Here is a 114291-nt window from a genome sequence, read left to right on the forward strand (position 1 = left end):
AATGGTGGAAAAAATAGCCTAAATAGGCTAATTCGATGTGTTTGCGGGAAAAAAATCGGCCCAGATCCGCGAAATTTTAATCAGCGAGTCAGCTTGGGAAGAAATGACCTGCTTATTCGCACCTTCCTTAACTTTATGCCCGGCGGGGATTTTGCAGGTGGTGGTGATATGAAACTCGGCAAAATCCACCCGCGTCAGCTGGGTTATCGTGCTTTTGTTATTAACAAAAACTTCTATCTCCGCCTGCTTTCGAAGCTCTTCCCTGAAAATAGCAATGATTTCATACTTACTCGTCTTTATCGTTCCCTCTGTCATGTGAAATCCTTGTAAATTGTTATTGTGTGGTTGATTTTTTATATGGCAATACAAACATTCTGATTGTGTTAACCAGATGTTTTTATGAGCGTTTGATGTTGTTAGCTATCTTTGCAGCTAAATTGATTTGTATAAACTTTGAATGCGATATTGTTTTTCCTGTAATCAAGAGTTCAAAAAGTTTGGCGAGACAAAAACGACAGAAGCCTCCATTTAGGAGGCCAGTCGGAAAAGGATAAAGCTATGCTTTGCATAGGGGTTATCCGTGAAGGAATAATGCAGATAACACCTAATTGTAGGATGTATAGTGCCAGTGGCGTAAAGGTAATTCCAGGCAAATATTGAGGAGCAGGCTTCTGCGAATATCCATTGGCAGAAGCCTGAGAATCAGGCGTGAGGCTGGAGGTTATCCAGAATGGCTAACGCATCGGCCGGAAGGGTTAATTCCGCAGCGGCAAGATTTTCGTGCAGGTGCTGTAGCGAAGAGGTGCCCGGAATAAGCAGAATATTTGGCGAGCGCTGGAGCAGCCAGGCCAGCGCTACCTGCATCGGCGTGGCATCCAGCGAAGCGGCAACTTCATTAAGCTCCCGGGCCTGGAGCGGGGTAAAGCCGCCCAGCGGGAAAAAAGGGACCCAGGCGATATTCTGCGCCGCCAGCTCGTCGATAAGCGGGTCATCCTGACGGTTTGCTACGTTGTACTGGTTCTGAACGCAGGCGACAGGCGTCATTTTTTGCGCATCGCTTACCTGTCTGGCGGTGACGTTACTCAGTCCGATATGGCGAATCAGTCCGCGTTCTTTCAGCTCCAGCAGGGTGGTTAAAGGCCCTTCCAGCGACCCCTCAACCGGGCCGTGAGTGCCGAGCATACTGCGCAGATTCACCACCTCCAGCACGTCGAGACCCAGATTGCGCAGATTATCCTCTACCGCCTGAGTGAGTTCCGCGGGCGACATGGCGGGTAGCCAGTTGCCTTTATCGTCCCGGCGGGCGCTGACTTTGGTCACGATACACAGATCGTCGGGGTAGGGATGCAGCGCCTGGCGAATAAGCTGATTAGTGATGTGGGGGCCGTAAAAATCGGAGGTATCGATATGATTAACTCCCGACTCGACCGCTTCCTGCAGGACGCGGATAGCGGTTTGCGGATCTTTTGGCGGACCGAAGACGCCGGGTCCCGCAAGCTGCATCGCCCCGTATCCCAGGCGATAAACCTGACGATCGCCTAACGTCGCGGTACCGGATAATTTTACGCTGGACATAGCCATCCTCGCTTTCATTGTATGCAAAGGATAAGTGTATGCCGTCAGGGAGAGTGGTGGGATGAGAATATTGGCAGAACGTGCGGCGAATAAAGAATTCGCCGCACGTCAGGGACTAGCTAAAAAACATCACCGATACGCAGAGCAAACCGACCACCAGGGTGATGAAGTTACCCACTGAACGGTAAGGCTTCAGCGCCGGAATAAGATACGTGGACAGGGTGGGCATGATGAACAGGATCATCGCAATAAGCGGGCCGCTGATCGCATAAATCATTGAGATGGCGTTGGGATTGATAAAGCACACCGCGAAGGTCAGCGTCGAGACCAGCAGGATCGACATCGCCCGATTGAACGCGCGGCTTTTACGAATCCCCGCCTGGGCGAGAGCGGTTTTGACCATTTCGCTGGCGCCTTCAATCACGCCAAAATAGGTGCCGAGGAACGATTTCGACATCGCTACCACCGCCACAATAATCCCGGTGACCGCCAGCCACGCCGGTGAACCCGGCATCATCGACAGCGCGGAAAGAATCGTGACCCCTTCATCACGCGCGGTTTGAATATAGGTAGCCGGTATCGACAGCAGGCAGCTGAAGACGAAAAACAGCACGCTGGCGCAGATGAGGGTGTAGGCCACCTTCATGATTTTTTTGCATTTACCCATGGCCTGCTCGCCGTATTTCTCCTGCTGATCGATAGCAAAAGTCGAAATGATCGGCGTATGGCTAAAAGCGAAAACCATCACGGGAATAGAGATCCAGATTTGGTGGAACGTGTGCGAAGACAGCTGCATCTGGCTGGTCAGGTAGGCTGGCTGCCAGCTGCCCATTAAATAGATGGAGAGAAACAGGAAACAGGCGATCAGCGGAAAGACCAAAAAGCCCATGACTTTAATCGTGACGTGGCGGCCCATTAAAAAGATCAGATTCAGCACCAGCACCACGCCCAGACTGAGAAGCGCGCGTATTTGCGAAGTGATGGGCACGTGTCTGGCAAGCTGTTCCGCAAGCGAGTTGGTGATGGCGACGGCGTAAATCAGCACGACCACGAAAAAGGCGAGGAAATAGAGACCGGTGATCAGGCTGCCGATCTTTTTACCGTAATAGTGATTAACGGCGCCGGTGATCCCCGCGCCCGGAGCGATGTTAGCGGAAAGAATGAACTGGCTCAGCGCTTTATGCGGCCAGTAGGTCAGCGGCCAGGCGACCAGCGCGGTGATGAACAGAACGATGGCGCCAGCGGATCCCAGTTGGATCGGCAAGAATAACGTGCCAGCGCCTACAGCAGTGCCATATAAGGCGAAACTCCACAGAGTTTCTTCTTTAGACCAAATTTTAGACATTATGCGACTTTATCAACCAGAAAACGAACAAAAAGGAGTGCAATTTATCACATTTATGGATGAGCTGGGGCGATAGTTTCTGGCGAAGAAGTGAAGCCGCGGAGCGCCCGTTACCGGCCGGGCGCGTTGCAAAAATTACTGGCGGGCGGCGATTCGCTGCTGGCGAACCTTTATGACGCGTTCGCGCAGCATATCCCAGACCCAGTTAAACGCCATGGTGTAGGGAAGGAAAAACAGCATAAAGCCAATTTCCAGCATAAACGCCTGCATCAGCGAGACGCCCAGTACCAGCGCGACCATGGTGACGCCAATTATAATAAAGCCTGACTCGAAGCCGAGAGCGTGCAGCGCGCGGACCCGCAGGTTCCGCACGACCCGGGAGGTCGGCCACAGGCGGTCGAATAGGGCGTTATAGATAATGTTCCAGACCATCGCCAGCGTGGCGAGCAGGATACTCAGTCCGCCCATTTCCACGACCGAGCGCTGCATAAGCCACGCGGCGGTAGGGGCGAGGATCAGCGTCGCCAGACCTTCAAAGCTGATAGCGTGGATAACCCGTTCCGTCAGCGTTTTGCGCTGAACATGTCGTTGTTGCATGGCTCGTTGCCTCCAAACATTATAAGGAAATATCCGGCATTTTATGGATAAATGTGATAAACAAAAGATAGTATCCATCGATAAAGTAGATAGTTCATGCGCTATTCTCCCGAAGCCCTTACCGCTTTCGTCGAAGCCGTCGCCTGCGGTTCATTTTCTGCCGCGGCGCGGCGGCTGCGCAAAAGCCAGTCCACTATCAGCACCGCGATCGCCAACCTGGAAGCCGATCTAGGTGTGACGTTGTTCGATCGTACCGCCAGACAGCCCGCGCTGACGCCGCAGGGCGAGCAGGTGCTCAGCTACGTGAAAGCGATTCTGGCGGCCAGCGACAGGCTTGATGAGCTGGCAATTTCGCTGTCCGGTAAGACGGAAGCGCGTCTGACCTTTGTGCTCTCCGATACGCTGCATCCCGATGTGCTGGAAGATCTGCTGGCGCAGTTCGATCGCCATTTTCCGCATACCGAATTTGAGTGCCTGATTGGCGAAGATGACGATGTTATCGACCTGCTACAAAAGGAGCGGGCGCAGGTGGGGCTGATTGAGGCCAGAGATAACTACCCGACAGAAATCGGCAGCATCCGGCTGCCGATGCAAACCGAAATGGCTATTTACGTGGCTCCCCGGCATCCGCTGGCGGCCCAGGGCAGGGTGACCCGTGACGAGCTGTTTAGCTGGCGCGAGCTGCGCCTGAGCACCTATCTGGAAAACACGACGGAACCGGCACGCGGGCTGGTATGGTCGGCGCCTAACTATCTTCTGCTGTTCAGCATGGCGGCTCAGGGGCTGGGATGGTGTATTTTGCCCAGCGCGCTGGTGGAGGAGTTTGCCGGTAGCGGCAGTCTGGTGGCGCTGGACATTGCCGGTTGGCCGCGGGTGATATCGACCGATTTGCTGTGGAATAAAAAGGCGCCGCCGGGAGAGGCGGGAAGCTGGCTGCGTCAGCATCTGCAGGGGCATCGGCGTGAATAGCGCCCATTATTTTCGCATCGCCCGGCGGCCGATACCTTGCGGGGCTTCGGTGCCGCTAGCTGGCCCGATATTGATTGCGCGGGGCTACTTTTCGTCAGGCAGGTAAGGCGCCACCTGCCAACAATGCCTGCACGATGCGTAACAATGGCGTTGTCGCCAGCCGCAAGCGCTAAAATCGCCCACAATCTTTGTGATTCTCCTCACTTTTTTTAAACAATTGCGAAATTTTTTGATAACAATTCACTACTATGATGCTGTTTCTTTGCGCAGAGGCGGAGCAGAGGTAGAGGATGAAAGATGTCGTAATTGTCGGCGCGTTGCGAACGCCCATCGGCTGTTTTCAGGGCACGTTATCGCGTCATTCCGCGGTAGAGCTGGGCAGCGTGGTCGTCAAGGCGTTAGTTGAGCGCAGCGGCGTCGATCCCCAGAGTATAGATGAAGTGATCCTCGGCCAGGTACTGACTGCGGGCACCGGCCAGAATCCTGCGCGCCAGTCGGCAATCCGCGGCGGGCTGCCCAATACCGTTTCTGCCATTACCATTAATGATGTATGCGGTTCCGGGCTCAAGGCGCTGCACCTGGCCACGCAGGCGATTCAGTGCGGCGAAGCGGATGTGGTTATCGCCGGCGGGCAGGAGAATATGAGCCGCGCTCCGCACGTGCTGACCGACAGCCGTACCGGCGCGCAGTTGGGCAATAGTCAGCTTATCGATAGCCTCGTCCACGACGGCCTGTGGGATGCGTTCAATGATTATCATATGGGGGTGACGGCGGAGAATCTGGCGCGCGAGTACAACATTAGCCGTGAACTACAGGACGCCTGGGCGCTCAGCTCGCAGCATAAAGCGCGGCGGGCGATTGATTCCGGTCGTTTTCGCGATGAAATCGTGCCGGTAGCCAGTGAACTCAACGGTACCCCCCGCCTGGTGGACACCGATGAACAACCGCGCGTTGACCCCAGCGCTGAAGCGCTCGCCAGCCTGCTTCCGACCTTTGACCTGCAGGGCTCGGTCACCGCAGGGAATGCCTCAAGCATTAACGATGGCGCGGCGGCGGTAATGATGATGAGCGAAGCCAAAGCAGAGGCGCTGGGGCTGCCGATTCTGGCGCGCATCCGCGCCTTCGCCAGCGTGGGCGTCGATCCGGCTCTGATGGGCATCGCGCCGGTCCATGCCACCCGTCGTTGCCTGGAACGTGCGGGCTGGAAGCTGGATGAGGTCGATCTTATCGAAGCCAACGAGGCTTTTGCCGCTCAGGCTATTTCGGTCGGCAGGGTTCTGGAATGGGACGAGCGGCGGGTGAACGTGAACGGCGGCGCGATTGCGCTGGGCCACCCCATTGGCGCTTCCGGCTGCCGTATTCTGGTTTCACTGGTGCACGAGATGATTAAACGCGATGCCCGCAAAGGGCTGGCTACGCTGTGCATCGGCGGCGGTCAGGGCGTGGCCCTGGCGGTTGAACGTTAATAAGCCCTTTCTGATGTAAGTAAACTGAGCCTCCCGATGGAGGCTTTTTTGTTTTTACCGCCAGGCATTTCCCTCCTGAAAATTCCTTTGTAACGCTCTATTTTGTTGAGCTTTGTCACGTCTTTTTGTGCCACCTTTTTTGAAACAAATAATTACGATCGCGATCACTAAAACATTATTGCCTAAAAAATAAAATGCGGTTTTATAAAAACGAAACGATATTTTAATTATGAGGGGTAATTTATGTTCGCAAGATCTCTGGCCCTTGCTGCACTCTGTGGCATGTCTTTCGCAGCTTCGGCAGTTACGGTAGATTTACGTCACGAATTCATTGATGGAGGCAAAACGGATAAGACCAACGCTGACCGCGTCTCCGTCTCCCATCGTTTCGCTAACGGCTTTGGCTTCTCCGTTGAGGCGAAGTGGAAGTCGGGCGGCGATAACACCAGCCAGCCTTATTCTGATTTCGTCGGTAATGGTCATGAAGAGAGCATTAGCTGGCAGTGGAAGGCTAACAAGAACTTCTCGGTCACGCCGGGGTTCAATATTGAAAGTAACGATAGCCGCTCAATCTACAAGCCGAATCTGCGCGTGCAATACAGCTTCGATAATGGTTTCTACGTTGCTGCCCGTTATCGTTATGACTACACCCGCTACCCGGCGAATGCAGGGAAAGAGGATGATAAAGTCAACCGTGGCGATGCGTGGGCCGGTTACGTGTTCGGCGACTGGCGTGCCGAGCTGAACTATGTTTATGCGCGCAGTACCGAAGGGGTTAAACGCAACGACAATAAACCTTACTCTCAGGAGTACAACCTCAAGGTTGCCTACAAGCTGGATAAAAACTGGGCGCCGTATGGCGAGCTCGGCAACGTCGGCGTCAACGATCGCAGCGATCGCCAGACCCGTTTCCGCGTAGGTGTTGCCTACTCATTCTAACTTAAAAAATGTCCTCATCGTTTACCCCGGAGCGGTCAGCCGGGGTTTTCTGTTGGTATTAACTCCTCTTCCCGGAGGCGGTGCTGCGCACCTGTCCGGGCTACCCCATATGCACATCATGTAGCCCGGATAAGCGCAGCGCGATCCGGGGAAAACGCCCGGGCATAAAAAAGCCCTCCAAAAGGAGGGCAAGGCCAGTTACAGAAACACTAACTCAAACAGTGGCTAACGCTATGCCTTCAGCATTTCGGGCTGCGGCGGCAGTTTCGCGATATATACGGCGGGTTTACCGTCTTTATCGGAACTGAACAAAATGGCGCTGTCGTCCGGGGTAAAGGACGGGTGCGGGTGGGTAACCTGGCGGCTATTAGCCACGGTTGCCCAGGACGTATCGTGACGCGCGACGCGGAAATAAGCCTGCTTCGCGACATCGAAAGCGTAGAGATACGGGTCGTTATCAATGGTGTAGCCGCTGGTATCTTTGACGTCCACCGGCGTACCGGAGCCATCGCCCACCAGCAACGTGCCGTCGAAGTTACTCATCAGATGTGAACAGGCCGGCATCTGCATTACCGCTTCATTAACGCCGGTATCCGGGTTGAAGCTATAGATCGTGCGACCCTGCTGCCCCTTCAGATATGAGACGTACACCAGCGCCGAGCCGTTCGGTACCCAGAATTCATGGGTGCAGCTTTCGCCTTCCGCATGCTCTTTAACTTTACGCACGTTGCTACCGTCTTCATTTACCATCCACATCCGCGCATCGACCAGGTCATGCGGCCCTTCATGGCAGAAGGCGACGGTATGGTCATCGAAAGGACGATAAATCGGATGGCCAAGCCATTTCTTCTCTTCGTGGATCACGCTGCTTTCGCCGGTTTGCAGGTCGACGCGCAGCAGGCGGCAATGGGGGCCTTTGTGGAAGAAATCGTGGAAAATCTGCCAGTCGTTAAGCGGCGTCCAGTCGCTTTTGGCTATCTCAATGCCAACCAGTTTGGTGCAATCGCTGTTGGCCACCCAGGTGCCGTAGCCCACCCAGTCATCGGCCACGCGATAAACTTCACGTTCTTGCAGGGTGGTGAGGTTAACCTCCAGCAGCGTACGGTCGTTCTTCACGTAATAAAGAGATTTATCATCCGGGGAAAGGAAGCCCCCAAACGTGTTATCGCCGGCGCCTTCCGTTAGCTGCACCGCCTCGGCTTTGGCGAGATCCAGCAGATAGTAGTTCCAGTTGCCGTCGAACTCGCCGGCAAACAGCAAATGGCTGCCATCGTTAAAAAAACACTTCTGATAGAAATAGTTACGATGACATGTCACTTCCGGTGGGGTTAAACGGGTGATCTCCGCGCCGGTGTCCGGATCGCGGCTGACTTCATAATTCAGTTTAACCCGCATGCCTTTAGCCATGATGTGCTCCTTTTCCTTCCTGAGGTATCGCCCGCCTGCGTTGACCGGCCAGTGGAAGTAGATTTAAAAGATGGGTATTAATTTATCAAAACATCGTTTCATTATTTGTGATGACGGGCGCAATTCGCAACAACGATTTGCTCTGGATCGCACTTTTTTGCCGCCGCTTTGGCTCTCGCCAGAACGATCTTTGTTTTCCTGCCGTTTTTTTACGATCCTTCGTCTTTTTTTTAAGTTCATCTAACTCATTGTATTTTATTGAGTTAAATAGGGTTTTCACGGTTTATCAATCACCGCTTCGTGATCTGTTTTGCATTTTTAACATTTAACAGTCTTAAAATTGAAACGATGTTTTAATAATAATTGAAAATGACTTTAGCCGGGGCTAAGATGTGCTCACTGTAAAACGGAACTCTGTTTTATTTTTAGAAGGGTAAATCCCTGAGAGTTCTTCAAACCATAAGGGTCTGCGTAAGCAGCAGGCTGAACTATCAGAACCTTGCCTGTGCCTACACAGGCTCTGAAAGATTAAGGAACCAAGTATGATTCTTGACGCATTCTCCCTGCAGGGCAAAGTGGCCGTTGTGAGCGGTTGTGATACCGGTCTGGGCCAGGGTATGGCGGTCGGCCTGGCGGAAGCCGGCTGCGACATCGTCGGTATCAATATTGTTGAACCGACCGAAACCATTGAGCGCGTAACGGCGCTGGGCCGTCGTTTTCTCAGCCTGACCGCCGACCTGCGTCAGATTGACGGCATCCCGCAGCTGCTGGAGCGCGCGGTAGCTGAGTTCGGTCATATCGATATTCTGGTTAACAACGCCGGTCTGATTCGTCGCGAAGACGCGATCGAATTCAGCGAGAAAAACTGGGACGACGTCATGAACCTGAATATTAAGAGCGTGTTCTTTATGTCTCAGGCAGCAGCGAAACACTTTATTGCCCAGGGCACCGGCGGCAAGATTATCAATATCGCTTCCATGCTCTCTTTCCAGGGCGGTATCCGCGTACCGTCTTACACGGCGTCCAAAAGCGCGGTGATGGGCGTGACCCGTCTGCTGGCGAACGAGTGGGCTAAGCACGGCATCAACGTTAACGCGCTGGCGCCCGGCTATATGGCGACCAACAATACCCAGCAGCTGCGCGCTGACGAACAGCGCAGCAGCGAAATCCTCGACCGTATCCCGGCGGGACGCTGGGGCCTGCCGAGCGACCTGATGGGGCCGGTGGTATTCCTGGCTTCCAGCGCGTCTGACTACGTCAACGGCTATACCGTGGCGGTGGACGGCGGCTGGCTGGCGCGCTAATTTTTGCCGCAATATCCGCGCAATGAGAAACCCTGCTTCGGCAGGGTTTTTTTATGTCTTAATGAGTATTGTCCATATCGTTAAATGAGAATAGTCCATATGGGTTATTTGTTTTTCCAGTGTTCATCTATCTATGCCAGGGGTTTCTGCGATTGAAATGCTTATTTTCTGTTCTTTGCAAAGTTGAATGTCCATCACAAAACCACTGCCTGTAGCAACTTAATCCATATCTTTGGCTTGTCCAGCCTGACACTTTAAGCCGCCGATCCCGTAGTTTCATCGTATGTCTTACTTCGTCTGGCAGGAAAAAAATGACCTCTATCAGTCACGACTCTACAACCATGCCGCGTTCGCAGCGCGATACCCGACGTATGAATCAGTTTGTCTCCATTGCCGCCGCGGTGGCGGGTCTGCTGTTTGGCCTCGATATCGGGGTCATCGCCGGGGCGCTGCCCTTTATCACCGATCATTTCGTTTTATCCAGCCGCCTGCAGGAGTGGGTGGTGAGCAGCATGATGCTGGGAGCCGCTATTGGCGCGCTATTCAACGGCTGGCTCTCTTTCCGCCTCGGGCGTAAATACAGTCTGATGGTTGGCGCGGTGCTGTTCGTCGCCGGCTCCGTGGGCTCCGCATTTGCGACCAGCGTTGAAATGCTGCTGGTGGCGAGGATCGTTCTCGGCGTTGCCGTGGGGATCGCCTCGTATACCGCGCCTCTGTATCTGTCGGAAATGGCGAGCGAAAACGTGCGCGGGAAGATGATCAGTATGTATCAGCTGATGGTGACTCTCGGGATTGTGATGGCGTTTCTCTCAGATACCGCGTTTAGCTACAGCGGCAACTGGCGCGCCATGCTTGGCGTGCTGGCGCTGCCTGCGGTGGTGCTGATTATCCTGGTGATCTTCCTGCCAAACAGCCCACGCTGGCTGGCGGAAAAAGGGCGTCACGTGGAAGCGGAAGAGGTGCTGCGAATGCTGCGCGACACGTCAGAGAAAGCCCGCGACGAACTGAATGAGATCCGTGAAAGCCTGAAGCTGAAGCAGGGCGGCTGGGCGCTGTTTAAGGTCAACCGCAACGTGCGTCGGGCGGTATTTCTCGGCATGCTGTTGCAGGCGATGCAGCAGTTTACCGGTATGAATATCATCATGTACTACGCGCCGCGCATCTTTAAAATGGCGGGTTTCACCACCACGGAACAGCAGATGGTCGCGACCCTGGTGGTAGGCCTGACCTTTATGTTCGCCACCTTTATCGCCGTCTTTACCGTCGACAAGGCCGGACGTAAACCGGCGCTGAAAATTGGCTTTAGCGTGATGGCCATCGGCACGCTGGTGCTGGGCTACTGTCTGATGCAGTTTGATAACGGCACCGCTTCCAGCGGCCTCTCCTGGCTGTCGGTGGGGATGACCATGATGTGCATCGCTGGCTATGCGATGAGCGCCGCGCCGGTGGTGTGGATCCTGTGTTCGGAAATTCAGCCGCTGAAGTGCCGCGATTTCGGTATTACCTGCTCCACTACCACCAACTGGGTGTCGAATATGATCATCGGCGCGACCTTCCTGACGCTGTTGGATGCTATTGGCGCGGCGGGAACCTTCTGGCTCTATACCGCGCTGAACGTCGCCTTCATTGGCGTGACTTTCTGGCTGATCCCGGAAACCAAAAACGTCACTCTGGAGCATATTGAACGTAAGCTGATGTCCGGCGAGAAACTGCGCAATATCGGCAATTAATTATAATGAGTCGCGCGGCAGCCAGGGGCTGGCAACCCGAACTGTCTCCCGATGGCTGTCGCCGTTAATAATATGCAGGGCGCTCAGGCGCCCGATATCATAGTGCGGTAGCTGCACCGTTGAGAGCGGCGGTAAAAACAGATCGCCAATTCCCACCATATTATCGTAACCCACAACCGCCACATCCTGCGGAATGCGCAGCCCCTGCGCCAGCAGCGTTTGATAAACCATAAACGCGATGCGGTCGTTGCCGCAAATCACTGAATCGAACTGCGGCGTTTGTCTAACGATGTGCGCCAGCACGATGGCGGGAATATCGCGATAGTGCTCATCGCCGTAGGCCATATAGCTGTGGTCGAGCGTATCGGGGTCAATACCCGCTTCCCGGCAGGCGCGCTCCAGTCCCTCGCGGCGGCGGACGGTGGCCAGATGATTGGCCGGAAGATGCAGGCACAGCGGGCGGCGATAGCCAGCGGCCAGCAGCGCCTGTACCGCCGTATACTGGCCCTGTTCGTCGTCCGGAATATAGCTGGCGACCGGATCGTGCAGGCTTTCGCAGTTGGCCAGTACGCAGGGGAGGGTTAACAGCTTGGCCGGAAGCGGCACCTGACGCAGGCCCATCGTGGTGTAAATAATGCCATCCGGGCGATGGGAGAGCAGCAGGTCGACAATGGTTTCCGGGCTATCATCAGAGAACATATTGACCACGAAGCTGTTCCAGCCGTGCGCCCGCGCGGTTTCTTCGATGGAGAGCGTAATCTCTACTGAAAATGGCGTGGTGACGGTATCCAGCGCCAGCACTCCGATAGTGTTTGGCGTCGCATGAGCGCCGCGGATTTTTTTCGCCGACAGGTCGGGGACATAGTTGGTCTGTTCGATTGCCGCCTGGACGCGCGCCAGGGTCTCCGGCTTGAGCCTTTCCGGGCTATTGAGCGCCCGGGAGACCGTCATCAGCGATACATTCGCCAGCTTTGCCACATCTTTCAGAGATGCCATATTTAAGTGCTCCACCCTTGCCGTCGGCGGCGGGTATTACTAAGTTACTGATGTAAAAGGATCATACGATATTCTATCGTACCGCTGGCGCGGGCGCAGGCGATGAATATTTGATCGCGATCGCATTCCCATTATGTTAACGTTAACTTTTGTGATTAACATCATGAATCTCAGCAAAACGAAGTGAGTTTCGCTTTTTGTTAACGTTACCATAATAACATTACTCCAACATGAGAATGTCATGATGAAAGCGCATCACTCTCACAGCTATCCGTTACTCAGTGCGTTACTGTTTTTCTTTTTCGTGACCTGGTCCTCTTCAGGCTCGCTGCTCTCTATCTGGCTGCACCAGGAAGTGGGCCTTAAGCCGGGGGATACCGGGATTATCTTTTCGGTGCTTTCGGTCTCCGCGCTTTTTGCGCAGGTGTGTTACGGCTTTATTCAGGACAAGCTCGGCTTGCGGAAAAATCTGCTCTGGTACATTACCGTACTGCTGATCCTCTCCGGGCCGGCCTATATGGTGTTTGGCTATCTGCTGAAAATTAACGTGTTACTCGGCAGTATTTTCGGCGGGATTTATATTGGATTGACCTTCAACGGCGGCATCGGCGTGCTGGAGTCCTACACCGAGCGCGTCGCGCGCCAGAGCCAGTTTGAATTTGGTAAAGCACGGATGTGGGGATCGCTGGGCTGGGCGGTGGCGACGTTCTTCGCCGGATTACTGTTCAACATTAACCCGCATTTAAACTTCGCCGTCGCCAGCTGCTCTGGCCTGGTATTCTTCATTCTCCTGGCGCGCCTGCGGGTCTCTTCTGCGCCGCACGCCATGCAGGAAGCGGTATCGGGCGGTAAAGTGACGCTGGAAGATGCTCTGCGTCTGCTGACCCTGCCGCGCTTTTGGGCGCTGGTCTTCTTCGTGATTGGTACCTGTATTTACGGCGTATATGACCAGCAGTTCCCGGTCTACTTCTCCTCCCAGTTTCCGACGCTGCAGGAAGGTAATGAGATGTACGGCTATCTGAACTCGTTCCAGGTGTTCCTGGAGGCCGCCGGTATGTTCTGCGCGCCGTGGCTGGTTAACCGTATTGGTGCGAAAAACGGCCTGATCTTCGCCGGGATGGTGATGGCCATGCGGATGGTGGCTTCCGGACTGGTGGAAGGGCCGCTGCTAATCTCCATCACGAAACTGCTGCACGCGGTCGAACTGCCGGTGCTGCTGGTCTCCATCTTTAAATACAACAGTTTAAACTTCGATAAGCGTCTTTCATCCACGCTCTACCTGGTCGGCTTTGCCTGCACCAGCTCGGTTATCGCCACCGTCCTGTCGCCGCTGGCGGGCTATAGCTATGAGAAATACGGCTTCGCCCAGTCCTATCTGATTATGGGACTGCTGGTGTTCTGCACCACCTTTATCTCCATCTTCTTGTTGCGTTCAAGCAAGTCCTCTGCGGACCCGCTGATGCCGCAAACTTCCGCTATCTGAATCAAAAGAGTAATGAATATGACCTATTCCATTTCCCGGGCTGAGCAAGAACTGCAGGCTAAACATGAAAAGCTGAACCTGCGCTGGTATCCGCGCTACCACCTGGCCGCCCGCGCGGGCTGGATCAACGATCCTAATGGCCTGGTCTGGTTTGACGGCTGGTATCACGCGTTTTACCAGCACCATCCGTACTCTACCAAATGGGGGCCGATGCACTGGGGCCACGCGCGCAGCAAGGATCTGGTGCACTGGGAGCATCTGCCGGTGGCGCTGGCCCCGGAAGGCCCGGAGGATAAAGACGGCTGCTTCTCCGGCTCGGCGGTGGTGGATGGCGATACGCTGGCGCTGATTTATACCGGGCACAAATTCCACGGCGACCCGAGCGACGAAGCCAATCTTTATCAGGTGCAGTGTCTGGCGACCAGTCGCGACGGCATTCACTTCGAACGTCAGGGGATTGTGGTCGACACCCCGCCGGGTATGCACCATTTCCGCGACCCGAAAGTGTGGCGAGAAGGGGACAGCTGGTACATGATCGTCGGCGCTCGCGATGGCGATACCGGCCAGGTGCGGCTGTATCGTTCAGCCGACCTGCGCCAGTGGCAGGATGCCGGCGTCCTAGACGAGGCGGAAAAAGAGATGGGCTACATGTGGGAATGCCCGGACTTCTTCGCCCTCAACGGCAAGCATATTCTGATGTTCTCTCCGCAGGGGCTGGCGGCTAAAGGCTATCAAAACCGCAACCTGTTCCAGAGCGGTTATCTGCTCGGTGAATGGCAGCCGGGACAGGCGTTTGTGCGCGAGGGGGCGTTTGTGGAAATGGATCACGGGCATGATTTTTATGCCCCGCAAAGCTTCCTCACTCCCGACGGCCGCCGCATTGTCATCGGCTGGCTGGATATGTGGGAATCGCCGTTGCCGGAGCAGCAGGATGGATGGGCGGGCATGCTTTCGCTGCCGCGTGAACTGAGCCTGAGCGCGGATAATCGGCTACAAATGCGTCCGGCGAAAGAGGTCGAGAGCATGCGCGGCGCCAGCTTCCCATGGCCGGTGACGACGCTGAAGAACCAGCAGACCACGATGGTGGAAAACTGCGAGGCGATGGAAGCGATCCTCCACTGGGACTGCGCCAGCAGCAACGCAGAGCAGTATGGCCTGAGCTTAGGCGATGGTCTGCGCGTTTACGTGGATGCGCAGATGCAGCGCCTTGTGCTGGAGCGGCATTATCCGCAGTATGGCCTGTGCGGCACCCGCAGCGTCCCATTGACCGAGGGGGCCGATCTGAAGCTGAGGGTATTTTTCGATAGCTCTTCCGTCGAAGTGTTTGTTAATGATGGCGAGGCCTGTCTGAGTAGCCGTATATATCCGGATGCCACTCGCCGTGAATTATCGCTATTTGCCTGGAGCGGTTCGGCGTATTTAACTGAAGCAGGAGCGTGGCAGCTGGAATAATAATTATCGAATGATCGTTAATAACCCGTCTGCGAGGATGGACGGGTTATTATTATCGTGCTTTACCCATAAAATAAAAAATATCATTTAACTAAATAATAAAGGGTTTTCCGATGAATAAAATCTGGGTCGGGTGTGTTCTGACGTCTTTATTTACCCCTCTGGCTAATGCACAGGCGCCGTTATCTCTTGAGGAACGGCTGGCGCAAATGGAACAACGGCTAAAGGCGACCGAGCAGCGGGCGGCCAGCGCGGAGGCAGAAATCCGCGCGCTGAAAGGTCAGGAGACGCCAGCGGCCACGGTGGCCAGCGCCGCACCGGCTAAACCTGCTTTACAGCTTAATGATTATGGTGAATTAAAATTCTATGGCGACGTTGAGTTTAATATGGACGGAGCCAGTCGTACCGGTAGCCTGACGTCGGTGAAAACCAGTGCCAATAAAAACTGGGCGCCGGGAGATAAGGAACGCTGGGATATTAACGGCCGCATTCTTTTGGGCTTTGATGGATTACGCAAAGGGGCTAACGGTAAATATGCCGGATTCAGCGTGCAGCCGCTGGCGGATATGAATGGCAAAATGAATCTTGATGATGCCGCATTTTTCTTCGGTCAGCAGGATGACTGGAAAATTAAAATCGGTCGTTTTGAAGCCTACGATATGTTCCCGCTTAATCAGGATACCTTTATTGAATATTCCGGCAACACGGCCAACGATCTGTATAGCGACGGCTACGGCTATATTTATATGATGAAAGAGGGGCGCGGACGCAGCAGCAGCGGCGGCAATTTCCTGCTGAGTAAAAATATCGATAACTGGTATTTTGAGGTGAATACGCTGGTGGAGGACGGCAGCTCGCTGTTTGTCGATCAGAACTATCACGGCAACGCGCTCGATAATCGTAAAAACGTGGTGTACGTGCGTCCGGTGGCGTCCTGGCAGTCTGGCCCCTGGTCGGTGGCGGCAGCAATGGAGAGTAACCTCGTTAACAATGCTTACGGCTATCAGAATCAGAACGGGCGCTGGGTCGATCAGTCCAGCCGCACCGGCTACGGTATGACCATGAGCTGGAATACGCTGAAGACTGATGCCGAGGACGGAGCGGTGGTGAACCTGAGCACCGCGTATCTGGACGCGGCGGATGAAAAGGATTTCAGCGCCGGTATCAACGCTTTATGGCATCGCGTGGAGCTGGGCTATATCTATGCGCATAACAAAATCGACCAGTTTAATCTTTCCGGCGTGAGCGCGGAGTGCGATGGCGACTGCGCGATTCTGACGCCGGGGCGCTACGACATCCATACTATTCATACTTCCTGGCAGCTGCCGAATATTATGGATATGCCGAACTTTAATATTTATCTCGGGGCCTATGCGTCATGGCTCGATTCATCGGCGGCGAAAAGCGGTAATACCGATGAACGCTACGGCGCGCGGGTGCGATTTAAATATTTCTTCTGACATCTTCCCGGGTCGCGGCGTAAACGCCTTACCCGGGCTACGGGATCGCAGACGGCTGTTGACCTGTAGCCCGGGCAGGCGCTTTGCGCCGCCCCTGGGGAGAGAATCGGAGCCTGTACTGGATAAGGTTTCCCGGAGGCGATGCTGCGCATCTGTCCGGGCTACGGGATCGCAGAGAGCTGTTGATCTGTAGCCCGGGCAAGCGCTTTGCGCCGCCCCCGGGAGCAGCGCGCAGAGTGGCATAATTTCCCGGAATCGACGCTTGTGCATCTATCCGGGCAGCGGGATCGCTGACGGCGGTAGCCCGGCTAAGCATCGCGCGAGCCGGGACGTTGCCGAATCACTACACCTCCGCCAGATACAGCGCGGGCATACCCTCTTTATCGGAGGTAAACAGCACCCAGCGGTTATCCGGTGAAAACGACGGATGCGGATGCGTCGCCTGGCGCTCGCCCTCAATCACTTTCCACGTAGAGTCATGGCGGCACACGGCGGTCTGCCTATCGGCGGCAATATCAAACACCCAAATAAACGGATCGTTAAGCTGGATATCGCCGGTGCTGTGCGGCGCGCCGTCGCCGACCACCAGGCTGCCATCGTGATTGCTCATCAGATGCGAACACGGAGGAATCGCCATCAACTGGCGATTTTCCAGCGTTGCCGGGTCGGCGCGATACAGATAGCGATGCGGATCGTTTTCCTGATGCGCGACATAGTAAAGCGCGGAGCCATCCGGTACCCAGAATTCGTGCGTAAAGCTCTCACCCGGCTGGTGCTGGCGAACCTTGCGCATGTTGCTGCCGTCAGCGTTGATAAGCCACATTCTGGCATCGATAGCATCGCGCGGACCTTCATGGCAGAAGGCGATGGTGCTGTCGTCAAACGGGCGGTAAATCGGGTGGCCGAGCCAGCGTTTTTCCTGCAATACCACGCGCTGTTCGCCGCTGCGCAGATCGATATTAATCAACCGGCACTCCGGCTCGGTGAAGTAGAATGCGCGGAACTTGCCCCAGTCGGTCAACGGCTGCCAGTCGCTTTTTTTGATTTCGATTCCGACCATCTGACTGCAATCGCTGTTGGCGACCCAGGTTCCGTAGGCTACCCATTGGTCATCCACCTGATATACGACCTGTTCCTCCAGCGAGGCCAGATCCACGCGGCGCAGCTGCTGGTTGTTTTTCACATACCACAGCGACCGGTCGTCGGCGGAAAGGAAACCGCCGAAGGTGTTATCGCCCGGCCCGTCGGTGAGCTGGGTCGCCTGCTGGCCGGCGATATCGAGTAAATAGTAGTTCCAGTGGCCTTCAAACGCGCCGCCGAAAATTAGCTTGCCGCCATCCCGGGTAAAGCATTTTTGATAGAAATAGTTGCGATGGCAGATAACATGCGGTGGCGTCATCCGGATCACCTGGTGACCGGTTTCGCTGTCCTGCGTGTGCAGAAAGCTCAGCGGGATGATTTTGCCTTTCATGATTCACTTCACTCCTTGCTAAAAAAATACCCCGCAGCCGGAGCTGCGGGGTAGGTTCCGATAACAGGCAATTAGCGCATCGCGCGGCGCAGGATGCGGTCAGACTGACGCTGGAAGTCAATTGCCGTCTCTTCCACGGTTTTCTGCCCGTAGTCGATGTACTGCAGAGAGGTGCCGAACTGGGCGACGATCTGCGGGTCATCAAAGTACGGCGACACCGAGAGTTTGGCCGGCAGGGACTGCGCCAGGCGCAGGCCCGATACCGCCGGATCGTCCTCTTTGATCGCGCCGTTTTCGGTCAGGTATTGCACCGCCACTTTGCTCAGCGGCACGCCGCGCTCAAGACCCAGCGTCTCAACCCCTTCTTTACTGTTCAGCAGGAAGTTGATCACCTTCGCCGCCGCTTCCGGATTTTTGGTGGATTTACCAATGGAGAGCATCTGCGCAGGTTTAAAGAACAGACCTGCGTCGGTAGCGCCCGGCAGCATCGGATAGCTGCCCAGCTCCAGCTTCGCCGGCGGCTTCAGGTTGTCGGAGTATTTGTTAATAGTGGAGTTCCACATATAGGTCCCCGCCCACTCGCCCTGAATCCACGGCTTCATTTCATACATGTTGCTCTTACCGAACGAGGCATAGTACTTGGTGTCCGGCATCACGTGGCTGTCGATAAGCTTTTTATACATCTGGAAGAATTCGACCCACTGCTCTTTGCTGTAGGAGAATTTCTTGGTTTTTTCATCGATAGCCGGCTGGTTGTACTTCTGAATCATATATGAATTGAGCAGCGCCAGAGTGTCCTGGTGCTCCAGCACGACCGGGTAATACTGTTTGCCCAGCTTGCTCTCAAAGGTTTTACCCGCCGCCATCAGCTCGTCCCAGGTTTTCGGGTACTCGACGCCCGCTTTTTTCCAGGTTTCATCGTTAAAATAGAAGACGCGCGCGGTCACGGAAATAGGTATACCGTTAAGCTTGCCGTCTACCGTGGTGGTTTGCAGCTCTTTGGCATCAAACTGGCTCAGGTCGATCACGTCCTTCATCTTGTTGAGATCGTAGAAGCCTTCGCCGTTTTTCGAAAAGATTGGCAGCCAGTTCCAGTTAGTTTGCATCACGTCCGGCTCGGTACCGCCGGCGATTTGCGTGGTCAGGCGCGAAAGATGGCCGTCCCAGCCGGTATATTCCGCTTTAACGTTGATATCCGGGTTTTGTTTATGAAACTCTTCCAGCGCCTTGAGGGTCACCTGGTGACGGCCGTTGCCGCCCCACCATGACATACGCAGGTCGACATCCTTTGCCATAGAAGGCAACGCGGTAAGGCCCAAAGTGGCGGAGATTGCGGCGCTTAAAAGCACTTTTTTCATTTTAATACTCCAGGGTTCACAGAGAGATGTTCTGTTCAGTTTTGGCGTCAAAGATATGACACTTGTTGAGATCGAATTTGAAATGCACCGTGCGATGAAGTCCTTTCTCAATCATTGGCTTCGCTTCATCTGAAGGCACGCGGGCGGTCAGTTCATAATCGGCCACCTTCAGGTAGACGAAGAATTCATGGCCCATGTTTTCCACGCGCACCATCTCGCCGGGGCAGGAGCCTTCAGCAAACGGTTCATCGGAGATAGAGACAAATTCCGGACGCACGCCAAAGAACACCTGCTGGTTCTTATGGGTGTCGACCTTGCTCTGCAGTCGGTCATTTAGCGGCAGCAGCCCGTCGCCAACGGTCAGATGCAGGCGACCCGCTTGCTCAACCAGCTGGCTGGGACGAATATTCATCTCCGGCGCGCCGATAAACCCGGCCACAAACATGTTTTTCGGCTTGTGATAGAGGTTGTCCGGGGTATCCACCTGCATGATATGGCCCAGCTTCATCACGCAGATGCGGTCGCCCATGGTCATCGCCTCGGTCTGATCGTGGGTGACGTAGACGGTGGTCGCCGGTTTACCGGATTTTTTCAGCTGCTTATGCAGGTCGGAAATACGAATACGCATTGAGGCGCGCAGCTTGGCGTCAAGGTTAGAGAGCGGTTCATCGAACAGGAATACATCTGGCTTTTTCACAATCGCGCGGCCAACCGCTACGCGCTGTGCCTGACCGCCGGAGAGCTGACGCGGCAGGCGGTCCAGCAGTTCTTCCAGCTCAAGGATTTTCGCCGCTTCGTTTACCTGGGCCTCAATCTGGTCTTTTGGCAGCTTGCTCAGCTTCAGACCGAAGGCGAGGTTCTCGCGCACCGTCATATGCGGATAGAGCGCGTAGTTCTGGAACACCATCGCAATGCCGCGCGCTTTTGGCGCGAGATTATTTACGATTTTTTCGCCGATCCGCACTTCGCCGCCGCTGATAGTTTCCAGACCAGCCAGCATGCGCAGGGTAGTCGATTTGGCGCAGCCGGACGGCCCAACGATAACCATAAACTCGCCGTCCGCGATTTTCAGATCGATACCATGTACCGCCTTGAAGCCGTTGGAGTAGACCTTTTCCAGTTTGTTGAAAATAACTTCAGCCATGATATTTCCCTCTTAACCTTTAATTCCGCTGCTGGTAACGCCCTGTACGAAGTAGCGTTGTGCCAGGAAGAACACGATGATGGACGGCAGAATGGAGATACTCGCCATTGCCAGAATTTCGTTCCACGGAGCGCCTTCCGTGACGTCGATGGACATTTTCAGCGCCAGCGCGATGGGGTATTTATCCACGCTGTAGACGTAAATCAGCGGACCGATAAAGTCGTTCATGGACCACATGAACTGGAACAGCGCCACCGAGATAATCGCCGGTTTCAGAATTGGCACCACCACGTACCACAGCACCTGAATGGAGTTGCAGCCGTCAATCTGCGCCGCTTCTTCCATGTCGCGCGGAACGCCGCGCAGGAATTGAATCAGCATGAAGACGAAGAACCCCTGAGTGGCGAAGGCCAGCGGCAGGTACAGCGGCAGATAGCTGTTCAGCATGCCCATTTCACGGAACATCAGATACTGCGGGATCAGCAGTACGGTGCTCGGCAGGAGCATGGTGGTGATCAGCGTAGCGAACCAGAATTTCTTCCACGGGATTTCGAAGCGGGCAAAGCCGTAGGCCACGATGGTGGAGGAGATAATGGTCAGCAGCACTTTCGGGATCACATACTTAAAGGTGTTCAGCATGTAGTGGCCGAAGTTGTACTCGGTGCCGGTTTTCCAGCCGTTGATAAAGCCATCCCAGGTCGCGTGGGCAGGCCACAGGCTCAGGGTGGTGAAGATCTCGTGGTTCGGTTTGAACGACGCCGAGAACATCCATACCAGCGGGTAGAGCATCAGCAGGCCGACGAACAGCAGGATCACATAGCGAATCGAGCGGCTTATTTTTTCACGGCGCAGCGTCCGCGCGACTTCACGTTCAGCGACGTCCCTTGCTTCAGTGATTTGTTGGATATCAGCCATTTTTGCCTCCCTTATCGGCGGAGTAGAACACCCAATATTTCGAAGACTTAAACGCAATGGCGGCAAACACCGCGACCACCAGGAACAGCACCCATGCCAGCGCCGCACCGTAGCCCATATCGAAGTACTTAAAGGCGGTGTCGTAGATATAGAGCGAGAACAGATAGGTGGAGTAGGTTGGGCCGCCGCCGGTGATGACGTACGGGCCGGTAAACTCCTGGAACGCCTGGGTAGTCTGCATGATGAAGTTGAAGAAAATCACCGGTGTGATTAGCGGCACCGTGACCTTCATAAACATCTGCCATTTTGAAGCGCCATCGATCATCGCCGCTTCATATTGTGATTGTGGAACGTTCTGCAGCGCCGCAAGGAAGATGACCATCGCTGAGCCAAACTGCCAGACGCGCAGCAGGGTAACGGACATCAGGGCCAGCGAAGGCTCGCCGAGCCAGTTGACCGGGTCGAAGCCGAGCACGCCGATAAAGCTGTTCAGCAGGCCGTCGATAGCAAACAGCGCGCGCCACAATACGGCAATCGCCACCGAGCTACCGAGTATCGACGGGATGTAGTAGGCGGTACGGAAAAAACCGATGCCGCGCAGCTTAAAGTTGAGGACAAACGCGATCCCCAGAGCGAAAGCCAGTTTTAACGGGATGGTTAAAAAGACATACGCGAACGTCACGCCCATGGATTTCCAGAAGAGGCCATCTTCGGTCAGCATGTAGCGATAGTTTTCGATGCCGTTAAACACCGGTGGACTCATCAAATCGTACTCAGTGAAACTGAGGAAGAAAGATGAAACAAAGGGAAAGGCGGTAAAGACTATCAACCCTATGATGTAGGGCGATATCCATGCCAATCCCAGCATTTTGTTTTCATTCATACATACCTACCTGGCTTACGAGTTTGTAATACGGATTCGGGGTTACTGCCTTTCCCGCGGCCCGTGCCGCCGGAAAGTTAATGCGTTCCTGGTATGTCAGCGGTAAATCCTTCCCTGGCGATGGTTGATTGGTTAAAACTTTTCTTTCTTCTTATCCCTGAAGAACATGTGTTTTTTGATTTTGTCTTACCCGGCGTCCTGATTTTGTAAAACGCCGTTTTAATTTTATTTTATTGCTATTTATTACGGAGTCATTCGGTTGATCGCGGAAATGTGATCAAAGTCGAAACGATGTTTCAAAAAGGTGCTGGAGCGCGCATTTTGCAGAGATGAGAGGTCAGAGATACGGATGAGAGTCAGACGGAGAGAGGCTGGTCAGGCGATATTGCTTGCGCTGCTAATCATTGCGGTGCGACATACTTTATGACAATTATTTGTAGCGGAAAAGTTCAGAAAATGGTGGGCATGCGCGGCATGCCCTGGAGATGAAGGGCTACTTTTGCAGAAAATCCTGACGCACAGGGGTGAAGGTATCCAGCAGCGTTCCCGCCCTGAGGCAAACGCAGCCGTGCATAATTTCCGGTTTCTTGTAGAGCGTATCGCCGGCGCTGACCACGTGCTTTTCATCACCGATGGTGAACTCGAACTCGCCTGAGAGCACGTAGGTAAGCTGTTCATGGGGGTGGTTATGCATCGGCCCAATGGCGCCTTGTTCGAAGTTCACTTCAACCGCCATCATTTTGCCATCGTGCGCAAGAATGCGGCGCGTGACGCCATTACCCAGATCTTCAAGGGTGGTCTCTTTATGAAAAATAAACATCCGATGGTCCTGTGATTAAATGAAACAATGTTTCATTTAATCTATCCCATAATCCTGAAAAAGGAAACGATCGTCGGGAGAAGTGGAAAGTCGATCACAACTTTGTTCTACTGAAAAACTCACACAAGGAGGGATGATGAAAACGATTGGTCTGTTAGGCGGTATGAGCTGGGAATCAACGATTCCTTACTACCGGTTGATAAATGAAGGTATTAAAGCACGCCTCGGCGGTCTGCACTCCGCCAGCCTGCTGTTGCACAGCGTCGATTTCCACGAAATTGAAGCCTGTCAGTCAAACGGCGACTGGGAACGCGCGGGCGAGATCCTCGCGCAGGCGGCCTTCGGCCTGCAGCAGGCGGGCGCCGAAGGGATCGTCCTGTGTACCAACACCATGCATAAAGTCGCGCAGGCGATAGAAACGCGCTGCGACGTGCCGTTTTTGCATATTGCCGACGCTACCGGACGAGCGATTATCGCAAAGGGCCAGCGCCGCGTTGCGCTATTAGGCACGCGCTATACCATGGAACAGGATTTTTATCGCGGCCGCCTGCAGCAGCAGTTTGCTATTGATACGCTGATTCCGGAAGCTGAAGATCGCACGCGGATTAACCAGATCATTTTTGATGAACTGTGCCTCGGCGTCTTTAACGCGCATTCACGCGACTACTATCTGCAGGTCATTGACGCTCTGGCGGAGCAGGGGGCGGAAGGGGTCATTTTTGGCTGCACCGAAATCGGCCTGCTGGTACCGGAAGAGAGCAGTCCGCTGCCGGTGTTTGATACCACAGCGATTCATGCGGCGGACGCGGTTGAGTTTATGCTTTCGTAAGTACCGCTTCGAGCGGGGTCAGGATGCGAGACATGCTGTTTTGCAAATGCAGTGCAAACGCATCGACCAGCGCGGATCCCGGGCGGTGGAGCGGGCGAACCAGGCTTACGGTAAAAGGCACTTCAACGCTAAAGCGTCGGACCACCACGCCGTTCCCGGCATAATCGAGCGCGGTGAGCGGGTTAACCACTGAAATGCCGACTCCGGCGCGCACCATAGCGCAAATGGAGGCGGCGCTGTGCGTTTCCACCACCATCCGCCGTTTCACCTGATGTTCATGAAACAGCGCATCGAGCAGCTGACGGTAGCTGTCGGTGCGCGACAGGCTAATATAGTTTTCACCATTAAAGTCTGCAGGCGTTAATACTTGCTTAGCGGCAAGCGGATGGCCCTGCGGCAATACGCACACTTCATTCAGGGTCAACAGGGGCGTACGCTCGGTTCCGGCGGGAGTATGCAGGGTCTCTGTCAATCCCAGATCGTGGCGCTGGGCGGAAAGCCACTCCTCCAGCAGCGGCGACTCCTGCGGGACGATTTGCAGGCTGACCTCCGGGTAGCGCGTCAAAAAAGGCTCCAGCAGTAGCGGCAGGAATGATTGGGAAAATACCGGCAGACAGGCGACCGACAGTTCGCCCTGGCGGAACTCGCGCAGGCTTTCCGCAGCGCTGACGATTCTGTCCAGGCCGTACCAGGAGCGCTGCACCTCTTCAAACAGGCGTAAACCCTGAACCGTTGGCTGCAGACGGCCGCGGGCGCGGGCGAACAGCGTTAATCCCAGCACCTTTTCAAAACGCGCCAGCTCGCGGCTGACGGTCGGCTGCGAGGTATGCAGCATTCTTGCGGCCTCGGTCAGATTGCCGGTGGTCATGACGGCATGGAAGATTTCAATATGACGCAGATTAACGGCGGGCATGAGTGTTCCTTAAGTAACGCAAGCCATATCATTTTTGCATAGACTGGCAATAAAACGATATTTTTTATTCCCCACGCGCTGTGGCGTAATCGTAAAAAAACAGAGATAACGCACACACAGCACCGGAGTTCTTTATGCCACACTCGCTTTACGCCACCGATACCGACCTGAACGCAGACAATCTGCTGCGTTTGCCCGCCGAGTTCGGCTGCCCGGTTTGGGTCTACGACGCGCAAATTATCCGCCGCCAGATTGCTCAGTTGAGCAAGTTCGACGTAGTGCGTTTTGCGCAGAAGGCCTGCTCGAATATCCACATCCTTCGCCTGATGCGCGAGCAGGGCGTGAAGGTGGATTCGGTGTCGTTGGGCGAGATCGAGCGCGCGCTGGCTGCCGGATACGATCCGCATCAGCATCCGGAAGATATCGTCTTTACCGCTGATCTGATCGACGATGCAACCCTGGCGCGGGTGAAAGAACTACAGATCCCGGTCAACGCCGGCTCAATTGATATGCTGAGCCAGCTGGGCGAAGTTTCACCGGGCCATCGCGTCTGGTTGCGGGTTAACCCGGGGTTCGGTCACGGTCATAGCCAAAAAACCAATACCGGCGGCGAAAACAGCAAGCACGGCATCTGGCACAGTCATTTAACGGCGGCGCTGGAAGTGATGCGTCGTTATCAGCTACAGCTGGTGGGAATTCATATGCATATCGGCTCCGGCGTAGACTACGGCCACCTGGAGCAGGTCTGCGGCGCGATGGTGCGTCAGGTTGTCGAATTCGGTCAGGATCTGCAGGCGATCTCCGCCGGCGGCGGGCTGTCGATCCCTTACCGCGAAGGCGAAGAGGCGATCGATACCGATCACTATTTCGGCCTGTGGAACGCGGCGCGTGAACAGGTCGCTAAACACCTGGGCCATCCGGTCGCGCTTGAGATCGAACCGGGTCGCTTCCTGGTGGCGGAATCCGGCGTGCTGGTTTCTCAGGTTCGCAGCGTAAAAGAGATGGGCAGCCGCCACTTCGTGCTGATTGACGCCGGTTTTAATGATTTGATGCGTCCGGCGATGTACGGCAGCTATCACCATATTACCGCTCTGGCCGCGGACGGCCGCGATCTGAGCGCCGCAGCGGAGATAGAAACCGTGGTGGCCGGGCCGCTGTGCGAATCGGGCGATGTCTTTACCCAGCAGGAGGGAGGGAAAGTGGAAACCCGCCTGCTGCCTGCGGTGGTGCCGGGCGATTATCTGGTGCTGCACGATACCGGCGCTTACGGCGCGTCGATGTCCTCAAACTACAATAGTCGTCCGCTACTGCCGGAAGTGCTGTTCGACAACGGTAAAGCGCGGCTGATCCGCCGCCGTCAGACTATCGAAGAGCTGCTGGCGCTCGAGCAGCTGTAAGGCGCTGCCCGATGGCACTTTGCTTATCGGGCCCGCTAATTATGCGTAATACGGCCCGGTGGTGACCGACTCGCGCAGCACCAGTTTGCCGGTAAACGGCGGTATGGTTTCGATCGGCTGACCGTTAGCCAGCTTGATCGCCTGATCGATAGCGGTGGTGATCATGTTATCGATCGGCAGATAGACCGTCGATAGCCCCGGTTCCAGCCATTTAGCGCTCGGCGCGTCATCAAAGCCAAACAGCGAAATATCCTGCGGGATCCGCAGCCCTGCCTGGTGCAGCGCCTTCGAAGCGCCCAGCGCCATATCATCGTTACAGGAAAACAGCGCGCTAAACGGCGTTTTCTCTTCCAGCAGCTCGCAGCAGAGTTCATAGCCGCGGCTCATAGTGGAGTCGCCGTATTTCACTTTCGCCGGATCCCACTTAATGCCGTGCTTTTTCAGCGCGTTACGATAGCCTTCCAGGCGAGCTTTACCCGTCGGCGTGTGCATCGGCACGGTAATACAGGCGATATCGCGATGGCCCTGGGTTATCAGAAATTCCACCGCCTGAAACGCTGCATCCTGCTGTTCGAAAAACACGCAGCGCTCTCTCGCCTGGCTTACATCACGGTTAATCACCACCAGCGGCATGTCGATGGATTCAATCAGCGACATGATTTTCTTTTCGCTCATATGGCGGGTGTAAAGCACGATAGCATCGCACTGGCGGTCGGCAAGCATCTGCACCGCCTCTTCTTCACGTTCCGGCGCATCGTGGCCGTCGGTAACGATCAGCTGTTTACCCCAGGCTTCCGTCTGGCGGGAAGCCTGCTGCAGCAGGCGGCCAAAATAGAAGCCGTCAAAGGTAGAAACCACCAGTCCGATACTGTTGCTGGTGCGGTTCGCCAGCGAGCGGGCGAGAAAATTAGGCCGATAGCCCAGCTCTTCCATCGCCTTAAAAACCTGTTGGCGGGTGCTCTCTTTCACCTGACCCGTGCCGTTCAACACGCGGGAAACCGTCGCTTTAGAGACGCCTGCGCGAATTGAGACATCCAGCATTGTAGCCATTCATCCGATTCCTGATATCACGTGGTAACCCGCAGTTTATCACAGACATTCAGGGGGATATGGCTTGATGGCGGCGCAAAAAACTATCGCGATCACGCTTTTACAGGAATTGATCGCGCGGAAAATAAAACCGCAAATGCGGTATACCAATTTCCGTCTTTGTGGAATACCAATAAACGAGTTGGGAGCTTAATCACAGAACTTATTCTCACCAGTGGCTATTTTTTGGTATGCCAAAAGGTGTTTGGCTGTACACCTGGTGCGCTAAAAGCCCTTAAACCTGAGGTATCCTCTATGGCATTGCAGGACAAACTGATCGACTCACTGGGGAGTTTCGCCACGAAATTCAACAGCTACCGCTACATCATGGCGATAAAATCCGCCTTTATTACCCTGATGCCGGTGATCATCGTTGGCGCCTTTTCGGTGCTGATCTCCAATATGGTGCTGGATCCAAAAAACGGCCTCGCCAGCTTTCAGGCGCTCTCGTTTCTGGCGGCGCTCAAACCTATTACCAGCGCGATTAACTACGCCACCCTTAACTTTCTCAATATTGGCGCGGTGTTCCTTATTGGCATTGAGCTGGGGCGGATTAACGGCATTAAGAGCCTGTTCCCCGGACTGCTGGCGGTGATCTGCTTTATCTGCGTCACGCCGACCACCGTCGAGATGATGGTCGACGGGCAAATGCATGAAGTGAAGGATGTCCTGCTGCGCCAGTTCTCCGATACCCGCAGCCTGTTCCTTGGCATGTTTATCGCTATTCTGTCGGTGGAAATCTACTGTTGGCTGGAGGGCCGTAAGGGGCTGAAGATTAAGATGCCGGATACCGTGCCGCCCAACGTATCGGCATCATTTTCCGCGCTGATCCCGGCCATTATCACCACCACGGTGATTGCCACCTTTGGCTTTATTTTTCATCAGGCGACCGGCATGTATCTGTATGACGCGGTCTATCAGGTGGTGCAGCAGCCGCTGGAGCGGGTGGTGCAAAGCCTGCCGGGGATCCTGCTGCTGATGTTTGTCGCGCAGCTGTTCTGGGTTATCGGCATTCACGGTAATCAGATGATCAAACCGATCCGCGAACCGCTGCTGCTGGGAGCCATTACCGTCAATATGAGCGCCTTTGAGCAGGGCAAAGAAGTGCCGAATATCATCACCATGCCGTTCTGGGATGTCTATATGAGCATTGGCGGATCGGGACTGACGATTGGTCTGCTGATTGCGGTGATGATCGCCACTAAACGCAAAGAGATGAAAGAGATCGCCAAGCTGTCGATTGGACCGGGCCTGTTCAATATCAACGAACCGGTCATTTTCGGGATGCCGATCATGCTCAATCCGATCCTCGCGATCCCCTTTATTATTACGCCGCTGGTAACCGGCAGCATCGGCTACTTCGCGACTGCCGCCGGTTTTGCCGGTAAAGCGGTGGTGATGGTGCCCTGGACCACGCCGCCGCTGATCAACGCCTGGCTGTCAACGGCGGGCTCGATGGGCGCGGTGGTGACGCAGCTTATCTGCATCCTGACCGCGGTGCTTATCTACCTGCCGTTTGTCAAAATTGCTTCCCGTCGCGCGGAAAACGCCCAGCGTCAGGCGGACAACGCGCAAGCCAGCGAAAATGCATGAGGACACCATGACGACAGTAAAGATGGCCATTCCCCGCGACTTTATCCTCGGCGCCGCCGCTTCGGCGTGGCAAACCGAGGGCTGGAGCGGCAAGCAAGAGGGTCAGGATTCCTGGCCCGATCTCTGGTACAAGAACGACCGTCACGTCTGGCATAACGGCTACGGTCCGGCTGTGGCGACGGATTTTATCAACCGCTTCCGCGAAGATGTGCAGTTGATGAAGCTGGCCGGGCTCACCCACTACCGTACGTCGATAAACTGGTCGCGCTTTCTCACCGATTATGAAAACGTCACGGTCGATGAAGCCTATGCGACGTACTACGACCAGTTGTTCGATGAACTGCTGGCCAACGGCATCGAGCCGATGATCTGCCTTGAGCACTATGAACTCCCCGGCTATCTGCTGGAGCAGTACGGCGGTTGGGCGTCAAAAAAGGTGGTTGCGCTGTTTGTGCAGTATGCAGAGAAAGTTTTCGCTCGCTATCACCGCAAGGTTACGCGCTGGTTTACTTTCAATGAGCCGATCGTCGTGCAGACCCGCATTTACCTGGACGCGCTGCGCTGGCCCTACGAGCAGAATACCGGCATCTGGATGCAGTGGAACCACCACAAGGTGCTGGCGACGGCAAAAGTGGTCCAGCTGTTCCGCGGGAAAGGCTATCGCGGCACGGTAGGCTGCATTCTTAACCCGGAGGTAACGTACCCGCGCTCAACAGCGCCGCATGATGTGCGTGCCGCCGAGCGCTACGATCTGTTCTATAACCGGATTTTTCTCGACCCGCTGGTCCACGGCGAATACCCGCCCGAGCTGCTGGCCCTGCTCGAACAGCACGAGATTGCATGGGATTATCGAGCGGAAGAGCTGGCGATTATCCGCGAAAACACCGTCGATGAGCTGGGGATTAACCTTTACTATCCGCATCGCGTTAAAGCGCCATCGCGCGCCTGGCACCCGCAGACGCCGTTCCATCCGGCTTACTACTATGAGCCCTTTGAACTACCGGGACGGCGGATGAATCACTCCCGCGGCTGGGAAATTTATCCGCAAATCATTTTTGATATGGCGATGCGGATCAAACGGGACTATCGCAATATTTCGTGGTTCGTGGCGGAAAGCGGCATGGGTGTGGAAAACGAAGGGCAGTTTCGCAATAGCGAAGGCACTATCGCCGACGACTACCGGATCCGTTTTATCAGCGAGCATCTTTGGCAGACGCTGCGCGCGCGGGAAGCGGGAGCCAACTGCCAGGGTTACATGCTATGGGCATTTACCGATAACGTTTCGCCAATGAACGCCTTTAAAAACCGCTACGGGCTGATTGAAATCGATCTGCAAAATAATCGTGCCCGGCGGCCCAAGGCTTCCGCCAGCTGGTTTCGTAAGCTTGGCGAGAGTCGCGAATTGACGCTGGATATTGATGATGAGTGGCGCTAGCCGGGTTGAAATTTTGCTAAGATAGCGGCCGATATTGACTCGCAGGCTCATAACGCACAGGTGATATTGTGGAGAAGGCTATCATTCCGCCGGAAAAGAAACCCTACCAGGAAATAGGTGATGATTTACGCGCACAGATTGCGCAGGGGCGCTATCCTATCGGGTCGCGCCTGCCGCCGGAACGCAATATCGCCGAGACCTACGGCGTGAGCCGTACCATCGTCCGTGAAGCGCTGTTGATGCTGGAGCTGCAGGGGACGGTTGATATCCGCCAGGGCTCAGGGGTGTATGTGATGCGCATCCCGCACGAGGACGATAGTGAGGAAGAACAGATGCTGAGCAGCGACGTCGGGCCCTTCGAAATCCTGCAGGCCCGCCAGCTGCTGGAGAGCAACATCGCCGCCTTTGCCGCCAAAATGGCCACCCGCGCCGATATCGATAACCTGAAGCGCATTATCGAGCAGGAGCAGCGGGCCATTGCCGCTAACGATACCAGCCAGGACAACGCCCGGCTGTTTCACCTGGTGCTGGCCGGCGCGACGCAAAATCAGATGCTGCTGGCGACGGTCGAGCGCATCTGGCTGCAGATGGACAGCAGCCCGCTGTGGCAGCAGTTCAACGTGCATATTGCCAGCCGGGCGTATCGCCTGAAGTGGCTCGGCGATCGGCAAACGCTTCTCGCCGCCCTGCGTCGTCGCGATGTGATGGGGGCCTGGCAGGCTATGTGGCAGCATCTCGAAAACGTTAAAAACAGTCTGCTGGAGCTGTCCGATGAAGACGCGCCGGACTTTGATGGCTACCTCTTTGAATCGGTGCCTATTTTTCAGGGGAAGCTGGTGTGATGATCCAACCCCTCTACGCCGCGCCGCAGCACGCTTCACGCGTGACGGAATGGCTATGGCGGGCTTTTGGCGGTGAAACGCTGCCGCAGGCGTTCTTCGCCAGTATTGTCGGGCATAGCCAGACGCCAGGGGCGCTGCCGATGACCTTTATTGCCGCTGAGGGGGAGACGCTGTTAGGCACCGTCGGCCTGTGGCGCTGCGATTTAATCAGCCGTCAGGACCTTTATCCATGGATGGCGGCGCTCTACGTGGCTCCTGAAGCGCGCGGGCAGGGGCTGGCCGGGAAACTACAGCAGCACGTTATCGACTATGCCCGAAAGCAGGGCTATGGCGAGCTGTTTCTCTACTCCGCCTGCCGCGATTTTTATGAACGTTTCGGCTGGCAGTACATCGGCGAAGGCCTGGATTATCCGGCCGCCGCCGTCAGTTTATACCGCTACGATTTGTCGCTATCGAGAGGCGCAATCACCGAGTGACGGCGGACCAGCGTAGGGCTGAAAAGATGCGTTATCTCCGGCGGAGGCCGATGTTCCGCCAGCGCTAATGCCAGCTCAGCGGCCTGAGTCGCCATGGTGATAATCGGATAGCGCACGGTAGTCAGCCGCGGCCGCACGTAGCGTGAAATCAGCACGTCATCAAAACCAATCAGCGAAATCTCGCGCGGCACATCAATCCCGTTATCGTTCAGCACCCCCATCGCGCCGGCGGCCATTGAGTCGTTATAGCAGGCGACGGCGGTAAAATTTCTGCCGCGGCCCAGCAGCTCGGTCATAGCCAGTTCGCCGCCGCTCTCATCGGGTTCGGCAAAGGTCACCAGCCGATCGTTGCACGGCAGGTTGCTCTCTTTTAACGCCGAATAGTAGCCCTGCAGCCGATCTTCGGCATCGGAAATGGCGTGGTTTGAGCAGAGATAGCCGATACGGGTGTGCCCCTGCTGAATCAGGTGGCGGGTAGCGAGCCACGCGCCGTAGCGGTCATCCAGCGCCACGCAGCGCTGCTCGAAGCCGGGCAGGATGCGGTTAATCAGCACCATGCCGGGGATTTGCTTCATCAGCGAGGCCAGCTCGTCGTCGGGGATAATTTTGGCATGAACCACCAGCGCAGCGCAGCGGTGGCGGATCAGCTGTTCAATCGCCTGACGCTCTTTATGAAGGCTGTGATAGCCGTTGCCGATCAGCAAAAAATTGCCGGTATTGTAGGCAACCTGCTCGACGGCTTTGACCATCGCGCCGAAGAAGGGGTCGGAGACATCACCCACCACCAGGCCGACGGTTTCCGTTGACTGCTGCGCCAGCGCGCGGGCGTTGGCGTTGGGGTGATAATTTAGCGTTTCCATCGCCGCGCCTACTGACTGGCGCGAGGCTTCACTGGCTTTCGGTGAATTGTTAATCACGCGGGAGACGGTAGCGACAGAAACGCCTGCGAGTCGGGCTACATCCTTAATGGTCGCCATACCAGACCTTTTTTAGGGTAAGCGTTTACATACCGGTTATGGTACGGGAAAGCGCGGCAGATTCAAGGCCTGGTCGTTTCAGGTTAATGCAATTGTGACGCAGAGTAGCGTTGCCGGTGAAATAGTTACCCACAGGGGAACGGAGAATGATACCGGGAAACGATAATTCACACCTTTGCTTACACTTTGCGATTAGCTGTTGCGAATGTTCGCTGGTTAACCCATTCAGTGCATTGATACTCTGGCTATCCCAGAGGTATTGATAGGTGGAGTCGACTTCAGGTTGACCACTCTAATTACACCAGCCTGCGCAGATGCGCAGGTTTTTTTTTGCCTGCCGCTGCCGTTGTTACAGTTAGCGAAAATAGCAATAACTGGTTGCACTTAGGCTTATTCCCTTGCGTTTTATGGCTGGCACCGGCGGAGGAAAAAACGAGACAATCAGGATCCCAGAGGTATTGATTGGTGAGTTTTTTACGTACGCTCTTCGTACTGATTATCTTGCACCGACCTGCGCGGATGCGCAGGTTTTTTTTGTCCTGAATTCCGCTCCCCACACTGCATTTCCCGCCGCTTCTCGTGTAACCTGCTTTGACTGATTAACCGGTCAAACGGAGTTGTTATGCTTTTGGGATTTTTTAGACTGCTATTCAAAGGATTGTATCGGGTAAGGCTTACCGGTGACACGCAGGCGCTGTACCAGCAAAAGGTACTGATCACCCCAAACCATGTCTCTTTTATTGACGGCGTTCTGCTGGCGCTTTTCCTGCCGGTGCGCCCGGTCTTTGCGGTCTATTCCTCGATTAGCGAGCGCTGGTTTATGCGCGCGCTAAAGCCGATGATTGATTTTGTCCCGCTGGATCCCACCAAACCGATGTCGATAAAGCATCTGGTACGCCTCATTGAGCAGGGGCGCCCGGTGGTGATTTTTCCGGAAGGGCGCATTTCGGTGAGCGGTTCGCTGATGAAGATTTACGACGGCGCGGCCTTTGTGGCGGCGAAGTCGCAGGCAACCATAGTGCCGCTGAGAATCGAAGGCGCCGAATTAACCCATTTTAGCCGTCTGAAGGGGCTGGTCAGACGCCGCCTGTTCCCGAGCATTCAACTGCACCTGCTGCCGCCGACCCATTTGCCGATGCCCGAGGCGCCGCGTGCCCGCGACCGGCGAAAAATTGCCGGTGAGATGCTGCATCAGATCATGATGGAGGCGCGGATGGCGGTGCGCCCGCGCGAAACGCTGTACGAGTCTCTGCTGGCGGCCCAGGACCGCTTCGGCGCGCGTAAAAACTGCGTGGAAGATATCAACTTTCAGCCGGACACCTACCGCAAGCTGCTGACCAAAACCCTGTTCGTGGCGCGTATTCTGGAAAAATACAGTGCTCAGGGGGAAAAAATCGGCCTGATGCTGCCGAATGCGGGAATTAGCGCGGCGGTGATTTTCGGCGCGATCGCCCGTGGACGCATCCCGGCGATGATGAACTATACCGCCGGAGTGAAAGGCCTGAGCAGCGCCATTACCGCGGCGGAAATCAAAACCATCTTTACCTCACGCACCTTTCTCGATAAAGGCAAGCTCTGGCACCTGCCCGAGCAGTTGACTCAGGTGCGCTGGGTGTTTCTCGAAGATTTAAAAGGCGACGTTACCGCCGCCGATAAGCTGTGGATTTTTGGCCATCTGCTGATGCCGAAGCTGGCGCAGGTGAAGCAGGAGCCGGAAGATGCGGCGATGATCCTGTTTACCTCCGGCTCGGAAGGCAATCCGAAAGGAGTGGTACATAGCCACAAGAGCCTGCTGGCCAACGTCGAACAGATTAAAACAATTGCCGACTTTACCGCTAACGACCGCTTTATGTCGGCGCTGCCGCTGTTCCACTCCTTTGGCCTGACGGTCGGCCTGCTGACCCCGCTGTTTACCGGCGCGGAAGTCTTCCTCTATCCCAGCCCGTTACACTACCGCGTGGTGCCGGAACTGGTATATGACCGTAACTGTACCGTGCTGTTCGGCACCTCCACCTTCCTCGGCAACTACGCCCGCTTTGCGAATCCCTATGATTTCTATCGCCTGCGTTACGTTGTCGCCGGCGCAGAGAAGCTGCAGGAGAGCACGAAGCAGATCTGGCAGGACAAGTTTGGTCTGCGCATTCTTGAAGGCTACGGCGTCACCGAATGCGCGCCGGTGGTGTCGATTAACGTGCCGATGGCGACAAAAGTGGGCACCGTTGGCCGAATTCTGCCTGGAATGGATGCGCGTTTGTTGGCGATGCCCGGAATTGAAGAGGGAGGCCGGCTGCAGCTTAAAGGGCCGAACATCATGAACGGCTATCTGCGGGTGGAAAATCCGGGCGTACTGGAAGCGCCCGCGGCGGAGAATCAGCACGGAGAAGTGGAAAACGGCTGGTACGACACCGGAGATATCGTCAGCTTTGACGAGCAGGGCTACGTGCGGATACAGGGCCGCGCGAAGCGCTTTGCCAAAATCGCCGGCGAGATGGTGTCGCTGGAGATGGTCGAGCAGGTGGCGCTGGCGGTTTCGCCGGACAAAATGCACGCCACGGCGATTAAACAGGACGCCAGCAAAGGCGAGGCGCTGGTGCTGTTTACCACCGATAATGAACTGAATCGTGAAAAACTGCTGCGCTATGCCCGCGAACACGGCGTACCGGAGCTGGCGGTACCGCGCGACATTCGCTGGCTGAAACAGCTCCCGGTATTGGGCAGCGGCAAGCCGGACTTTGTCACTCTTAAAAGTATGGTTGATCGGACGGAAGATTCGGATGAGTGAGTCAGTACACACTAACAATTCGCTGTACTCGAAAGGAATGATAGCGGTTATCTGCGCCCAGTTTCTCTCAGCATTCGGCGACAACGCGCTGCTGTTCGCTACCCTGGCGCTGATGAAGCAGCTGTTCTACCCGGAGTGGAGCCAGCCGGTATTACAGATGTTGTTTGTGGGCGCTTACATTCTTTTTGCGCCGTTTGTCGGGCAATTTGCCGATAGCTTCGCTAAGGGACGAGTGATGATGGTAGCCAACGGCCTGAAGCTTATCGGCGCGGGCTGCATCTGCTTCGGCGTGAATCCGTTTCTCGGCTATACCCTGGTCGGTATCGGCGCCGCCGCTTATTCTCCGGCTAAATACGGCATCCTTGGCGAGCTGACCACCGGCGATAAGTTAGTGAAAGCGAATGGCCTGATGGAGTCATCCACCATTGCGGCGATCCTGCTCGGCTCGATGGCGGGCGGTATTCTCGCCGACTGGCACGTTGTGGCGGCGCTCAGCGTCTGCGCGGTGGTGTACGCCGGGGCGGTCGTTGCCAACCTGTGGATCCCGAAGCTGCCCGCGGCGCGTCCGGGGCAATCCTGGCGCTTCAGGCCGATGACCCACAGCTTTTTCAGCGCCTGTACGACCCTATGGCGCAACGGCGAAACCCGCTTTTCATTAGTCGGCACCAGCTTGTTCTGGGGAGCGGGCGTGACGCTGCGCTTTCTGCTGGTGCTGTGGGTCCCGGTAGCGCTGGGCATTACCAGCAACGCGATGCCGACCTACCTTAACGCGATGGTGGCGGTGGGGATCGTGCTGGGAGCTGGCGCGGCGGCGAAGCTGGTGACGTTGGAAACGGTGTCGCGCTGTATGCCTGCCGGGATATTAATTGGCGTGGCGGTCATCTTTTTCGCCATTCAGCAGGCGCTGCTGCCGGCGTTTGCTCTGCTGCTGCTGCTCGGCGCGTTTGGCGGCTTCTTTATCGTGCCGCTCAATGCGCTGCTCCAGGAGCGCGGCAAGCATACGGTCGGCGCGGGCAACGCTATCGCGGTGCAGAACCTGGGCGAAAACGTGGCGATGCTGCTGATGCTGGGGCTCTATTCGCTGGCGGTGAGCATCGGCATTCCGGTGGTCGGCGTGGGGATGGGTTTTGGCGTAGTGTTCGCGCTGGCAATTACCGCCCTGTGGATCTGGGGACGGCGCAAATAACATCCCCGGCTCGCGCTGCGCTTAGCCAGGCTACCGTTCCGCCTATGCGGTGACGCTGTAGCCCGGATAAGGCGTCAGCCGCAATCCGGGAGCTTTTAGAACTTGTAGCCCGAAAAGATGCTTAGCATCGCCTCCGGGAAAGAGGCCTGTATGGTTGCGCCATTTTGTCGCCCGGACAAGGCGTTCACGCCGCGACCGGGACTTTACGCTCTTACGGCGCCGGGTAGGTATAGACCTGATGCACCGCTTCAATCTCCGCTAACACCTCTGCGCTCAGCTCCAGATGGAGGCTTTCGACGTTGGTTTTCAGCTGTTCCATGGTCGTCGCGCCCAGCAGGGTACTGGCGACAAACGGCTGACGACGCACGAAGGCCAGCGCCATTTGTGCCGGGTCAAGGTTATGCCGCTTCGCGATATCGACATAGGCCGCCACCGCTTTTTGCGTTTGCTCGCCGCTATAGCGCGTAAAACGGCTGAACAGCGTATTGCGCGCGCCGACCGGTTTTGCGCCATTGAGGTACTTCCCGGTCAGCGTACCGAACGCGAGGCAGGAATAGGCCAGCAGTTCAACGCCTTCATACTGGCTAACTTCCGCCAGGCCCACTTCATAGCTGCGGTTCACCAGGCTGTACGGGTTCTGGATCGTCACAATGCGCGGCAGGTCGTGTTTATCCGCAAGATGAAGGTAACGCATGACGCCAAATGCTGTTTCGTTGGAAACGCCGATATAGCGAATTTTGCCGGCACGCTGGAATTCAGCCAGAGCATCCAGCGTATCCAGGAGAGTGACGACCGGCGCGGAATCGGCCCAGGTGTAGCCCAGTTTGCCGAAACAGTTGGTTGGGCGCTGCGGCCAGTGTACCTGATAGAGATCGAGATAATCGGTCTGCAGGCGCTTCAGGCTGTCGTGAAGCGCCTCGCGGATATTTTTACGATCCAGTTTGTGGTCAGGACGGATGCTGCTGTCGTTATTGCGGGCAGGGCCGCTGACTTTAGAGGCGATAACCAGCTTCTCGCGGTTACCGCGCTTCGCCAGCCAGTTGCCGACGTAGGTTTCCGTCAGACCCTGGGTTTCCGGGCGCGGCGGGACGGGATACATTTCAGCGACATCGATCAGGTTTATGCCCTGGCTCACGGCGTAATCGAGCTGCTCATGGGCGTCTGCCTCGCTATTCTGCTCACCAAACGTCATTGTGCCCAGCCCCAGCGTGCTGATTTCAAGAGAACTGTGTGGGATACGGTGATACTGCATAGCCGGCTTCCTTTTTTTATCAACAAGGTCAGGCGTTCCCCGACAAAGGAATATAAAAATGGCAGAGGGGAAGAAAAAGGGGAAGTAAAAAAATCAAAAAAGCCGGGCTGGCGGAATCAGGCCTGACGAATCCTTACGGACAGATCAGGTGTATCCCGACTTTTATTTTAATGCTGAAGAATATTGAAACCTGCTCAGGCGAGCGATAAAGGAGCCATCGCTGCGTAGCGGCGAGTCTTAACGTTTAATAATCTGCGAAACGTCATCACGATTGATCTGCATTTTATTACCCTGCTGATCTTCGTAGCTGATAAGGCCAGTATCGTCGTCTATAGCGGGTTTGCCGTCAGTCAGAATCATGCGACCATCTTTGGTTGCCATGACGTAATCGCTGCTGCAACCTGAAACCGAGAACGCCAGTCCTACGGCGGAAATCAATACTGCCCATTTTTTCATCGTTATCACCCCTATTATAGCCGCACCTCGTACCAGTATATTAATAGCCTGATTTGTGAGACATAAAAAGCAGTTAAGTCTTAAAAAAAGATTGCAGCCCGTTTCAGGGCTGCATTTTAGCGCTCTACAGCGGATTTTTTTTATTTCGCAGCAGGTTGAGGCTCTCAACCGCAATCGAGAAGAACATGGCGAAATAGATGTAACCTTTCGGCACATGCACGTCGAAACTTTCGAGCATCAGCGTAAAGCCGACAAGGATCAAAAACGACAGCGCCAGCATTTTTACCGAAGGGTGGCGATCGACAAAATCGCCTATCGAGCGGGCGGCAACCATCATCACCAGCACCGCGATAACTACTGCCGCCATCATTATAAACAGATGATCCGACAGCCCAACGGCGGTAATGACCGAATCGAGGCTGAAAATAATATCCAGCAGCATAATCTGCACGATAGCGCCCATAAATGAATGAACGTTGGTTTTCAGCCCTTCTTCTTCGCCTTCGATGGATTCGTGGATCTCTTTACTCGCTTTCCAGATCAGAAACAGCCCGCCGAGCAGCAGGATCAGATCGCGAAAAGAGATCTCCTGACCTAATACGGTAAAGAGAGGGTTAGTGAGCTTGACGACCCATGCGATTGACGCCAGCAGCGCCAGACGCATGATCATTGCGCCCATCAGCCCAATGCGGCGGGCATGTGCCCGTTGCGCCGTGGGCAGCTTAGCGACGACCAGAGAGAGGAAAATAATATTATCGATCCCGAGCACTATCTCCAGCAGCGTCAGCGTACCAAGCGCCAGCCAGGCGTTAGGATCGGTTACCCATGCAAATAACATCGTTCAAAGTCCTGCAAAATAGAAAGAAGCAATTATATGCAACCGTCATGGCAGAACAAAAAATTAATCATCATCCAGGCCGTTCAGCTTTGGTTTACCTTATTGTTAGCCGATTGCGCTGACCCAGGTCGCGTAAGGTTTCTACGCTTCGGCAGGCGTTTAATGACCGCCGTGAAGCAAGCCGATTTATTTAGGGTAAAGAAGAAAATGGCGGGCGAGCAGGGCGGCGGTAAAATTTTTCTTCAGATAGAAACCGCGCGGTAAGGTGAGGATCGGTTCGCCGCGGGCGCCTACGGCCTCGGTCAGCGCTTTGCTGTTGGCCGCTTTCGGGCGCAGCTGCAGAACTTCGCCGTGGCGAGCGGTGATACGTTCGACCTGGCCAAGGACGATCAGGTCCATCAGCTCTTCCCAATCCATACGTAGCTGTCGCTCTTCTTCTTCGCTGGGGCTCCACAGCAGCGGAGCGCCAACGCGGCGGTCGGCTAAAGGGATCGCGCGATCGCCCTCTACCGGTACCCACAGCACGCGCTTAAGCTTGTGACGTACGTGGCTGCTCTCCCAGGTAACGCCGCTGTTGCCGGTTAGCGGCGCGACGCAGACGAAGGTAGTTTCCAGCGGCCGGCCAAAAGCATCGATGGGAATCGTTTTCAGCTCAACGCCGAGAGCGGCGAAATCCTGCTCCGGCTTGCTGCCTGCGCTCGCCCCCAGCCATATTTCCAGCAGAATACCGATCCAGCCTTTATCACGTTTTAAATCGCGCGGAATGGGAATTCCGGCAAGCATCGCCAGCTCTCCCAGCGAATAGCCTGCCAGCTGCTGCGCCTGGGCCAGCAGCTGCGCCTGGCTTTGCGGGGGGGATAACAGCGGCGCGATGGTCGACATAACGTAAAACCTCTGGCTAAAAAATGAGCGGTAATTTCATCCGTTGTGGATAGAGTTTACCTTTTCTTGGGTAAGTATGACAATTTGATGATTCATATAGCTTTTTTTGTGATTTTTTGCCGCGATGAAATTTGTAAAACCGGGTTTTCCAGAACTGGTCACCGACAATGAACAGGATCTTACACCATGTTATCCACAGAAAAATGGGATAACTGGGGAAAAGCCCCACTACTGTTTCCATTTACAGCCTTGACGTGAGAGGAAAATCGAGTTTTTAGACAAAATATGCCCAGAGCGCTTGCGTAATCTGTGGATAAAACCAACATTGCTCGATCTTTCATCAGTTCCAGGATCGCTTATGTGATGATCGTCACGTTATGCAGTGGGTTATGAAATTTTACCATGCTAACTTAATGAAAATTAGGTCATTATTATCGAGGGTTATGACTACGCCGTTCGGATGATTCCGGGTTTTCCCTGGTTAATTCCGTACTTCTTCACAACTCTATCCACAGAAAAAGTGAATAAAATCGTCCGGGTACGGCTTTCGCTGTTTATAACTCCGGGTATTACTGTGAGTTATTCAAATGTTATTCGATCTCATCGCCCTCACAGAGTGGTTTACCGTTTCCAGCGAGTGTGAAACAATCATTCACATTGAAGCTTATTTTGAGGTAGTCCGGTGATTGATGACGATGGCTACCGCCCAAATGTCGGTATTGTAATCTGTAATCGCCAGGGCCAGGTTATGTGGGCCAGGCGCTATGGTCAGCACTCGTGGCAGTTCCCGCAAGGGGGCATAAATCCAGGAGAATCAGCAGAGCAGGCGATGTATCGGGAATTGTTCGAAGAAGTCGGGCTTAGCCGCAAAGATGTGCGGATCCTCGCTTCAACCCGTAACTGGTTGCGTTACAAATTGCCTAAACGTTTGGTGCGTTGGGACACAAAGCCGGTATGTATCGGCCAGAAACAGAAGTGGTTTCTCCTGCAATTGATAGGCAGTGATGCAGATGTCAATATGCAAACCAGCAGTACACCTGAGTTTGATGGCTGGCGATGGGTAAGCTACTGGTACCCGGTGCGTCAGGTGGTGTCGTTTAAGCGCGACGTATACCGCAGGGTGATGAAAGAGTTTGCCAGCGTCACAATGGCGCTGGCGGAAAACACGCCTAAGCCGCAAAGCGCGCCTGCATATCGACGTAAAAGAGGTTAAGCCACGCACATTATGCTCACTCGGTTGCGAGAAATAGTCGAGAAGGTCGCGAGTGCGCCACGTTTAAACGAGGCGCTGGATATCCTGGTAACCGATATCTGCGCTGCGATGGAGACGGAAGTTTGTTCGGTTTATCTGGCTGATCATGACCGACGCTGTTATTACCTGATGGCGACGCGCGGGTTGAAAAAGCCCCGCGGGCGCATCGTTGCGCTTGCTTTTGATGAAGGCCTGGTCGGCCTGGTCGGCCGCCTGGCGGAACCCATCAACCTCGCCGACGCGCAAAAGCACCCCAGCTTTAAATATATTCCTGCCGTAAAAGAGGGCCGCTTTCGCGCTTTCCTCGGGGTGCCGATTATCCAGCGGCGTCAGCTGCTCGGCGTGCTGGTGGTACAGCAGCGCGAGCTGCGCCAGTTTGACGAAAGCGAAGAGTCTTTTCTTGTCACGCTGGCCACGCAAATCGCCGGCATTCTCTCCCAGTCCCAGCTAAACGCGCTATTTGGTCAGTATCGTCAGACCCGCATCCGCGCGCTGCCCGCATCGTCCGGCGTAGCAATTGCCGAAGGCTGGATGGACGTCAGCCTGCCGCTGATGGAGCAGGTTTATGAAGCCTCAACCCTCGATACCGCTTCCGAGCGCGAGCGGCTGACCGGCGCGCTGGAAGAGGCGGCGAATGAGTTTCGCCGCTACAGCAAACGCTACTCTGCCGGCGCGCAGAAAGAGACGGCGGCCATTTTTGACCTCTATTCACACCTGCTCTCTGACGCGCGCCTGCGCCGCGAGCTGTTTGCCGAAGTGGATAAAGGCGCGGTGGCCGAATGGGCGGTGAAAAAGATCATCGAGAAATTCGCCGAACAGTTTGCCGCGCTCAGCGATGGCTATCTCAAAGAGCGCGCGGGCGATCTGCGCACGCTGGGCCAGCGGCTGCTTTTCCATCTCGACGACAGTATTCAGGGGCCAAATACCTGGCCGGAGCGCATCGTGCTGGTGGCGGATGAACTGTCGGCCACCACCTTAGCGGAGGTTCCTCAGGATCGTTTAGCCGGCGTGGTGGTGCGCGATGGCGCGGCGAACTCCCATGCCGCGATTATGGTCCGCGCGTTGGGCATTCCGACGGTGATGGGGGCGGATATCCAGCCTTCGTTGCTGCACGGCCATACGCTGATTGTCGATGGCTATCGCGGCGAGCTGCTGGTCGACCCGGAGCCGGTGCTGCTGCAAGAGTATCAGCGCCTGATCAGCGAAGAAAACGAGCTTAGCCGCCTGGCTGAGGACGATCTTGAACGCGCTTCGGAACTGAAAAGCGGCGAGCGGGTAAAAGTGATGCTCAACGCGGGCCTGAGCCCCGAGCATGAAGAAAAGCTCGGCAACTTCGTCGACGGGATTGGACTTTACCGTACCGAAATCCCCTTTATGCTGCAAAGCGGCTTCCCCTCTGAAGAGGAGCAGGTTGCCCAATATCAGGGCATGCTGCAGATGTTCAACGATAAATCGGTGACGCTGCGCACGCTGGACATCGGCGCGGACAAACAGCTGCCGTACATGCCGATCAGCGAAGAGAACCCGTGCCTTGGCTGGCGTGGGATTCGGATCACGCTCGATCAGCCGGAGATCTTTCTGGTGCAGGTCCGCGCGATGCTGCGCGCCAACGCGGCGACCGGAAACCTCAGCATCCTGCTGCCGATGGTTACCAGCCTCGATGAAGTGGATGAGGCTCGTCGCCTGATCGATCGCGCCAGCCGCGAAGTGGAAGAGATGATCGGCTACGCCATTCCCCGCCCGCGTCTTGGCGTGATGCTGGAAGTGCCGTCGATGGTGTTTATGCTGCCGCAGCTGGCGAACCGCGTCGATTTTATTTCCGTCGGCACCAACGATCTGACCCAGTACATTCTGGCGGTGGATCGCAACAATACCCGGGTCGCCAGTATGTATGACAGCCTGCATCCTGGGGTTCTGCGGGCGCTGGCGATGATCGCCCGCGACGCCGAGCGTTTTGGTATCGATCTGCGCCTGTGCGGAGAAATGGCGGGCGATCCGATGTGCGTGACGATCCTGATTGGCATGGGTTATCGTCATCTGTCGATGAACGGCCGTTCGGTGGCGAGAGTGAAGTATCTGCTGCGGCGCATCGATATCAATGAAGCTCAGGAGCTTTCGCAGCGAAGCCTGGAAGCGCAGATGACCGCCGAAGTGCGCCATCAGGTTGCGGCATTTATGGAACGACGAGGACTCGGCGGCCTGATTCGCGGCGGCCGTTAGCGCGGGCTACGGTTCAAGAATTTGTAGCCCGGGTAAGGCGCAACACGCCGCTTCCGGGAATGGCCGGCAAATTTTGTAGCCCGGGTAAGGCGTTAGCCGTGACCCGGGACAACGCTGACGAGGTTCGAGCGGCCTGAGGGTTGGGTAGCCCGGACAGGCGCAGCGCGCCGCCTCCGGGAATGCTCAGCCGCGAATTCGCATTCGTATACATATCTTTTACATGTCCAACGGGGATCGCCCCTGGCGCTTATGCTATCATTCGCAGCCTTTGGAGCGCCCGTTTCTGACGCGCGTGAACGATCCCCGCTGTCCACTTTCGGCGGAATAACAAGTCTTTATGGTGACAGATGAATAGTGGCTACCTGCATTTTCCGGAGTTTGATCCGGTAATTTTTTCCATTGGACCGGTCTCCCTTCACTGGTACGGCCTGATGTACCTGGTTGGGTTTGTTTTTGCGATGTGGTTGGCCACCCGTCGGGCCAATCGTCCGGGCAGCGGTTGGACAAAAAACGAAGTTGAAAACCTGCTGTACGCCGGCTTCCTCGGGGTTTTCCTCGGCGGGCGTCTTGGCTATGTCTTCTTCTACAACCTGCCGGTGTTCCTCGACGATCCGCTCTATCTGTTCCGCGTCTGGGACGGCGGTATGTCCTTCCACGGCGGCCTGATCGGCGTGATTCTGGTGATGATCATTTTCGCCAAACGCACGAAGCGTACCTTCTTCCAGGTTTCTGACTTCATTGCGCCGCTGATTCCGTTTGGCCTCGGCGCCGGGCGTCTGGGTAACTTTATCAACGGTGAACTGTGGGGGCGCGTCGATCCGAACTTCCACTACAGCATGATTTTCCCCGGCTCTCGGGCGGAAGATCTGGCGCTGCTGCCATCGCATCCGGAGTGGCAATCGCTGTTCGATACCTACGGCGCGCTGCCGCGTCATGCTTCGCAGCTCTATGAACTGGCGCTGGAAGGCGTGGTGCTGTTCCTGATCCTGAACCTCTTTATCCGTAAGCCGCGTCCGGCCGGTTCGGTTTCCGGGCTGTTCCTTATCGGCTATGGCTTGTTCCGCATCATCGTGGAATTCTTCCGCCAGCCTGATGCGCAGTTTACCGGCGGCTGGGTACAGTACATCAGCATGGGGCAGATTCTTTCGATTCCGATGGTGCTTGCGGGTATCATAATGATGGTCTGGGCGTACCGTTCTCGTCCGCAGCAACAAAATTCTTGAGGAACCATGAAACAGTATCTTGATTTGATGCAGAAAGTGCTCGACAAGGGCACGCAAAAAAATGACCGCACCGGTACCGGCACCGTCTCTATTTTCGGCCACCAGATGCGTTTTAACCTGCAGGAAGGATTCCCGTTGGTGACGACCAAGCGCTGTCATTTACGCTCCATCATCCATGAACTGCTGTGGTTCCTGAAGGGTGACACCAACGTCGCGTATCTGCACGAAAACAACGTCACTATCTGGGATGAATGGGCGGATGAAAACGGCGACCTGGGTCCGGTTTATGGCAAGCAGTGGCGTTCCTGGCCCGCGCCGGACGGCCGTCACATCGACCAGATTAGCACGGTGATGGAACAGCTGAAAAACGATCCGGACTCTCGTCGGATTATCGTCTCGGCCTGGAACGTCGGCGAACTGAACAAAATGGCGCTGGCGCCGTGCCATGCGTTCTTCCAGTTCTATGTCGCCGACGGCAAGCTCTCCTGCCAGCTCTATCAGCGCTCTTGCGACGTGTTCCTCGGCCTGCCGTTCAATATCGCCAGCTACGCGCTGCTGGTGCATATGGTAGCCCAGCAGTGCGACCTCGAAGTGGGCGATTTTGTCTGGACCGGCGGCGACACGCACCTGTACAGCAACCACATGGAGCAGACGCACCTGCAGCTAAGCCGCGAACCGCGGGCGCTGCCGAAGCTGGTGATCAAACGCAAGCCAGCGTCGATTTTCGACTACCGCTTTGAAGACTTCGAAATCGAAGGGTACGATCCGCATCCGGGGATTAAAGCGCCGGTCGCGATTTAACCCCGAAGTCATGATGAAAACCGGCGCCTGCGAGCGCCGGTTTTTTTATGCGCCAGCCCGGCCGAGCCGCGGCTGTAAGCCGCTGGTCGTACGGATTTTTTGCGAGCAGATTTCCTGTACTTTTGTAATCCGTTGCAACGCCTTGAATACTCTCCGAGGCGCGACGCAAAGCGCCATTTTCCCGTTCGTATAAAGCCTCAATGCTACGCATACTCGGGCCATGAACAGAGAACATGGCTATACCCTGATTGAAACCCTGGTCACCATGGTCGTCGTCGTCATTCTTGGCGCCAGCGGACTTTATGGCTGGCAGAGCTGGCAACAGCAGCAGCGTCTGTGGCAAACCGCCTGCCAGGTTCGCGATTATCTGGTGCTGCTACGCGATGACGCCAACTGGCACAACCGCGACAGGGTATTAAGCGTCGACCGAAGCGCGGAGGGCTGGTGCCTGAGCGTCAGCGGAGCGACGAACGACTGTAGCGTCAGCAACGCTTTCACGCTGCAGCCGCTATGGCCGGAGGTTTCGCTCAGCGCGATGACGCCGGGGCTAGGATTTTACGGCCTGCGAAATACCGCCTGGGCGGGACATATCCGCCTGCAAAGCGCGGCGGGCGGCTGGAATATTATCGTTTCCAACTGGGGGCGAATCCGCCTGTGCCGCGGCGAGGAGACGGCATCATGTCTGTAAAACGTCGCGGTTTTTCGCTGCCGGAAACGCTGATCGCGATGGCTATTAGCTCCGTGCTATTGCTCGGCAGCGCGCGTTTTCTCCCGGCGCTGCAGTGGGCCGCGCTTCGCCAGACCCGGCAGCAGGCGCTGGAAAATGAACTATGGCAGCGAATCTACACTGTAGCGAAGCATCTGCAGCGCGCAGGTTATTGCCGTGGCCGCTGTAGCGGGCAACCGCTGTATATCGCAGAGAGCGGCGATTGCCTGCTTGTTCGTTGGGATGGCAACAGCGATGGCGTCTGGAATCGCTCTCCGTCATCAGAATCTGATACTACCGGATTTCGCCTGCGCGACGGGGCGCTGGAAACCCTGAGAGGGGCGGAGGAGTGTAGCGGCAAGGGCTGGGAGAAAATGACCAATCCAGCGGCGATTCAGGTCACCGTTTTTCAGGTTACCCGGCAGAATAAGACGGATTTTTCGCCTGAGTTGTCGATAACGCTGGCGGCGCATTCCGTTGCCGACCCGCAAATCCGCGCGCGAGCGGAATATGGCGTAACGGGGTATAACCTGTGAATCGCCAGCGCGGGCTCTCTTCGCTGCTGATGGTGCTACTGCTTTTAGCGCTTGGCACACTGTTACTCCAGGGGCTGCACCAGCAGCAGCGTTCGCTGTTAGCGCAGACGGCCAGCGAAACGCGGGCGCTTCGCGACGCTGCTGATGCGCATTCCGCGCTGCAGTGGGGAAAAACGCTGACCTGGCCGTTGCAAGAGGCGGTTAGCTGCCAGCAGAAGGCTGCACTCGACTGGCGCGCCTGTCTGAGGATCTTTAGCGACGCCTCGGTATTGCTCATTGGCAGCAGCGGCGGTGGCAGAATGCTGCTGTGGCAGTCGGGCGCTGTGGAACAAAACCGCGTCCATTTTTCACCACACGGCTGGAGCGATTTTTGCCCGTTAAAGGAGACGAGCCTATGCCAGATGCCCTGAGCCGGCAGAGAGGGTTTAGCCTGCCGGAAACGCTCCTGGCTTTAGTCTTGCTGATCGTCACCGTCACTGCGTTGGCGGGCTATCAGCGCGGGCTGGCCAGCAGTTCTATGCAGCTCACCCAGTACCGTCAGCTGTGGCGCGATGCGTGGCGATTTGGTCAGCTTAGCCCTCCGGCGATTGCCGGGGGCCACCAGATATCCCGTATGCAGACATCGATGCAAAGATGTGTCAGCATCACGGTAACGATCACGATGCCCGCAGCCAGGCGGGCGCAGATGACCCGGCTCCATTGCCCGGTCAGTCAGTAGCCAGGAGCGAATATGTTAAGGGTGTACCACTCAAACCGTCTGGATGTGCTTGAAGCCTTGATGGAGTTTATCGTCGAGCGCCAGCGGCTGGATGACCCTTTTATGCCGGAAATGGTGCTGGTACAGAGTACCGGGATGGCGCAGTGGCTGCAGATGACGCTGGCGAAGCGCTTCGGGATTGCGGCCAACATTGAGTTCCCGCTACCCGCCAGTTTTATCTGGGACATGTTCGTGCGGGTGCTGAAAGATATTCCCGGAGAAAGCGCGTTCAGCAAGCAAAGCATGAGCTGGAAACTTATGACTCTGTTACCAGAGCGGCTTAATGATGAATCTTTTACGCTACTGCGCCACTACCTGCATGATGATAGCGACAAGCGTAAACTGTTTCAGCTGGCCGCCAGAGTGGCGGATCTCTACGACCAGTATCTGGTTTATCGCCCGGAGTGGCTGATGCGCTGGGAGGCTGACCAGCGCGTTGACGGTCTGGGAGAGGCGCAGGAGTGGCAGGCGCCGCTGTGGAAAGCGCTGGTGGAATATACCGCTGAGCTGGGCCAGCCGCTGTGGCATCGCGCCAACTTGTACCAACGTTTTATCAGCGCGCTTGAAGACGCCGAACAGCCGCCCGCCGGGCTGCCATCGCGGGTCTTTATTTGCGGAATATCGGCGCTGCCGCCGGTGTATCTGCAGGCGCTCCAGGCGCTGGGTAAACATGTTGATGTATATGTCCTCTTCACTAACCCGTGCCGCTACTATTGGGGCGACATCAAAGATCCGGCATTTCTGGCCAAACTGCTGTCCCGCCAGCGGCGCCACCACCGCGAAACGGCGCGAGAGCTGCCACTGTTCCGCGATGCGGAACAGGCGCCGGGGCTGTTCAACGACGCCGGTGAGCAGGATGTCGGCAACCCGCTACTGGCCTCCTGGGGTAAGCTGGGGCGCGACTATATCTACCTGCTGGCGGGTCTTGAACGCTATGAAGAGCTGGACGCTTTTGTCGATATTGTGCCGGATAACCTGCTGCATAATCTTCAGGCGGACATTCTCGAACTGCGCAATGAAGCCGTGGCCGGGCGCAGCGCCGAAGAGTTTGCCAATAGCGGCAGCAAGCGGCCATTGGCAGCGGACGATCGCAGCCTGACGATTCATGTTTGTCATAGCCCACAGCGAGAAGTTGAGGTGCTGCACGATCGGCTGCTGGCGATGCTCGAAGAGAATCCCGAGCTCACGCCGCGCGATATTATCGTCATGGTGGCGGATATCGATAGCTATAGCCCGTATATTCAGGCGGTTTTCGGCAGCGCCAGCGGCGAACGCTGGCTGCCGTGGGCGATTTCCGATCGACGCGCCCGTGAATCGCATCCGGCACTGCAGGCCTTTCTCACGCTCCTTTCGCTGCCCGATAGCCGCTTTGCCAGCGAAGATGTGCTGGCGCTGCTTGACGTGCCGGTGCTGGCGGCGCGCTTTAACATTGACGAAGAGGGGCTGCGCTACCTGCGACAGTGGGTGAACGAATCCGGCGTACGCTGGGGGATGGATGATGACAACGTGCGTGAACTCGACCTCCCGGCAACCGGCCAGCATACCTGGCGCTTTGGCCTGACGCGCATGTTATTGGGCTATGCCATGGACAGCAGCGAGGGTGAGTGGCGCTCGGTGCTGCCTTATGATGAGTCGAGCGGGCTGATTGCCGAGCTGGTGGGCAACCTGGCATCGCTGCTGATGCAGCTTAATCTCTGGCGTCGCGGGCTGGCCCAGGAGCGGCCACTGGCCGAGTGGCTACCGGTATGCCGCGATCTGCTGAACGACTTTTTCCTCCCGGATAGCGAAACGGAAGCCGCCCTCGCGCTGATAGAACAGCAGTGGCAGGCGGTGATTGACGGCGGCGTCGACGCCCAGTATGGCGAAACGGTACCGCTCTCCTTGCTGCGCGATGAGCTGTCCCTGCGCCTCGATCAGCAGCGTATCAGCCAGCGCTTTCTCGCCGGGCCGGTTAATATTTGCACCCTGATGCCGATGCGTTCGATTCCTTTCAAGGTGGTCTGCCTGCTGGGGATGAACGACGGTGTTTATCCGCGCACGCTTGCGCCGCTGGGCTTTGACCTGATGAGTCAGAAGCCGCAGCGCGGCGACCGTAGCCGTCGCGATGACGACCGCTATCTGTTCCTTGAAGCCCTGATGTCCGCCGAGCAGAAACTCTATATCAGCTATATCGGCCGTTCTATTCAGGATAACAGCGAACGCTATCCCTCGGTTCTGGTTCAGGAGCTGGCGGACTATATCGGTCAGAGCCACTGCCTGGAAGGAGACGAAGATCTGGATTGCGATGCCAGCGAGCGTCGCGTTAAAGAACATATTACTCATCTGCATACCCGCATGCCTTTTGATGCCGCGAATTTTCTGGCGAACGAAGATCAAAGCTATGCCCGGGAATGGCTGGCGGCTGCCAGCCAGCAGGGGGAAGCCCACGGTGAGTTTATCCAGCCGCTACCGGTCCCTGAACTCGATCACCTGCCTCTGGAACAGCTGCTGCGCTTCTGGCAGCATCCGGTACGCGCCTTCTTTCAGCAGCGGCTGCGGGTGAATTTCCGCTCGGAAGAGAGCGAGATCCCTGACGATGAACCTTTTACCCTCGAAGGGCTGAGTCGCTATCAGCTGAACCAGCAGTTGCTTAATACGCTGATTGAACAGCAGGACGCCTCGGCAATGTATCGCCGTTTTCGTGCCGCCGGGGAGCTACCCTATGGCGCATTCGGCGAACTGGCCTGGGAAACGCAGCGTCAGGAGATGCAGAACCTGGCAGAGCGGGTGATAGCCTGCCGTCAACCGGGGCAGAGCATGGAAATCGATCTGCAATGTAACGGAGTCAACATTACTGGCTGGCTACAGCAGGTACAATCCGACGGTTTGCTGCGCTGGCGGCCATCGTTATTAAGCGTGGCGCAGGGAATGCAACTTTGGCTGGAGCATCTTGTCTATTGTGCTAGCGGCGGTCGCGGCGAAAGTCGGCTGTTTGTGCGCAAAGAAGGCGAGTGGCGCTTTCCCCCGCTGGCGCAGGAACAGGCCCAGGAATACCTGAATGAGCTCGTTGACGGTTACCTGCAGGGAATGTCAAAACCGCTGCTGTTGCTGCCGGAAAGCGGCGGCGCATGGCTAAAAGTCTGTTATGACGCCGAAAAGAATGTCATGTTAATGGACGAAGAGACGCAGCAAAAAGCGCGCAGTAAATTTCTTCAGGCTTATGAAGGGAACATGGTGGTCAGAGGCGAAGGTGCCGACGTCTGGTATCAGCGCCTGTGGCGCACCCTGGAGCCGGAATACTATGAAGAGATCCTTACGCAAACGCAGCGTTATTTGCTACCGGTGTTTCGTTTTCATCAGTCCGAATAACATTGTAATAGTATAAAAATTGCGCAATAGATGGCACTTCATTTATGATGCGCAACCAATCACGGACTGATGTTTTATAAAGGCTGCATAGCGTGCAGCGCCAGGTTTGTTAATGATGAGGTCCGTGAATGCCCCGCAGTTTATGGTTCAAGGTTATTGTTTTACTGGCCGCCCTCTGGGCGCCGTTAAGTCAGGCAGACACCGGATGGCAACCGATTCAGGAAACCATCCGTAAAAGCGACAAAGATACCCGTCAATATCAGGCGATCCGCCTCGATAACGGCATGGTGGTATTGCTGGTTTCCGATCCCCAGGCGGTAAAATCGCTGTCGGCGCTGGTCGTTCCCGTGGGGTCGCTGCAGGACCCCGCTGAGCATCAGGGACTGGCCCACTTCCTGGAGCATATGACGCTGATGGGGTCGAAAAAGTACCCGCAGCCGGATAGCCTCGCCGAATATCTCAAAATGCACGGCGGCAGCCATAACGCCAGTACCGCTCCGTACCGCACTGCCTTCTATCTTGAAGTAGAAAACGATGCTCTGGACGGCGCGGTCGATCGCCTGGCCGACGCCATCGCCGCTCCGCTGCTGGATAAAAAATATGCCGACCGCGAGCGTAATGCGGTCAACGCCGAGCTGACGATGGCGCGCAGCCGCGACGGGATGCGGATGGCGCAGGTCAGCGCAGAAACCATTAACCCGGCGCACCCCGGCTCGCAGTTTTCCGGCGGTAACCTTGAAACGCTGAGCGACAAGCCCGGCAAGCCGGTGCTTGATGCCCTGCACGCCTTTCGCGATAGCTGGTATTCCGCCAACCTGATGAAGGCGGTGATCTACAGCAACAAGCCTCTGCCGGAGCTGGCAAGTATCGCGGCGGCCACCTACGGTCGCGTGCCGAACCACGATATCAACAAACCGGAAATAACCGTCCCGGTGGTGACCGATGCGCAGAAGGGCATCATCATTCACTATGTCCCGGCGATGCCGCGTAAAGTCCTGCGCGTGGAGTTCCGCATTGATAACAATAGCGACCAGTTCCGCAGCAAAACCGACGAGCTGGTGACCTATATGATCGGTAATCGCAGCCCCGGTACGCTCTCTGATTGGCTGCAAAAGCAGGGGCTGGCTGAGGGTATTCGCGCGGACTCCGACCCGGTTGTCAACGGCAACAGCGGGGTGCTGGCTATTTCTGCTACTCTGACGGACAAAGGCCTGGCGCACCGCGATGAAGTGACCGCGGCCATCTTCAGCTACCTCAATCTGCTGCGTAGCCAGGGAATTGATAAACGCTATTTTGATGAACTGGCCCACGTGCTGGCGCTCGACTTCCGCTACCCGTCCATCAACCGCAATATGGATTACGTCGAATGGCTGGCGGACACCATGATCCGCGTGCCGGTCGAACATACCCTGGACGTAGTTAACATCGCCGATCGCTACGATCCGCAGGCGATCAAAGACCGTCTGGCGATGATGACGCCGCAAAATGCCCGTATCTGGTACATCAGCCCGAAAGAGCCGCATAACAAGACCGCCTACTTCGTTAATGCGCCCTATCAGGTGGATAAAATTAGCGAGCAGACTTTTGCCGACTGGCAGCAGAAGTCCAGCGCTATCGATCTCAAGCTGCCGGTGCTGAACCCCTATATTCCGGACGATTTTAGCTTAATCAAAAGCGATAAGGCTTACCCGCATCCGCAGCTGATTGTCGATGAACCGACGCTGCGGGTGATCTACGCGCCGAGTCAGTACTTCGCCAGCGAACCAAAAGCGGATATATCGCTGGTGCTGCGTAACCCGCAGGCGATGGACAGCGCCCGCCGTCAGGTGATGTTTGCCCTCAATGATTATCTGGCGGGTATCGCGCTCGATCAGCTCAGCAACCAGGCTGCGGTTGGGGGCATCAGCTTCTCTACCGGTGCAAATAACGGGCTGATGGTTAACGCCAACGGCTATACGCAGCATCTGCCAGAGCTGTTTAACGCCCTGCTGGACGGTTACTTTAGCTATACGCCAACCGAAGAGCAGCTGGAGCAGGCCAAATCCTGGTACGCGCAGATGATGGATTCGGCGGACAAAGGCAAAGCCTACGATCAGGCGATCATGCCGATTCAGATGGTTTCACAGGTGCCGTACTTTCAGCGTGAAGATCGCCGGGCGCTGCTGCCGTCGATTACGCTGAAAGAGGTGCTGGAGTATCGCGATAACCTCAAGGCGAAAGGGCGACCGGAGCTGCTGGTCATCGGTAACCTTACCGCCGAACGGTCAACGGCGATGGCCCGCCAGATCCAAAAACAGCTGGGGGCGGACGGCAACGAATGGTGCCGCAACAAAGACGTACTGGTTGATCGCAAGCAGCTGGCGATTTTTGAGAAAGCGGGTAACAGCACCGACTCCGCCCTTGCCGCTGTCTTCGCGCCGCCGAACCTGGACGAATACGCCAGCTCAGCTGCCAGCTCGCTTCTCGGGCAGATCGTCCAGCCGTGGTTCTACAACCAGCTGCGTACGGAAGAGCAGCTGGGATACGCGGTCTTCGCCTTCTCGATGAACGTGGGCCGCCAGTGGGGAATGGGCTTCCTGCTGCAAAGCAACGATAAGCAGCCGGCTTTCCTCTGGCAGCGCTTCCAGGCCTTCTTCCCCACGGCGGAAGCCAAACTGCGGGCGATGAAGCCGGAAGAGTTTGCGCAGATTCAGCAGACGGTCATCAGTCAGATGCTGGAGGCGCCGCAAACGCTGGGCGATGAAGCATCGAAGCTGAGCAAAGATTTCGATCGCGGTAATATGCGCTTCGATTCACGTGATAAAGTAGTGGCTCAGATTAAACTGCTGACGCCGCAAAAGCTTGCCGACTTCTTCCATCAGACGGTGGTGGATCCGCAGGGCATGGCAATTCTCTCCCAGGTTTCCGGTAGCCAGAATGGCAAGGCGGAATACGCGCATCCGCAGGATGGCAAAGTCTGGGAGAACGTCAGCGCGTTGCAGAAATCCTTACCCCTGATGCGAGAGAATGAATGACCGACACCGCCGAGTCTCTTGACCCACTGCGCTTGCCCCTGACGGGCGAGCGCCTGATAGAAGCCTCTGCGGGCACCGGAAAAACGTTTACCATCGCCGCGCTCTATCTGCGGCTGTTGCTGGGGCTGGGTGGTGAATCCGCTTTCCCCCGGCAGATCAGCGTGGAAGAGCTGCTGGTGGTGACCTTTACCGAAGCGGCGACCGAAGAGCTGCGCGGACGTATCCGCAGCAATATCCACGAGCTGCGGATCGCCTGCCTGCGCGAAAGCACCGACAATCCTCTTTATGCCGGGCTGCTGGCGGAAATTGACGATAAAGCCCAGGCGGCGCAAACGCTGCTGCTGGCCGAACGCCAGATGGATGAAGCAGCGGTATTTACCATTCACGGGTTCTGCCAGCGGATGCTGAGCCTTAACGCCTTTGAGTCCGGCATGCTGTTCGAACTGCAGCTGATTGAAGATGAATCCCGCCTGCGCTATCAGGCCTGCGCCGACTTCTGGCGTCGCCACTGCTACCCGCTGCCGCGCGAAATTGCTGCGGTTATCCACGAGGCGTGGAAAGGGCCGCGCGACCTGTTGAAATCCATCGACCGCTGGCTGCAAGGAGAGGCGCCGCAGCTAAAATCTCCGCCCCCTGCTGAAGAAACGCTGGCCGAACGCCATCAGCAAATTATTGAACGCATTAACGCGGTCAAACAGCAGTGGCTGGAACAGGTGAGCGAGATTGAGACGGTACTGGAAACCTCCGGTCTCGACCGGCGCAAGTTCAATCGCGGCAATCAGGCCAAATGGCTGGAAAAAGTGACCGCCTGGGCCCAGGAAGAGACTTTGAGCTACCAGCTGCCGGATGCGCTGGAAAAGTTCTCTCAGCCCTTCTTGCTTGAGCGCACCAAAGCGGACGGCGCACCGCCGGTACACCCGCTGTTCAGCGCGATAGAAGCGCTGCTGGCGACACCGTTAACCCTGACCGATCTGGTGATCGCCAGGGCGATGGTTGAAATCCGCGAGGCGGTCGCGCGGGAAAAACGCCGCCGCGGCGAGCTGGGATTTGACGATATGCTTAGCCGCCTGGATGACGCCCTGCGCGGAGAGAGCGGAGAAGCGCTGGCCAGCGCGATTCGTCAGCGCTTCCCGGTGGCGATGATCGATGAGTTTCAGGATACCGACCCGCAGCAGTACCGAATCTTTCGCCGCATCTGGCGGCGCCAGGCGGATACCGCGCTGCTGCTGATTGGCGACCCTAAACAGGCTATTTACGCCTTCCGCGGCGCGGATATCTTTACCTACATGAAAGCGCGTGGAGACGTCACCGCTCACTATACGCTCGATACCAACTGGCGCTCCGCCCCGGGGATGGTTGACAGCGTCAATCGCCTGTTTAGCCTCAGCGATAACCCTTTTATGTTTCGCGAAATCCCGTTCCTGCCGGTGAAATCGGCCGAGAAAAATCAGGGGCTGCGCTTTACCGTTGATGATACGGCGGTTCCGGCGATGAATATCTGGCTGATGCCGGGCGAGGCCGTGGGCGCAGGGGATTACCAGACGTTTATGGCCCAGCTGTGCGCGGCGCAAATTCGTGACTGGCTAAGCGCGGGCCAGCAGGGCAAGGCGCTGCTGTGGCGCGGTGAAAAAGCTGAACCCGTGCGGGCTTCAGACATCACGGTGCTGGTGCGCAATCGTCAGGAGGCGTCGTTAATTCGCGATGCCCTCCAGCTGCTGTCGATTCCTTCCGTCTATCTCTCCAACCGCGATAGCGTGTTTGAAACGCCGGAGGCGCAGGAGCTGCTGTGGCTGCTGCAGGCGGTGCTGGCCCCCGAGCGCGAGAATACCCTGCGCAGCGCGCTGGCGACCTCAATGTTCGGTCTTAACGCGCAGGATATCGAAAACCTCAATCAGAACGAACGGGCGTGGGATGAGCTGGTAGAAGAGTTTAGCAGCTACCGGCAAGTCTGGCGGCAGCGCGGCGTTATGCCGATGCTGCGCGCGCTGATGACCGCGCGGCGCATTGCAGAAAACCTGCTGGCGACCAACGGCGGCGAGCGGCGCCTGACCGATATCCTGCATATCAGCGAGTTGCTTCAGGAGGCGGCGAACCAGCTGGAGAGCGAACATGCGCTGGTGCGCTGGCTGGCGCAGCATATCGCCGAGCCGGATAGCAACGCCTCCAGCCAGCAGATGCGCCTGGAAAGCGACAAGCATCTGGTGCAGATCGTCACCATCCATAAATCGAAAGGGCTGGAGTATCCGCTGGTCTGGCTGCCGTTTATCGCGCGTTTTCGCAAACAGGATCAGGCGTTTTATCACGACAGAACCTCCTTTGCCGCCGTGCTCGATCTGGGCCAGGATGAGGGCAGCATGGAGCTGGCTGAGGCCGAACGTCTGGCCGAAGACTTACGTCTGCTGTACGTTGCGCTGACCCGGGCGGTCTGGCACTGCAGCCTGGGCGTTGCGCCGCTTAGCCCCCGCCGCAGCGACAAGCCCGGCGCCAGCGATTTTCACCACAGCGCGCTGGGGCGGCTGCTGCAGGGCGGAGAAGCGATGGACGCCGCAGGGCTAACGGCGCGACTGCAGGCGTTTTGCAGCGGGGATATCGCCCTGCAGCTCCCCGCGACGACGACGCAGACGCCCTGGCAGGCTCCACAGTCGGCGCTGCCGCCGCTCTCCGCGCGTCTGCTTGAGCGTTCGGTGAGCGATGACTGGCGCGTCACCAGCTACTCCGGCCTGCAGCAAAACGGACACAGCGCGGCGCAGGACCTTTTACCGCGTCTGGATATCGATGCCGCAGGCGTCGGCGATGTGGCGGAAGAACCGCAGCTTACGCCGCACCACTTCCCGCGCGGAGCATCGCCAGGCACGTTTCTGCACAGCCTGTTTGAAGATATTGATTTCACCCAGCCGGTCCCCGCCGACTGGATGGCGGAAAAGCTCCAGCTTAGCGGCTTCGAGGAGAAATGGGCCCCAGTACTGACCGAATGGCTCGACGGCGTGCTGCGTACCCGTCTCCCTGGCGCGGAGATCGCGCTGAATCAGCTTAGCGAGCGTGATAAACAGGTGGAGATGGCTTTTTATCTGCCCATCGAGCAGCCTCTGGATCCGCTGCGCCTGGATGCGCTGATTCGTCAGTACGATCCGCTCTCCGTCGATACCCCCATGCTCGATTTCCGCCAGGTGCGCGGTATGCTGAAAGGCTTTATTGACCTGGTATTTCGCCATAACGGCCGCTATTACCTGCTGGATTACAAATCCAACTGGCTGGGGAAAGATCGCGAGGCCTATACCCAGGAAGCGATGATGCAGGCTATGCGTACCCATCGTTACGATTTGCAGTATCAGCTCTACAGCCTGGCGCTGCACCGTTATTTGCGCCACCGTATTGCCGATTATGATTACGAACGCCACTTTGGCGGCGTCATTTATCTCTTTTTACGCGGTATGGATGGACAGGACGGCGGGCAGGGTATTTTTACCACCCGTCCGGCGCGACCGCTGATTGACGGCCTTGATGCGCTGTTTGCTGGAGAAACTCAGGAGGTGGCGCTATGAACCTGGATGAACTATTGCTACAGGCGGTTGAGCAGCGACTGCTGCGCCCGCTGGACGTTCAGTTTGCGCTAATGGTGGCGCAAGAAGCGCATCCGGCGGTGAAGCTGGTCGCGGCGATCCTCAGTCGCGATGCTGGTGAAGGGCACGTCTGCCTGCCGATTTCGCGTCTTGTCGATGATGAACTGTTGAAGGCTAAAGCAGGTGGCCTGAGCGAGCAAATCCTTGAACTGACCGGCGCGCCGGACGGCTGGCTGCCGCTGCTCAATGATTCCGAGGCCGTCAGCTGCGGAGAGCGGCCAGCGCCGATGATTCTCTGCGGCGATCGGCTTTACCTTAACCGCATGTGGCGCAACGAATTAACCGTCGCGCGCTTTTTCAATGAAGCCAATCAGGTGCTGGAGGTGGATGAAGTCCGGCTGGCAGCGACGCTCGACGCGCTGTTTCCGCCCGCAGAGGAAACTGACTGGCAAAAAGTGGCGGCTGCTGTCGCCCTGACCCGGCGGATTTCGGTAATTTCCGGCGGACCGGGCACAGGTAAAACCACGACCGTCGCTAAACTCCTGGCCGCGCTGATCCAGACCTTCTCCAGCCCGCGCTGCCGTATTCGCCTGGCTGCGCCGACCGGTAAAGCCGCGGCGCGCCTGACCGAGTCCCTTGGCGCTGCGCTGCGCCGTCTTCCTCTCACCGACGAACAAAAGGCGCTGGTGCCCACCGAAGCCAGTACCCTCCATCGCCTGCTGGGCGCGCAGCCGGGAAGCCAGCGGATGCGCTATCACAGCGGAAACCCGCTGCATCTTGATGTGCTGGTGGTCGATGAAGCCTCAATGATTGATCTGCCGATGATGTCGCGCCTGATCGATGCGCTGCCTGAGCACGGAAGGGTGATTTTCCTTGGCGACCGCGATCAGCTGGCTTCGGTCGAGGCCGGGGCCGTGCTCGGCGATATCTGCGCGTGGGTTAATGCAGGCTATACCCCGGAGCGGGCGACGCAGCTCGCCCGGTTAACCGGCCAGCCGGTTCCGGCAGGCGAGGGTAATATGGCCGGTTCGCTCCGCGATAGCCTGTGCCTGCTGCAGAAAAGCTACCGTTTCGGTCGCCATTCCGGTATCGGCCAGCTGGCCTGGGCGGTGAACAGCGGCGATCGCAGCGCGGTACGCGCAACGCTGCGCCAGTCATTTGACGATATCGCTCTGTATCCGCTGAGCGCCACCGAAGAGTATGAAGCGATGCTGAATCAGGCGCAGGCGGGCTACGGCCGCTTCCTGCAGCTGCTGCGCGCTCGGGCAGAGCCCGAAGAGATGATCGCCGCTTTTGGCGAATTCCAGCTGCTGTGCGCGCTGCGCGAGGGTCCGTATGGCGTCAGCGGAGTTAATGAACAGCTGGAGCAGATGCTCAACCGCAAGCGGGCGATTACGTTACCGCGCCATTCGCGCTGGTATGAAGGTCGGCCGGTGATGATCTCGCGCAACGACAGCGCGCTGGGGCTGTTTAACGGCGATATCGGTATCGCGCTGGAAAGAGGTGATGGCCTGCGCGTCTGGTTCCCGATGCCTGATGGCAGCATCAAGTCGGTACAGCCAAATCGTCTGCCGGAGCATGATACCGCCTGGGCGATGACGGTGCATAAATCGCAGGGGTCGGAGTTCGATCACGCGGCGCTGATCCTGCCTTCGCGCAGCGTGCCGCTGGTGACCCGCGAGCTGGTTTATACCGCTATAACTCGCGCGAAACGGCAGCTGTCGATCTATGCCGATGAGCAGGTACTGACCCAGGCGGTTGTCGCGCGTACCGAACGACGCAGCGGCCTGGCGGATATTTTTTCCGCTCAGTGATGTTTTCCCCGGTCAGCCATGCGCTTTCCGGGGAGATAATCAGGCCAGGTCTGCCATCAACACCTTGGAGCGGCGCTGGTAGTTGTACATCTCTTTTTTGCTCTCCGGCAGCAGGTCAACGTCTACCGGCGTAAATCCGCGCTCCTGGAACCAGTGAATGCTGCGGGTTGTCAGAACAAACAGTTTGCTGAGGCCCATTTGCTTCGCCTGCGCGGCAATTCGTTCGAGCAGCACTTCGCCGCGCGATGAGCTGCGGTAGTCCGGATGCACCGCCACGCAGGCCATTTCGCCGATCTTCTCTTCCGGGAAAGGATAGAGCGCGGCGCAGGCGATGGTGGTGTTGTCGCGCTGAATAATGGTGAACTTATCGATTTCCATCTCCAGCTGTTCGCGAGAACGCCTGACCAGAATGCCCTGCTGCTCCAGCGGGCTTATCAGCTCAAGGATGCCGCCGATGTCGTTAATGGTGGCGCGGCGGATCTGCTCGGCGCTCTCCATCACTATCTGAGTGCCGATACCGTCGCGTGAGAACAGCTCCTGCAGCAGAGTGCCGTTTTCCTGATAGCTAATCAGGTGGCAGCGGCGCACGCCGCTGCGGCAGGCTTTTACCGCGCCGCGCAGGAAGCGCACGGTACCGGAGCTGTAGTCTTCGTCCGCTTCCATCTCTTCAACCCGCGCCTGGGCTTCGTTAGGGAATAGCTCGGGGACGATCTCGCCATCCTGGTTGTACACCCCCTGTGACGAGCAGAAGCCAATCATCTTTTCGGCTTTGAGCTTAATCGCCAGCTGGGTTGCAATCTCTTCGGAGGTCAGGTTAAAGCTTTCGCCGGTGACCGACACCGCAACCGGGCCCATCAGCACAATCGCGCCGTTATCCAACTGACGGTGAATGGCTTCTTCATCGATGCGCCGAATGCGCCCGCTATGGCAGTAATCCACGCCGTCATCCACGCCTAACGGCTGCGCGATAATGAAATTGCCGCTGACCACGTTGATGTGGGCGCCCTGCAGCGGGGTGTTGTTGAGGCTCATCGACAGGCGAGCGGTAATTTCCAGCTGCAGCATACCCGCCGCCTGCTTAACCAGCTCGAGCGTTTTGGCGTCAGTCACTCGGGTTTGTTTGTGATAGACCGGTTCGTGACGGTGCTCCGCCAGGTTGGCGTCGATCTGTGGACGGGCGCCATAGACCACTACCAGACGAATTCCCAGGCTGTGAAGCAGGCCAATGTCGTTGACTATGCTAGAGAAATTATCATGCTCGATGGCTTCCCCGCCCAGCATGATGACAAACGTTTTACCTCTATGGGCGTTAATATAGGGGACAGAATGGCGGAATCCCTCTACCAGTTCGGTGCGACGTTCCTTCACCATGACACAACCTCAATGCATGATTATTCGTAATTTATGTATTTTTATTCTGTTTTGCCGGCAAACGCAAGCCCCAATTTCTCGCGCAACCGAGAAAACAGTGTGAGCCAAATCAGGGTGTCAAAGATTGTTTACCCTTTTATAGATGACAGGTTATGCGCCTTTCGTTAAAGTTTCTGGTCAATCTGTTTGTTTTAAATACGAATGATTTCTTACTGCTTGGGAGTGGCATGTCGGGATACAAGTCAGGATTAAGCCGCCGCCGATTTTTACAGGGGGCGGGCGCCATGTGGTTAATGAGTGTGAGTCCGGTTGGGTTGGCTGCCGCGGCGCAGGTGGTTGCCGTACGCGTCTGGCCATCATCGACCTACACGCGCGTCACCGTGGAGTCCAACCATATCCTGAAATATCGGCAGTTTGCGCTCAGTAATCCTGAACGTGTGGTTGTGGATCTGGAAGGCGTTAACCTCAACTCCGTCCTTAAAGGCATGGGTAACCAGATTCGCAGCGACGATCCCTATATTCAGTCCGCCCGCGTGGGACAATTCGACCCGCAAACCGTACGCATGGTGTTCGAGCTGAAACAGAACGTAAAACCGCAGCTGTTCGCGCTCGCTCCGGTCGCCGGTTTTAAAGAGCGTCTGGTCATGGATCTCTACCCTTCCAACGCGACCGACGTGCAGGATCCGCTGCTGGCGCTGCTCGAGGATTACAATAAAGGCGATCTGCAGCGGCAGGTTCCGCCTGCGGAGAGCGGGCCGAAACCGGGTAAAGCCGGGCGCGATCGGCCTATCGTTATCATGCTCGATCCCGGACACGGCGGCGAGGATTCCGGCGCCGTGGGTAAATACCGCACCCGCGAGAAAGACGTGGTGCTGCAGATAGCCCGACGGCTGCGCGCGCTGATCGAGAAAGAGGGCAACATGAAGGTCTATATGACCCGCAACGAGGATGTCTTTATCCCGCTGAAGGTTCGCGTCGCCAAAGCGCAGAAGCAGCGCGCCGACCTGTTTGTCTCTATTCACGCCGATGCGTTTACAAGCCGTCAGCCGAGCGGCTCGTCGGTATTTGCCCTGTCAACCAAAGGGGCTACCAGTACTGCGGCTAAATATCTGGCTCAGACCCAGAACGCCTCGGATCTGATCGGCGGCGTCAGCAAAAGCGGCGATCGCTACGTCGACCACACGATGTTCGACATGGTGCAGTCGTTGACCATTGCCGACAGCCTGAAGTTTGGCAAGGCGGTGCTGGAAAAGATGGGAAATATTAATAACCTGCACAAGAATCAGGTTGAGCAGGCGGGCTTCGCGGTGCTGAAAGCGCCGGATATTCCATCGATCCTGGTGGAAACCGCGTTTATCAGCAACATCGAAGAAGAGCGTAAACTGAAAACGGCGAAATTCCAGCAGCAGGTTGCAGAGTCGATTCTGGCAGGGATTAAAGCCTACTTCGCCGACGGCGCGACGCTGGCAAGGCGAGGATAACGCAACAGGAAAGTGAAATGGCTCTATTAAAGAGCGCGCACGGCGGCAATATTCGCGAGGCCGCCGCGCTTATGGGCATCTCTGCGGAGCAGCTGCTGGATTTTAGCGCCAACATCAACCCGCTGGGGATGCCGGAAAGTTTAAAGCGCGCAATCCTCAACAATATGGACTGCGCTGAACGCTATCCCGACGTTGAGTATCAGCAGCTGCACCTTGCGCTGGCGGAACATCATCATATTCCTGCGTCGTCGATCCTTGCAGGAAACGGCGAAACTGAAGCGATTTTTACCCTGGTTCAGGGGCTGAAACCGCGCCAGGCGATGATCGTCACTCCGGGTTTTGCCGAATATCGCCGGGCGCTGCAGTCGGTGGAGTGCGCGGTGCGGGAATTTCTGCTGCGCGAGGAGGATGGCTGGCAGCTCACCGGAGCGATTCTTGACGCCCTGACGCCGGATCTGGACTGCTTATTTCTCTGCACGCCGAACAATCCAACCGGCCTGCTGCCCGATCGTCGACTGCTGGCGCTGATTGCTGAACGCTGTCAGTCGCTGGACATCGCCCTGATCCTCGATGAGGCGTTTATCGATTTTATCCCCGATGAGCCGGGATTTATTCCGCTTCTGGCCCACAATCCGCACGTGTGGGTGCTGCGTTCGCTCACCAAATTTTATGCCATACCCGGCCTGCGCCTGGGGTATCTGGTCAATGGCGATGCGCGGGCGGTGGCAAGAATGCGCGAGCGCCAGATGCCGTGGTCGATAAATGCTTTTGCCGCCCTGGCGGGGGAGATCATTCTCCAGGATAGCGCCTACCAGCAGAAAACCTGGCAGTGGCTGGCGGAGGAAGGGCAGCGCTTTTATCATCAACTGCGCCATATTCCCGGCCTGACGGTCTATCCCGGACAGGCAAACTATCTGTTTCTGCGCTGCGACGTTGCGGATCTGGATCTGCAATACGCGATGCTGCAGCAGCACATCCTGATCCGCAGCTGTGCCAATTATCCAGGGCTCGACGGGCGCTACTTTCGCGTCGCGATCCGCAGCCAGCAGGAAAATACCCGACTGCTGACGGCCTTCAGGCGGGTATTTAACGAGTAGATGCCTGCCGCTATTGTTCGTCTGCGGTTCTTCCCGGTGGCGCTGCTGTATGACCGGGCTACGGGTTCATAGTCGTCTGCGGTCCGGTAGCCCGGATAAGGCGCGCAGCGCCGCCTCCGGGGAATGCGCCGGGATTAATGCATAGGTGCGGCTTCTTCCCGGCTCGCGCTGCGCTTAGCAGGGCTACGGGTTTACAGCCGTCTGTGGTCCGGTAGCCCGGACAGGCGCGTAGCGCCGCCTCCGGGGCATAGCTGCGGCAGCGTTAGCGCAGTTCGACGCCGCCCTGCACCATGCGCAGCAGGTGCTGCCTGGGCCAGAGCTCGCTAAGTCGCGTCTCTTCCAGCCGTCGCTGTAAATACTCAATGTCGTGACGTTGACGGTCGAGCATCAGGCCGACCACGCTGCCGCTGTGCGCCACGTTAATACCGTATAAATCGCACTCTTCCACCAACCCCCGCAGCGTATCAAACCCCGGCTTTGGTAACAGATGCTGGCTGGCGACGGCGCTAAGCGTCGCGGCCTCTCCCATCCGCCGGGGATTATCCGTCTCGCAGGCTAGCTGAACTTTCTCCCAGGCTAGCTGCAGAGACGCGGAGTGGGCGTGCAGCTTTTCAAGCCGGGGAAGTCGGTGGTAATCGGTGGTCAGCAGCGTGGCGGGGCTTTCCAGCACCAGCAGATCGAGCTGAGGCTGGCTGTCACAGGCAATCTGCGTGGCGGCGGTGTTATGGTCGAACAGGGTGAGCTGACGAAACAGAGTGCTGTCGGTGGGCTCCAGGGAGACGCAGAGCCGGGCGAGGGTGGGTTCATCCAGCGGATGGCCGAGATGATGCGCGGCGGCTACCGCCGTCGCGGCGATGTCCGCGGTGCTGCTGGCCATACCTTTGGCGACTGGAATCGTGGAACAGATATCGATCCGAATCTCCTTGCTCAGCGCCGGCGGATAACGCCAGTAGCTCAGCAACTGGTCGACCATCGCCCGCGCCAGCGGACGTTCATCCGCCCGAGGCGAACCGTAGTCCACCTCGACGGTGCTGTACCAGTCAACGGGGCAGGAGACCAGCTTCTCGCTGCCGAGGATCCAGCCCTGGATGAGTTCCCCACAGGAGGCGGGGCATTGTGCTACGGCCACGTATTCACCTTTTTACCCGTTATACTTCAAGCTACAGGGGCGTTGGCTGCTCTCATTCACCCCAGTCACTTACTTATGTAAGCTCCTGGGGACTCACTCGTTTGCCGCGTTACTCGGCCTGCGGCCTCGCCCCTACGGGGCCAGCGCAAGCGCTGTTCAAAGCACAAGTGCTTTGTCCTGTAACTTGAATTATTTAGGGTAAAGTTTTCAGAATTTTAAGCGCATAGTGTCATGCCGATCCCGCTATTTCCATGATTCACCGCAATTTGCCTGGCGGCGAGCTCAGGCTGAAACGGTTAATGTCTGCGCTTCGGGAAGCGCCAGGCGCATCACATCGCGGGCAATCATCAGCTCTTCATTGGTATTGATGACCGCCACTTTGACCATCGCATTTTCGGCCTGAATAAAGGTAGCGTTGTGCTGGTTTTTCTCTTCATCGACCGAGAGCCCGAGGAAATTCAGGTTATGGCAGATGGCGCTCCTGGCGCGGGCGGAGTTTTCGCCGATGCCGCCGGTAAAGATCAGCGCGTCCAGGCCGCCCATCTGCATAATATAACTGCCGATGGTGGCGCGAATGCGCTCGGCAAACAGCGAGAGCGCCAGGGCTGCCTGACGATTACCGCTGTCCGCCGCCTGCTCGACATCGCGATAATCGTGCGAGATGCCGGAAACCCCCAGCAGGCCGGACTCGTTATTCAGCAGCTGATTAAGCTGCTCCGGCGTTTTTCCCTCATGCAGCGCCAGCCACGGTAGAATCGACGGATCGATATCGCCGCTGCGGGTGCCCATCATCACGCCGGACTGCGGCGTAAAGCCCATTGACGTGTTAACCGAGCGCCCGCCTTTGATTGCGCAAACGCTGCTGCCGTTGCCGAGATGGCAGCACACCACGCGCAGAGCGCTCAACGGTACGCCCAGCTTTTCCGCCAGCGTCGCGCTAACGTACTTGTGGCTGGTGCCGTGGAAGCCGTAACGGCGAATGCCCAACTCGCTGTAGTAGCGCCAGGGCAGCGGATAGATAAACGCGCGCTCGTCCAGCGTCTGGTGAAAAGCGGTATCAAACACCGCCACCGACGGCGCGTCGGGCAGCAACTGGCGGAAAACTTTAATGCCCAGCGCGTTGACCGGATTATGCAGCGGGGCCAGCTCCGCCAGGCGCTCGATTTCCGCTAAGGTCTCATCGGTCACCGGCGTCGAATCTTTAAAGCGCTCCCCGCCGTGCGCCACGCGGTGGCCGACGCCATCGATATCCTGCAAACTCTGGATAATCCGATGGTCGAGGAGCTTTTCCAGCAGCAGGGTGACGGCTTCACGGTGATCGGCTACGGGCGCCGTTTCCTGCCATTTTTGCGCCGGCGTTTTAAGGGTCACCTGGGCGTTTGCCATGCCGATACGCTCGATCAATCCCTGGCAGAGCATATCGCCCTGAGGCATCTCCAGCAGCTGGAATTTTAACGATGAGCTGCCGGCATTAATGGCCATTATTTTGTAAGACATAAAGGTTCCTTCGAATTCAGAAAATCCAGCACGGCATCAAGACCCAGATTATTCAGCGCGCTGGTGATAAAAATCTGCTGGGCGCCAGCCTGCCTGAGCCACTCGCCGATTAGCGATATCCGCTGCGCATCGGCAAGGTCGGCTTTAGTGACCAGACCAATCGTCGGGCGGTTCATCGGAGCGGTAAAACCCGGAGAAAACGGCGACCACTGGGCGTCGGCGTTCAGCACCAGAGCGATAACGTCGGCCTCGCAGGCGCTGGTCAACAGAGCGCTATAAAGGCAGCGGTTCTCCAGATATTCGCCCGGCGTGTCGATGGCCATCGGCGACCATTCAATCGCCTGGGTTTTCTTATAATGGAGCGCTTCGCCGCGCAGGCCCTGGGTCAGCGAGGTTTTGCCGCACTGGCTGGGGCCGATCAACATCAGACGTTTCATCGCGCTACGTCCGGGTTATTGAGCAGGTAGTAAACTGCATCATCTCGCCCAGGGTGCGCGTCACCTGCTTGAGGGCGTACTCGACGGCGGAAACGTCGCCGGTCAGCACCACGGCGCCGGTAAAGCGGTCAAGAAAACCGATCTCCACCGCGCCGGATTTGGTGGCGATGTCGCAGGCGATAATCGACGCTTCGCTGGGCGTAATGGTGAGGATGCCGATGGCGGACACCGCATCCTGCAGGCCGAGTTTCTTAAAGAGATCTTTCCCGGGATTGGCAATCAGGTGCGCGAGGGTTACCTGTTTCCCGGGAACGTATTCCTGAATCATGCGATCCGTTGTTGGCTGTCTTTCCATTATCCCTCCACCATCTGTCGCCACATGGCTTCATGCGGTCGCGGGATCACCGAACGATAAACCAGCAGCCCTTTTTCACCCGCGCTTTCGCTGGCTACCGTAACCGCGTTGTTGACGTCGGAAACGTCGCCCGCCACCACCATGTAGCATTTACCGCCGATGCCGAAGGCCATATGCACCCGTACCAGGGTGACGTTGGAGCCTTTCACCGCCCGGTCCGCGGCGCTGATGCAGGCCGCAACGCTCCAGGTTTCAACGATGCCGACTGCCTGGCGTTTGTCTACGCTGTTCAGGCCGCTGATGGCCGGGAGTACGCTGGGATGGATATTCGCCAGCACCAGGCTGTCGACGAGCATTTCGCCGGCCTGCGAAGTGCCGGTTTCAATGGCCTGCTGGATAGCGCCGATATCCCCGCCGAGCATCAACAGAAACTTACCCGGGCAGATAGTCTTGCTGACCAGCAGATTGACGTTGGCGCTTTTCAGCATCGCATCGCCGAGTTCCATTCCTTTGGCAATGCTGGTGAGTTCTAAAATTCCTATAGCCTGAGACATGGTTAACCTCTTACAACCGTGATGGCCTGTTCGCTGATGGCCGCAACCACGCCGTCGATGCTGGCGTGAACCGGCGCGCCTAATGCGCCTGCCGGGATATCGGCAACGCATTGCCCGCGGGTAACGCGTTCACCCACTGCAACGTTCGCTACCGCGCTGGCGCCGATATGCTGGCGCAACTGTAAAGTCACTGTTTCTACTGCCGGTTCGTCTTCCACCAGCGGCGCCTCCTGATACCAGGGGCTCAGCCCCAGTTTGGCGATCAGTCGCTTCACCGGCACGAGGCGATATTTCGCCATTTCGTCGGCCGGATAGAGCGGTCCTTCATAGCGCTGGTTTTGCGCGCGCAGCTCGCGTTTCAGCATGCGGTTGATGCGCATCGGCGAGATCCCCACCGGACAGGCCACGCTTTCGCAGACGTTGCATTCCGAACAGGTGAGCGCGCTCAGCAGCAGCTGGGGCGTGGCGGCCTGATGAAAGTTCACCGCCCGCACCAGCAGGTGCGGGGAGAGTTCGTGGCCGATCAGATGCCGTGGGCAGAGATCGGTACACAGGCGACACTGTTCGCAGACGGTACGGGCCACGGAAAGCACCGTGCGCTCGTCCTGCATCCGCCGCTGGATAAGCGGATGGCTTTTGGGCAGCACCAGCAGGCCGCCGGTAGTTTTGGTTACCGGGCTATCGAGAGCAGTCATCAGGCCGCCCATCATCGGGCCACCGTTAATAAAACCGGGGTCGTCGACCGTCGCGCCGCCCGCCAGCGCCAGCACTTCGCGCAGCGACATGCCGATGGGGACGGTGACGGTCAGCGGTCGGGCGACCGCGCCGTTAACGGTTAGCGTGCGGCGGGTCACCGGAAACTGCTGCTCAACCGCACGGGCAATATTGAGCACCGTTTGTACGTTATTTACCACGACCCCAACGCTGGCTGGCAGCGCGGCGGGTGCGACCCGTCGACCGGTAGCTAACCAGATAGTCAGCACCTCATCGCCTGCGGGATAGACATCCGGCAGAATATGCAGGCGAATACCGGCAGGCAGCAGCGGGGTGAGGGCGTCGATAGCCCGGCGGTACTTCTCTTTCAGGGCAATCACCCCTTCGCGCGCGCCGGTTGCCGTCATCGCGTACTGCACGCCGCGGACCAGACGTGCAGCCTGCTGCCACATTAGCTGCTGGTCGACCTTGAGCATCGGTTCGCACTCGGCGGCGTTAACCAGAAAGATCTCCACCTGCGCCTGCAGCTTCACGTGGGCGGGAAAACCCGCTCCACCCGCGCCGACTACGCCCGCAGCACGCACGCGCTCGCGGATCTCCTCGGCGCTTCTGGCCATTTCAACAGCGTTGACGGCGGTACTCATAGCAGTTCCTCCAGCAGTTCCTGAATTTCCCCGGCGCTGGCCGGGCGAGGATTCGTGCGCAAGGTCACGTCAGCCAGTGCGGCCTGCACCATGGCCGGAATGCGCGCTGAGTACGCGGCACGTCCCTCTTTCAGCGCGACCGCCAGTGACGGCAGCGCACAGCGCTGCTTGAGCCGTTCGATTTGCTGGATCAGCGCATTGATCGCCGTACTATCGCTGGCATCTGCCGGACAAAAGCCGCAGGCTTTGGCCAGCCGCGCGTAGCGTTTTCCGGCGCGCGGATGACCGGCGTTAAAGCGGATAACCGCGGTCAACAGCAGCGCGTTGGCCAGTCCGTGCGGGAGATGAAACTGCCCGCCAAGCTGGTGGGCGATAGCATGGTTAAGCCCCAGCCCCGCCTGGCTGAACGCCATCCCGGCAAGCGTTGAGGCATTGTGCATTTTCCCGCGCGTCGCCACGCAGTCGCCTTTTTCCACCGCCGTGGGCAGATACTGGAACACCAGTTTGGCGGCTTTTTCCGCCAGCGCGTCGGTAAAGTCGCTGGCGTGCGGAGAGACCCACGCCTCCAGCGCGTGGGTCAGCACGTCCATGCCGGTGTTGGCCGTAATCTGCGGCGGCACGCTGACCACCAGCTCCGGGTCAAGGATCGCCATATCGGGATAGAGCGCATTGTTGAACAGCGGGTACTTGATGCCTTTATCCGGATCGCTAATTACGCAGGCGCTGGTTACTTCTGAACCGGTACCGCTGGTGGTCGGTATAGCCACGCAGGTTTCGATGCTGATGCCGCTCTGCTGACTGAACCAGACGATAGCTTTCGCCGCATCCATTGCCGATCCGCCGCCGAAGCCGATGACCACCTGCGGCTGCAGGGCCTGCATTTGCGCAATGCCCTGTACCACGGTGTGGATAGTGGGGTCCGGGGTTATCTCGCTAAAGACGCTAATGCGGTTATCTGCGGGCAACGCCTGACGCAGGGTTTCCAGCAGCGGCGAGCGCGCAAGAAAGCCATCGCAGATAATCCAGATGTGCTTGTTGGTAAAGCGTTTGAGCACCGCCAGGCTACCCTGACCGCTGTACAACCGCGTTTGTAGTGAGAAAGTTTTCATCGCGACCTCGGTTAGCGAATGGAAAAGCCGTTGGTCAGCACGCAGCGACGGGAGCGGGCAAACGTGCGCGCCGAGGTTGTCCCTTCACCGGTCGGCGTGGCGATAGTAAAGGTGGTAAAGCCTTCGCCGCCGACGCCGATCCCGGCATAAGAGGGGCCGTTCTTGACGAATATCGAGGTTTGCAGGGTGCGGGCCGCGAGGTTCAGGCGCGACACGTTCTGCGAGTGCATAATGGCGGTATGATGCAGTCCCTCTTCAACCTTCAGCGCCAGGGCCAGCGCGCTATCGAAATCGCTAACTTTCACTATCGGCAGCATCGGCATCAGCTGCTCGCTGGTAACCCATGGATCGTCGGCGTTAACCAGCGCTATCAGTAGACGCGGCGCTTTCGACGGAACGGCGATCCCGGCCGCTTCGAGCATGGCTGATGGGCTTTTGCCGACCAGTTTTTTATTCGCCTGGCCTTCAGGCAGGCAGGCGGCCCGGAGTTTGTCAGTGTCGGCAGGGCTCAGCAGCAGCGCGCCGAAGGTTTGCATTTGCTGCACCAGACGTTCGGCGACGCTCTCCACCACAATCAGGCTCTTCTCGGCAATGCAGGGCAGGTTGTAATCGAACGAGGCGCCGTTGATGATATCTTCCGCCGCTTTAACCAGATCCGCCGTTTCATCAACGATGCAGGGCGGGTTACCCGCGCCAGCGCCAATGACTTTCTTACCGCTCTTCATGCCCATCGCCACAATACCCGGGCCGCCGGTAATGGCCAGAACCGCAATGCGCGGATGGGCCATCATCTGCTGGGTGGCTTCGAAAGTGGGTTCTGCTACGGTAACCACCAGATTGCGGATGCCGCAGCAGCGGAAAACAATCTCTTCAATCATGCTAATCAGCTTCAGTGAGACCTTTTTTGCTCCCGGATGCGGGCTGAAGTAGACGCTATTGCCCGCCGCCAGCATGCTGATGCTGTTATTAATGATGGTTTCCGTCGGGTTGGTGCTCGGTGCGACCGACCCGATAACGCCAAATGGCGAATACTCAAACAGCACCATGCCGCCGTCGCCGGTCAGTGCCGTGGTGGTGAGATCTTCCACGCCCGGCGTGTTGTCCAGCGCAGCTTTGTTTTTCAAAAATTTATCTTCTTTGTTGCCCATCCCCGTTTCATTGGCGCTCTCTTCCGCCAGGGCGGCCAGATGCGGCGTCAGCTCCTGACGCATTGCGCTAATGATGGCGCTGCGGGTTTTTAGCGGGCACTGCTGATAACGTAAGAACGCCTGATGCGCGGCATCAATGGCCTCGCTCACGGACTGAAAAATCCCTTTGCCCTGCGCCGGGTTTGGCGTTTGGGCTGGGGTTAACTGTTCGCTAAGAATGGTGCGAATAAGCGTTTCGAGTTCAGAAGTATTCATTGATGAGTTCCCACGTTAATGGCCGCGATGGCGGTCTGTGCTATATCCATGTCCTGTTCAACGCTGCCGCCGCTGATGCCAAGACCCCCAATTAATGAGCCGTCGCGCCACAGGGCGTAACCGCCGCCAAAGGTAACCACTTTTCCCTGCAAATGCGTTTCGAGGCCATAAAGCGCGGCGCCCGGCTGAACGGCCTCGCTCAGCTCATGGGTCGCCGTTTTCATCGCCACCGCGGTCCAGGCTTTTTTCGGCGCCAGTTCGCTGCTGACCAGCAGGGCGTCCGGCATCCGCCAGGTCACGGTTTCGGTGCCGTGTGCGTCAACGATGCTGATCACCACCGGAACCTGAAGCTGCTGCGCGCGCTCAACGGCGGCGCGGGTGAGCTGGTGCAGATCGTGGAATGAAAGGGCCAGGGGCGTCGTCTCCTTGCTGCGGCTCGGCTGAGTGACGGCCAGATAGCGCCGGCTCACTTCACGAATGATGTTGTTCTGGTGCGCATCGCTATCTTCCGCGCGCGCCAGGGCGTACAGGCAGTCTGACAAGCGATTGATGTAGCGCATCAGCACCTGGCGCACGTTGACTTCCGCCGCCAGCTCAACCAGTCGTCGTTCGGCCCGGCGGGCCAGCGTGCGGGCAAAATGCAGGCGGCTCGCGGCTTCGCAGCGGCCGGGTAAAATAAAACTGTGCAGCGGTTCGACGCGGGCCATGGCCCGATCGATGGCGGCTTCCAGAGCGGAAATCTCTTCGCTGCTGATGTAGCGCTGTTTCGGTGACGGCCGTTCGCTGTCGCTGGCCAGTTCTGCGCTAAACCAAAAAAGCTGCTGCTGGATGGCCTCAAGTAAGGCGCGGTGATTTTCATCCGCGGCGGCGCAGGCGCACAGGCTCAGCGCGGCGTTCAGCTCATCCAGCGTGCCGTAGGCTTCAACCCGCGGGTGGGTTTTACTCACCCGCTGGCCGGTAAAGAGTGAGGTGGTGCCAGCGTCGCCCGTTCGGGTATAAATCGCCATATTCGCTCCTTAACGTGAAAGCGTATCGACAATGCCGACAACGGCGAGGTCGATGGCCTCGTTTGGCCCGGAAAAAACGTGCCTGGCGCTGGAGCCGCCGCTGAGCAGAACCAGCTCGCCGATCCCCGCGCCGACGGAATCCACGGCGACTTCATCGCCGGAGGTCGGCGAGGCGGGAAGCTCGCCATCGGCGCTGACCCGCCGCACCAGCAGCAGCTTTTTGCCGATCAGGGAAGGCGATTTTTGCGTGGAGACAACCGCGCCCGTGACTCGTGCCAGATGCATGATTTACTCCTGCTTAATTAATTGAATATGCCGCGCCTGTGCCGCTTCGCGCGCCAGCGCGGTCACGATGCATTTGCGGTGGATAACCAGGCGACACTGGCCCAGCTGCGCGACGTCGCGATAGCTCAGCACCGATCCTGCGTGCAGGATCAGCGGCAGCCCGCGCTCGTCGGTGAAGATCGCCGGCAGGCGCGCCAGTTTTTTGACCGGGATAACCGGCAGCAGCTGACTGTGCAGGGTGAGCTGCACGCGGATGCCGAAAGCCAGCGCGTCGTGAATTTTCCGGGCCGCAGGATCGTCGGTTTCCGCCTCCGTCAGCTGGCCCAGCAGCGGCAGGTCGACAAGCAGGATGCGCAGCGAGGCGTGCTGGCTGAACAGCCCGGGGCAGTCGGCATCGCGCAGCTGCGCAACGCTCAGCGTCGCCATGCTGTGGGCGCGACGCTGCAGCCTGGAGACGATTTCCTCCACGATGCGCTGCAGAACTTCGCCGTTCATCGCGGGCCTACCAGCCGGGCAAAGGCCTGCGGATTATCGGCGCCAGCGGCGTTGGCTTCATCGGTATCAATGTGCATTTCGAGACGCATATCCGGTGAAACGCGAATCGCCACGTTGTTGAAAATCAGCCCGCGCTCGTCGCCTTCAATGGCCACGGAGACCCTATCGCCGTGGGAAACCCGCAGGATCAGCGCATCGAGCGGCGACATATGAATATGCCGCTGCGCGACGATAACCCCTGACGAGAGCGTCAGTTCGCCATAGGGGCTGACCAGACGGATGCCCGGCGTCCCTTTCAGATCGCCAGACATTCTCAGCGGCGCCGCAACCCCCAGGGTTCTGGCATCGGTACGCGATATTTCCACCTGGCTTACCGAACGCAGCGGGCCGAGCAGGCGCACATTTTTAAGCTGCCCCTTCGGCCCTACCAGGGTGACGGTTTGCTCCGCAGCGTACTGTCCCGGCTGCAGCAGCGCTTTTTTCTCGCTGATGGGATGGCCAGGAAACAGGCGTTCATAATCCGACGCCGACAGGTGGATATGACGATTTGAAACCCCCAGCGGAATGGGCCGCAGACGCATCTCGTCGAGGACTTTACTGACCGTTGATTCGAGAAGCTGTTTATCCATTACGCTTCACCTCGCTTGCCGGGATGAATGCAAAGGGTGCGCGGCTCGCCCTTCTGGCGCGGACATTTTGGATCCAGGCACAGGTTGCAGCTGACCACGCCTTGTTGCTGGAGGGGCTCTTCTGCTGGCGCTTCAGAAACGACATTAGCCGTCTCTGACTCTTCAGGCTCAGGTTCCATGACGGAGGATGGGGGAGCCTCTGCGGGCAGGATCCCTTCTCCGGGTCTGGCGATGACTTTATGAGCCACCAGACCGTTTCGCTGTTCGGCAAACTGTGCACCGGTGGTGATGGCCGCCTGTACTGAGGCCACATCACCGGTAATTTTAATGACCGTCCAGCCTGAACCATTGGTCTTTTCGAGGGCGACCAGCGTGATAGAAGCGGATTTCGCCATGATATCGGCGCAGCTAATAGCCAGTGCCAGACCACAAACTTCAAGTAATCCCAGTGATTGCTTCACGCGGTGCTCCTTATTCGCCATCAATCAGGCTGATTTCGGTAAAATGGCCTCAACGTCGCTGTGCGGACGCGGGATCACGTGGCAGGATTTCACTTCGCCTACGACGCTTGCCGCCGCGCTGCCCGCATCCACCGCCGCTTTGACCGCGCCGACGTCGCCGCGAACCATTACGGTCACCAGACCCGAGCCAATTTTTTCGTAGCCGACCAGCTGCACGTTGGCCGATTTCACCATCGCATCGGCGGCCTCAATGGCGCCTACTAACCCTTTTGTTTCAACCAGTCCCAGTGCGTTATTCATACTGCTGTTCTCCTGTTGCTTAGCTATTCAGATCCCGGAACGGGATCCCTTTGACCAGCCGTGCCGCGTTATTACCGGTGTTACGTTGGGCCTGACTGTCCTGATGATGCATCAGCGTAAAAAGCGGCGCCGATGCGGGTAAATTCTTGTAGTGCACGACCAGCGTATGGCGGTCGCAGGCGATGCCCACCAGTAGCGGCGAGCTGCGCGCCGCCTGCCAGGCGCTGTCCACGACATCCCCGGCCGGGTGATGCTGGAGCAGGAAAGGAATGCCTTCCTCTTCGATACCCAGCAGCACTTCGCGCCACAGGCCGTCGCAGCCGTCGATGGCGGCGATCACAATAGCCGGGGCGCTGTGATTACTGTCCATGCGCGAACTCCTTATGCCAGGAGAGAATCAGGCCGGTGGCCACCGCGTTTCTGGGGCCCTCGCTGCCGCGAATATTTCCCCGCCCGGCAACCAGGCGGTAGTGCGCCAGCGCATCGGTGACCAGTTGCGGGACCTCGAAATCCAGCGACGAACCGCCGACCAGCACCACGAACGGAATATCGCGAATGTTGCCGGTGGGGCTGACCTGACGCAGTGCGCGCAGGGCGTTGGTGACAAAGACCCGCTCTTTGGCGCTGCGGCGAATGGCGCGCACTTTTTCCAGCGCTAAGTCGCCGGGTAGCGGTACCAGTTCGTCCGGTTTCACCACGCAGACGCGGGCGAATACGGCGGGGGGCAGCGGCGTGGAGAAGAACTGCACGCTGCCGTCCTCGTGGCGTAAATGGAACAGACTTTCCACCTTGGCCAGCGGATACTTCTTGATCTCTTCCGCCAGATAGCGGTCTTCCAGCCCCAGCTCGCGGGCAATAATCATCGTCACCATATCGCCAGCTCCGGCGAGATGAGTGGCGATGATTTCGCCTTTGGGGTTGATGATGGAGGCATCGGTGGAGCCTGCGCCGAGGTCGAGGATCGCCAGCGGTCGGGTGGTACCCGGCGTGGTCAGCGCGCCCAGAATGGCGGCTTCGGCCTCGGCGCCGCCGATCTGCACGTCGATATTGAGCTTCTGCTCGATTTCGCGGGCAATCATCGCCATCTGCAAACGATCCGATTTCACCATTGAGGCGATGCCCACGGCCTGCTCCAGCGAGAACTCCCCGGCAAGACCGCCGGTGACGCTCACCGGCACCGAGGTATCGACGGCCAGCAGATCCTGAATGAATATTTCGCTGCTGGGCTTGTTGGTCAACTCGGCCATGGTCTGGCGCACGTGTTCCAGCATGCCGCCGATATTGGTCCCCGACTCGCCGGTGACGTTATCGAGCTTGCCGCAGCCGTCGACCGCTTTCATGATGGCTTCGGCGCCAGCGGCAACGTCTACGCGTACGCTCCGGCCCTGGGCCAGCAGCTCAAGGTTACCGGCGGGTATCGCACGCGCTTTGACGTCACCGGATGGCGTTTTGACCACCACGGCGGAACGGTTGCCAATCAGCGCACGAGCCATCGGGACGATGTTTTTCGTCTCCTCGGCGTTGAGGTTGAATACGGTGGCGATGCCGTAGGGGTTAGAGAGCGTTTCGATGACCTTCCCCGGGACGGCGACCTCAATTGCCGCCAGCATTCCCAGCGGAATGCGGTCGATGTACAGCACTTCGTCAACAATCGGCAGCGGTTTTTCCAGCCGGTTGCTGACCAGCACGCCATCGTCGCGTTGCAAAATGACGCCGGTAATCTGATATCCGGCGCGCAGGGAAGCGTTAATCACGCTGGCGATATCGGCAAAATCGAACACCGACGACACCACCAGGATATAGGGCGCGTCCGCCGGGCGGGTTAACAGCTCCTGCGGCGTAATGGTGATGCCCACGCCAAGCCCCGCGCCGCCGGGCGTTTTCGGGTTATGGCCGATCATGGTCGATTCGGTGATGATGGTCTCAGTAATGGTTTCCATCGCCACATCGCCAATCACCGGCGTAGCTTCATTAATGCGGATGAGCGAAATATCGCTGACAGCGATCCCGGCGCCTCTGGCGACGAGGGCGAGCGCCTCCTGAATACCGAACACGTTACGCAACGTGCCTTTGATCCCGGTGGTTTCCGCCAGCGCGCTGTGGGTGATTGTCAGCGTGCCAGCCTCATTCAGAGTCGCCAGGGCGACTTCCGTCGATGAGTTGCCGATATCAATGCCAGCTATATATCGCATCACATACCCCTGTAATTAATCGTCGCCTTTGAGTTTTTTACGCTCGACGTACAGCGTTGCCGCTTCGCGAACGAAAGCGGCGCAAATCTTCGCCTGATAGCGGCTTTCGAGATCGTCGGCGATCGCCAGCAGCTCCTCTTTCGTCGAGCGATAGGGGCGGAGGGCGTTGTAGATTTCAAGAATGCGATCGTCCGGTACCGCGGTCAGTTCGGCGGCGCGTTCGAAGTTCATCGCCAGCCGGTCGCGGCCCGCGTCCCTGGCGATAGAAGCCTGTAAGCGCAGCGTTTCCGGGGTAATACGCATATCCTGGGCGGTAACTTTGTTGCTCAGCACGTTTTCCAGCGTAAAGTCGTCCAGCGTTTTATTGGTGGCGGTTTTCACCCATTCCGGGTGTTTGTTCGCCAGCGGGTAGTCGCTGACCTTTGCGCTACGGGACGCGCCGTCTGCCGCCGGAGCCGCCGTCGGCGCCTCGCCCTGCAGGCTGTTCATGCGGCTTAATACGTCGCGCACCATCGATTCAATTGCGTCGGTATTCATGGAGTTATCCTTTATCAAAGCGCCACGCGCAGTTCCTGCGGGTTTTTGCCCGTTACCACGTACTTGGTCTCTTTAATGTGCAAAATGGCCGATTTCGCCTGGTATTTTGGCCGCGCCATCTGGTCGTTCAGCGTCGGGACCGGCTGCGGCGATTCGCGTTTCGCATAGCGGGCGGCGTTTTTACCAATCTGGCGATAGGTTTCCAGGGTCAGCAGCGGCGCCTGGGGGAACAGCTCCAGGTTAGAGAGCGGCGGCAGCCCCTGCTGGTGAATCACCGTGGTGCCTTTTGACTGGATGCCGATAGAGATGCCGGAACCGCTCAGGCGATTGCCTTCAACGGCGACGAAGGCCACGTCGGAGGATTTAAAGCAGCGAATCACGCGCGCCTTAATGCCTTCTTCTTCAATACCGGCAATGACTTCGCGCAAAATGCTCTTATGCGGTATGCCGACGATATTGACGGTCTGCGCCAGGCCGAAAGCCGGGCCGACGGCGATAATCACTTCGTCCTGCTGGGTTCCCTGACGCGCTTCGCCCACTTCCGTCAGGAAGCCGTCGCCGGCGGGCGGCGTGGCCTGGGGCGCCGCGGAGGCCGCTGGCGCATTAAACGAGACGGGTTTATCGCTGCCCTTCATCTCGCTGAGCACTTCTTCAATTATCTGGCGCAGCAATTTTTCATTAATTTCCATTTCTCACCCCTTAATCAATCTCGTTGGGATCAAGAGCGCCAGGGATGTTTTTAATCTCTTCCCAGCGTTCGCCCTGCAGGCGATAGCCCGTTGCCGGACCGGCATAGTCGTTAACATCGTTGACGGCTGACAGCACCTGCCCATCGCCGACGATAATTGCGGAGGTATGCAGATAGTCTCCGGTCAGCTTGGCTTTCTGGATGTTGAGCATGTCCTGGGCCACGTCGGTGAACCCGCCCTGCGCCAGCGCTTTCACTACTTCCAGGCCGTTGCGGTTTTTATTGATGATTTCCTGGGCGAACTTGATGTCTTCGACGATGTTGCGCTCCGGCATATCTTTCGAACCGTGGGCGTAGGTCGCGGCTTCAACTTCTTCATCGGTAATCGGCGGCAGCCCCATTCCGGCAAAAACGGCCTGCAGCGCGCGGGCAGCCTTATTCCGGATGGCGATAACATCTTCTTCGCGAACCGGACGCAGACCACCGTCCACCTTCAGGTCGCGCTGGATGACGTTGTAGTCGTCAAAGTCTTCGGCATCTTCGTTGGAACCGGCGAACATGTTGTCGTAGTTCGGCACCGCGGAATAACCGGAAGAGATAAAGTCGGTCCCCGGCAGAAACTGCATCAGCAGGCGCGCGGTACGACGCATATCGGAGTGGGTGAAGGTCTGGTCGTTACTGGAGGCGCACTCCAGATCCAGCGACGAACAGATCAGGTTTTCCGCCAGCACCGCGCGAATGCCGGAAGGCACCGCAGACGGCACGCCGATGCAGCTAACGGAACCGTTTTGCAGGCCCTGTACGCCCGCGGCTTTGGTGATGTAGATGCAGCGCGCTTCCAGGTAAAGCATGGATTTGCCTTCGGCGTAGCCCATCTGCACTTCGGAGCCGGAGCCGGAGGTGAAGCGCATTTTCAGACCGCGAGAGGCGTAGGAGGAGGCTAAGAAACCCTTCGACCACGGCGTGTCGTCGCCGTCGGTAAAGACCGGTTCGGTACCGTAGACGGAGATGGTTTCGGCGTAGCAGGTGTGGCCCAGCATGCCGAGCTTCAGCTCGGTGGCTTCTTCCAGCGAGCACTGAGTCAGTACGCCCGGACGGCCTACCTGCGAGCCGACCAGCAGCGCGATGGCGTTGAACGGCGCGTAGCGCGCTACCGCAACGGTGGTTTCCTGTTCGTCAAATCCGCGCCATGCGCCTTCGGCGGCGTCGGCGGCAATCTGTACCGGATTATCTTTGACGTTGGTGACGTGCGCCTGCTGGGATGGGGTGCGGCGGGCGCGCATTTTCTGCATCGCCATCATCATCTCAACGACGTTCATATGCGAAACCACTTCGACAATTTTTGCCGGCGTCATCGCGGTGGTCAGCGGGACGATTTCGCTGCGTTTAACGTTAGGATCGCACAGCATGTTGGCCAGCTTAACCGAATCCATCGCCATCACTTCTTCGGCGCGATTCAGGTTAATGCCGTAGCGGGCGATAAAGTGGTCGATCAGGTCAAAATCGCTCACCGGTTTCCCGTCCAGCTCGGTCACCGCGCCGTTAACGATTTTTATCGACGGTTTCGGATCGTTCGGGCTTTCCATCGCGATAAAGCCTTCTTCGATCCACTCCTTAACGAAGCCGTCCTGATTCACAGGGCGTTTCGCCAGTGCTTCAAATCTTTTCGATCTCATGAATCAGCCTCGTGGGTATCAGATGTAGGACGGGCGATCGTTTTTCGGTTCAGAACCGAGGGTCGCAAGGACGGTTTTACCGATTTCGCGCGCGGAGGTGACTGCCTGGCGGACCGCGCCGGAGTCGCCGGAAATCACCAGGATGGCTTCGTTACTGAAGCTGGTGCCGTGCGCCGGAGAGCTATACGCCACGACTTCTACGTTGGCTGACTTCAGGGCGGTATCGGCCATCAGCACGCCAACGGAGGCCGGTGCGCCGACGATAATGCCGCAGGCGCGGCCAATCGGCGCGCCGAAGGCTTTTTCCAGGGCGTAGCTGGCGCGGGCGGTGTACTGCAGCTCGATATGTCCGGCTTCATTGCCGTAAACATCGCCGAAGGTGCGGTCGAGCTCTTTCAGCGCAACTTCAATCCCGCGCTTAACGTCGGAAACGTCGTTGCCGCCTAAAATAATCAGCGAACCGTGGCCTGCACCGCCTTTGGTATCGCGCGGAAGCTCAATGCTGACCACTTCGGTGTTGGTGGCTTTCACCGCTTCGTCCGCCGCCATAATGTGCGGGCCTGCGCCGGTACGGGCGCCGAGAATGCCGATGGAGCGATAGCGCTTTTCAAGCTTCATCGCGTCCAGCAGGGCGGTATCGACGTTGGCGATAACCAGGCCCAGGGTGTCGCCAATGGCGGTCCCGACAAATTCCGTTAAACTGCAGCTTTTTTCTGCCATAGCCGTCTCTCGTATTGGATGGTTTTCAGTAGGGATGGCCTGCTGTTCCGGCGTTGCCACGCGGGCAATCACCTGAGCCATGATCTGTTCAACCAGCTCATTGCTGCTCATTGGCTAATTCCCTTCGGTAAGATTTTTTCTACATCGGTGTGAGGGCGTGGGATGACGTGTACGGCTTTCACTTCACCCACGTTACGTGCGGCGGCGGCACCCGCATCGGTGGCCGCTTTTACCGCGCCAACATCGCCGCGCACGATGACGGTTACCAGCCCGGAGCCAATCTTTTCATAGCCCACTAACATCACATTGGCTGACTTAACCATTGCATCAGCGGCCTCTATGGCTGCGGTTAAGCCTTTGGTTTCTACCATTCCTAGTGCTTCTTGTTGCATAAAGACCTCGCATGGAGTGTTCCGATAGTTGGGACTATAAGAAGATGCGAGGAAAAAGAATGGCTGACTTCAATTTGATGGTGAAAAAATAGTGGGTATTGGATAATATAAAATTGTCGTTTATTTATTTAACTGTTTGATGTTATTTGTTATTTTTATTTGTGCTGATGTGATTATCTTGTTTTGTATATTCCATATTTACAAATTTGTTCATGACGATTTTAATTTTATCTGCTATGCGCGAGAAACTGATTTGTGATGTTTGTTGGAAAACGATGAGTTGGTTTTAGCAATATTTTTGCATGCCATGGCGCTGGCATAATTGCGAAAGCCGCGCGTGAGCAATGCAATTCTGAGTTATTTAATGACAATAATTTGTTATTGATGCCCGAATTTTCCGGAGGCTGCCGTCAGCAGGTTGCCAACAATTTGCGGACGGGAGTTCATATAGTGGTGCCCGTTGTACTCTACTGCCAGCAGGATGTTGGCTGGTCAGGACACGAACTCTGCTAAGAAGGTGTCATAATGAATGATTCGTTAAAAGCGCAATGTACCGCCGAGTTTTTGGGCACCGGGCTATTTTTGTTTTTCGGCATCGGCTGCCTGAGCGCGTTAAAGGTGGCGGGAGCCAGCCTCGGACTGTGGGAGATATGCATTATCTGGGGGTTGGGGATCTCGCTTGCCGTGTATCTGACTTCGGGGATCTCCGGCGGGCATCTCAACCCGGCGGTGACCGTCGCTTTATGGCTGTTTGCCTGCTTTCCCGGACGAAAAGTTTTCCCCTATATCGTTTCACAAGTTGCCGGCGCCTTTGGCGGCGCGGTGCTGGCCTATGTGCTGTACAGCACGATGTTTACCGAGTTTGAATCCGCCCACCATATCGCGCGCGGCAGCGTAGAGAGCCTGCAGCTGGCGAGTATTTTCAGCACCTACCCGGCGGCATCGCTGAGCATCTGGCATGCGGCGCTGGTTGAAGTGGTGATCACCTCCATGCTGATGGGGATGATTATGGCGCTGACCGACGACGGCAACGGCGTACCGAAAGGGCCGCTGGCCCCGCTGCTGATCGGCCTGCTGGTGGCGGTAATTGGCGCTTCAACCGGGCCGCTGACCGGCTTTGCGATGAATCCGGCGCGTGATTTTGGGCCGAAGCTGTTTACGTGGATGGCGGGTTGGGGCGATATCGCGATGACCGGCGGAAGGGATATTCCGTACTTTATTGTGCCGATTATTGCGCCACTGATCGGCGCTTGTCTCGGCGCGGCCATCTATCGTTATCTGATTGGTAATAATCTACCGTGTAATACCTGTAAATTAGAGGATTAAGGTCACGGCTGAAATAGCCAAAAATTTTCATGAACCGGTATCACGAACTCGCCAAAAACGTCTCCCACGGATGGGAGACTTTTGCTATCGTATTATTCTTTTATCGTTGGCGGCAATTGATGATGAAAGGAAGTAAATATTAAAGAAATGTTTTATTTATAACAAAAAATTAACTGAGAGGTTTTATCATGATTTCTGCGAGCACACTGAACTCAGAACTCATTAATAAAATCGCACAGGATTTTGCGCAGGCCACCAGTCTGGCGGTGGTGGTCGTCAATATTCATGGTGATGAAATATCTGAACTGTTTAACTTCACACCTTTTTGCCAGCTGATGCGCCAGCATCCCCAGCACAGCACCCGCTGTCGAATGAGCGACCGCTGCGGCGGGCTTGAGGCGTCTAAAACCGATCAGCTCTGTATCTACCGCTGCCACGCCGGGTTAACCGATTTCTCCATTCCTCTGGTCATTGCCGGGCACCTTGTGGGCTTTGTGCTTTGCGGCCAGGTGCGCTTAAGCAACGATGTTGAACTGGTCGATATCCTCAACGTGGATGACCGCTGGCAGGCCGACCCTGAGCTGCTTAAAGCGTTTCGCGACGTGCCGGAAATGGACTACTCCAGAGTGATTGCTTCTGCTGATTTACTGAAGCTCATCGTCGAAAACTGCCTTAAAAAACAGCTCAACTTTGTGGTGATTAAAGATAATCCCCAGCAGCCGGAACCTGCGCGCGCCAGCCGCGTTGCCAGCCCTCATGACAGCAAAATGAAGAAGGCGCTGCGCTACATTGATGCCCATTTATCCGACGAGCTTCGCCTGGAAGACGTCGCCGCTCACGTTTATCTCAGCCCCTATTACTTCAGTAAGCTGTTCAAAAAATATCAGGGTATTGGCTTTAATGCCTGGGTGAACCATCAGCGGATGGTGAGCGCCAAAGAGCTGCTTTGCCACAGCGACTGGAGCATCGCCAGCATTGCGCGGAATTTAGGATTTTCGCAAACAAGCTATTTTTGCAAAGTTTTTCGCCAGGCCTATCAGGTGACTCCGCAGGCCTATCGCCAGCAAATTAACGCCAGATCACAAACTGAGCCATTTTAAATGACAATAATTTGTTATTGCCGATTTTTGTTATACCCGCGTATCTGGCTCATTATAAAATGAAAATATCTCATTCAGAGCAATAAATTGTCATAGCGCAACAAAATAATAATGAGAGAGCGATAAGCTGCACCAGTTTTTATTTATTTGATGAGATAGAGTGATATCCGAAATGGCTTTCAGCGCGCCATCGGCGTAATGAAACGGCTTTGGTAATTAAAAATTAAACACGACGGGAGCCATCCTGCTTCCGTAAGATGTTCCGGGAATCATTCGAGTGGGTTTCATCCCGCTCGATAAAACCGACAGGCGCCAGGGAAGGGGGTGTGAATCCCCCGCAGCCCCCGCTGCTGTGATGCTGACGAACCCATATTTAGCCACTGATCTGCTTACCGGATTGGGAAGGATGGGAGAGGACGACGCTAAGCCAGAAGACCTGCCTGTCGGTAATAATCAACAACTTCGGTGGGAAGTGGGTTGCTCAGATGCGTACAGTCGAAAGACTGGGAATGCACGCAGCCCTACCACCCGGCACAGGATCGGGGTATGGCAGCCAGGCAGCACGCATTCATTCTTGCAGGTACCGGCAGCGGTTGTGGTAAAACTACGGTCACGCTTGGCCTGCTCAGCCTGTTGAAGCAGCGCGGCATGCGGGTTCAGCCCTGCAAAGTCGGCCCGGATTACCTCGACACCGGCTGGCACACCGCCGTCAGCGGCGTCGCTTCCCGCAACCTCGACAGCTTTATGCTCCCGGAGCCGGTGCTTAACGCGTTATTTTGCGAACAGATGCAGCGGGCGGATATTGCGGTCATTGAGGGCGTGATGGGGCTGTATGACGGCTTCGGTACTGACCCTGGCTACTGCAGCACCGCCGCGATGGCTAAACAGCTCGGCTGTCCGGTCATTTTGCTGGTAGATGGCAAAGCGGTTTCCACCTCCATCGCCGCCACGGTGATGGGATTTCAACACTTCGACCCCAGTCTTAACATTGCCGGCGTTATCGTCAATCGCGTCAACAGCGAAAGCCATTATCAGCTTCTCAAAGGCGCCATTGAACACTACTGCGAGCTGCCGGTGCTCGGCTACGTACCGCGAGTGGAAGGGGTGGCGTTACCCGAACGCCATCTGGGACTGGTTACCGCCCGCGAGTCGCTGGTTAACCAGCAGCCGTGGCGCGATTTTGCCCAAACGCTGGCGCAAACGCTGGATATTGAACAGCTTCTTACCCTCAGCCAGCTCTCCATCCTACCCGCCGGGGAGTGGCCGACGCTGCCGTCCCCTGATGCTGGCGCGGGCCTGACGCTGGCGCTGGCGGACGACGAGGCCTTCAACTTTTACTACCCGGATAACCTCTCGCTGCTTGAACGCTGCGGAGTGAATATCGTGCGCTTCAGCCCGCTGCACGATAGCGAGCTTCCACCGTGCCAGATGATTTGGCTCGGCGGCGGCTATCCGGAAATTCATGCTGCCGCGCTGGCGGCCAATACGCCGATGCTGACGCAGCTGCAGGAGGCGCACCGGCGCGGGGTGGCGATTTACGCTGAATGCGGCGGTCTGATGTATCTCGGCAGCTCCCTGGAAGACGCCAACGGTGATATCTACCCGATGGCCAACCTTATTCCCGGCCATAGCAAAATGGGCAAACGGCTTACCCGCTTTGGCTACTGCGAGGCGCGAGCTATGCGCAAAACGCTGCTGGCGGCGCCGGGCGAAACCCTGCGCGGACATGAATTTCACTACTCGGATTTTACTCCCGAGTCCCCGGCGGTTCTGGCCTGCCGCAAGGTCCGCGACGGTATGACCCTTCAGCAGTGGTCCGGCGGCTGGCAGGTGGGCAACGCGTTCGCCAGCTATCTGCACCTGCACTTTGCGCAGCGCCCCACCATGCTCAAACACTGGCTGGCTGCGGCAAGGAGCGCGCTATGACGCTACTGGCATGGGGCGTTGCCTGGCTTCTCGATTTTATCATCGGCGATCCGCAAAGCTGGCCGCATCCGGTGCGCTGGATTGGCAACCTGATCGCCGCCGTTCAGCGCGGCGTGCGCCGCTATTGCCGTAGCGATGTTGCCTTGCGCATCGGCGGCGGGGTGATGTGGATAGTTGTAGTCGGACTGACGTGGGGCGTCTGCTGGGGCGTGCTGACGCTGGCGCAGAGGATTCATCCGTGGCTTGGCTGGCTGGTTGAGGTCTGGATGATTTTCACCGTGCTGGCCGGACGCTGTCTGGCGCAGTCGGCGCGGGACGTCGAGCGACCGCTGCGCGCGGGGGATCTGGCGGAAAGCCGTAGCAAGCTGTCATGGATTGTCGGGCGCGACACGTCGCAGCTTGCGCCGCAGCAGATTAATCGCGCGGTTGTTGAGACGGTGGCGGAAAACACCGTTGACGGGATTATCGCGCCGCTCTTCTTCCTGCTGCTCGGCGGCGCGCCGCTGGCGATGGCCTATAAAGCGGTCAACACCCTGGATTCGATGGTCGGCTATAAGCACGAAAAATACCGCGCCATCGGCATGGTTAGCGCCCGCCTTGATGATGTCGCCAACTTTATCCCCGCTCGCCTGAGCTGGCTGCTTATCAGCCTCGCCGCTCTCCTCTGTGGTGAAGCGAGTGGCCGCGCGTTGCGCATCGGCTGGCGCGATCGCTACAACCACAGCAGCCCAAACTGCGGATGGTCGGAGGCCGCCGTCGCCGGGGCGCTCGGCATTCGGCTTGGCGGCCCTAACGATTACTTTGGTCAGCGCGTGGAGAAGCCGTGGATTGGCGAGGCGACGCGCGACGTTTCCGTAGACGATATTTCCCGAACGATTCGACTGATGTGGGTGTCTTCGACCCTGGCGCTGGCGCTGTTTATGGCGATCCGGTTCTGGCTGGTCGGCGCAGCCTGAGGACAAATGAATGCACTATATCCAGCAACCGCAGGCGATTGAGGCGAAAAGCTTCGACATTATTGGCGACATTATTGCGCAGACCCGCCCGGACTACCGCTTTGCCAGCCCGCTACACGAAGCCATTATCAAGCGGGTGATCCACACCACCGCCGATTTTGACTGGCTGGATATCCTGTGGTTTTCTCCCGACGTGCTTCCTCGCTTAAGCGCCGCCCTGAGCCAGCCCTGCACGCTTTATACCGATACCACCATGGCCCTTTCCGGGATCAATAAAACTCTGTTGGCGAAATTCGGCGGCGAGTGCCGCTGCTATATCAGCGATCCGCGCGTGGTGGCGGAGGCCAAAGCGCAGGGGATGACCCGCTCGATGGCGGCGGTCGATATTGCGGTTGCCGAAGAGGGCGAGAAGGTGTTTGTTTTCGGCAATGCGCCCACCGCGCTGTTTCGTCTGCTGGAGCATGATGTCGCGGTCAACGGCGTGATTGGCGTGCCGGTCGGCTTCGTCGGCGCGGCGGAGTCGAAAGACGCCCTGACGCAGAGCGGCCTGCCGGGCATTGCCGCGCTGGGTCGTAAAGGCGGCAGCAACGTCGCCGCCGCTATCGTCAACGCCATTTTATACCACTTACAGGGGGCGAGATGAGCGAGCAATCCTTCGACGCCCCGGTGTGGCACAACGGCAAGGCGCTGCGTAAAGGCTATACCACCGGATCCTGCGCGACGGCGGCGGCAAAGGTCGCGGCGCTGATGGTGATGCGCCAGCACCTCATTCATCAGGTCTCCATTGTGACTCCTTCCGGCGTCACCCTGTGTCTTAACGTCGAATCACCGCACGTCGAAGGGCAGCAGGCGATCGCCGCGATTCGTAAAGACGGCGGCGATGACGTTGACGCCACCCACGGCATGCTGATTTTCGCCCGCGTGACGCTCGACGACTCCGGCGAGATAACCCTGCGCGGCGGCGAAGGTATCGGCACCATCACCCGTAAAGGAATCGGCCTGCCTATCGGCAGCCCGGCGATAAACCGCACCCCGCGCCACACCATTGAGTCGGCGGTGCGCGAAGCGATAGGCCCGTCGCGCGGGGCGACGGTAGAGATTTTCGCCCCGGAGGGCGAGGAGCGGGCGCAGAAAACCTATAACTCGCGGCTGGGGATCCTGGGTGGTATCTCGATTATTGGCACCACCGGTATCGTGACGCCGATGTCGGAAGAGAGCTGGAAGCGTTCGCTGTCGCTGGAGCTGGAAATTAAGCGCGCGGCGGGGCTGGAGCGGGTGGTGCTGGTGCCGGGCAACCACGGTGAACGCTTCGTACGCGAGCAGATGGGCATCGACTCGCAGGTGGTGGTCACCATGAGCAACTTCGTCGGCTACATGATTGAAGAGGCCGTCCGCCTCGGGTTCCGTCAGATTGTGCTGATTGGCCATCCCGGCAAGCTGATTAAAGTCGCCGCCGGGATCTTCCATACCCACAGCCATATCGCCGATGCGCGCATGGAAACGCTGGTCGCGCATCTGGCGCTGTTGGGGGCGCCGCTGGCGCTGCTGCAACTGGTGAGCGAATGCGATACCACCGAAGCGGCGATGGAGCACATTGACGCGTACGGTTTTCAGCCTATCTATAACCATCTTGCTGAACGCATCTGCCTGCGGGTGATGCAGATGCTGCGTTTTACCAAAACGCCGCCCGTCTGCGACGCCATCATGTTCTCCTTTGATAACAAGGTCCTCGGCAGCAATCGCCCGGTGGCCGAGATTGCGCGGGAGATGTCATGTTAACGGTGGTTGGCATGGGGCCGTCAGGCCTGCATTTGATGACGCCGGCGGCGCAAGATGCGGTCGCCAGTGCGGATGCGCTGGTAGGCGGTAAGCGGCATTTGCAGCAGTTCCCCGGATTTCGCGGCGAACGGTTTGCGCTGGGCGCCAATATTGCCGAACTGCTGGTCTGGCTCGGCGAACGCGCAGCGCAGAAGGTGGTGGTGCTGGCCTCAGGCGACCCGCTCTTTTACGGGATCGGCACGCGGCTGATAGCCCACTTTGGCATCGATCGCGTGCGCATTATTCCCGGCATCAGCGCGGTGCAGTATCTCTGCGCGAAGGCCGGTATCGATATGAACGATATCTGGCTGACCAGCAGCCACGGGCGAGACGTCTGTTTTGATGAGCTGGCGCGTCAGCGCAAGGTGGCGATGGTGACCGACGGACGCTGCGGGCCGCGGGAAATCGCCGCCCAGCTGGCGGCTCGGGGTAAAGGGTATCGCTGGATGGTGATTGGCGAAAATCTGGCGATGGATAACGAGCGGATCCACTGGCTACCGGTCAGTGAGGTCGATGCCGAATATGAGATGAACGCGGTGGTGATCCTCGATGAAAGATGAGCTTTTTCTGCGCGGCGAGAAGGTGCCGATGACCAAAGAAGCGGTTCGCGCGCTGGCGCTGGCCAAACTTGAACTGCACCGGGCAAGCCACCTGATTGATATCGGCGCCGGTACCGGCAGCGTGTCGATTGAGGCGGCGCTGCAGTATCCCTCTTTGCAGGTAACCGCCATCGAACGCAACCCCGCGGCTCTCCGGCTGCTGGACGAAAATCGCCAGCATTTCACCTGCGGCAATATTGAGATCCTGCCCGGTGAAGCGCCGATGGTGATTACCGAGCGGGCCGACGCCATTTTTATGGGCGGCAGCGGCGGCCGTCTCGACGAACTGATTGACTGGTCGTGGCAGCAGCTCTATCCCGGCGGCCGTCTGGTGATGACTTTTATCCTGCAGGAGAACCTGAACGCGGCTCTCGACTATCTGCAGCAGCGGGGGATTACACAGATTGATTGCCTGCTGCTGAACGTTTCATCGCTGACCGCGCTGGGCAGCGGCCACTATTTCAAACCGAATAATCCCGTTTTTGTTATCGCCTGTCAGAAGGAAGAAAACCATGGCTGAGACATTTGACCCCCGTAGTGTGTGGTTCGTTGGCGCAGGGCCGGGCGACCGTGAGCTAATTACCCTCAAGGGCTACCGCTTGCTGCAGCAGGCCCAGGTGGTGATCTACGCCGGGTCGCTGATAAACACCGAGCTGCTGGAGTATTGTCCGCCCGGCGCCGAGTGTCACGACAGCGCCGAACTGCATCTGGAGCAAATTCTCGACCTGATGGAAGCCGGCGTTAAAGCCGGGAAAACGGTAGTGCGTTTACAGACCGGGGACGTGTCGCTGTATGGCTCGGTCCGCGAGCAGGGCGAAGAGCTGACCAAACGCGGTATCGACTGGCAGGTGGTGCCGGGCGTCAGCGCGTTTCTGGGCGCGGCGGCGGAGCTGGGCGTCGAGTACACCGTGCCGGAAGTCTCCCAGAGCCTGATCATCACCCGCCTTGAAGGGCGCACGCCGGTGCCGGCGCGCGAGCAGCTTGAATCATTTGCCAGCCACCAGACTTCAATGGCGATTTACCTTTCCGTGCAGCGCATTCACCGGGTAGCGGAGCGCCTGATTGAAGGCGGCTATCCAGCAACCACGCCGGTGGCGGTGATCTATAAAGCGACCTGGCCGGAAAGCCAGACCGTACGCGGTACGCTGGCGGATATCGGCGACAAGGTACGCGAGGCGGGGATCCGCAAAACGGCGCTCATTCTGGTCGGGAATTTCCTGGGCTCTGAGTATCACTACTCAAAACTCTACGCGGCGGACTTTAGCCATGAATACCGTAAAGCCTGAATCAATCGCACTTTTCTGCCTGACGCCAGGGGGCGTTCGGCTGGCGAAACGGCTGGCGGCGATGCTGCCGTTAACCTGCTTTACCAGCGAGAAGCTGCTGGAAGAGGGTTTTCTCCCCTTTGAAAACGGTTTTGCCAGCGCCGCGCGCGAGGCCTTCAGCAGCTATTCGGCGCTGATTTTCATCGGCGCCACCGGGATCGCGGTACGCGTGCTGGCCCCGCTGGTCAATGATAAGTTCAGCGATCCGGCCGTGGTGGTGATCGACGAACGCGGCCAGCACGTCATTAGCCTGCTTTCCGGCCATGCGGGGGGCGCGAATGCCCTCAGCCGCTATCTGGCCGGGATGCTCGGCGCCGACCCGGTGATCACCACCGCCACCGACGTCAACGAGTTGGCGGCCCTGGATACGCTGGCATTCCAGCTTAATGCCCGGATGAGCGACTTCCGCGCGGCGGTGAAAACCGTCAACCAGATGCTGGTCAGCCATCAGCGCGTCGGTCTGTGGTGGGACGAAGAGCTGGATGAAGACGTCCGCCACTGCGACCGGCGGGGGTTTATCACCGTGACCGATCTGCACCAGCTTCCCGAGCTGGATGCGCTGGTCTGCGTCACGCTGCGCAACGAACTGCCGCCGATCGCCGTGCCGCACTGGAAGCTGGTGCCGCAGCGGGTGGTCGCCGGAATTGGCTGCCGCCGCGATACGCCATTCCCGCTATTAGCGGCGCTGCTGGCGCGCCAGCTTGAGGCGCAGCGCCTGGATCCGCTGGCGCTGAAAGCTATCGGCAGCGTCACGCTGAAGAAGCACGAGCAGGGGCTGATTCAGCTGGCTTCCTGCTGTCGCGTACCGTTCGAAACCTTTCCCGCTGATGCCCTGCGAGAGCATGAGCATCACTTTCCCGCTTCATCGTTCGTCAGAAAAACCGTCGGCGTAGGGAGCGTATCCGGTCCGGCGGCCTGGCTGCTGAGCCATGGGCAACTGTTAGGCGAAACCCTGCGCGAACAGGGCGTCACTATTACTTTGGGAGTTTCACACTGATGTTAAGCGTAATCGGAATCGGCCCTGGCTCGCAGTCCATGATGACCATGGAGGCCATTGAAGCGCTGCAGGCGGCGGAAATCGTCGTTGGCTATAAGACCTACACGCACCTGGTGAAAGCCTTTACCGGCGATAAGCAGGTGATCAAAACCGGAATGTGCAAAGAGATTGAGCGCTGCCAGGCGGCGATTGAGCTGGCGCAGGCCGGGCATAACGTGGCGCTGATCAGCAGCGGCGATGCCGGTATTTACGGCATGGCCGGACTGGTGCTCGAACTGGTCAGCAAGCAGAAGCTGGATGTGGAAGTCCGCCTGATCCCGGGGATGACCGCCAGCATTGCCGCCGCCTCGCTGCTGGGCGCGCCGCTGATGCACGACTTCTGCCATATCAGCCTCAGCGACCTGCTGACCCCGTGGCCGGTGATTGAAAAACGCATTGTCGCCGCCGGGGAAGCCGACTTCGTCATCTGTTTTTACAATCCGCGCAGCCGCGGCCGCGAGGGCCATCTGGCGCGCGCCTTTGAGCTGCTGTCGGCCAGTAAAAGCGCGCAGACCCCGGTGGGAGTCGTGAAATCCGCTGGACGTAAAAAACAGGAGAAATGGCTGACTACCTTGGGGGAGATGGATTTTGCACCGGTCGATATGACCAGCCTGGTGATCGTCGGCAACAAAGCGACGTATATCCAGGATGGCCTGATGATCACGCCGCGAGGCTACGTGCTGTGAGCCACGGCGAGGTGCTGGTGATGGGCGGAACCAGCGACGCGAGGGCGCTGTGTCAGCAGCTTGACGCGGCGCAGGTCCCCTACACCCTGTCGGTGGCGACGCCCACCGGTCAGCAGCTGGCGGGGGATATTCGCGGCCAGGTGCGCTGCGGGCGCCTCGAGCTGGAGGAGATGATCGCCTGGCTGAAGGCTAACCGGACCCGCTGGGTGATCGATGCTTCGCACCCCTACGCCGAAGCGGTAAGCCGCAATATCGTCCGGGCCTGTGAAACCGCCGGCGTGCTGCTGAGCCGCTATCAGCGCCCAGAGCAGCTGAGCGGCCTGACGCATCCGCTGCTCTATACCGTGGAGAGCATTGAACAAGCCTGCGAGGTGGCGCGGCGTTTCGGCCAGCGCGTGCTGCTCACCACGGGAAGTAAAGATCTGGCGCGCTGGCGGGCGGGATTAGGTGACAAAACGCTGCTGGCCCGGGTGTTGCCGGTCGCCGATGTCATCGCGCAATGCGCCGCGCTGGGGTTTGGCGTAGGCGAGATTTTCGCCCTGTGTGGGCCGTTCAGCGCCGCGTTCAACGCCGCTTTCTACCGCCAGTGCCGGGCCGACGTGGTGATCACCAAAGCCTCCGGCGCCGAAGGCGGCTATCAGGAAAAAGTACAACCCTGTCTGGATGCCGGTATCCCCTGCATCGTGATTACGCGCCCGGCGCCGCTGGTGACGGGTGAAGAGTTACTGGAAAGTCAGGCTGCCTTTGCCCGGCGCTTATCGCGCTGGCTGGCCGCTGCTTAAGGAGTCAGAAATGAAAAAAGCGCTTCTGGTGGTCAGTTTTGGCACCAGCTATCCCGACACCTGTGAAAAGAACATCGTCGCCTGCGAGCGCGAGCTGGCGGCCAGCTGTCCGGACCGCGACACGTTTCGCGCCTTCACCTCCGGGATGATTATCCGCAAGCTCAAACAGCGCGACGGTATCGAGATTGATACGCCGCTGCAGGCATTGCAGAAGCTGGCCGAGCAGGGCTACCAGGATGTGGCGATTCAGTCGCTGCACATTATCAACGGCGATGAGTATGAAAAGATCGTCCGCGAAGTGCAAAGCCTGCGCCCGCTGTTCCTCCACCTGACGCTGGGGGCGCCGCTGCTGAGCAGCCATAACGATTATGTCCAGCTGATGCAGGCGCTGCGCCAGCAGATGCCGCCGCTTGCCGTCGATGAAACGGTGGTCTTTATGGGCCACGGCGCCAGCCATCACGCTTTCGCCGCCTACGCCTGTCTGGATCATATGATGACGGCGAAGGGATTTCCGGCGCGGGTCGGCGCGGTCGAGAGCTATCCGGAAGTCGATATTCTTATCGATAGCCTGCGCCAGCAGGGGGTGAAGGGCGTGCACCTGATGCCGCTGATGCTGGTGGCCGGCGATCACGCCATTAACGATATGGCCTCGGACGAAGAGGACTCCTGGAAAACGCTGTTCAACGCCGCCGGTATCACGGCGACGCCCTGGCTGAACGGGCTGGGAGAGAATCCGGCGGTGCGCGCAATGTTCGTCGCTCACCTGCAGCAGGCGCTGAGCCTGGCAATGGAGGAGGCGGCATGAGCGGCAAACTATATGCCTTAAGTACCGGCCCTGGCGCCGCCGACCTGATCACCGTGCGCGCGGCGCGGGTGCTGGGCACGCTGGACATTCTCTACGCGCCCGCCGGACGTAAAGGCGGCGACAGCCTCGCGCTCTCCATCGTGCGCGAGTATATCGGCGAACGGACCGAAGTACGCTGCTGCCATTTCCCGATGAGCGCCGACAGCGCGGAAAAAGAGGCGGTGTGGGATGAGGTTGCCGCCGCGCTGGTTCAGGAAGTGGAAGCGGGCAAGCAGGTCGGCTTTATTACCCTCGGCGACGCCATGCTGTTCAGCACCTGGGTGTTCTTACTCCAGCGTATCGGCTGCCCGGAGTGGCTGGAGATTGTTCCCGGCGTCACCTCTTTTGCCGCCATTGCCGCGCGTTCAAAAACGCCGCTGGCCATGGAGCAGCAATCGCTGGCGGTGATCTCATGCACCGCGCCGGAAACGGAAATCGAGCAGGCGCTGCGCCAGCATGAAAGCCTGGTGCTGATGAAAGTGTACGGGCGGTTTCCCCGCATCAAAGCGCTGCTGGCGAAAAACGGTCTGCTGGATGCCGCGCTGATGATGTCTGAAGCCACGCTGCCGGGCGAGCAGTGCTGGCGCCATCTCAATGACGTCAGCGACGACCAGCCGCTGCCCTATTTCTCGACCATTCTGGTCAATAAACAGTGGGAGTATGCAGAATGAAACTTGAACAACAGCTAAAACAGCTGTCTTTCAGCGGGTTAGCTGCGGCGCTATTGCTGATAGTGGTTCCCGAAAAGGCTTTCGCGATGCACATCATGGAGGGGTTTTTACCGCCGATGTGGGCCCTGGCATGGTGGCTGCTGTTTTTACCCTGCCTGTGGTACGGGCTGGTGCGCCTGCGCCGCATTGTGCAGGAAGATAACAATCAGAAGGTGCTGCTGGCGCTGTGCGGGGCGTTTATTTTTGTCCTCTCGGCGCTGAAAATTCCTTCTGTAACCGGCAGCTGTTCCCACCCGACCGGCGTCGGCCTGGCGGTGATTCTCTTCGGGCCTGGCGTGGTGGCGATCCTTGGCGCCATCGTACTGCTGTTCCAGGCGTTGCTGCTGGCGCACGGCGGGCTGACGACGCTCGGCGCGAACGGGATGTCGATGGCGGTCATCGGGCCGGTGGTTGGCTATATGGTGTGGAAAATGGCCTGCCGCGCGGGCATTCGCCGCGACGTCGGGGTGTTTCTCTGCGCGATGCTGGCGGATCTGGTGACCTACTTTGTCACCTCCGTACAGCTCGGCGTGGCCTTTCCGGATCCCTCCGCCGGCGCGACCGGATCGATCGTCAAGTTTATGGGGATCTTCTGCCTGACGCAGATCCCGATCGCCATTGCTGAAGGGCTGTTAACCGTCATGATCTACGACCAGTTGACCAAACGTCAGCTGATTACCGCACAGGGGCATTAACATGAAAAAGACGCTGATATTGTTCGCCATGGTGGTGGCGCTGGTGATCCTGCCGTTCTTTGTCGATCACGGCGGCGAATTCGGCGGTTCAGACGGCGAGGCGGAGAGCCAGATTCAGGTGGTCGCGCCGCATTATGAGCCGTGGTTCCAGCCGCTGTACGAACCGGCTAGCGGAGAAATTGAGAGCCTGCTGTTTACGCTTCAGGGCTCTCTCGGCGCGGCGGTAATTTTCTATATTCTGGGCTACAGCAAAGGCAGACAGCGCCGTGATGACCGGGTTTGACCGACTCAGCTATCAGAGCCGCTGGTTTCACGTCGCACCGGAGCGCAAGTTCCTGTTCTGGCTGCTGCTGATGGTGCTGGCTTTTACCCTGCCTCCGTTGGGGCAGGGTATCGAAATGGCGCTGATTGCCGCCTTAACCTGCTGGCTGCTGCGGGTCTCGCCGTGGCGCTGGTGCCGTTGGATGGCGCTGCCGTTTGGCTTCCTGCTGATCGGTGTGCTGACCATTCTGTTCAGCGTTAGCCGCAATCCGCAGGATCTGCTGGTGAGCCTACCGCTGGGCAGCGTCTGGCTGGGCATGACGTCGGAGGGGTTGACGACCGCCAATCAGACCTTCTGGCGCAGCCTGGCGGCGCTGGCGTCCACCTTCTGGCTGGTGCTGAATCTGCCGTTCCCGCAGCTTATTTTGCTGCTCAAGCGCGGACGGGTACCGCGGCTGCTGACCGAGCAAATCCTGCTGACCTGGCGCTTTATTTTTATTCTTTTAGACGAAGCGCTGGCGATTCACCGTGCGCAAACATTACGTTTTGGCTACCGTAGCGTGCCGAAGGGCTATCGTTCGCTGGCGATGCTGGTAGGACTGCTGTTTACCCGGGTGATGATTCGCTACCAGCAGATGAGCACCACGCTGGATATCAAACTGTATCAGGGTGATTTTCACCTTTAAGGATAAGTATGCTTGCCACGACCGATCTCTGGTTTCGCTATCAGGACGAGCCGGTGCTGAAGGGGCTGACGCTGGATTTTTCCCATCACGCCGTGACCGGACTGGTAGGGGCGAACGGCTGCGGAAAATCCACGCTGTTTATGAACCTGAGCGGTCTGCTGCGCCCGCAGAGCGGGGCGGTGCAATGGCAAGGAAAACCGCTGGACTACAGCAAGCGTGGCCTGCTGGCGCTGCGTCAGCAGGTGGCGACCGTTTTCCAGGACCCGGACCAGCAGATTTTCTATACCGATATCGACAGCGATATCGCCTTTAGCCTGCGGAACCTGGGCGTAGCGGAAGAGGAAATTGCCCGCCGGGTGGACGATGCCCTGACTCTCGTCGATGCCCAGGGGTTTCGTCACCAGCCGATTCAGTGCCTGAGCCACGGGCAGAAAAAGCGCGTGGCGATAGCCGGCGCGCTGGTGCTGCAGGCGCGCTATTTACTGCTCGACGAGCCGACGGCGGGTCTCGATCCTTCGGGACGCGCGCAGATGATCGACATCATTAAGCGTATTGCCGATCGGGGCAACCACGTGGCGATCTCCAGCCACGATATCGATCTGATCTATGAAATCAGCGATGCGGTTTACGTGTTACGCCGCGGCGAAGTGCTGGCGCACGGCGAACCCGGGGCGGTGTTTGCCCGCAGCGAACTGATGGCCCAGGCCGGGCTCACCCAGCCGTGGCTGGTGAAACTGCACGCGCAGCTCGGGCTGCCGTTGTGTAAAACCGAAGAAGAATTTTTTACGCGGATGCGAAGCAACGCGATGAAGGAGGCGTCATGACGCTGGCAATTATGTTACAGGGCACCGCTTCTGACGTCGGCAAAAGCGTGCTGGTCGCGGGGCTGTGCCGCATCTTTTATCAGGACGGGCAGCGCACCGCGCCGTTTAAATCGCAGAATATGGCGCTTAATTCCGGTATCACGCCGGATGGCAAAGAGATGGGCCGCGCGCAGATTTTCCAGGCCGAAGCGGCGGGTATTATCCCGGATGTGCGCATGAACCCGGTGCTGCTTAAGCCAACCAGCGACCGCAAAGCGCAGGTGGTGCTGATGGGCAAGGTGGCGACCGATATGGACGCGGTGAGCTATCACGAATATAAACCGCGCCTGCGGGAACAGATCCTCGCGGTTTATAACAGCCTGGCCGCCGAACATGATGTGCTGGTGCTGGAAGGGGCAGGAAGTCCGGCGGAGATCAATCTGCGCGATCGCGACATCGTCAATATGGGCATGGCCGAGATGGCCCAGTGCCCGGTGATCCTCGTGGCGGATATCGATCGCGGCGGCGTATTCGCCTCTATCTACGGCACGCTCGCGCTGCTGCACGATCGCGAGCGAGCGCGGGTCAAGGGCTTGATTATTAATAAATTTCGCGGCGACGTGGCGCTGCTGTATTCCGGGATCGAGCAGATAGAAACGCTCACCGGCGTCCCGGTGCTCGGCGTCATGCCGTGGCTGGACGTCGATCTTGAAGATGAGGACGGCGTCGCGCTGCAAAAAGGGAAATATCTGCGCACCGACAGGCGCGATATTGAGATTGCCGTGATTCAGGTGCCGCACATCTCCAATTTTACCGATTTCAACGCGCTGGCGGCGCAGCCGGACGTCCGCGTCCGCTATGTTCGCCAGCCGCAGGAGCTGGCGGGCGTGGATATGGTGATCCTGCCGGGCAGTAAAAATACGCTCGGCGACCTCGGCTGGCTGCGCGAGAGCGGCATGGCGCATGCGGTACTGCAGGCCCGGCGTCAGGGCGTACCGGTGCTGGGGATCTGCGGCGGCTATCAGATGCTCGGTGAAACCATTATCGATGAGGTAGAGTCGGGGCTTGGCACGCAGCCGGGGCTGGGGTTGCTAAATACCGTCACCCACTTTGCGCAAAGCAAGACGACGACCCAGGTAACGGCGACCCTGGCAACAGCGCTGCCGGCGTGGCTGGCGGCGACGGCGGGGCTGACCGTAAGCGGCTACGAAATTCATATGGGCGAAACCGAGCTGCGCGACGGCTGCCGTTCGCTGATGCAATTACATAAAGGCAGCCTGAGCGTGGCGGACGGCGCGGTCAGCGATGACGGCCTGGCGTTTGGCACCTATCTGCACGGCCTGTTCGATAGCGATGCATTTACCCGCGCGCTGGTTAACGGCCTGCGCCAGCGTAAAGGGCTGGCGGCGCTGGATAGCGATTTCGAGTATGCGCAGTATAAATCGCGCCAGTTCGATCTGCTGGCGGACGCGATGCGTCAGCATATTGATATCGAAAAAATCTACGCCATCATGCGCCAACATCAGGAGCCCGTATGCTGACTTTAGTGACCGGCGGGGCGCGCAGCGGTAAAAGCCGCCATGCCGAAGCGCTGATCGCCCATGCGCCGCAGGTACTGTATATCGCCACCTCGCAGGTTTTTGATGACGAGATGGCGGCGAGGATCCAGCACCACCGCGACGGCAGGCCCGCGCACTGGCGCACCGCCGAGCGCTGGCAGCAGCTTGATGAGCTGATCACCCCGGATATCGCCCCAGAGGAGGCGATTTTGCTGGAATGCATCACCACCATGGTGACCAACCTGCTGTTTGCGCTGGGGGGCGACAGCTCGCCGGACGGCTGGGATTATGCGGCGATGGAGCGGGCGATCGACGCCGAAATCGCGGTACTGATTGCCGCCTGCCAGCGCTGCCCGGCCCGCGTGGTGCTGGTGACCAACGAGGTAGGGATGGGGATTGTGCCGGAAAACCGTCTTGCCCGCCATTTCCGCGATATCGCCGGACGCGTCAACCAGCGCCTTGCGGCGGCGGCAGACGAGGTGTGGCTGGTGGTGTCGGGCATTGGCGTAAAAATCAAATAGGCCAGGCGCGCCGTAACGGGCGTTATTCTTCCTGCTGGCTCTGCGATGAGTCAGCCAACAAGACGAGAACCTCTATGCAAAGCTTAACCTCTCTACTGGGCGCGATCCCTGCGCCTGATGAAAACGCGATGGCGCGCGCCCGGCTTCATATTGATGGTCTGCTGAAACCGCCCGGAAGCCTTGGACGCCTTGAAGATCTTGCCGTGCAGCTGGCGGGTATGCCCGGTCTTGAAGGTGTGCCGCAGGTGAAAAAAAAGGCGCTGCTGGTGATGTGCGCCGACCACGGCGTGTGGGACGAAGGGGTCGCCATTTCGCCAAAAGCGGTGACCGCAATTCAGGCGGCGAATATGACGCTGGGCAAAACCGGCGTTTGCGTACTGGCGGCGCAGGCGGGCGCGAAGATGCACGTGATTGATGTTGGAATCGATGCCGAGCTGATACCGGGCGTCATCAACATGCGCGTGGCGCGCGGCTGCGGCAATATCGCCGTTGGTCCGGCAATGCGCCGCAGCCAGGCGGAAGAGCTGCTGCTGGAGGTGATGCGCTATACCCGGGGGCTGGCGGAGGATGGCGTCACGCTGTTTGGCGTCGGGGAGCTCGGAATGGCCAATACCACCCCGGCGGCGGCAATCGTCAGCGTCCTGACCGGCAGCGATGCCCAGGAGGTGGTGGGAATTGGCGCTAATCTGCCGTTGGCGAAGGTCGGCAATAAAGTTGAGGTGGTACGACGGGCCATCGCCGTTAACCGCCCCGATCCGCATGATGGTCTGGACGTGCTGGCAAAAGTGGGCGGTTTTGATTTATTGGGGATGACGGGTGTGATGCTGGGCGCGGCCTCCTGCGGTCTGCCGGTGGTGCTCGATGGCTTCCTCTCCTACGCAGCGGCGCTGGCGGCGTGCCGAATTGCGCCGCAGGTAAAACCCTATCTTATCCCGTCGCACTATTCGGCGGAGAAGGGGGCGCGTACGGCGTTGATGCATCTCGAGCTGGAACCCTACCTGAACATGGGGATGCGCCTGGGAGAAGGCAGCGGCGCGGCGCTGGCGATGCCGATCGTTGAAGCGGCCTGCGCGATGTATCACGAAATGGGGATGCTGGCGGCGAGCAATATTGTGTTGCCGAAGGGCTGAGAATGTGAGGGAGCGGCGCTTAGCCGTTCCCTGAATCAGGTATAAGATTTTGCGAATCGCAGAAACAAAAAAACACCCTTGAGGGTGTTTATGATGTTGGTTGCGGGGGCCGGATTTGAACCGACGACCTTCGGGTTATGAGCCCGACGAGCTACCAGGCTGCTCCACCCCGCGTCACCGTACTGCTTATATTGTCTTAAATTTTGATTGGTTGCGGGGGCCGGATTTGAACCGACGACCTTCGGGTTATGAGCCCGACGAGCTACCAGGCTGCTCCACCCCGCGTCACCGTACTGCTTGTACTTCATCAAATTTTAATTGGTTGCGGGGGCCAGATTTGAACTGACGACCTTCGGGTTATGAGCCCGACGAGCTACCAGGCTGCTCCACCCCGCGTCCGTGGAAGCGCACTATACTCCGCTAACGTTTTGATGCAACCCTTTTTGGCAGAAATCATCAATTTTGTAAAAAATGGTGCATATAGAATCACTTCCAGCCTATTTTTTGCGCAAAATTGCCTTTGCGGTACCTAAGCGCATTTCATTAGCCCTGGGGGTTTGTTATCTTCATCACGCACCCGGGCTTAGCAGCATAAAGAAGAGATACCATGAAAGGACGTTGGGCAAAATATGCAGTAACAGGCGCAATGCTGGCAATGCTGGCCGCCTGTTCCTCAAAACCGACCGATCGCGGTCAGCAGTATAATGAAGGTAAACTCACCCAGCCGTTTTCACTGGTTAACCAACCTGATGCGGTAGGTTCGCCGATCAACGCCGGCGATTTCTCCGAGCAGGTGAGACAGATTCGTAGCGCCTCTCCGCGCCTCTATACCAGCCAGAGCAACGTCTACAATGCGGTTCAGGAGTGGCTGCGTTCCGGCGGCGATACCCGTACGCTGAGCCAGTTTGGTATCGACGCCTGGCAGATGCAGGGAACGGATAACTACGGTAACGTCCAGTTTACCGGCTACTACACGCCCGTGGTTCAGGCGCGTCATACTCGCCAGGGCGAGTTCCAGTATCCGATTTACCGGATGCCGCCGAAGCGCGGCAAGCTGCCGTCCCGCGCCAGCATCTACGCCGGGGCTCTGAGCGACAACTACATCCTGGCCTACAGCAACTCGCTGATGGATAACTTCATCATGGACGTGCAGGGCAGCGGCTACATTGATTTTGGCGACGGCTCGCCGCTGAACTTCTTTAGCTATGCCGGGAAAAACGGCTGGCCCTATTACAGCATCGGTAAAGTGCTGATCGACCGCGGGGAAGTAAAGCGCGAAGATATGTCGATGCAGGCAATTCGCGAATGGGGCGAAAAGCACAGCGAGGCGGAAGTCCGCGAGCTGCTGGAGCAGAACCCGTCGTTCGTCTTCTTTAAACCGCAGTCCTTCGCGCCGGTGAAAGGCGCCAGCGCGGTGCCGCTGATCGGTCGCGCGTCGGTGGCCTCCGACCGTTCCATTGTTCCTGCAGGCACCACGCTTCTGGCGGAGGTGCCGCTGCTGGATAATAACGGTAAGTTTAACGGCCAGTACGAGCTGCGTTTAATGGTGGCACTTGATGTTGGCGGGGCGATTAAAGGCCAGCACTTCGATATTTACCAGGGCATTGGCCCGGATGCCGGGCACCGTGCCGGCTGGTATAACCACTATGGCCGCGTATGGGTGCTGAAAAACGCCCCGGGCGCAGGCAACGTCTTTAGCGGCTAGTTCTCACATTTTCCCCGGTCGCGCTGCGCTTACCGGGGCTACGGTCGCCTGGATAAGCCATTGACGACGTAATCCGGGAATATTTCCCGGAGCGACGGCTGATTTTGTTGCCCGGGTAAGGCCCTTGCCTCGTGACCCGGGAATGTCCACTTATTTTGAGGTTATATGTCTGTTGTAATTAGCGATGCCTGGCGCCAGCGCTTTGGCGGCACGGCGCGTTTATATGGTGAAAAGGCGCTGCAATGTTTTGCCGACGCGCACGTCTGCGTGGTCGGCATCGGCGGCGTAGGCTCATGGGCGGCGGAAGCGCTGGCGAGAACCGGAATTGGCGCGATTACCCTCATCGATATGGATGATGTCTGCGTGACCAACACCAATCGCCAGATCCACGCCCTTGGCGGCAACGTAGGTCTGGCGAAAGCCGAGGTGATGGCGGAACGCATTCGCCTGATTAACCCCGAGTGCCGGGTGACGGTGGTGGACGATTTTATCACTCCGGAAAACGTCGCCGAGTATCTGGGCGTTGGCTTTAGCTATGTGATCGATGCCATCGACAGCGTGCGCCCGAAAGCGGCGTTAATCGCTTACTGTCGTCGCCATAAGGTGCCGCTGGTCACCACCGGCGGCGCGGGCGGACAAATCGATCCGACGCAAATCCAGGTCGCCGATCTGGCGAAAACCATCCAGGATCCGCTGGCGGCAAAGCTGCGTGAGCGTTTGAAGAGCCAGTTTGGGGTGGTGAAGAACAGCAAAGGTAAGCTCGGCGTGGATTGCGTGTTTTCCACCGAAGCGCTGGTTTATCCGCAGGCGGACGGCAGCGTTTGTGCGATGAAAAGCACCGCTGAGGGGCCGAAGCGAATGGATTGCGCATCCGGGTTTGGCGCCGCGACGATGGTAACCGCAACCTTTGGCTTTGTCGCCGTCTCCCATGCGCTGAAGAAAATGCTGGCGAAGGCGGAGCGGCAGACGGCGTAAATTCCCGGGTCGCGGCGCAGGCACCTTACCCGGTCTACAAGACAATTCCCCGGAGGCGGTGCTGCGCACCTGTCCGGGCGACAAAACCGCACGAACCCGTAGCCCGGACAAGGCGCGTCAAGCGCCGCCCCGGGATGAGCTTAAACCTCAACCTCGCGGGCGGCGGCGAGCACCGCCTCACTCAGGGCGTTGAGCCCCTGGCTGCGCGAGGCGCTCAGCTGGCCGCGCAGCCCCAGCGCATCAAATAGCGCCAGCGGATCCTGCGCCAGCAGATCAGCGGCGCTTTTGCCTTCAATGGCGGTCAACAGCACCGCCAGCATGCCGCGTACGATACGGCCTTCGCTATCGCCGAAGAAATGCAGCTTACCGTCGACGTCAATGAAGTGTCCCAGCCAGACGCGGTTTTCACAACCGGCAATCTCTTTAGCCCGCGCTTTGAGGTCGTCCGGCAGCGCAGGGAGCTGCTTACCCAGTAAAATTAGCTGGCGGTATTTATCCTCCCACTGGCTGAGCGGGGTAAACGTCTGGAGAAGGGTCGCTTCGGTGATGCGGGTACCAAAAGGGTGAGAAGTCGTCATTAATCCACCAGTATTTCCAGAGCGCGGTCCACGGCGTGCACCAGCGCGTAAACATCGTCCTGCGTGTTATAAGGCGCGAATGAGGCCCGCAGGGTACCGCTGACGCCAAGCGCCGCCAGCAGCGGCTGAGCGCAGTGCTGACCGGCGCGCAGCGCAATCCCCGATTCCGCCAGCAGCGTCACCATATCGCTATGGTGAACGCCGTCAAAATCAAACGCCAGCAGGCTGGCGTCCTGGCAGCGGAACGAACGGAATCCCGGACGTTTCGCCAGCTCCTCTTCCGCCAGCGTCGCCAGCCCACGGCTCCAGTTTTCCGCCTGTGCGATATCCGTCTCGTCCAGCCACTCCAGCGCCGCGCTCAGGCCAATCACCCCGGCGATATTGGGCGTTCCCGCTTCGAAGCGCCAGGGCGCGGGCTGGGTTTTAAAGCCGTCGAAAGTGACTTCGGCGATCATTTTACCGCCGCCGAGCCACGGCGACATTTTCGCCAGCCGTTCGCTTTTGCCATACAGCGCGCCGATGCCGGTCGGCCCGTAGAGCTTATGGCCCGAAAAAGCATAAAAGTCGATATCCAGCGTCTGAACGTCCGCCGGGAAATGCACCGCCCCCTGCGCGCCGTCGACCATTACCACCATCCCGGCATCGTGGGCCAGGCGAATCGCCTGCGCCAAATCCGGACAACCGCCGGTGACGTTGGACATCTGGCCAATCGCCAGCACCCGGCTGCGCGGCGTGATGAGCGCGCCAAGCGCGGCCACGTCCGGCAGGCGATCGGGAGCGATCGGTAGCTTCACTATCCTCGCGCCGGTTTGCTCTGCAACCATTAACCACGGCACCAGATTGGCATGATGTTCCGCTTCGCTGACGATAATCTCATCGCCGGGCTTCAGGCGCGGGCGCACGTAGCATTGCGCCACCATGTTAATGGCTTCAGTGGTGCCGCGCGTCCAGACGATATCCTGGCCGGAAGGGGCGTTGAGCAGCGCCGCCACGCGTTCGCGCGCGTTTTCATAGCGGTCGGTTAGCTGCCGGGCGGCAGCAAACTGGCTACGGTGGACGTTACCGCCGCTGAGGCGATAGAACTGGTCGCTGGCCTCAATGACCGCCAGCGGCTTGAGCGCCGTCGCTGCGCTATCAAGATAGACGCCAGCGTCGGCCAGCACCGGAAACTGAGCGCGAAATTGGGCGGGGTTGAATGCGTTCATGAGACTCCTCGTATCGATACCAGGATCGTCGCGCAAATCAGCGGGTGATACAAGTTTTCTGCTAACTACTGGAATTTTCTGAATATGAATTCGCCGGCGTGAAAGATGGTTATGCTAAATAGTGTTGGGTTTGTGTTTTAACCTGGTACAGAACGAATCATAAACAGTATAAATAGTCGTAAGGAGAGAAAGATGAAAATGAATAAGACTGCCGCCATTATTTCTGCCTGTGTGCTGACCTTTGGCCTGAGCGCCTGTTCCTCTAACTACGTGATGCACACTAACGATGGGCGCACCATCGTCACCGACGGTAAGCCGCAAACGGACAATGATACTGGCATGATTTCGTACAAAGATGCCTGGGGTAACAAGCAGCAGATCAACCGTTCTGACGTCAAACAGCTGGGCGAGCTGGATAACTGATTCAGGTATAGCAGGCAAAAAAAAGCACCGCGCAGTGCGGTGCTACATTAAATCACTATGGACAGACAGGGTAAATGTACAGGAAGTGAAAAGGGGTAGCTTCGCTACCATGGTCCGCAAACCCGGACCAATTGCAAACACAACAACACAACATCACAACCGTAAGCCAAAAGCTTGTTGGAACACGCATTCCAAAAAAAGCTCTTCGTTCCGGCTCAGGAAGTGCCGCCACTATAGGTATTTGCTGGTAGAAGCTCAACGGACAAATTATAATAGCTCAGATAAAAAAAACTAATAGGTTAACTGTTGTTTCCTATTTGTTAAATTGACTTAACATCTAAGCCAGAATAACTATGTCCAAGCGTTTGCCACCTCTGAATGCATTACGTGTTTTTGATGCAGCCGCCCGCCACCTTAGCTTCACTCGCGCCGCCGATGAGCTTTTTGTGACGCAGGCCGCAGTCAGCCACCAAATCAAGTCCCTGGAGGATTTCCTCGGCCTCAAGCTGTTCCGTCGACGCAATCGTTCTCTTCTTTTAACGGAGGAGGGGCAGAGCTATTTTCAGGATATCAAAGAGATTTTTTCGCAGCTCACCGAAGCGACCCGCAAGCTTCAGGCCCGAAGCGCAAAAGGGGCCTTAACCGTCAGTATGCTCCCCAGTTTTGCCATCCAGTGGCTGGTGCCGAGGCTGACAAGCTTTAATTCAGCTTATCCGGGAATCGATGTCAGAATCCAGGCGGTGGACCGCCAGGAAGATAAGCTGGCCGACGATGTCGACGTGGCGATTTTTTATGGCCGCGGCAACTGGCCGGGGCTGCGCGTGGAAAAACTGTACGCCGAATATCTGCTTCCGGTATGTTCCCCACTCTTACTTACCGGCGATAAAGCGTTGAAAACGCCTGCCGATCTGGCGCAACATACCCTGCTGCACGACGCTTCCCGCCGCGACTGGCAAACTTATACCCGTCAGCTGGGTCTAAACCATATCAATGTTCAACAGGGACCTATTTTTAGCCACAGCGCAATGGTGCTGCAGGCGGCAATCCATGGACAGGGGGTCGCGCTGGCCAACAATGTGATGGCGCAGTCCGAGATTGAGGCAGGCCGACTGGTCTGCCCGTTTAATGATGTTCTGGTCAGTAAGAATGCGTTTTATCTCGTTTGTCATGACAGTCAGGCAGAACTGGGTAAAATAGCCGCCTTCCGCCAGTGGATTCTGGCAAAAGCGGCTAATGAACAAGAAAAATTTCGCTTTCGTTATGAACAATAAATCATCGTAGGGTAAACACATGACCAGCCGTTTTATGCTGATATTCGCCGCGATAAGCGGTTTTATCTTTGTGGCTTTGGGCGCGTTTGGCGCGCACGTTTTAAGTAAAACGATGGGCGTTGCGGAAATGGGCTGGATCCACACCGGCCTGCAGTATCAGGCTTTCCATACGCTGGCTATTTTTGGCCTGGCGGTGGCGATGCAGCGCCGCATCAGCATCTGGTTTTACTGGAGCAGCGTCTTTATGGCGCTTGGTACCGTTCTTTTTAGCGGCAGCCTCTACTGCCTGGCGCTATCGCATTTACGCCTGTGGGCGTTCGTTACGCCGGTAGGGGGCGTCTGCTTCCTCGCCGGTTGGGTATTAATGTTAATTGGTGCAATTCGTCTGAAACGTAAGGGCGTTGTTCATGAATAAAGTTGTCCTCTATTGTCGCCCTGGGTTTGAGAAAGAGTGCGCAGCAGAAATTACCGATAAGGCCTCGCGCCTTGAAGTATTTGGTTTTGCCCGGGTCAAAGATGACTCCGGCTATGTGATTTTTGAGTGCTATCAGGCTGAAGATGGCGAAAAGCTGGTGCGCGAACTGCCGTTCAGCTCGCTGGTATTTGCCCGCCAGATGTTTGTGGTCGGCGAACTGCTGCGCGATCTGCCGCCGGAGGACCGGATTTCCCCGATAGTCGGTATGCTGCAGGGCGTCGTGGAAAAGGGCGGCGAGCTGCGTGTAGAGGTCGCCGATACCAACGAAAGCAAAGAGCTGATGAAGTTCTGCCGCAAGTTCACGGTACCGCTGCGCGCTGCGCTGCGCGAAGCGGGCGTGCTGACCAGCTATGAAACGACAAAACGTCCGGTGGTGCACGTTTTCTTTATCGCGCCGGGCTGCTGCTACACCGGCTATTCGTTGTCTAACAACAACTCACCGTTCTATATGGGCATTCCGCGCCTCAAGTTTCCGGCCGATGCGCCGAGCCGCTCGACTCTCAAGCTGGAAGAGGCGTTTCACGTCTTTATTCCGGCGGATGAGTGGGACGAGCGCCTGGCGAACGGTATGTACGCCGTGGATCTCGGCGCCTGCCCCGGCGGCTGGACCTATCAGCTGGTGAAACGCAATATGTGGGTCTCCTCGGTGGATAACGGCCCGATGGCGCAAAGCCTGATGGATACCGGCCAGGTGACCTGGCTGCGCGAAGATGGCTTCAAGTACCGCCCAACGCGCAACAACATCTCGTGGATGGTGTGCGATATGGTGGAGAAGCCGGCGAAAGTGGCTGCGCTGATGGCGCAGTGGCTGGTGAACGGCTGGTGCCGTGAAACCATCTTTAACCTTAAGCTGCCGATGAAAAAGCGCTATGAAGAGCTGTCGCGCAACCTGGCCTATATCCAGGAGCAGCTGGATGAGCACGGCATCAACGCGCAAATCCAGGCGCGCCAGCTGTATCACGATCGCGAAGAAGTGACGGTTCACGTTCGTCGCCTGTGGGCTGCCGTCGGCGGTCGCCGCGACGAACGCTAGTTTGCCCCTTTTGTAGGCCGGATAGGGTGTTAAGCCGCTATCCGGCGCTGCAATAGCCGTTACGACTGCGACACGTCCGAAACAATATGCGTCACATCATCCAGATGGCCAATTCGGGCCTCCCCCGAACGATTAAACTTGCTTTTATCAATCAGCAAAAGCGATTGCGAGGCGCGCTTAAGCAGCAGCGATTTGAACTCGGCGTTGACCGTATTTGAATCCCAGAGCGCGCCGCCGCTGTCGATACCTTCACAGGAAAAAATGAACAGATCGATCTCCAGCGATTTGAGCTGGGAGATAAGCGATGAACTCACGTAACAGCCGTATTTACGCTGAAGCGTCCCCCCGGAGCAGGTGAGCTGAATATTCTCTCGCTTGCTCAGCTCCTGGCATATCGGCTGACTGTTGGTAAAAACGTGAAGGTTGAGATCAGGTAGCTGGCGAGCCAGGTACCAGCAGGTGGAACTGGCATCGAGGGCGATAACCATCCCTTCGTCTATCCAGGCCAGCGCCTCGCGGGCGATATCCGCTTTGTGCGCATAGTGGCTTTTTAAACGAATATGAAAAGGGTCGCCGCTGTCCTGGCTTTGCCGGTGAATGACTTTTGCCCGACCGTGGTTACGCAGTACTTTTCCCTGGGACTGAAGCTCGCTGAGATCGCGGCGGATGGTTTCTCTGCTGACGTTAAGCTGTAGCGATAAGGCTTCGGTGGTCAGACTATTATGGTTTATGAGCAGGTCTAGTATCGCTTGCTGTCGTGCCGCTTTCATTTTTCTCACCCTGGCGTTCGCTGAGCGCCCGCACCAGACGGGCGCTGCGGCATGAGATTACGGCGTTACTCCTTTTTTTAAAAGAATATTCCCGTACTTAGCGCGCTCACCTGTGATAACGATCGCAAAGGCTTTTTGCGCCCGCTCGTAGAAAGCAAAGCGGTCAATGCGGGCGATCTCAGGGCAGGGCGCGGCGGCGGAAAGCGCCTCGCGATAGCGCGTTTCGACCTGCGGGTCGAGGGTGTCGCCTTCCACGGCGGCCATCATCACCAACGGCGGAGCGTAGCTGTCTAACTCAAACAGCGGAATAATCGCCTGCAGCAGGTCGCTTACCCGCAGACCGTCGGCGCGAATGACCTGTGGACCCATGCTGTGCGCCGGGAAGTGGGCATCGGAAAAGACGATCTCATCTCCGTGCCCCATTTCCGCCAGGACTTTCAGTAGCTCCGGCGATATTAACGGGGAAATCGTTTTTAGCATCTCATACTCCCTCAATCATTTCGGGTTCGGTTTGCGGGTAAAAATAGCGATACTGATAGCTCACCTGCGCTCTGGCCTGTTCAGGGCTGTGGAATTCACCGACGCCGTACCAGCCAAACATGGCGGCGCCAGCCACGGTGGTTTCGGCGTCATCCAGTACTTTGACAGGCATATCGAGCGTATTGGCTTTGATCTGATTCCACAGCGCGTTGCGGCTGCCGCCGCCGACCAGCAGCAGTTCGCTGGCGTTAAAATGGCCGATTTTTTGTAGCGTTTGCAGGTTACGCGCCAGCTGTTCGGCTAATCCTTCCAGCGCGGCGCGATAGAAATGGCCGCGAGTGGTATTCAGCGTGACGCCCTGCCAGCCCGCATTCCGGCAGGAGAGCAGATCGCACTGCATCCTTACCCCCTCAGAACCGGCGGGAATGACGCGCGCTTCTTCAATCAGCGTGCGCCACGGCGTTTCTGCCGTCCACAGCAGCTGGCGTACCCACTCCAGCACGCCTGAAGCCAGCCACTGCATACCGGGGTTATAGCACCCCGGCTGGCTATCCAGTTCGCAGGTCGATCCCGCATAGTGGCTGAGCAGCGGCGTGTTCACCTGAACGCTACGCACCATCAAAATTTCCCACGTACCGGAAGAGAGCACCGGTTCATCCAGCTCCGCGCCGGCGCCAAACAGCGCGAACTGGGTATCGTGCCCGGCGGAGATAACCGGGATCCCGGCGGGTAATCCCAGCATCTTCGCGGCATCGTTTTGCAGGGTACCAATCTGCTGGCCCGCCTCCACCAGCCGGGGAAACAGGCGGCGCGGCAATCCCGTCGCCTGCAGAATCTGCGCGCTGAAATCTCGCTGGTGGATATCCAGCATCTGGCTGGTACCCGCCATGGTGATATCGGTCGTGAATTCCCCGGTCAGGCGCTGGTTGATCAGCGAGGAGATGAATAGCCAGGCATGGGCCTGCTCCAGCAGCTGCGGGTGGTTTTCTTGCAGCCATATCAGCTTATAGAGGGTGTTAAAACCAAATGCGCCGACGCCGGCGATCTGCTGGAGCTGCTGCGCGGGCATAAAGCGGCCGATATTGTCCATCACCGCTGCGGTTCGCGGGCATTTCCAGCTGATGACCGGATAGAGCAGCTTGCCCTGTTCATCCACCAGCGCGCCGTCCACGCCGAAGGTGGTGACCGTGATGCCGCGAACCGTGCAGGATGAGAGCGCATCGCCAATCTGCCGACAGCACTCGGCGAAGCGTTGCAGGATGGCCTCCAGCGACCACTGGTGCCATGCGCTGTTCTCCACGGCGATATCGCTGGCGTTAGCCGTTGCGGCGCGGGCGATAATATTCCCCTGGCGATCAACGGCAATCGCCCTGACGTTGGTGGCGCCGCAGTCGAGAACCAGGATGACTTCATTCTTCATAATCTCTCCCGAGACGTTGCCGGATGGCGGCGTAAACGCCTCATCCAGCCTACGGAGACGTTATCATCCGTAGGCCGGATAAGCGCAGCGCCATCAGGCATTTTTAACGTTTATACAGCGGGCCGTAGTTCTGGCAGGCGCGGTAATCCTGGCCTTCGCTATCCATCCCGTGCGCAGCCCAGCTGGACGGGCGGTAGATTTTCGCCTCTTCTACGTTATGCATGCATACCGGGATCCGCAGCATAGACGCCAGAGTGATAAAGTCGGCGCCAACGTGGCCGATGGTCAGCACGCCGTGGTTAGCGCCCCAGTTCGCCATCACCGAGTAGACGTCGGAGAACGGGCCCTTACCGGTCAGGCGCGGCGCAAACCAGGTGGTGGGCCAGGTGGAGTTGGTGCGGGCATCCAGCCGATCGTGCATCTCTTTCGGTAGTTCCACGCTCCAGCCTTCGGCGATTTGCAGAACCGGGCCAAGGCCTTTAATGATATTCACGCGAGTCATGGTAAAGGGCACGCCGCCTTCGGTCAGAAAGCGAGAGGAGAAGCCGCCGCCGCGGAAATATTCATGAATTGCCGGGCACCATTCGGTGGCGGCGAGGCAGGCGTCGGCCTCCTGCTGGCTGATTTCCCAGTGCGGCTTCATGGTTGGCTTGCCATCCGCATCGCGCTGTTTGCAGGCACCGTCCAGCGCCGCCGATCCGGAGTTGATCAGATGGATAATGCCGTGTTCCGCCAGCCCGGTGAGCGGCTGGCCGGTGACGCGTTCTACCGCTTCCGGCGACCAGTAGGTACGCACGTCGGCAAACACCTGGGCGGTGCCGGTCAGCTGATGGCCCATCAGCATCGCCACGCCGTTGAGGCTGTCGTTTTCCGTGGCGACAACGAAGGGTTCGCGTACGCCATTCCAGTCGAACGAGCTGTTAAGCAGCGCTTCGGCGGTGTCGCCGTTAGGGTATTGATCGGTCCAGTGACGCTGGCCCTGGAAGCCTGCGGCAATGGCGTTGTAGCCCAGCGACTCTTCGACCAGTCCTTTTTCCGCCAGCTTCTTGTTGCCCTGCATCATGTCGCGAATGCACATCGCCATCAGCAGGCTCTCTTTGAGTACCGCGCGGCTCTGCTCGGCATTACGTTTATACTGCTGCGCGTTCTGGTCTTCGCCGTAGCGGAAGGTTTTATCCGCCCACGCCAGCGCCATTTCCAGCTCGCTTTCATCATAGATTTTCTGATCGATACGGCGGCGCAGTTCGGTCATATCCACCGCCTGGACCTTCATACCGAGCCAGGACTCGAAGAAGTTGTGATCGACGATAGAACCGGCGATTCCCATCGATACGCCGCCGACGGAAAGATAGCTTTTGCCCTTCATGCTGGCGACCGCTAAACCGGCGCGGGCAAAGCGCAGCAGTTTTTCTTCAACATCAGACGGAATGGAGGTGTCGTCGGCGTCCTGTACGTCGTGGCCGTATATGGAGAACGCCGGGATGCCCTTCTGGCTGTGGGCCGCCAGCGCTGCCGCAAGGTAAACCGCGCCTGGTCGCTCGGTGCCGTTAAAGCCCCAGATAGCTTTTGGCCGCATCGGGTCCATATCGATAGTTTCGCTGCCGTAGCACCAGCAGGGGGTGACGGTGATGGTGACGCCGACGTTCTGGCTGCTGAATTTCTCTTCGCAGGCGGCGGATTCCGCCATCCCCGCAATGCAGCTATCGGCGATGACGCACTCGATCTGCGCGCCGCAGGCGTGGCGCAGCTTTTCCGTAATCAGCGCAGCGGTAGCCTTCGCCATATTCATGGTTTGTTCTTCCAGCGACTCGCGTACCCCCATGCGGCGTCCATCGATCACCGGGCGAATGCCAATTTTCGGTAAACTGATTTTTTTCATTCCAGATCCCTCACGTTATGCGGATAAATGTTTAGTTAGCTGCCGTTTGCGAACGGAAACGGGCAAAGATGAAGATGACGGCAAAGCACAGCGCCGGTACCAGCTCGGCGGTAGGGATGTTGCCGGCGGCGTCGCTGACAAAGCCCATAACCGGAGTGACGATGCCGCCACCAATAATGGTCATGACGATAAACGAGGAGCCGTATTTGGTGTCCTGTCCCAGATTCTTGATGCCCAGCGAGAAGATGGTCGGATACTGAATCGACATAAAGGCACTGCACAGCGTCAAGGCCAGCAGGCCCACATGGCCGCCGCTGAAAGCGGAGATCAGGCACAGGAGCATGGCGAGCAGGGCATAGGCCGCCAGCACTTTATGCGGCGCGAAGCGGCTGATGAGCCAGGTGCCGGAGAAACGGCCGATAAAGAAGCACACCATAGTGCCGGTCAAATAGTTGGCGGCGAAACCGGGCGTCATGCCGGGGATCTCTTCGATGGCGTAGCGAATCAGATAGCTCCAGCAGGCGGTTTGTGCGCCGACGTAGCAAAACTGCGCCAGCACCGCCCAGCGCCAGTGGCGAACGCGCACCAGGCGGGCAAGAGAAGCGGAGAAGGAACTCTGGTTGGCATCACTGTGGTCGTCGCTCTGCAGGGCCGGAAATTTGGTCAACATAATCAACAGAGCGACCAGTAAGACAACCGCGACGATGATCATATAGGGGGTTTGCACCGAGAGCACCAGGCTGTGCTTATAAGCGCTAAGCTGCTCCGGAGCCATTTTATCGAGTACATCCTGCGATTGATGCGGCACGTTAGACAAAATAAGGCTTTGCCCAAAGACCACCGCAATAATGGCGCCAAAAGAGTTAAAGGTCTGCGCCAGATTAAGCCGGAAGTGGCCGCCGCTTTCTGGCCCTAACACGGTAACAAAAGGGTTTGCTGCAGTTTCTAAACAGCCTAACCCCGCAGCAATAATAAACAGGCCGATCAGGAATAAGGTATAATTCATGACCTCGGCGGCGGGCCAGAATAGCGCGGCGCCAAAAGCGTATAAGAATAGCCCGGTAATAATGCCGGCTTTGTAACTGAGTTTTTTCATCAAGATTCCGGCCGGGATCGGAATAACAAAATAGCCAAAATAAAAAGCGGATTGAATCAAACCAGCCTGGAAGTTAGTTAAGGTAAAGGCTTGTTGAAATTGTGGTAATAAAATATCGTTAAGATTATTAGCGACCGCCCAAAGAAAAAATAGCGAGCACAGCAGGGCAAAGGGAATAATGTAGCGCTTGCTTTGCCCTGTCTCGACCGCATGAAAACTCTGCGTTTGTATCGTTGTGTTTCCCATAGCATCCTCATTGGTTCAGAAGCGTATTCAGCAGCCGGCTTTGCCCACCAGACCGCAAAAATCAGGTGAGTTCCTGTGACGAGAACGATGATGAAATAAACATCTCGGGATGAACTCATGAATTCATTTTCAAATAAAAAATGCCTTTTAATATGATGGCGGTCACACTAAGCATGCGGTGAGTGATTTTATGTGATTATCATCACTTTAATAATCAGGAAAACATGACCGTTTGAGAAAGATAATTCTAAAACCCACAGAACGAATGCCCGATTTAATTTATAATGTGGAAAACGGTCAGTTGTTAACATTATCGGTAAAATGACCGTTTTTAAATCTATTGATGATAACGGGCATTTTTTCACAACGTAAAAATGAGCAAACGGTTTTTTTAAGCTGAAATAAGTGAGGGGTATCACAGAACCAGTGGATGTAAATTCCTTTCTGATTATTCGGGATGATGATGGTGAGCAATTATTTGAGTTATTCAACAGCGTCGGCGCGCCATGCCCGGCGAGCGGTCTGTTGTCGTATTGCGCATTATTAAGAGAGGTAAAGAATGGAACGTAATAGACTGGCCCGGCAGATTATTGATACCTGCCTGGAGATGACCCGCCTGGGGTTAAATCAGGGGACGGCAGGCAACGTAAGCGTGCGGTACCAGGGGGGGATGCTGATCACACCAACCGGTATACCTTATGAAAAGCTGACGGAAGCGCACATTGTTTATATCGATGCTGAAGGTCAGCATGAACAGGGCAAACTGCCGTCCAGCGAGTGGCGTTTTCATATGGCGGCTTATCAGACGCGTCCTGATGCTCATGCGGTGGTGCATAATCATGCGGTTCACTGCACGGCGGTATCGATCCTCAATCGTCCCATTCCCGCCATTCACTATATGATTGCGGCGGCCGGCGGTAACTCCATTCCTTGCGCACCCTATGCCACTTTTGGTACTCGTGAGCTGTCTGAACACGTGGCCGTGGCGTTGAAAAATCGCAAAGCGACCCTGCTGCAGCACCATGGCCTGATCGCTTGTGAAGAGAATCTGGAAAAGGCCCTGTGGCTGGCGCATGAAGTTGAGGTACTGGCGCAGCTCTATCTCAGCACCCTGGCCATCATCGATCCGGTTCCGGTGCTTGATGATGAGGCTATCGCCATCGTGCTGGAGAAATTCAAAACCTACGGATTGCGTATCGAAGAGTGATCTCGTAAGCGAACGTTTCTGCCGGCTGCGGTGTACAGATTCACCGCCGTCTGCGGTTGGGTGGCCCGGACAGATGCGCAGCATCGCCTCCGGGAAATTC

General features: G+C 57.5%; 105 protein-coding genes, 3 tRNA genes, 2 pseudogenes and 1 riboswitch. Of the genes and pseudogenes, 58 read left to right on the top strand and 52 right to left on the bottom strand.

Annotated elements, in window-relative coordinates; all coding sequences use genetic code 11:
* Positions 1 to 126: 126 nt before the first annotated feature.
* From K2184_RS07650 to K2184_RS07665, 4 genes and pseudogenes are all read right to left on the bottom strand, one after another.
* Positions 127 to 315, bottom strand: a pseudogene (locus K2184_RS07650) (PilZ domain-containing protein); the annotation flags it as partial.
* Positions 316 to 702: 387 nt separating this feature from the next.
* Positions 703 to 1575 carry an aldo/keto reductase family oxidoreductase gene (locus tag K2184_RS07655; protein WP_016808169.1) on the bottom strand — a complete coding sequence of 291 codons (873 nt, stop codon included), beginning with the start codon at positions 1573 to 1575 and terminating at the stop codon, positions 703 to 705.
* Positions 1576 to 1690: 115 nt separating this feature from the next.
* Positions 1691 to 2920: an amino acid permease gene (locus tag K2184_RS07660; protein WP_004105334.1), complete on the bottom strand. Its 1230-nt coding sequence runs from the start codon at positions 2918 to 2920 to the stop codon at positions 1691 to 1693.
* A 135-nt stretch (positions 2921 to 3055) separates the two neighbouring features.
* Positions 3056 to 3517, bottom strand: a complete 462-nt coding sequence (locus tag K2184_RS07665) for a multidrug/biocide efflux PACE transporter (protein ID WP_032729031.1) — start codon at positions 3515 to 3517, stop codon at positions 3056 to 3058.
* A 96-nt stretch (positions 3518 to 3613) separates the two neighbouring features.
* Between K2184_RS07665 and K2184_RS07670 the strand changes: the two genes are divergently transcribed.
* The 3 genes from K2184_RS07670 to K2184_RS07680 all read left to right on the top strand — a co-directional run bounded on the left by K2184_RS07670 (position 3614) and on the right by K2184_RS07680 (position 6891).
* Complete coding sequence (locus K2184_RS07670; RefSeq protein ID WP_004105330.1) at positions 3614 to 4486, top strand: LysR family transcriptional regulator; 873 nt, start codon at positions 3614 to 3616, stop codon at positions 4484 to 4486.
* 290 nt (positions 4487 to 4776) lie between these two features.
* On the top strand, positions 4777 to 5952 hold the full coding sequence (locus K2184_RS07675; protein WP_064356486.1) for an acetyl-CoA C-acetyltransferase: 1176 nt from the start codon (positions 4777 to 4779) through the stop codon (positions 5950 to 5952).
* A 243-nt stretch (positions 5953 to 6195) separates the two neighbouring features.
* Positions 6196 to 6891: a porin gene (locus tag K2184_RS07680; RefSeq protein ID WP_004105324.1), complete on the top strand. Its 696-nt coding sequence runs from the start codon at positions 6196 to 6198 to the stop codon at positions 6889 to 6891.
* 231 nt (positions 6892 to 7122) lie between these two features.
* Here the strand turns inward: K2184_RS07680 and K2184_RS07685 are convergent, their stop codons facing one another.
* A complete protein-coding gene (locus K2184_RS07685) occupies positions 7123 to 8298 on the bottom strand; it encodes an oligogalacturonate lyase family protein (protein WP_004105320.1) in 1176 nt (391 codons plus the stop codon).
* A 542-nt stretch (positions 8299 to 8840) separates the two neighbouring features.
* On the opposite strand from K2184_RS07685, the gene kduD reads away from it, so the two are divergent.
* Together kduD and araE are read left to right on the top strand one after the other, a co-directional pair.
* Entirely contained in the window at positions 8841 to 9602 is a 762-nt protein-coding gene (gene kduD, locus K2184_RS07690) for a 2-dehydro-3-deoxy-D-gluconate 5-dehydrogenase KduD (protein ID WP_004105319.1), read from the top strand.
* A gap of 311 nt (positions 9603 to 9913) precedes the next feature.
* Positions 9914 to 11332, top strand: a complete 1419-nt coding sequence (gene araE / locus K2184_RS07695; protein WP_004105316.1) for an arabinose-proton symporter AraE — start codon at positions 9914 to 9916, stop codon at positions 11330 to 11332.
* Here the strand turns inward: araE and K2184_RS07700 are convergent, their stop codons facing one another.
* Positions 11333 to 12328: a LacI family DNA-binding transcriptional regulator gene (locus K2184_RS07700; RefSeq protein ID WP_004105314.1), complete on the bottom strand. Its 996-nt coding sequence runs from the start codon at positions 12326 to 12328 to the stop codon at positions 11333 to 11335.
* A 241-nt stretch (positions 12329 to 12569) separates the two neighbouring features.
* Here K2184_RS07700 and K2184_RS07705 point away from each other — a divergent pair, with 241 nt between their 5' ends.
* From K2184_RS07705 to K2184_RS07715, 3 genes are all read left to right on the top strand, one after another.
* Positions 12570 to 13811: an MFS transporter gene (locus K2184_RS07705; protein WP_004105313.1), complete on the top strand. Its 1242-nt coding sequence runs from the start codon at positions 12570 to 12572 to the stop codon at positions 13809 to 13811.
* Between the two features lie 18 nt (positions 13812 to 13829).
* The gene (locus tag K2184_RS07710; RefSeq protein ID WP_032729072.1) at positions 13830 to 15263 is read left to right on the top strand and encodes a glycoside hydrolase family 32 protein; all 1434 of its coding nucleotides are present in this window, start codon (positions 13830 to 13832) and stop codon (positions 15261 to 15263) included.
* Between the two features lie 113 nt (positions 15264 to 15376).
* Positions 15377 to 16723, top strand: coding sequence for a carbohydrate porin (locus K2184_RS07715; protein ID WP_004115141.1), 1347 nt, complete (start codon positions 15377 to 15379; stop codon positions 16721 to 16723).
* Positions 16724 to 17066: 343 nt separating this feature from the next.
* Here the strand turns inward: K2184_RS07715 and K2184_RS07720 are convergent, their stop codons facing one another.
* The 6 genes from K2184_RS07720 to K2184_RS07745 all read right to left on the bottom strand — a co-directional run bounded on the left by K2184_RS07720 (position 17067) and on the right by K2184_RS07745 (position 23314).
* A complete protein-coding gene (locus tag K2184_RS07720) occupies positions 17067 to 18197 on the bottom strand; it encodes an oligogalacturonate lyase family protein (protein WP_032692184.1) in 1131 nt (376 codons plus the stop codon).
* 68 nt (positions 18198 to 18265) lie between these two features.
* Positions 18266 to 19552, bottom strand: a complete 1287-nt coding sequence (locus K2184_RS07725; RefSeq protein ID WP_004105307.1) for an ABC transporter substrate-binding protein — start codon at positions 19550 to 19552, stop codon at positions 18266 to 18268.
* A 16-nt stretch (positions 19553 to 19568) separates the two neighbouring features.
* Positions 19569 to 20696, bottom strand: coding sequence for an ABC transporter ATP-binding protein (locus K2184_RS07730; RefSeq protein WP_004105304.1), 1128 nt, complete (start codon positions 20694 to 20696; stop codon positions 19569 to 19571).
* 12 nt (positions 20697 to 20708) lie between these two features.
* On the bottom strand, positions 20709 to 21611 hold the full coding sequence (locus K2184_RS07735; protein WP_004105302.1) for a carbohydrate ABC transporter permease: 903 nt from the start codon (positions 21609 to 21611) through the stop codon (positions 20709 to 20711).
* Positions 21604 to 22494 (bottom strand): carbohydrate ABC transporter permease, encoded by an 891-nt coding sequence (locus tag K2184_RS07740; protein WP_004115132.1) that lies wholly within the window; start codon positions 22492 to 22494, stop codon positions 21604 to 21606. Before K2184_RS07740 ends, K2184_RS07735 begins: the two co-directional genes overlap by 8 nt.
* Positions 22495 to 22987: 493 nt before the next feature.
* A complete protein-coding gene (locus K2184_RS07745) occupies positions 22988 to 23314 on the bottom strand; it encodes a cupin domain-containing protein (RefSeq protein ID WP_064397348.1) in 327 nt (108 codons plus the stop codon).
* Between the two features lie 136 nt (positions 23315 to 23450).
* Here K2184_RS07745 and K2184_RS07750 point away from each other — a divergent pair, with 136 nt between their 5' ends.
* Positions 23451 to 24143 (top strand): aspartate/glutamate racemase, encoded by a 693-nt coding sequence (locus K2184_RS07750; protein ID WP_004105281.1) that lies wholly within the window; start codon positions 23451 to 23453, stop codon positions 24141 to 24143.
* Here the strand turns inward: K2184_RS07750 and K2184_RS07755 are convergent.
* Complete coding sequence (locus K2184_RS07755; protein WP_024274656.1) at positions 24130 to 25056, bottom strand: LysR family transcriptional regulator; 927 nt, start codon at positions 25054 to 25056, stop codon at positions 24130 to 24132. The genes K2184_RS07750 and K2184_RS07755 overlap by 14 nt on opposite strands.
* Before the next feature lie 134 nt (positions 25057 to 25190).
* On the opposite strand from K2184_RS07755, the gene lysA reads away from it, so the two are divergent.
* Positions 25191 to 26453 carry a diaminopimelate decarboxylase gene (gene lysA, locus K2184_RS07760; RefSeq protein WP_049128655.1) on the top strand — a complete coding sequence of 421 codons (1263 nt, stop codon included), beginning with the start codon at positions 25191 to 25193 and terminating at the stop codon, positions 26451 to 26453.
* Between the two features lie 39 nt (positions 26454 to 26492).
* Here the strand turns inward: lysA and K2184_RS07765 are convergent, their stop codons facing one another.
* Positions 26493 to 27494, bottom strand: coding sequence for a LacI family DNA-binding transcriptional regulator (locus K2184_RS07765; protein ID WP_163525638.1), 1002 nt, complete (start codon positions 27492 to 27494; stop codon positions 26493 to 26495).
* A 303-nt stretch (positions 27495 to 27797) separates the two neighbouring features.
* Here K2184_RS07765 and K2184_RS07770 point away from each other — a divergent pair, with 303 nt between their 5' ends.
* The 4 genes from K2184_RS07770 to K2184_RS07785 all read left to right on the top strand — a co-directional run bounded on the left by K2184_RS07770 (position 27798) and on the right by K2184_RS07785 (position 31888).
* Positions 27798 to 29135, top strand: coding sequence for a PTS sugar transporter subunit IIC (locus K2184_RS07770; RefSeq protein WP_004115108.1), 1338 nt, complete (start codon positions 27798 to 27800; stop codon positions 29133 to 29135).
* 7 nt (positions 29136 to 29142) lie between these two features.
* The gene (locus K2184_RS07775) at positions 29143 to 30570 is read left to right on the top strand and encodes a glycoside hydrolase family 1 protein (protein WP_163525637.1); all 1428 of its coding nucleotides are present in this window, start codon (positions 29143 to 29145) and stop codon (positions 30568 to 30570) included.
* Between the two features lie 68 nt (positions 30571 to 30638).
* Complete coding sequence (locus tag K2184_RS07780) at positions 30639 to 31412, top strand: GntR family transcriptional regulator (protein ID WP_004105268.1); 774 nt, start codon at positions 30639 to 30641, stop codon at positions 31410 to 31412.
* A complete protein-coding gene (locus tag K2184_RS07785; RefSeq protein WP_016809909.1) occupies positions 31409 to 31888 on the top strand; it encodes a GNAT family N-acetyltransferase in 480 nt (159 codons plus the stop codon). Before K2184_RS07780 ends, K2184_RS07785 begins: the two co-directional genes overlap by 4 nt.
* Here the strand turns inward: K2184_RS07785 and galR are convergent.
* On the bottom strand, positions 31849 to 32865 hold the full coding sequence (gene galR / locus K2184_RS07790) for an HTH-type transcriptional regulator GalR (protein ID WP_004105264.1): 1017 nt from the start codon (positions 32863 to 32865) through the stop codon (positions 31849 to 31851). The two genes, K2184_RS07785 and galR, sit on opposite strands and share 40 nt — an antisense overlap.
* A gap of 622 nt (positions 32866 to 33487) precedes the next feature.
* Here galR and aas point away from each other — a divergent pair.
* Together aas and lplT are read left to right on the top strand one after the other, a co-directional pair.
* Entirely contained in the window at positions 33488 to 35647 is a 2160-nt protein-coding gene (gene aas, locus K2184_RS07795; protein ID WP_163525636.1) for a bifunctional acyl-ACP--phospholipid O-acyltransferase/long-chain-fatty-acid--ACP ligase, read from the top strand.
* Complete coding sequence (gene lplT, locus K2184_RS07800; RefSeq protein ID WP_016809906.1) at positions 35640 to 36833, top strand: lysophospholipid transporter LplT; 1194 nt, start codon at positions 35640 to 35642, stop codon at positions 36831 to 36833. The genes aas and lplT overlap by 8 nt, the downstream gene beginning before the upstream one ends.
* Before the next feature lie 211 nt (positions 36834 to 37044).
* Here the strand turns inward: lplT and K2184_RS07805 are convergent, their stop codons facing one another.
* The 5 genes and pseudogenes from K2184_RS07805 to K2184_RS07825 all read right to left on the bottom strand — a co-directional run.
* A complete protein-coding gene (locus K2184_RS07805) occupies positions 37045 to 38085 on the bottom strand; it encodes an NADP(H)-dependent aldo-keto reductase (protein ID WP_064397359.1) in 1041 nt (346 codons plus the stop codon).
* A gap of 237 nt (positions 38086 to 38322) precedes the next feature.
* Positions 38323 to 38541: a YgdI/YgdR family lipoprotein gene (locus tag K2184_RS07810; RefSeq protein ID WP_004105255.1), complete on the bottom strand. Its 219-nt coding sequence runs from the start codon at positions 38539 to 38541 to the stop codon at positions 38323 to 38325.
* A 124-nt stretch (positions 38542 to 38665) separates the two neighbouring features.
* Positions 38666 to 39379: a TerC family protein gene (locus K2184_RS07815; protein WP_004105253.1), complete on the bottom strand. Its 714-nt coding sequence runs from the start codon at positions 39377 to 39379 to the stop codon at positions 38666 to 38668.
* Between the two features lie 186 nt (positions 39380 to 39565).
* The gene (mutH, locus tag K2184_RS07820) at positions 39566 to 40261 is read right to left on the bottom strand and encodes a DNA mismatch repair endonuclease MutH (protein WP_004105252.1); all 696 of its coding nucleotides are present in this window, start codon (positions 40259 to 40261) and stop codon (positions 39566 to 39568) included.
* An 88-nt stretch (positions 40262 to 40349) separates the two neighbouring features.
* Positions 40350 to 40490, bottom strand: a pseudogene (locus K2184_RS07825) (hypothetical protein); the annotation flags it as partial.
* 453 nt (positions 40491 to 40943) lie between these two features.
* On the opposite strand from K2184_RS07825, the gene rppH reads away from it, so the two are divergent.
* The 12 genes from rppH (at position 40944) to recD (ending at position 59492) form a co-directional block, all read left to right on the top strand.
* Positions 40944 to 41474: an RNA pyrophosphohydrolase gene (gene rppH / locus K2184_RS07830; protein WP_004105248.1), complete on the top strand. Its 531-nt coding sequence runs from the start codon at positions 40944 to 40946 to the stop codon at positions 41472 to 41474.
* A 12-nt stretch (positions 41475 to 41486) separates the two neighbouring features.
* Positions 41487 to 43733 (top strand): phosphoenolpyruvate--protein phosphotransferase, encoded by a 2247-nt coding sequence (ptsP, locus tag K2184_RS07835; RefSeq protein ID WP_004105247.1) that lies wholly within the window; start codon positions 41487 to 41489, stop codon positions 43731 to 43733.
* A gap of 347 nt (positions 43734 to 44080) precedes the next feature.
* Positions 44081 to 44956 carry a prolipoprotein diacylglyceryl transferase gene (gene lgt / locus K2184_RS07840; RefSeq protein WP_004115094.1) on the top strand — a complete coding sequence of 292 codons (876 nt, stop codon included), beginning with the start codon at positions 44081 to 44083 and terminating at the stop codon, positions 44954 to 44956.
* 6 nt (positions 44957 to 44962) lie between these two features.
* On the top strand, positions 44963 to 45757 hold the full coding sequence (gene thyA / locus K2184_RS07845) for a thymidylate synthase (protein WP_163525635.1): 795 nt from the start codon (positions 44963 to 44965) through the stop codon (positions 45755 to 45757).
* 220 nt (positions 45758 to 45977) lie between these two features.
* Positions 45978 to 46445 carry a prepilin peptidase-dependent protein gene (locus K2184_RS07850; RefSeq protein ID WP_016809903.1) on the top strand — a complete coding sequence of 156 codons (468 nt, stop codon included), beginning with the start codon at positions 45978 to 45980 and terminating at the stop codon, positions 46443 to 46445.
* Positions 46436 to 46999: a prepilin peptidase-dependent protein gene (locus K2184_RS07855; RefSeq protein WP_004105241.1), complete on the top strand. Its 564-nt coding sequence runs from the start codon at positions 46436 to 46438 to the stop codon at positions 46997 to 46999. The genes K2184_RS07850 and K2184_RS07855 overlap by 10 nt, the downstream gene beginning before the upstream one ends.
* Positions 46996 to 47409, top strand: a complete 414-nt coding sequence (locus K2184_RS07860; protein WP_004105239.1) for a DUF2509 family protein — start codon at positions 46996 to 46998, stop codon at positions 47407 to 47409. Before K2184_RS07855 ends, K2184_RS07860 begins: the two co-directional genes overlap by 4 nt.
* The gene (locus tag K2184_RS07865) at positions 47394 to 47717 is read left to right on the top strand and encodes a prepilin-type N-terminal cleavage/methylation domain-containing protein (RefSeq protein ID WP_004105238.1); all 324 of its coding nucleotides are present in this window, start codon (positions 47394 to 47396) and stop codon (positions 47715 to 47717) included. Before K2184_RS07860 ends, K2184_RS07865 begins: the two co-directional genes overlap by 16 nt.
* Positions 47718 to 47729: 12 nt before the next feature.
* Positions 47730 to 51104 carry an exodeoxyribonuclease V subunit gamma gene (recC, locus tag K2184_RS07870; protein ID WP_004105236.1) on the top strand — a complete coding sequence of 1125 codons (3375 nt, stop codon included), beginning with the start codon at positions 47730 to 47732 and terminating at the stop codon, positions 51102 to 51104.
* A 128-nt stretch (positions 51105 to 51232) separates the two neighbouring features.
* Positions 51233 to 54118 (top strand): pitrilysin, encoded by a 2886-nt coding sequence (gene ptrA, locus K2184_RS07875; RefSeq protein WP_053064397.1) that lies wholly within the window; start codon positions 51233 to 51235, stop codon positions 54116 to 54118.
* The gene (gene recB / locus K2184_RS07880) at positions 54115 to 57660 is read left to right on the top strand and encodes an exodeoxyribonuclease V subunit beta (RefSeq protein WP_196552844.1); all 3546 of its coding nucleotides are present in this window, start codon (positions 54115 to 54117) and stop codon (positions 57658 to 57660) included. The genes ptrA and recB overlap by 4 nt, the downstream gene beginning before the upstream one ends.
* Positions 57657 to 59492, top strand: a complete 1836-nt coding sequence (gene recD / locus K2184_RS07885; RefSeq protein WP_163525634.1) for an exodeoxyribonuclease V subunit alpha — start codon at positions 57657 to 57659, stop codon at positions 59490 to 59492. Before recB ends, recD begins: the two co-directional genes overlap by 4 nt.
* 39 nt (positions 59493 to 59531) lie before the next feature.
* Here the strand turns inward: recD and argA are convergent, their stop codons facing one another.
* Positions 59532 to 60863, bottom strand: coding sequence for an amino-acid N-acetyltransferase (argA, locus tag K2184_RS07890; protein WP_004105227.1), 1332 nt, complete (start codon positions 60861 to 60863; stop codon positions 59532 to 59534).
* A gap of 227 nt (positions 60864 to 61090) precedes the next feature.
* Here argA and amiC point away from each other — a divergent pair, with 227 nt between their 5' ends.
* Together amiC and cobD are read left to right on the top strand one after the other, a co-directional pair.
* The gene (gene amiC, locus K2184_RS07895; protein ID WP_024274647.1) at positions 61091 to 62344 is read left to right on the top strand and encodes an N-acetylmuramoyl-L-alanine amidase AmiC; all 1254 of its coding nucleotides are present in this window, start codon (positions 61091 to 61093) and stop codon (positions 62342 to 62344) included.
* A 17-nt stretch (positions 62345 to 62361) separates the two neighbouring features.
* Positions 62362 to 63441 carry a threonine-phosphate decarboxylase CobD gene (cobD, locus tag K2184_RS07900; protein ID WP_004105223.1) on the top strand — a complete coding sequence of 360 codons (1080 nt, stop codon included), beginning with the start codon at positions 62362 to 62364 and terminating at the stop codon, positions 63439 to 63441.
* A gap of 262 nt (positions 63442 to 63703) precedes the next feature.
* Here cobD and K2184_RS07905 read toward each other — a convergent pair whose 3' ends face one another.
* From K2184_RS07905 to pduA, 21 genes are all read right to left on the bottom strand, one after another.
* A complete protein-coding gene (locus tag K2184_RS07905; protein ID WP_004105221.1) occupies positions 63704 to 64570 on the bottom strand; it encodes a GHMP family kinase ATP-binding protein in 867 nt (288 codons plus the stop codon).
* 282 nt (positions 64571 to 64852) lie between these two features.
* Complete coding sequence (locus K2184_RS07910; RefSeq protein WP_004105218.1) at positions 64853 to 66067, bottom strand: acetate/propionate family kinase; 1215 nt, start codon at positions 66065 to 66067, stop codon at positions 64853 to 64855.
* Positions 66052 to 66504: a propanediol utilization protein PduV gene (gene pduV, locus K2184_RS07915; RefSeq protein ID WP_004105216.1), complete on the bottom strand. Its 453-nt coding sequence runs from the start codon at positions 66502 to 66504 to the stop codon at positions 66052 to 66054. Before pduV ends, K2184_RS07910 begins: the two co-directional genes overlap by 16 nt.
* 4 nt (positions 66505 to 66508) lie before the next feature.
* Positions 66509 to 66859, bottom strand: coding sequence for a propanediol utilization microcompartment protein PduU (pduU, locus tag K2184_RS07920; protein WP_000441103.1), 351 nt, complete (start codon positions 66857 to 66859; stop codon positions 66509 to 66511).
* Complete coding sequence (pduT, locus tag K2184_RS07925) at positions 66859 to 67413, bottom strand: propanediol utilization microcompartment protein PduT (protein WP_000075777.1); 555 nt, start codon at positions 67411 to 67413, stop codon at positions 66859 to 66861. Before pduT ends, pduU begins: the two co-directional genes overlap by 1 nt.
* A 2-nt stretch (positions 67414 to 67415) precedes the next feature.
* Positions 67416 to 68771 (bottom strand): cobalamin reductase PduS, encoded by a 1356-nt coding sequence (pduS, locus tag K2184_RS07930; protein WP_004105191.1) that lies wholly within the window; start codon positions 68769 to 68771, stop codon positions 67416 to 67418.
* Complete coding sequence (gene pduQ / locus K2184_RS07935) at positions 68768 to 69880, bottom strand: 1-propanol dehydrogenase PduQ (RefSeq protein WP_023290884.1); 1113 nt, start codon at positions 69878 to 69880, stop codon at positions 68768 to 68770. Before pduQ ends, pduS begins: the two co-directional genes overlap by 4 nt.
* Positions 69881 to 69891: 11 nt before the next feature.
* Positions 69892 to 71283: a CoA-acylating propionaldehyde dehydrogenase PduP gene (gene pduP, locus K2184_RS07940; RefSeq protein WP_024274645.1), complete on the bottom strand. Its 1392-nt coding sequence runs from the start codon at positions 71281 to 71283 to the stop codon at positions 69892 to 69894.
* Positions 71280 to 72290 (bottom strand): two-domain cob(I)yrinic acid a,c-diamide adenosyltransferase PduO, encoded by a 1011-nt coding sequence (gene pduO, locus K2184_RS07945; RefSeq protein ID WP_126489502.1) that lies wholly within the window; start codon positions 72288 to 72290, stop codon positions 71280 to 71282. Before pduO ends, pduP begins: the two co-directional genes overlap by 4 nt.
* 9 nt (positions 72291 to 72299) lie before the next feature.
* The gene (gene pduN, locus K2184_RS07950) at positions 72300 to 72575 is read right to left on the bottom strand and encodes a propanediol utilization microcompartment protein PduN (protein ID WP_000549823.1); all 276 of its coding nucleotides are present in this window, start codon (positions 72573 to 72575) and stop codon (positions 72300 to 72302) included.
* A gap of 3 nt (positions 72576 to 72578) precedes the next feature.
* Positions 72579 to 73070 (bottom strand): microcompartment protein PduM, encoded by a 492-nt coding sequence (gene pduM / locus K2184_RS07955; RefSeq protein ID WP_163525633.1) that lies wholly within the window; start codon positions 73068 to 73070, stop codon positions 72579 to 72581.
* Positions 73067 to 73699, bottom strand: a complete 633-nt coding sequence (locus K2184_RS07960; RefSeq protein WP_004115022.1) for a phosphate propanoyltransferase — start codon at positions 73697 to 73699, stop codon at positions 73067 to 73069. Before K2184_RS07960 ends, pduM begins: the two co-directional genes overlap by 4 nt.
* A complete protein-coding gene (locus K2184_RS07965; protein ID WP_105889103.1) occupies positions 73699 to 74181 on the bottom strand; it encodes a BMC domain-containing protein in 483 nt (160 codons plus the stop codon). Before K2184_RS07965 ends, K2184_RS07960 begins: the two co-directional genes overlap by 1 nt.
* Positions 74182 to 74184: 3 nt before the next feature.
* Positions 74185 to 74460 carry a propanediol utilization microcompartment protein PduJ gene (gene pduJ, locus K2184_RS07970; protein WP_001057755.1) on the bottom strand — a complete coding sequence of 92 codons (276 nt, stop codon included), beginning with the start codon at positions 74458 to 74460 and terminating at the stop codon, positions 74185 to 74187.
* A gap of 19 nt (positions 74461 to 74479) precedes the next feature.
* A complete protein-coding gene (gene pduH, locus K2184_RS07975; protein WP_004105142.1) occupies positions 74480 to 74830 on the bottom strand; it encodes a propanediol dehydratase reactivase beta subunit PduH in 351 nt (116 codons plus the stop codon).
* Positions 74820 to 76652 carry a propanediol dehydratase reactivase alpha subunit PduG gene (pduG, locus tag K2184_RS07980; RefSeq protein WP_023321554.1) on the bottom strand — a complete coding sequence of 611 codons (1833 nt, stop codon included), beginning with the start codon at positions 76650 to 76652 and terminating at the stop codon, positions 74820 to 74822. The genes pduH and pduG overlap by 11 nt, the downstream gene beginning before the upstream one ends.
* 15 nt (positions 76653 to 76667) lie before the next feature.
* The gene (pduE, locus tag K2184_RS07985) at positions 76668 to 77189 is read right to left on the bottom strand and encodes a propanediol dehydratase small subunit PduE (RefSeq protein WP_016809888.1); all 522 of its coding nucleotides are present in this window, start codon (positions 77187 to 77189) and stop codon (positions 76668 to 76670) included.
* Positions 77190 to 77203: 14 nt separating this feature from the next.
* Complete coding sequence (pduD, locus tag K2184_RS07990; protein WP_032729010.1) at positions 77204 to 77878, bottom strand: propanediol dehydratase medium subunit PduD; 675 nt, start codon at positions 77876 to 77878, stop codon at positions 77204 to 77206.
* A gap of 10 nt (positions 77879 to 77888) precedes the next feature.
* Positions 77889 to 79553 (bottom strand): propanediol dehydratase large subunit PduC, encoded by a 1665-nt coding sequence (gene pduC / locus K2184_RS07995; RefSeq protein ID WP_004105132.1) that lies wholly within the window; start codon positions 79551 to 79553, stop codon positions 77889 to 77891.
* An 18-nt stretch (positions 79554 to 79571) separates the two neighbouring features.
* On the bottom strand, positions 79572 to 80384 hold the full coding sequence (gene pduB / locus K2184_RS08000) for a propanediol utilization microcompartment protein PduB (RefSeq protein WP_004105122.1): 813 nt from the start codon (positions 80382 to 80384) through the stop codon (positions 79572 to 79574).
* Complete coding sequence (pduA, locus tag K2184_RS08005) at positions 80381 to 80665, bottom strand: propanediol utilization microcompartment protein PduA (RefSeq protein WP_001183618.1); 285 nt, start codon at positions 80663 to 80665, stop codon at positions 80381 to 80383. The genes pduB and pduA overlap by 4 nt, the downstream gene beginning before the upstream one ends.
* 525 nt (positions 80666 to 81190) lie before the next feature.
* On the opposite strand from pduA, the gene pduF reads away from it, so the two are divergent.
* From pduF to cobT, 21 genes are all read left to right on the top strand, one after another.
* Positions 81191 to 81991, top strand: a complete 801-nt coding sequence (gene pduF, locus K2184_RS08010; RefSeq protein ID WP_004105118.1) for a propanediol diffusion facilitator PduF — start codon at positions 81191 to 81193, stop codon at positions 81989 to 81991.
* 188 nt (positions 81992 to 82179) lie between these two features.
* Positions 82180 to 83091 carry a transcriptional regulator PocR gene (gene pocR, locus K2184_RS08015; protein ID WP_004105115.1) on the top strand — a complete coding sequence of 304 codons (912 nt, stop codon included), beginning with the start codon at positions 82180 to 82182 and terminating at the stop codon, positions 83089 to 83091.
* 290 nt (positions 83092 to 83381) lie between these two features.
* Positions 83382 to 83549, top strand: a riboswitch (cobalamin riboswitch).
* A gap of 88 nt (positions 83550 to 83637) precedes the next feature.
* Positions 83638 to 85017, top strand: coding sequence for a cobyrinate a,c-diamide synthase (locus K2184_RS08020; protein WP_163525632.1), 1380 nt, complete (start codon positions 83638 to 83640; stop codon positions 85015 to 85017).
* Positions 85014 to 85973 (top strand): adenosylcobinamide-phosphate synthase CbiB, encoded by a 960-nt coding sequence (cbiB, locus tag K2184_RS08025; protein ID WP_004105111.1) that lies wholly within the window; start codon positions 85014 to 85016, stop codon positions 85971 to 85973. Before K2184_RS08020 ends, cbiB begins: the two co-directional genes overlap by 4 nt.
* A 10-nt stretch (positions 85974 to 85983) precedes the next feature.
* Positions 85984 to 86616: a cobalt-precorrin-8 methylmutase gene (locus tag K2184_RS08030; protein WP_004105109.1), complete on the top strand. Its 633-nt coding sequence runs from the start codon at positions 85984 to 85986 to the stop codon at positions 86614 to 86616.
* Positions 86613 to 87752 carry a cobalt-precorrin-5B (C(1))-methyltransferase CbiD gene (gene cbiD / locus K2184_RS08035; protein WP_004114997.1) on the top strand — a complete coding sequence of 380 codons (1140 nt, stop codon included), beginning with the start codon at positions 86613 to 86615 and terminating at the stop codon, positions 87750 to 87752. Before K2184_RS08030 ends, cbiD begins: the two co-directional genes overlap by 4 nt.
* On the top strand, positions 87746 to 88351 hold the full coding sequence (locus K2184_RS08040) for a cobalt-precorrin-7 (C(5))-methyltransferase (protein WP_004114996.1): 606 nt from the start codon (positions 87746 to 87748) through the stop codon (positions 88349 to 88351). The genes cbiD and K2184_RS08040 overlap by 7 nt, the downstream gene beginning before the upstream one ends.
* Positions 88341 to 88910: a decarboxylating cobalt-precorrin-6B (C(15))-methyltransferase gene (locus K2184_RS08045; RefSeq protein WP_004105104.1), complete on the top strand. Its 570-nt coding sequence runs from the start codon at positions 88341 to 88343 to the stop codon at positions 88908 to 88910. Before K2184_RS08040 ends, K2184_RS08045 begins: the two co-directional genes overlap by 11 nt.
* Entirely contained in the window at positions 88903 to 89676 is a 774-nt protein-coding gene (locus K2184_RS08050) for a cobalt-precorrin-4 methyltransferase (protein WP_004114994.1), read from the top strand. The genes K2184_RS08045 and K2184_RS08050 overlap by 8 nt, the downstream gene beginning before the upstream one ends.
* Complete coding sequence (cbiG, locus tag K2184_RS08055; RefSeq protein ID WP_023321549.1) at positions 89657 to 90712, top strand: cobalt-precorrin 5A hydrolase; 1056 nt, start codon at positions 89657 to 89659, stop codon at positions 90710 to 90712. The genes K2184_RS08050 and cbiG overlap by 20 nt, the downstream gene beginning before the upstream one ends.
* Positions 90712 to 91437 carry a precorrin-3B C(17)-methyltransferase gene (locus K2184_RS08060; RefSeq protein ID WP_004105101.1) on the top strand — a complete coding sequence of 242 codons (726 nt, stop codon included), beginning with the start codon at positions 90712 to 90714 and terminating at the stop codon, positions 91435 to 91437. The genes cbiG and K2184_RS08060 overlap by 1 nt, the downstream gene beginning before the upstream one ends.
* A complete protein-coding gene (locus K2184_RS08065; protein ID WP_004105100.1) occupies positions 91434 to 92219 on the top strand; it encodes a cobalt-precorrin-6A reductase in 786 nt (261 codons plus the stop codon). The genes K2184_RS08060 and K2184_RS08065 overlap by 4 nt, the downstream gene beginning before the upstream one ends.
* Before the next feature lie 10 nt (positions 92220 to 92229).
* Positions 92230 to 93024, top strand: coding sequence for a sirohydrochlorin cobaltochelatase (gene cbiK, locus K2184_RS08070; protein ID WP_163525629.1), 795 nt, complete (start codon positions 92230 to 92232; stop codon positions 93022 to 93024).
* Complete coding sequence (locus K2184_RS08075; RefSeq protein WP_004105097.1) at positions 93021 to 93734, top strand: cobalt-factor II C(20)-methyltransferase; 714 nt, start codon at positions 93021 to 93023, stop codon at positions 93732 to 93734. Before cbiK ends, K2184_RS08075 begins: the two co-directional genes overlap by 4 nt.
* Positions 93731 to 94468 (top strand): cobalt ECF transporter S component CbiM, encoded by a 738-nt coding sequence (gene cbiM / locus K2184_RS08080; protein WP_163525627.1) that lies wholly within the window; start codon positions 93731 to 93733, stop codon positions 94466 to 94468. Before K2184_RS08075 ends, cbiM begins: the two co-directional genes overlap by 4 nt.
* A gap of 1 nt (position 94469) precedes the next feature.
* On the top strand, positions 94470 to 94751 hold the full coding sequence (locus K2184_RS08085; protein ID WP_004105092.1) for an energy-coupling factor ABC transporter substrate-binding protein: 282 nt from the start codon (positions 94470 to 94472) through the stop codon (positions 94749 to 94751).
* Positions 94738 to 95415 (top strand): energy-coupling factor ABC transporter transmembrane protein, encoded by a 678-nt coding sequence (locus K2184_RS08090; protein ID WP_004105090.1) that lies wholly within the window; start codon positions 94738 to 94740, stop codon positions 95413 to 95415. Before K2184_RS08085 ends, K2184_RS08090 begins: the two co-directional genes overlap by 14 nt.
* An 8-nt stretch (positions 95416 to 95423) precedes the next feature.
* Positions 95424 to 96239, top strand: coding sequence for an energy-coupling factor ABC transporter ATP-binding protein (locus K2184_RS08095; protein WP_163525625.1), 816 nt, complete (start codon positions 95424 to 95426; stop codon positions 96237 to 96239).
* Positions 96236 to 97759 (top strand): cobyric acid synthase, encoded by a 1524-nt coding sequence (locus K2184_RS08100; protein ID WP_163525623.1) that lies wholly within the window; start codon positions 96236 to 96238, stop codon positions 97757 to 97759. The genes K2184_RS08095 and K2184_RS08100 overlap by 4 nt, the downstream gene beginning before the upstream one ends.
* Positions 97753 to 98298: a bifunctional adenosylcobinamide kinase/adenosylcobinamide-phosphate guanylyltransferase gene (gene cobU, locus K2184_RS08105; protein ID WP_004105085.1), complete on the top strand. Its 546-nt coding sequence runs from the start codon at positions 97753 to 97755 to the stop codon at positions 98296 to 98298. The genes K2184_RS08100 and cobU overlap by 7 nt, the downstream gene beginning before the upstream one ends.
* 74 nt (positions 98299 to 98372) lie before the next feature.
* On the top strand, positions 98373 to 99428 hold the full coding sequence (gene cobT / locus K2184_RS08110; protein ID WP_016809884.1) for a nicotinate-nucleotide--dimethylbenzimidazole phosphoribosyltransferase: 1056 nt from the start codon (positions 98373 to 98375) through the stop codon (positions 99426 to 99428).
* A 97-nt stretch (positions 99429 to 99525) separates the two neighbouring features.
* On the opposite strand, the gene K2184_RS08115 is transcribed toward cobT, so the two are convergent.
* From K2184_RS08115 to K2184_RS08125, 3 genes are all read right to left on the bottom strand, one after another.
* Positions 99526 to 99602: transfer RNA gene (locus tag K2184_RS08115), tRNA-Met, on the bottom strand.
* A gap of 34 nt (positions 99603 to 99636) precedes the next feature.
* Positions 99637 to 99713 (bottom strand) — tRNA-Met (locus tag K2184_RS08120).
* Between the two features lie 34 nt (positions 99714 to 99747).
* A tRNA-Met gene (locus tag K2184_RS08125) sits at positions 99748 to 99824 on the bottom strand.
* Positions 99825 to 100035: 211 nt separating this feature from the next.
* On the opposite strand from K2184_RS08125, the gene mltA reads away from it, so the two are divergent.
* Together mltA and tcdA are read left to right on the top strand one after the other, a co-directional pair.
* Positions 100036 to 101133 carry a murein transglycosylase A gene (gene mltA, locus K2184_RS08130; protein WP_004105083.1) on the top strand — a complete coding sequence of 366 codons (1098 nt, stop codon included), beginning with the start codon at positions 100036 to 100038 and terminating at the stop codon, positions 101131 to 101133.
* 165 nt (positions 101134 to 101298) lie between these two features.
* Positions 101299 to 102108, top strand: a complete 810-nt coding sequence (tcdA, locus tag K2184_RS08135; protein ID WP_004105082.1) for a tRNA cyclic N6-threonylcarbamoyladenosine(37) synthase TcdA — start codon at positions 101299 to 101301, stop codon at positions 102106 to 102108.
* Positions 102109 to 102248: 140 nt separating this feature from the next.
* On the opposite strand, the gene csdE is transcribed toward tcdA, so the two are convergent.
* Entirely contained in the window at positions 102249 to 102686 is a 438-nt protein-coding gene (csdE, locus tag K2184_RS08140; RefSeq protein WP_160886999.1) for a cysteine desulfurase sulfur acceptor subunit CsdE, read from the bottom strand.
* Entirely contained in the window at positions 102686 to 103891 is a 1206-nt protein-coding gene (csdA, locus tag K2184_RS08145) for a cysteine desulfurase CsdA (RefSeq protein WP_163525859.1), read from the bottom strand. The genes csdE and csdA overlap by 1 nt, the downstream gene beginning before the upstream one ends.
* Before the next feature lie 198 nt (positions 103892 to 104089).
* Between csdA and K2184_RS08150 the strand changes: the two genes are divergently transcribed.
* The 4 genes from K2184_RS08150 (at position 104090) to rlmM (ending at position 107093) form a co-directional block, all read left to right on the top strand.
* Positions 104090 to 104314, top strand: coding sequence for a YgdI/YgdR family lipoprotein (locus tag K2184_RS08150; RefSeq protein WP_024274638.1), 225 nt, complete (start codon positions 104090 to 104092; stop codon positions 104312 to 104314).
* Positions 104315 to 104667: 353 nt separating this feature from the next.
* Entirely contained in the window at positions 104668 to 105585 is a 918-nt protein-coding gene (gene gcvA, locus K2184_RS08155; RefSeq protein WP_004114967.1) for a glycine cleavage system transcriptional regulator GcvA, read from the top strand.
* Between the two features lie 19 nt (positions 105586 to 105604).
* Entirely contained in the window at positions 105605 to 106000 is a 396-nt protein-coding gene (locus tag K2184_RS08160; protein WP_004105073.1) for a DUF423 domain-containing protein, read from the top strand.
* On the top strand, positions 105993 to 107093 hold the full coding sequence (rlmM, locus tag K2184_RS08165; protein ID WP_004114964.1) for a 23S rRNA (cytidine(2498)-2'-O)-methyltransferase RlmM: 1101 nt from the start codon (positions 105993 to 105995) through the stop codon (positions 107091 to 107093). The genes K2184_RS08160 and rlmM overlap by 8 nt, the downstream gene beginning before the upstream one ends.
* A 59-nt stretch (positions 107094 to 107152) precedes the next feature.
* On the opposite strand, the gene fucR is transcribed toward rlmM, so the two are convergent.
* From fucR to fucP, 5 genes are all read right to left on the bottom strand, one after another.
* Positions 107153 to 107863 (bottom strand): L-fucose operon activator, encoded by a 711-nt coding sequence (gene fucR / locus K2184_RS08170; protein WP_004105071.1) that lies wholly within the window; start codon positions 107861 to 107863, stop codon positions 107153 to 107155.
* A 57-nt stretch (positions 107864 to 107920) separates the two neighbouring features.
* Complete coding sequence (fucU, locus tag K2184_RS08175; RefSeq protein ID WP_004114960.1) at positions 107921 to 108343, bottom strand: L-fucose mutarotase; 423 nt, start codon at positions 108341 to 108343, stop codon at positions 107921 to 107923.
* Between the two features lies 1 nt (position 108344).
* Positions 108345 to 109763 carry an L-fuculokinase gene (fucK, locus tag K2184_RS08180; RefSeq protein WP_163525858.1) on the bottom strand — a complete coding sequence of 473 codons (1419 nt, stop codon included), beginning with the start codon at positions 109761 to 109763 and terminating at the stop codon, positions 108345 to 108347.
* Positions 109764 to 109866: 103 nt separating this feature from the next.
* Complete coding sequence (fucI, locus tag K2184_RS08185) at positions 109867 to 111642, bottom strand: L-fucose isomerase (RefSeq protein ID WP_023321544.1); 1776 nt, start codon at positions 111640 to 111642, stop codon at positions 109867 to 109869.
* Between the two features lie 31 nt (positions 111643 to 111673).
* Positions 111674 to 112984, bottom strand: a complete 1311-nt coding sequence (gene fucP, locus K2184_RS08190) for an L-fucose:H+ symporter permease (protein WP_004105064.1) — start codon at positions 112982 to 112984, stop codon at positions 111674 to 111676.
* Between the two features lie 559 nt (positions 112985 to 113543).
* Between fucP and fucA the strand changes: the two genes are divergently transcribed.
* On the top strand, positions 113544 to 114191 hold the full coding sequence (gene fucA / locus K2184_RS08195) for an L-fuculose-phosphate aldolase (RefSeq protein WP_004114950.1): 648 nt from the start codon (positions 113544 to 113546) through the stop codon (positions 114189 to 114191).
* Positions 114192 to 114291: the final 100 nt, after the last annotated feature.

Source organism: Klebsiella sp. K5-306 (assembly GCF_051835185.1).
Classification (GTDB): domain Bacteria; phylum Pseudomonadota; class Gammaproteobacteria; order Enterobacterales; family Enterobacteriaceae; genus Klebsiella; species Klebsiella oxytoca.

Bases quoted from the DNA above. Each gene is read 5' to 3' on its own strand.
- K2184_RS08160 (WP_004105073.1), top strand. From the start codon at position 105,605: ATGACCAGCCGTTTTATGCTGATATTCGCCGCGATAAGCGGTTTTATC.
- K2184_RS07655 (WP_016808169.1), bottom strand. From the start codon at position 1,575: ATGTCCAGCGTAAAATTATCCGGTACCGCGACGTTAGGCGATCGTCAG.
- K2184_RS07775 (WP_163525637.1), top strand. From the start codon at position 29,143: ATGACGACAGTAAAGATGGCCATTCCCCGCGACTTTATCCTCGGCGCC.
- pduH (WP_004105142.1), bottom strand. From the start codon at position 74,830: ATGGACAGTAATCACAGCGCCCCGGCTATTGTGATCGCCGCCATCGAC.
- K2184_RS07965 (WP_105889103.1), bottom strand. From the start codon at position 74,181: ATGGCGAATAAGGAGCACCGCGTGAAGCAATCACTGGGATTACTTGAA.
- K2184_RS07765 (WP_163525638.1), bottom strand. From the start codon at position 27,494: ATGCTGGATGTCTCAATTCGCGCAGGCGTCTCTAAAGCGACGGTTTCC.
- K2184_RS08075 (WP_004105097.1), top strand. From the start codon at position 93,021: ATGAGCGGCAAACTATATGCCTTAAGTACCGGCCCTGGCGCCGCCGAC.
- araE (WP_004105316.1), top strand. From the start codon at position 9,914: ATGACCTCTATCAGTCACGACTCTACAACCATGCCGCGTTCGCAGCGC.
- aas (WP_163525636.1), top strand. From the start codon at position 33,488: ATGCTTTTGGGATTTTTTAGACTGCTATTCAAAGGATTGTATCGGGTA.
- pduT (WP_000075777.1), bottom strand. From the start codon at position 67,413: ATGTCTCAGGCTATAGGAATTTTAGAACTCACCAGCATTGCCAAAGGA.
- argA (WP_004105227.1), bottom strand. From the start codon at position 60,863: ATGGTGAAGGAACGTCGCACCGAACTGGTAGAGGGATTCCGCCATTCT.
- K2184_RS08090 (WP_004105090.1), top strand. From the start codon at position 94,738: ATGACCGGGTTTGACCGACTCAGCTATCAGAGCCGCTGGTTTCACGTC.
- K2184_RS07770 (WP_004115108.1), top strand. From the start codon at position 27,798: ATGGCATTGCAGGACAAACTGATCGACTCACTGGGGAGTTTCGCCACG.
- pduA (WP_001183618.1), bottom strand. From the start codon at position 80,665: ATGCAACAAGAAGCACTAGGAATGGTAGAAACCAAAGGCTTAACCGCA.
- fucA (WP_004114950.1), top strand. From the start codon at position 113,544: ATGGAACGTAATAGACTGGCCCGGCAGATTATTGATACCTGCCTGGAG.
- mltA (WP_004105083.1), top strand. From the start codon at position 100,036: ATGAAAGGACGTTGGGCAAAATATGCAGTAACAGGCGCAATGCTGGCA.
- mutH (WP_004105252.1), bottom strand. From the start codon at position 40,261: ATGTCGACCATCGCGCCGCTGTTATCCCCCCCGCAAAGCCAGGCGCAG.
- pduC (WP_004105132.1), bottom strand. From the start codon at position 79,553: ATGAGATCGAAAAGATTTGAAGCACTGGCGAAACGCCCTGTGAATCAG.
- fucI (WP_023321544.1), bottom strand. From the start codon at position 111,642: ATGAAAAAAATCAGTTTACCGAAAATTGGCATTCGCCCGGTGATCGAT.
- fucR (WP_004105071.1), bottom strand. From the start codon at position 107,863: ATGAAAGCGGCACGACAGCAAGCGATACTAGACCTGCTCATAAACCAT.
- K2184_RS07755 (WP_024274656.1), bottom strand. From the start codon at position 25,056: ATGCCCGCCGTTAATCTGCGTCATATTGAAATCTTCCATGCCGTCATG.
- thyA (WP_163525635.1), top strand. From the start codon at position 44,963: ATGAAACAGTATCTTGATTTGATGCAGAAAGTGCTCGACAAGGGCACG.
- pduQ (WP_023290884.1), bottom strand. From the start codon at position 69,880: ATGAAAACTTTCTCACTACAAACGCGGTTGTACAGCGGTCAGGGTAGC.
- pduS (WP_004105191.1), bottom strand. From the start codon at position 68,771: ATGAGTACCGCCGTCAACGCTGTTGAAATGGCCAGAAGCGCCGAGGAG.
- K2184_RS07735 (WP_004105302.1), bottom strand. From the start codon at position 21,611: ATGGCTGATATCCAACAAATCACTGAAGCAAGGGACGTCGCTGAACGT.
- K2184_RS07670 (WP_004105330.1), top strand. From the start codon at position 3,614: ATGCGCTATTCTCCCGAAGCCCTTACCGCTTTCGTCGAAGCCGTCGCC.
- cbiM (WP_163525627.1), top strand. From the start codon at position 93,731: ATGAAACTTGAACAACAGCTAAAACAGCTGTCTTTCAGCGGGTTAGCT.
- pduN (WP_000549823.1), bottom strand. From the start codon at position 72,575: ATGCATCTGGCACGAGTCACGGGCGCGGTTGTCTCCACGCAAAAATCG.
- K2184_RS07665 (WP_032729031.1), bottom strand. From the start codon at position 3,517: ATGCAACAACGACATGTTCAGCGCAAAACGCTGACGGAACGGGTTATC.
- K2184_RS08095 (WP_163525625.1), top strand. From the start codon at position 95,424: ATGCTTGCCACGACCGATCTCTGGTTTCGCTATCAGGACGAGCCGGTG.
- cobU (WP_004105085.1), top strand. From the start codon at position 97,753: ATGCTGACTTTAGTGACCGGCGGGGCGCGCAGCGGTAAAAGCCGCCAT.
- lysA (WP_049128655.1), top strand. From the start codon at position 25,191: ATGCCACACTCGCTTTACGCCACCGATACCGACCTGAACGCAGACAAT.
- recB (WP_196552844.1), top strand. From the start codon at position 54,115: ATGACCGACACCGCCGAGTCTCTTGACCCACTGCGCTTGCCCCTGACG.
- cbiG (WP_023321549.1), top strand. From the start codon at position 89,657: ATGAATACCGTAAAGCCTGAATCAATCGCACTTTTCTGCCTGACGCCA.
- K2184_RS07750 (WP_004105281.1), top strand. From the start codon at position 23,451: ATGAAAACGATTGGTCTGTTAGGCGGTATGAGCTGGGAATCAACGATT.
- K2184_RS08050 (WP_004114994.1), top strand. From the start codon at position 88,903: ATGGCTGAGACATTTGACCCCCGTAGTGTGTGGTTCGTTGGCGCAGGG.
- K2184_RS07725 (WP_004105307.1), bottom strand. From the start codon at position 19,552: ATGAAAAAAGTGCTTTTAAGCGCCGCAATCTCCGCCACTTTGGGCCTT.
- K2184_RS07855 (WP_004105241.1), top strand. From the start codon at position 46,436: ATGTCTGTAAAACGTCGCGGTTTTTCGCTGCCGGAAACGCTGATCGCG.
- pduV (WP_004105216.1), bottom strand. From the start codon at position 66,504: ATGAAACGTCTGATGTTGATCGGCCCCAGCCAGTGCGGCAAAACCTCG.
- K2184_RS07910 (WP_004105218.1), bottom strand. From the start codon at position 66,067: ATGTCTTACAAAATAATGGCCATTAATGCCGGCAGCTCATCGTTAAAA.
- pduU (WP_000441103.1), bottom strand. From the start codon at position 66,859: ATGGAAAGACAGCCAACAACGGATCGCATGATTCAGGAATACGTTCCC.
- pduP (WP_024274645.1), bottom strand. From the start codon at position 71,283: ATGAATACTTCTGAACTCGAAACGCTTATTCGCACCATTCTTAGCGAA.
- pduG (WP_023321554.1), bottom strand. From the start codon at position 76,652: ATGCGATATATAGCTGGCATTGATATCGGCAACTCATCGACGGAAGTC.
- pocR (WP_004105115.1), top strand. From the start codon at position 82,180: ATGATTTCTGCGAGCACACTGAACTCAGAACTCATTAATAAAATCGCA.
- rlmM (WP_004114964.1), top strand. From the start codon at position 105,993: ATGAATAAAGTTGTCCTCTATTGTCGCCCTGGGTTTGAGAAAGAGTGC.
- K2184_RS07810 (WP_004105255.1), bottom strand. From the start codon at position 38,541: ATGAAAAAATGGGCAGTATTGATTTCCGCCGTAGGACTGGCGTTCTCG.
- K2184_RS07730 (WP_004105304.1), bottom strand. From the start codon at position 20,696: ATGGCTGAAGTTATTTTCAACAAACTGGAAAAGGTCTACTCCAACGGC.
- cbiB (WP_004105111.1), top strand. From the start codon at position 85,014: ATGACGCTACTGGCATGGGGCGTTGCCTGGCTTCTCGATTTTATCATC.
- fucK (WP_163525858.1), bottom strand. From the start codon at position 109,763: ATGAAGAATGAAGTCATCCTGGTTCTCGACTGCGGCGCCACCAACGTC.
- gcvA (WP_004114967.1), top strand. From the start codon at position 104,668: ATGTCCAAGCGTTTGCCACCTCTGAATGCATTACGTGTTTTTGATGCA.
- fucU (WP_004114960.1), bottom strand. From the start codon at position 108,343: ATGCTAAAAACGATTTCCCCGTTAATATCGCCGGAGCTACTGAAAGTC.
- K2184_RS08030 (WP_004105109.1), top strand. From the start codon at position 85,984: ATGCACTATATCCAGCAACCGCAGGCGATTGAGGCGAAAAGCTTCGAC.
- K2184_RS07740 (WP_004115132.1), bottom strand. From the start codon at position 22,494: ATGAATGAAAACAAAATGCTGGGATTGGCATGGATATCGCCCTACATC.
- cbiK (WP_163525629.1), top strand. From the start codon at position 92,230: ATGAAAAAAGCGCTTCTGGTGGTCAGTTTTGGCACCAGCTATCCCGAC.
- cobT (WP_016809884.1), top strand. From the start codon at position 98,373: ATGCAAAGCTTAACCTCTCTACTGGGCGCGATCCCTGCGCCTGATGAA.
- K2184_RS07685 (WP_004105320.1), bottom strand. From the start codon at position 8,298: ATGGCTAAAGGCATGCGGGTTAAACTGAATTATGAAGTCAGCCGCGAT.
- kduD (WP_004105319.1), top strand. From the start codon at position 8,841: ATGATTCTTGACGCATTCTCCCTGCAGGGCAAAGTGGCCGTTGTGAGC.
- K2184_RS07715 (WP_004115141.1), top strand. From the start codon at position 15,377: ATGAATAAAATCTGGGTCGGGTGTGTTCTGACGTCTTTATTTACCCCT.
- K2184_RS07850 (WP_016809903.1), top strand. From the start codon at position 45,978: ATGAACAGAGAACATGGCTATACCCTGATTGAAACCCTGGTCACCATG.
- pduO (WP_126489502.1), bottom strand. From the start codon at position 72,290: ATGGCGATTTATACCCGAACGGGCGACGCTGGCACCACCTCACTCTTT.
- K2184_RS07745 (WP_064397348.1), bottom strand. From the start codon at position 23,314: ATGTTTATTTTTCATAAAGAGACCACCCTTGAAGATCTGGGTAATGGC.
- cbiD (WP_004114997.1), top strand. From the start codon at position 86,613: ATGAGCGAGCAATCCTTCGACGCCCCGGTGTGGCACAACGGCAAGGCG.
- K2184_RS08020 (WP_163525632.1), top strand. From the start codon at position 83,638: ATGGCAGCCAGGCAGCACGCATTCATTCTTGCAGGTACCGGCAGCGGT.
- pduB (WP_004105122.1), bottom strand. From the start codon at position 80,384: ATGAGCAGCAATGAGCTGGTTGAACAGATCATGGCTCAGGTGATTGCC.
- pduD (WP_032729010.1), bottom strand. From the start codon at position 77,878: ATGGAAATTAATGAAAAATTGCTGCGCCAGATAATTGAAGAAGTGCTC.
- cobD (WP_004105223.1), top strand. From the start codon at position 62,362: ATGGCTCTATTAAAGAGCGCGCACGGCGGCAATATTCGCGAGGCCGCC.
- K2184_RS07660 (WP_004105334.1), bottom strand. From the start codon at position 2,920: ATGTCTAAAATTTGGTCTAAAGAAGAAACTCTGTGGAGTTTCGCCTTA.
- csdE (WP_160886999.1), bottom strand. From the start codon at position 102,686: ATGACGACTTCTCACCCTTTTGGTACCCGCATCACCGAAGCGACCCTT.
- tcdA (WP_004105082.1), top strand. From the start codon at position 101,299: ATGTCTGTTGTAATTAGCGATGCCTGGCGCCAGCGCTTTGGCGGCACG.
- ptsP (WP_004105247.1), top strand. From the start codon at position 41,487: ATGCTCACTCGGTTGCGAGAAATAGTCGAGAAGGTCGCGAGTGCGCCA.
- lgt (WP_004115094.1), top strand. From the start codon at position 44,081: ATGAATAGTGGCTACCTGCATTTTCCGGAGTTTGATCCGGTAATTTTT.
- fucP (WP_004105064.1), bottom strand. From the start codon at position 112,984: ATGGGAAACACAACGATACAAACGCAGAGTTTTCATGCGGTCGAGACA.
- galR (WP_004105264.1), bottom strand. From the start codon at position 32,865: ATGGCGACCATTAAGGATGTAGCCCGACTCGCAGGCGTTTCTGTCGCT.
- K2184_RS08045 (WP_004105104.1), top strand. From the start codon at position 88,341: ATGAAAGATGAGCTTTTTCTGCGCGGCGAGAAGGTGCCGATGACCAAA.
- recC (WP_004105236.1), top strand. From the start codon at position 47,730: ATGTTAAGGGTGTACCACTCAAACCGTCTGGATGTGCTTGAAGCCTTG.
- recD (WP_163525634.1), top strand. From the start codon at position 57,657: ATGAACCTGGATGAACTATTGCTACAGGCGGTTGAGCAGCGACTGCTG.
- K2184_RS07680 (WP_004105324.1), top strand. From the start codon at position 6,196: ATGTTCGCAAGATCTCTGGCCCTTGCTGCACTCTGTGGCATGTCTTTC.
- pduF (WP_004105118.1), top strand. From the start codon at position 81,191: ATGAATGATTCGTTAAAAGCGCAATGTACCGCCGAGTTTTTGGGCACC.
- K2184_RS08060 (WP_004105101.1), top strand. From the start codon at position 90,712: ATGTTAAGCGTAATCGGAATCGGCCCTGGCTCGCAGTCCATGATGACC.
- amiC (WP_024274647.1), top strand. From the start codon at position 61,091: ATGTCGGGATACAAGTCAGGATTAAGCCGCCGCCGATTTTTACAGGGG.
- K2184_RS07805 (WP_064397359.1), bottom strand. From the start codon at position 38,085: ATGCAGTATCACCGTATCCCACACAGTTCTCTTGAAATCAGCACGCTG.
- K2184_RS08150 (WP_024274638.1), top strand. From the start codon at position 104,090: ATGAATAAGACTGCCGCCATTATTTCTGCCTGTGTGCTGACCTTTGGC.
- pduJ (WP_001057755.1), bottom strand. From the start codon at position 74,460: ATGAATAACGCACTGGGACTGGTTGAAACAAAAGGGTTAGTAGGCGCC.
- pduE (WP_016809888.1), bottom strand. From the start codon at position 77,189: ATGAATACCGACGCAATTGAATCGATGGTGCGCGACGTATTAAGCCGC.
- K2184_RS07960 (WP_004115022.1), bottom strand. From the start codon at position 73,699: ATGGATAAACAGCTTCTCGAATCAACGGTCAGTAAAGTCCTCGACGAG.
- K2184_RS07815 (WP_004105253.1), bottom strand. From the start codon at position 39,379: ATGTTATTTGCATGGGTAACCGATCCTAACGCCTGGCTGGCGCTTGGT.
- pduM (WP_163525633.1), bottom strand. From the start codon at position 73,070: ATGAACGGCGAAGTTCTGCAGCGCATCGTGGAGGAAATCGTCTCCAGG.
- K2184_RS08085 (WP_004105092.1), top strand. From the start codon at position 94,470: ATGAAAAAGACGCTGATATTGTTCGCCATGGTGGTGGCGCTGGTGATC.
- K2184_RS08040 (WP_004114996.1), top strand. From the start codon at position 87,746: ATGTTAACGGTGGTTGGCATGGGGCCGTCAGGCCTGCATTTGATGACG.
- K2184_RS07710 (WP_032729072.1), top strand. From the start codon at position 13,830: ATGACCTATTCCATTTCCCGGGCTGAGCAAGAACTGCAGGCTAAACAT.
- K2184_RS07865 (WP_004105238.1), top strand. From the start codon at position 47,394: ATGCCAGATGCCCTGAGCCGGCAGAGAGGGTTTAGCCTGCCGGAAACG.
- K2184_RS08100 (WP_163525623.1), top strand. From the start codon at position 96,236: ATGACGCTGGCAATTATGTTACAGGGCACCGCTTCTGACGTCGGCAAA.
- ptrA (WP_053064397.1), top strand. From the start codon at position 51,233: ATGCCCCGCAGTTTATGGTTCAAGGTTATTGTTTTACTGGCCGCCCTC.
- K2184_RS07705 (WP_004105313.1), top strand. From the start codon at position 12,570: ATGATGAAAGCGCATCACTCTCACAGCTATCCGTTACTCAGTGCGTTA.
- csdA (WP_163525859.1), bottom strand. From the start codon at position 103,891: ATGAACGCATTCAACCCCGCCCAATTTCGCGCTCAGTTTCCGGTGCTG.
- K2184_RS07700 (WP_004105314.1), bottom strand. From the start codon at position 12,328: ATGGCATCTCTGAAAGATGTGGCAAAGCTGGCGAATGTATCGCTGATG.
- K2184_RS07675 (WP_064356486.1), top strand. From the start codon at position 4,777: ATGAAAGATGTCGTAATTGTCGGCGCGTTGCGAACGCCCATCGGCTGT.
- lplT (WP_016809906.1), top strand. From the start codon at position 35,640: ATGAGTGAGTCAGTACACACTAACAATTCGCTGTACTCGAAAGGAATG.